The organism is Streptosporangium sp. H16, assembly GCF_051918855.1.
Classification (GTDB): Bacteria; Actinomycetota; Actinomycetes; order Streptosporangiales; family Streptosporangiaceae; genus Streptosporangium.
In genome coordinates this window covers 453,615-568,957 of the sequence record NZ_JBPXMD010000001.1, presented here as the reverse complement: position 1 = coordinate 568,957, position 115,343 = coordinate 453,615, and the positions used below count along the sequence as shown (strand labels likewise).

Sequence of the window (115,343 nt, the reverse complement as noted above, 5' to 3'; positions counted from 1 at the left end):
TGGTTGGAGGGATGGGCTCGACGAAATCCCCCGAGCCTGACATGGCGGTGACTGTAGAGGATGCCTTCTCGGCGCCACGGGATACGGAGGCCGTACTTGTGATGTCAATAGCCCACTTGCGGGTGACCTTGGCATTAACGTAGACAGTGCCACTGGCGTCAGAATAGACGACGGGATCGTCCAACGTGACAGTGGAAGCGGTAAGAGTCTTACCTTTTTCCTGCATAAGATCGCGCAGGGCCAGCAGTTTGGCATTAAGCAAAGACAGAGAGGGAGTATTGGGATCGGACGGCGCTACGCCTGGAGCCTCCCAGATCGTGGTCGCCCTGCCTTCCAGAACCGCATCTTGCGCGGCAAAGTAATGTGCGACTCGATCAAGGTAGATCTGACGGCCTGAACCTTCCGTCTCTGCCGCAGACCGCGCAGTGCTGGTCTCATCCCTGGAAGGCTGACCGTTCAGCGGCGAGACGCAGGCCCTACTCCCCGCGCTCTGACTGGGCGGGGGTATCACACGGGTGGTGAAACTGGCGGTTTCCCACTCGCTAACCCCGTGGACGGTCTTGGACCGCACTTTGACAGTATAGGAAGCGGTGCCTGCAGCCAGACCAGCGATAGCTGCCCATGGGCTGGTGACGAACGACTCCTTCACCTGAGTGCCGCCCGCATCGAATACACGCACGTCGTAGCCGTCTAGCATTGCCACACTGCCGTTGGATCGCGGCAGTCCCCAGCTGACGATCGCGCTGGAATCTCCGCCCGAGGCAGTCAGGTTAAGCACCTCGCTGGGCGGCCCCGCGGGCAGGTAGGTCAGCGCCAGGGATGGTTGTTCAGCTGCCGTCGGCTCACCAAAGGTGATGACCTCATCCTTGTTGGAAACAAGCAACAGCCACTGATACTCGCTACCAGCGATATCGGCCTGGGCGGTATCGATCGGCAAAGAGTAAGGCTGCCTGCCTTCCTCAACGTCGCCTGCCAGATCGGAGCCCTTGGTCTCGCCGGTGACCTGGCTCTTCAACGGGGTGGCGGTGACGACCGCGTCCGCCGGGCAGGTCCCGGCCGGGCAGGTCGGAGTACCGAGTTTGAGGATGCCCTCCGACACACCCGCGCCATCGGGAAGCTCGTCGAGCCTGAACCCGATCACCGCTGCGGTCTTGTCGACACCGCTGCCGCCGATCCGTATGACGGTCGAGTCGGTCACCGCACAGGGCGAACCGTCACAGGCCGTCGGGTCGACCTTCGCGGTCTTGATGACGAAGTTGTCCTTGAGCAGGGTCAGGTGGTTGACGGTTTCAGTTGGCGGCTCCGGTGGGGTGCCGGGAATGGTGACACTGACCGGAGCCGTCTTGGCCGTGCAGATCTCCAGCGCGCACGCCTGCATCTGCCAGGTGTAGGTCCCGCCGAGTTGGACGATGTTCTCCGGCACCTGGAAGGACGCACGCTCCCCGCCGAGGACACTCCGCTCGCCGAGCGGTGCAGAGCCGACCGGAGCGCCCGTACTGTCGTACAGGAAGTACTTGGCCGTGACCGGACCACCCGAGGGGCGGTTGACCATGCCCGACAGGATCGGACGGGTCGGATCGGCCATGCCCGTCTCGGTGTCGGCCGGCAGATAGGGCGCGTCGGTGGTGATGCGGTAGTAGGGGCTCTCGCTGCAGGTGATGGGGGTGGCCCCGTTGATGCAGGCCCTGACGGAGATCTTGAAGCTGTCGACGTTGCCGACGTCGTAGGTGATGGACGCGGCCTGGCCGGAGGGCAGGTTGGCGTTGGTGGGCGGGGTGAGGTTGAGCATCCACTGGATCTCGGTGGGGCTCAGGGCGCGGTCGTAGGCGCGGATCTCGTCGTAGCCGGCCTTGACCCAGGGGTAGCTGTAGCCGCCGCGGCTGCCGGCGCCGAGCCAGAAAAGCCGGCCGGCCTGCCACGGGGTGACGGTGTGGTCGGCCTCCGCGGACTGGACGCCGTTGACGTACAGGCGGATCTTCTTGGCGACGGCGTCGTAGACACCGGTCAGGTGGGTCCAGGTGCCGATCTGCGCCGCGGCGGAGGACTTGATCTCCGTCACCGCGCTGGTGGCGGTGTTGTCGTGGTACATCTCCATGTTCCACTTGCGGCTGGCGGAGTCGTACCCCACGACGAAGGCACTGTTGACGGAGCCGCCCTGGCTGATCAGCGCGGCGGATTCGGTCCCGGAGTCCAGGCGGACCCAACCGGACACGGAGAAGCTCCTGTCGGTGCGCAGCACCGGCCCCTGAGTCGCGGCGAAGGAGGGGGTGGCGGTGGCGCCGTTGAGGAAGAGTGCCTTGCCGTCCTTGCCGTCGATCATCGAGTAGCGGCCGCTGACGAAGCTCAGCGAGTTGCCCTTGCCGCTGGAGTCGGTGCCCCCCGTACCCTCGGTGAAGCTCCACTTGCCGACCTCGCCGCCGCCTGTGGTCCAGGCCGGGAGAGGAGCGGTGGAGTCGACGACGGAGACGTAGTAGTCGATGTTCCTTCCGTCGACGGAGCTGCTCTTGTAGCCGACCTTGGCCGAGCTCTCGCGCACGATGGCGTGATCGCCGTCCATCGAGTCGACCGACTCGGCGGTGACCGTGGGGATCTCGGGCGGCAGGATGTACTGGGTGATCAGCTTGGGCGGGGTGGCGCCGGTGCCGGTCGTCTCCGCCGAGTGGAAGACCGCGGAGTAGGCGTTGTAGCGGTCGACGCTCTCGGTGGGCCCGCTGAGCTCGACGCCGTGGTTGGGCTGCCCTCCGGCCCAGGCTTTGACCCAGTTGGTGATAGGCCAGGTCATCACGCCGGGGGTGAGGACACCCGTGGTCGGGCAGGGGGTGCTCACGAAGTCGGCGGTGCCCCCGGGCTTGTTGGTCCAGGTCATCCGGCCCGGAGTCCAGTCGGCGCCGAGTCGGCTGGCAGAGATCTTGCCGTTGCCGCGCAGGTGGCAGGCGGGTGACTCGGTACGCCACAGCTGCATGGTGGACGAGACGATGGGCTTGCCCGCCAGACCGGTGACGTCGAACTTCAGGTATGAGCGCCAGTAGTTCATGGCGTCCACCCCCCTGCAGCTGTAGTAGGCCGCGCCGATCTTCAGCAGCGTGGCCCCCGGCTGGTCGTAGGTGTTGCAGTCGGCACCGCTGGAGAGCAGCGTGTCGGTCTTGACGGTGAGGGTGGAGGTGGGGTCGACGACGACGGGGAAGGTGGTGGCGGGGTCGGCCAGCCAGCCGGCGTCGGGTTTGAGGACCAGAGTCCGTTTGCCGTCGTCCTCGACCACAGAGGTGGCGATCGGCGCGCTGCGCGGCGCGGCGGTGGCCTTGGGGTCCCGCGCGCCGGCACCGGTGCTGTCCCACATCACCGGTTTCGGCGCCCGGGCGACGACCTTGTCCTTGGCGTCGGTGAGCTCCAGGCCGCCCTGCCTGGACTTCTCAAGGGTCAACTCGTCCGACTCCACCGGGATGCGGATCTCCAGCGGCCCCGTGGGGCGCTCCCGCAGCACCACGTCGTGCCGGAAACCGGTGGGCAGGGCGGTGACGACCAGGTCGGCCGCGGGTCCCGCGGCGCCGGTGTAGGTGGCGACGTTGCCCTCCACCGTCGGGCGGGGCAGCTTTCCCTCCCACGACAGGCTGAGACTCTGCTTCGCCTCCCGCTTCATCACGGCGAACGGGGCGTCGTCCCCGCCGAGGGAGAAGGCGAGGTCGGCCTTGGCCACCTTGGGTCTGAGGACGCCGTCCCTCTCCACCAGCGTGGTGTCGATCCACGCCCAGGAGCCGTCCTGCTGCTTGACCTGCGCCGGGCCCGAGTACGACTCCGTCTTCAGGCTGCCGTCCGGAAAGGCCCAGGTACGCGAGGTCTCGGTGAACGCACCGGTGACCTCCACCGCCCTGTTCTGCTTCCTGGCCTCCGCGACCGCCGTGCGCAGCGGAGCGTCGGGGTCGTCCGGACGGGGGAACGGCGTCTGGACAGGCGCCGTGGGGGCGGCCGTGGGCGTGGGGGCCACCTGTGCTTCGGCGCCGCCCGACACCAGGAGCGACGCGGCCAGGACCAGGACGGCCACGACCGTGGTCGCCGTCCGTCTGTTCGGTCCGCGTCGTGAAGGCGGCGCGAAAGGACGGTTCGGTAAGGGAATCCCCACCTGTTCCTCCATTGCGAAAGGGAGATTGACGGCCGGGCATGGGAATGGGAGAGCCCGGCCAAAGATGATCGCGCCAAGCATCCCGGACGGTGCTGTTGATCTTGTCGTATGGAGTGTCCTAACCTTGTCTTCTGTCCGCACTTCGCGTGTTCACGGGAACGAGTGGCGTATGAGGCAGTTCGGGACAGAAAATGCGCACCGGCCGAACGCGCACACCCTCGCCCGGCGATGAACGAAAAGAAATCCGGAACACGACTTCGCGTCCTCGGCCCGGTCGACATATGGCGTGACGAGCACTCGATCAGCGTCCTGGGCCCCAAGCAACGGACACTTCTCGCCCTTCTCGTCGTACGGGCGAATCGGGTGGTCCCCCACGACCGGCTGCTGACGGCCCTGTGGGCGGGGAAGCCTCCGGCGACCAGCAGGCGGCTGCTCCACAACTACCTGTGGTCCATACGGCGCCTGCTCGACGACGCGAACGCGCTGGTGGGCGCGCCTACCGGCTACTCCCTGCGGTTGCGTCCCGGTGACTCCGACCTTGACGTCTTCCTCTCCGAGACGGCGGCGGGCCGCTCCGCCATGGCCGCGGGAGATGCCGCGAAAGCGTCCGAGCAACTCGGTGCGGCGCTGGCGCTGTGGCGCGGTCCCGCGCTCGACGGCACACAACCCGATTTCCAGGCCGTCGAAGGGGCCGCGCTCGAGGAATTACGCGTCGCCGCGCTTCTCGATCGCATTGACGCGGACCTCGTTCTGGGCCGCCACGTGGAACTGATCGGGGAATTGCGGCTGCTGGTGGCGGAACATCCCCTGAACGAGGGTTTTCGCGGCCAGCTGATGCGTGCGTTTCACCGAATCGGCCGTACGGCGGAGGCGCTGGAGGTGTTCAGGGCCGCCCGGCGGCATTTCCGCGAGGAGCTCGGGCTGGACCCGGGAGAGGAACTCGTCCGGCTGCACCAGTCGATTCTCGCGGGAGAGATCGGCACAGGGAGCATCCCGGCACCTGCGGGGCCCGCCCTCACTCCTCCCGCGACCGTGCCCAGGCAACTGCCGGCCGACATCGCCCGTTTCACCGGCCGCGAGGAGAGCCTGCGCCGCCTGGATCTCCTGCTGTCCGAGGAGCCGGGCGGCGCGTCGGCCGTAGTGATCACCGCCATCACCGGTACCCCCGGGATCGGCAAGACCGCGCTCGCCACTCGGTGGGGACACCGCGTGGCGGACCGGTTTCCCGACGGGCAGCTGTACGTGAACCTCCATGGTTACTCACAGGGGCAGCCGGTCACAGGCGCACAGGCGCTCTACCAGCTCCTCAGGGGGCTCGGGGTCGCCACGGACGAGATTCCCCACGAGGTCGACGAGCGGGCGTCGATGTACCGGTCACTCCTGGCCGGCAGGCGAATGCTCGTGGTGCTCGACAACGCGGCGAAAGCGGAGCAAGTACGTCCGCTGTTGCCCGGCTCGACGCTGTGCAAGGTGGTCATCACCAGCCGGGACTCCCTCAGGGGACTCTCTGTGACACACGACGTCCACACCCTCACCCTCGACCTGCTCTCGCCCGGCGAGGCGAGGACGCTGCTCGGCGCCGTCCTGGGCGAGGATCGGACCCGCGACGAGGCCGAGGCCGTGCTCGAACTCGCTCGCCTCTGCGGTCACCTCCCGCTCGCGCTGCGACTGGCGGCCGCGCACCTGAGCAGCCGGCCCACGCTGTCCATCGCCGACTTCGTGACAAGGCTTCTCCGAGAGAACCGACTGACGGCGCTGGACATCGAGGAGGACCCGCACATAGGCGTACGGGCCGCCTTCGAGACGTCCTACCGGAGCCTTCCCGAACCCGCCCGGCGGACCTTCAGGTTGCTGGGCCTTCATCCCGGCCCGGACATCGGCGTCGACGAGGTCGTCGCTCTGGCTCGCTCGTCCGTCGATGACGTCCGCGCGGCTCTCGACACGCTCATCGGCGCCCATCTCGTCCAGCACGGCACCGGCGGGCGTTTCGTCGTGCACGACCTGATGATCCTGTTCGCCCGCGAGCGCGCCGAGTCCGACGACAGCGAACCGGCTCGCCGTGGCGCGCTGGTCCAGCTGTTCGACTGGTATCTGCACACGAGCAGGGCGGCCATGGAACACGTGAACACCGACTACAGCGGGATCACGCTCGTCTCCGAGCCCCCTTCGCACGGGATTCCGGTCTTCGACGATCATGATTCCGCCACGGGATGGCTCGACGCGGAGTATCCGGCACTCATATCGGCCGTCAACCACACCGCCGAACACGAGTGGTTCGGCTACGCGTGGCAGATCGCCTACACCCTGGACTACTTCTTCTACCTCAGGGACCGCGTCGACGACTGGGTGACGGTCCACCAGACCGCCCTCTCGGCCGTGCGCCAGACCGGTGACCGGCACGGGGAAGGGCGGATCCTGAACGCGCTGGGCGCGGCGAACATGTTCTCCGGGAAAATCGACAGGTGTCTTGAGTACCAGCGGCAGGCCCTTGACCTCAGCCGGACGGTCGGAGACCGGAAGGAGGAGGCCTACGCCCTGGGCCGGCTCGGATACAGCCTGCTCTGGGCGGGGGACTTCCGTCAGGCGATACGGAACTGCGTGAAGGCGATCGAACTGTTCAACCGGCTCGATGACGAGCACTGCGAGGCGACGGTGATCTTCACCCTGGGGATCGCCTATCTCAGAATAGGTCGTTCGCTGGACGCTCTCCGTTGCGTCGAACGCTGTCTGGCTTTCGAGCGCAAGGCGGGCAACCGCAACGACGAGGCCTACACACTCAATGTCCTGGGTGACGTCCACGAGAGTCTGGGAGATCTGGCAGCCGCCCTCGACCTGTATCAACAGTCAATCCAGCTGAACAGGAGCGTGGGCAACCATCGACTCGAGGCGAACTCCGTCAACGGCATCGGAAGAATACGCCGGCGGCAGAAACGTCATGCCGAAGCTCTCGAACACCACCGGGACGCCCTCACCCGCATAAGGGAGATGAGAGACCAGTACGCCGAATGCGAGATCCTGATGGACCTGGGGACGACCCTGCTGGCAACCGGAGACGGGCAGGCTGCGGCCGAGAACCAGCAGGCCGCCCTGGACATAGCCCTCACCGTCAAGAACCCGTATCTACTGGGTCTGGCCCACAGCAACCTCGCCCATGCGCTGCAAGCGCTCGGCAGGACCGATGAGGCCATGTCCCATTGGAAAACCGCCTTCGAGATCCTTTCTCCCATGGGAGTTCCCGAGGCGAGGGAGATCGCCGAACGGATGCGCGAAACGGCGGCCCGCGCGACGTGATCGCCACGGCGCGATCCGCCATCCCGCTCAGACGCCGGCGCGAGCCGTCAGGTCGGCCCAGATGCCGTCCATCCGGGCCTCCAGCTCCTCCAGGGTCCCCTCGTTCGGGACGACGATGTCGGCGATCTCCAGCCGCTCCTCGCGGGTCGCCTGGGCGGCGAGCCTGGCCCTGGCGTCCTGCTCGCTCATGCCGCGCAGTTCGATCAGCCGGGCGAGGCGCACCTCGTCGGCGGCGTCGACGACGATCACCACCTCGTACATGGGGGCGAGCTTGTTCTCCGCCAGCAGCGGCACGTCGTAGATCACGATGCTGCCGGGAGGCGCCTGCTCCTGCAGCTCGCCGACCCTCGCACCGACGAGGGGGTGGACGATGGCGTTGAGGGAGGCGAGTTTCTCGGAGTCGGCGAAGACGATCGAGCCGAGTTTCTCCCGGTTGAGCGAACCGTCCTCGTGCAAAACACCCGTGCCAAAGACGCCGGTCACGCGCGCCAGCCCGGGGGTTCCCGCCTCGACCACCTCTCTGGCGATCTTGTCGGCGTCGATGACCACGGCGCCACGGGCGCCCAGCCGACGGGAGACCTCGCTCTTGCCCGACCCGATGCCGCCGGTAAGCCCCACCTTCAACATGATCCGCAGCATACGCCGTACGGGCCGTGCTCCGGGGCGGTCGGCGCCGGGCTCGCCCGGCGGCGCACTCCGGCAGGCCGACAGAAGCCGCCCCCGCGGCGCCGGAGGCCACGCTGCCGCCCCTCGGGCCGCGGCCTTCACCAGGCGCCGAACGACGTGCGGAAACGCGCCTGGGGCTCCTACAGCTCCCTGCGCAGGTGCACCAGCGTCAGGTGGTCGCTCATCGGCTCCCTGCGGGTCTCGCGGTAGCCGTGGCGGCGGTAGAGGCGCAGGTTGCCCTCCGACAGGTGGCCGGTGAACAGGTCGAAGGCGAGTGCCGAAGCGGCCTCGTCGTGCAGGGCCGCCAGCAGGGCTCCGCCGATGCCCTCGCCCTGCCGGTCGGGGGCGACCACCAGGCGGCCGACCAGGCAGGTCGTGCCGGACATCCGGCCGCGAACCGCCCCCACGATCCTCGCCCCGTCGCGGGCGACGAGCACGATGGCCGTCTCGACGGCCTTGCGGACCTGGGCGGCCGACTCCACGAGCGGCGGGATGAACGGGTCGCCGTAGAGCTGGGCCTCGCCCACGTAGGCGGCGCGTTGCACGGTCAGGATCTCGCCCGCGTCCTCGGGCTCCGCCACCTCGATCACGATCACGGCGTCACCCTAGCGGCCGGGCGGCCGGGAAGAGTGCCCCGGGAACCTCCGGGAACGCGGAAAGGGCCCCGCCGGAGCGGGGCCCTTCCGTCGATCTTCTACCGCGTTGTCAGCTCGGCGCCGTCGGCACCGTCAGTTCTGGCCGCCCGCGAGCTTCTCGCGCAGAGCCGCGAGAGCCTCGTCGGAGGCCAGCGCGCCCGCCGCCGGAGCGGAGGAGCCACTGCTGCTGGAGGCGCCGGTGGAACCCGAGGACGGGGTCTCGCCGGAGTAGGACGTGGGGGCAGCCTCGCCCGCCTCGGCCTCGGCCTTGCGGGCCTCCTCGACCTGCTTCTTGTGAGCCTCGAAGCGGGTCTGAGCCTCGGCGTACTGCCGCTCCCACTCCTCGCGCTGCTTGTCGAAGCCTTCGAGCCACTCGCCGGTCTCGGAGTCGAAACCCTCGGGGTAGATGTAGTTGCCCGAGTCGTCGTAGGTCGCCGCCATGCCGTACAGCGTGGGGTCGAACTCGACGTCGGCGCCGATCGCACCCTCGTTCGCCTGCTTGAGCGACAGCGAGATCCGGCGGCGCTCGAGGTCGATGTCGATGATCTTCACGAAGATCTCGTCGCCGACCTGAACGACCTGCTCGGGGATCTCGACGTGGCGCTCGGCCAGCTCGGAGATGTGGACCAGGCCCTCGATGCCCTCCTCGACGCGGACGAACGCACCGAACGGCACCAGCTTGGTGACGCGGCCCGGGACGACCTGACCGATCTGGTGGGTGCGGGCGAACTGCTGCCAGGGGTCTTCCTGCGTCGCCTTGAGCGACAGGGAGACGCGCTCGCGCTCCATGTCGACGTCGAGCACCTCGACGGTGACCTCCTGGCCGACCTCGACGACCTCGGAGGGGTGGTCGATGTGCTTCCAGGAGAGCTCGGAGACGTGGACCAGACCGTCGACGCCGCCGAGGTCGACGAACGCACCGAAGTTGACGATCGAGGAGACGACGCCCTTGCGGACCTGACCCTTCTGCAGGGTGTTGAGGAACGTCTGGCGAACCTCGGACTGGGTCTGCTCGAGCCAGGCGCGGCGGGACAGAACCACGTTGTTGCGGTTCTTGTCGAGCTCGATGATCTTCGCTTCGAGCTCGCGGCCCACGTACGGCTGGAGGTCGCGGACGCGCCGCATCTCGACCAGGGACGCCGGCAGGAAGCCACGCAGGCCGATGTCGAGGATGAGTCCACCCTTGACGACCTCGATGACCGTGCCGGTGACGATGCCGTCCTCGTCCTTGATCTTCTCGATCGTGCCCCAGGCCCGCTCGTACTGAGCGCGCTTCTTGGACAGGATCAGGCGGCCTTCCTTGTCCTCCTTCTGGAGAACGAGGGCCTCGACGTGCTCGCCAACCTCGACGACATCCGCCGGGTCGACATCGTGCTTGATCGAGAGCTCGCGCGAGGGAATGACGCCCTCGGTCTTGTAGCCGATGTCGAGCAAAACTTCGTCTCGATCGACCTTGACGACGGTGCCCTCGACGATGTCGCCGTCGTTGAAGTACTTGATGGTCAGGTCGATCGCTGCGAGGAACTCTTCCTCAGAGCCGATGTCGTTGACCGCTACCTGCGGGGTGCTCGAGGTGGCCTCAGTGCTGCTCGTCATGTGTGGAGTTGCTCCGAACGCGGACAGATGTCGATGTGGCGAACGCGCGGCAGGCCTCTTACCGTCAGCCGAAGAATTCATCGGCGTGATCGAGCGCGAGCCCACTCCGTCCGAGACGCGCGCGAGCCCACAACGCAGCGATCAGCATATGAGACCAGACGGGTATGGTCAATCCGACGACTCTACGCGCCCGCGTGCCGAAAGGATAACGATCTCGCTCAATAGGCGTTGATCTTCTGCCTCCGGTCCGCCCTGATATTACCGCGAAGCCCGCGAGGGATGGAGATCCGATCGGGATCGCCGTCAGCCGTATAGCGCTCACGGGGATGCTTGTCCAGCCATCCGAGCCAGTACTCGGAGCACCACTTGCGGCACTCCCCCTTCCTGCCGTTGCTCTGGATCCGCTGGATCGCGCGCCAGTCGTAGTCCTTGACGAACGGCGAGACCGACGGTTCGGCACCGGCCAGGAAGACACCCTTGAACCGGTAGGACACTCCGTGCCATTTTCCCGTCTGCACGGTAGATCTTTTGCGGGGCATCGCGCCGAACGGCAGCGCCATCGTCTCGGAGGGGGGAACCCCGAGTCCTTTCAGCAGCCGCTCGATCCTGGCCACCTGCTCGACGACCTTCTTCTTGGACAGGCGCGGCAGGTGGGGGTGGCCCCAGGTGTGGTTGGCCACCTCGAAGCCCCGCGAGGCCAGCCACCGCACGGCCCGCTCCTGGTCCTTGCGCTCGCGCAGGCCGAACGGGTCCCGGTTGACCCAGAAGGTGGCGACGGGCCGGAATCCGGGATGCTTCACCGCCACCTGGTAGATGATGCCGACCGCGGTGTCCTTGGCCGGGGCCCCGTTCGCGTCGAGGGCGAAGTGGCTGGGGTGGCCGTCGTCGAAGGTCAGCACGACCGGGTGCCTGCCCGCCGGGATGTCCATCCTCCCGGTGGCGAACTCCCGCGCGGTGACCGGCACGTAGCCGCCCCTGGCGAGCCGCTCCAGCTCCTTGCGCAGCTGGGCGGGGGTGCGGTCGATGGAGGCCAGCCTCTTGCGGGTGATCCGGTGGTACATCAGGATCGGGACCGCTCCGGCCTCGTTGGCCTTCACCTGCCGGGCGAACTCCTCCGACGCCGTGATCGGCGGCGGCAGCTCGGCCGAGGGCAGGTCGGGTGCCGGCGAGGGGGGTGCGGAGGGCGGTGACGGCGACGGGCCACTCGCCGCCGTGCCCGGCCGGGCGCCGGGTGGCGCGGAGGGCGGCGGGAGCACCAGGAGCACCACCACCGCCACCACGACGACCAGCACGTTGGCCAGTAAAATGATCTTCGTCAGGGGGATTGGACTCCGCACAGAACTCCCGTGCCCGTCGAGCTTCTCGGCTTGGATCACCAGCCTAGAACAGACTCGGACAGGCCCGGCCAATCAGCGAAGTCCGGCATCCCGGGACCGGTCTCCTCCCTCGGGAGACGCCCTGAGAGACGCCTCAGGGAGCGTTACGCGGGAGCGACCGCCGACTCCCCCGCCGGAAGGTCCGGGAGACGCTCCGAGGAGCACCTCCGGGGAGCGACCGCCGGCCCCCTGGGAGGCGCTCTCCGGGGAGCGCCTCCCGAGAGGGACCGTCAGTGCCCGGCGTCCTCCCAGGTGCGGCCGACGCCCACCGAGACGGCCAGCGGGACGCGCAGGGAGTACGCGGCGTTCATCCGGTCGGTGACCAGCTCCCGCAGGGTCTCCAGCTCTCCGGGCGCCACCTCGAACACGAGCTCGTCGTGGACCTGCAGCAGCATCCGGGAGCCGAGCGAGGCCTCCTTCAGCGCGCTCTGCACGTTGAGCATGGCGACCTTGATGATGTCGGCCGCGGACCCCTGGATGGGCGCGTTGAGCGCCATCCGCTCGGCGATCTCGCGGCGCTGGCGGTTGTCGCTGTTGAGGTCGGGCAGGTAGCGGCGGCGGCCGAGGATGGTCTCGGTGTAGCCGTCGTTCCTGGCCTGCGCGACGATCGCGTTGAGGAAGTCGCGGACGCCGCCGAACTCCTCGAAGTACTCCTCCTTGAGCGCCCGCGCCTCGGAGACCGCGATGTTGAGCTGCTCCGACAGCCCGAAGTCGGACAGTCCGTAGGCGAGGCCGTAGTTCATCGCCTTGATCTTGGCCCGCATCTCCCCGGTGACCTTCTGCGGCTCGACGTCGAAGACCCTGGCCGCGGTGGCCATGTGGAAGTCGTGCCCGGACTCGAAGGAGGCGATGAGCGCCTCGTCCCCGGACAGGTGGGCCATGACGCGCAGCTCGATCTGGCTGTAGTCGGCGGTCAGCAGGGTCTCGAAGCCCTTGCCGACCACGAAGCCCTGCCGGATGCGGCGGCCCTCGGCGGTGCGGATCGGGATGTTCTGCAGGTTGGGCCTCTCCGAGCTGAGCCGCCCGGTGACCGCCACGATCTGGTTGAACGTGGTGTGGATGCGGCCGTCGTCGGCGATCTCCTTGATCAGGCCCTCGACCGTGACCTTCAGCTTGGCCTGGTCGCGGTGGCGCAACATGATCGTCGGCAGCTCGTGCTCGGTCTGGGCGGCGAGCCAGGCCAGCGCGGAGGCGTCGGTGGTGTAGCCCGTCTTGGTCTTCTTCGTCTTGGGCAGGTTGAGCTTGACGAACAGGATCTCCTGGAGCTGCTTGGGCGAGCCCAGGTTGAACTGCTCCCCGCCCACGGAGGCGTGCGCCGCCTCGACGGCCTGCTTGACGGCGGCGCCGAACTCGGCCTCCAGGGCGCCGAGATGCTCCCGGTCGGCGGCGATGCCGGCCCGCTCCAGCTCGGCCAGCACGGTGACGAGCGGCAGCTCCACGTCGCGCATGAGGTGGGTGCCGCCCAGCGGCTCCAGGAACGCCTCCAGCGCGTCGGCGAGCTCGCCGACCGCCAGCGCCCGCAGGGCGAGGTCGCGGGCGCCGTCGTCGTCCTGGTCGTCGAAGAGGCTGGCCTGACCGCCGTTGTCGGCCTCGCTGCGCAGCTCGCGCCGCAGGTAGACCCGCACGAGGTCCTCCAGCGGGAACGAGCGCTGCCCCGGCATCGCCAGGTAGGCGGCCAGCGCGGTGTCGCAGGTGAGGCCGCGCAGCTCCATGCCCTGCGCCCACAGCGCGAGCATCGGGCCCTTGGCGTCGTGCACGGCCTTGGGCTTCGAGGCGTCGGCCAGCCACTCGCGCAGGGCCGCCTCGTCGGCCTCGGTGAGCGTGGTCGGGTCGATGAACGCGGCGCCTGGCCCGCCCTTCGCCGCCCGGCCCGCCTCCGGGCCGGCTCCCGCTCCGGCCGCCGCGATGGCGATGCTGTCGACGCGGCCGGTGCCGCTGCCGTACGCGCCCTTGAAGGCGAGGCCCGCGCGGCCCTCGGGCAGCGCGCGCAGCCAGGGGCCCACCTCGTCGGGGCCCAGGGTGACGGCCTCGACCTCGAAGCCCTCCTCCGCCTCCGCCTCGGCCGAGCCGATCGTCTTGAACAGCCGGTCGCGGATCTCTCCGCGGAACTCCAGCGTGTCGAGGATCTTGTTGATCTCCTCGCGGTCGGCGGCGCCGATCTGCAGGGCGGCGACCTCGCGCTCCAGCGGCACGTCGCGGATCAGCTGGGTCAGCCGCCGGTTCATCAGCACCTGGTCGAGGTGGTCGCGGAGCTTGTCGCCGACCTTGCCCTTGACCTCGTCGACCCGGTTGACCAGCTCCTCCAGCGAGCCGAACTCGCGGATCCACTTGGCGGCGGTCTTCTCGCCCACGCCGGGGATGTTCTTCAGGTTGTCGCTGGAGTCGCCGCGGATGGCCGCGAAGTCGGGATACTGGGCCGGGGTGAGCTCGTACTTCTCCAGCACGGCCTCGGGGGTGAACCGGGTCATGTTGCTGATGCCGACCCGGGTCATCAGCACGGTGACCCGCTCGTCGACGAGCTGCAGCGCGTCGCGGTCACCGGTGACGACCAGCACGTTCATGTCCTGCTCGGCGGCGCGGGTCGCCAGGGTGGCTATCAGGTCGTCGGCCTCGTATCCGGCCAGCGACAGGTGCGGCACGCGCAACGCGTCGAGCACCTCGTGGATCAGGCTCATCTGGCTGCGGAAACTGTCGGGGCTCGCGCTCCGGTTCGCCTTGTAGTCGGCGTACTCCTCGTGGCGGAACGTCGGCTCCGAGCGGTCGAAGCAGACCGCCACGTGGGTCGGCCGCTCGTCGCGGAGCACGTTGACCAGCATCGAGGTGAACCCGTAGACCGCGTTGGTCGTCTGCCCCGTGGTGGTGGAGAAATTCTCCTCCGGCAGGGCATAGAACGCCCGATAGGCCAGTGAATGCCCATCCAGCAGCAGGAGACACGGACGAGTGGGGGTCGCTTCGCTCTTCGGCACACCGAAAGCCTAGTCTCCTGGTGCGACAGAAAACCTGGCCCCGCACGACAGGAGACGCCCCCTTGACCGTGACAGACCGCGAAGAAACCGCCCGGCGCATCGAAGAGGCGCTCGGCGCGTCGCACAGGAACACCCTGGTGGACCGGATGGGCATCGAGATCACCGAGGCCACCGCCGAACGGGTGGTCGGCACAATGCCGGTCGAGGGCAACATCCAGCCGTACGGCCTGCTGCACGGCGGCGCCTCGTGCGTGCTGGCGGAGACCCTGGGCTCGACGGGCGCGGCGATCCACGCGGGTCCCGGGCGGATCGCCATGGGCGTCGAGATCAACGCCACCCACCACCGCTCGGCCACGTCCGGGCTGGTCACCGGGGTGGCCACCCGGATCCACGGCGGCCGTACGCTCGCCACCTACGACATCGAGATCGTCGACGAGCGGGGCCGCCGGGTGTGCACCTCGCGTCTGACGTGCATGCTGCGCGACGCCTGACGGCCCCTGATCACGTCGGCCGATCGTCTGATCACATCTCGTCCTCGATCATATTCGGACCGCCTTTTTGCCCACCTGAAGCAACGAGTCCGCTACGGTGGGTGACGGCGATGCCCGTGGGGAGGCCGAGTAGAAAACGTACGGGGTCGGGGAAGCTCCGTATGGCGCCAAAGGCCTCCCCCGGGCTCGCCACGCTTCGCCGGGCCCGCGAGACCCGCGGGCCGGCCGGGATCCGTTCCCGCCCCTCACCGTTCCCACCGGCCTTTCCGCGGCCCGTCCCCATGCGAACCCTCGCGGCACACGGAACCTCGCGACACGCGGGCCCCGGCCCACGGACCCTTGCGACATGCGAACCCCGGCCCACGGACCCCGGCACGTGTACGGCCCGCGCCGGGCGGGCGCGGGCCGTACACGGTGAAACTCAGATGTCGGTGTGCGTCGGGTCAAGCACGCGGCGCAGGAAGGTCTTGGTGCGCTCGTGCCGCGGAGCGCTGATCACCTGCTCCGGGGTGCCGTCCTCCACGATCACGCCGCCGTCCATGAACACGACCCGGTCGGCCACGTCGCGGGCGAACGCCATCTCGTGGGTGACCACGAGCATGGTCATCCCCTCCTCGGCGAGCTTGCGCATGACCGTGAGCACGTCTCCGACGAGCTCGGGGTCGAGCGCCGAGGTGGGCTCGTCGAAGAGCATCAGCGCCGGGCTCATGGCCAGTGCCCTGGCGATGGCCACGCGCTGCTGCTGCCCGCCGGAGAGCTGGGCGGGGAAGGCGTCACACTTCTCCCCGATGCCGACCTTGTCCAGGTTCTCCCTGGCGATCCGCTCGGCCTCCGCCTTGCCCCGCTTCAGCACCCGGCGCTGCGAGATCATCACGTTCTGCAGGACGGTCATGTGCGGGAACAGGTTGAACTGCTGGAAGACCATCCCGACGCCGCGGCGGGCGGCGTCGATGTCGACGTCGCGGTGGGTCAGTTCCACGCCGTTGACGACGACCTTGCCCGACGTGGGCTGTTCCAGCAGGTTCACGCAGCGCAGCAGCGTGGACTTGCCCGACCCCGAGGGGCCGATGACGCAGACCACCTGGCCGGGGTCGACGGCGAAGTCGATGCCCCGCAGGACCTCGTTCTTCCCGAAGTACTTGTGCAGGTCACGGATCTCGACCGCGTGGGTCGCCGGGGTCGCCGGAGTCTCTGAAGTCGTCGGAGTCACTGTCACCGTCCCCTCGCCTGTCGCCGTTCCAGCCGGGACGCGAGGTAACCCAGCGGGATGGTGACCAGTAGATACGTCACACCTACGACCAGGATGGGCGTGGCGTTGGCATAGGTCGAGGCCATGTCGTTGCCGAACTTGGTGAGCTCGACATAGTCGCCGGAGACGCCGAGGAACAGCACCAGCGAGGAGTCCTTGAGAAGGGACACGAACTGGTTGGTCGTCGGCGGGATGACGATGCGCACGGCCTGCGGGATGACGATGGTGACCATGGCCCGCGAGTACGACATGCCCAGCGAGCGCGCCGCCTCCATCTGCCCCTTGGGCACCGCCTGGAGCCCGGCGCGGAGCGTCTCGGCCATGTAGGCCGAGCCGACGATCGTCAGGCCCAGGATGCCCTGGCCGTACGTGCCGCCGGGCACCTCGAAGCCGGTGATGGCCAGCGGCAGGAACAGGATGAGCAGGAAGATCAGCAGGGCGGGCAGGCCACGGAAGATCTCGATGTAGGCGACGGCGATCCACCGGTAGGGCCGCACCGACGACAGCCGCATCAGCGCGAACAGCAGGCCGAGCAGGAAGGCGAAGACGAAACCGCCGACCGAGTAGATGATCGTGTTCTTCAGCGCGATCGTGAACAGGTCGGGAAGCGTCTGTTCGGCGACGTCGAGCTTGGTGAAGTTCTCCCCGAGCTTGCCCCACTCGATGCGCAGGACGAGGAAGACGACCACGGCCACCAGCACGGCGTACTGGACGCCCCTGCTGATCTGCTGCCTCTTGCGGGGACTGAGCCCGCTCCCGCCGGGGGCGCCCCCGGCGGGAGTGGGCTCGGTCGTCGTTGGCTGGTCGGTCATCGATTAACCGAGCTCCCCGGGCTTCTTACCGAACCACTTGACGAAGATCTGCTCGTAGGTGCCGTCGGACTTGGCCTCGGCGATCGAGTCGTTGATCGCCTTGAGCAGGACCGGGTCGGAGCCCTTCTTCAGGCCGATGCCGTACTGCTCGCCGGTGTCGAGGCTGGCGACCAGCTCGAACTTGTCGGCGATCTCGGGCTTCTTCAGCCAGGTCAGGACGACCGGGAGGTCCTGGACGATCACGTCGGCCTGGCCGGACTGCAGGCCCAGCAGTTCCTTGGAGGAGTCGGCGAACTCCTTCGGGTCGAGGCCCTTCTCCTTGACGTAGTCGAGGCCCGTGGTGGAGGCCTGGGCGCCGAGCTTGAGGCCCTTCGCCTTCACCTCGTCGAGGGTCTTGACGCCAAGGCCCTTCTTGGCCAGCAGAGCCTGCGTGGCGTCGAAGTAGGGCTCGGAGAAGTCGATGTTGGCCTTGCGCTCCTCGGTGATCGTCATGCCGGCGGCGGCGACGTCACACTTGTTGGTGGCCATCGCCGCGCCGCTCTTGATGACGGCGAAGTCGATGTCGACGATCTCCTGCGTCAGGCCGAGCTTCTTGGCGGCCAGGTCGACGATGTCGACGTCGAAGCCGACGACCTTGTCGCCCTCCTTGAACTGGAAGGGCTCGTACGGAAGGTTCGTGCAGGTGGTCAGCTTGCCGGGGGTGACGAGCTTGGGGCCCTCCGCGGCCGCGGGAGCGCTTGCCGAGGCACCATCGCTCGGGCTGGCGGTGGACTCGCCGCCACCACAGGCCGAAAGGCCGAGCGCACCGGCGACGACCATGGCGCCCACCGCCATCGCACGACGGGAAACAAAACTCAGGCCCACGAAGGCCTCCTTACGGTCAATGTCGCTTCTTGTATGGATACCTCAGTGCAGGTCATGCTTCATCACCTGCATAATCATGCAGATCACCAGTACGACACAATTCGGACAACAACCGCGTCCGGAGTTTTCTGTTCAATACCCTGCCGCCACGCGGATCCGGGCGCCGGCACTTGCCGGATCGACGACCCCCGTCGGGGGGAGCCGTTGAACTTCAGGATCTACCTCGGTTACGTTGCCGGATGTGCGTGACCCCCTGATCCTGCTCACCGGTGCCGCCCTCGCCGCCGCCCTCCTGTCCGGCTGCGCCGGGGCGGAGCCGGACGCTCCCGCCTCTCCCCCGGTCACGCCCACCCCGACCTACGAGCTCCCGCCGCGCCCGGTACGGCCGGGCGAGAACCCCGTCAGGTCCGCGCCGGTCGCCGACGGCGACACCCGGTTCCAGGTGATCGGCCTGCAGAAGGGCCTGAGCGGCTTCTTCGGCAGCCACGCCGAGTGGCAGGCCAAGGGGCAGTACGTGGTCGTGCGGATCCTGGTGGAGAACCCCGGCCGCACCAACGCCCGTTTCGACGCCAAGCGCCAGAGGCTCGTCGCCTCCGACGGCACCACGTACGCGATCGACAAGTTCGCGCAGGCCATCAAGCGGCAGCCCGACGAGCTCCCGCTCGGCGCCCAGGTCAGGATCGAGCTGGACCTCTGGTACGACATCCCCAAGGAGGCGAAGGTCTCCGCGATCCAGCTGTTCGGCGACCCGCCCCTCGGCGTGACCGGCGGCACCGAAGGCGCGCGGGTGCCGCTGCCCTGAGCCGCCTTCACCCCGGGTGCCGCCCGGGGCGGCACTGGATGGCGCTGGGACCTGTGACGCCGTCCCGGCGGGAGATCCCTGTACCGGTAGGTGAAGGGCCCGCCGCGCGAGCGCGCGACGGGCCCGTCACCTGCCGTCGGGCCGGTGAAGGCCCTGCGGAGACCCCGTAGAGACCCCATGGGATCCCCGCGGAGGCGGGGAATCACCGGGTCAGGGCAGCTCTTCCGGTTTCGTGAAGCCCTGCTTCTCCTGCGGAGTGGCGGCGGGAGGCGGGGTCGCCGGAGCGGGAGCGGCCTGCGCCGCCTCCGCCGCCAGGTCGATCTCCGCACCGCCGCCCAGGTAGGCGGCCTGCACGGCGGGGTCGTTGAGCAGCTCGTCCGCGGGCGCGCTCTTGACCACCTTCCCGGTCTCCAGGACGTAGGCGCGGTGGGCCAGCTTGAGCGCCTGCTGGGCGTTCTGCTCCACCAGCAGCACCGTGGTGCCGCGGCGGTTGATCTCCTCGATGATCTCGAAGATCTGCTGCACCAGCAGCGGCGCCAGGCCCATCGACGGCTCGTCCAGCAGCAGCACCTTGGGCTTGGCCATCAGCGCGCGGCCGATGGCGAGCATCTGCTGCTCGCCGCCGGACATCGTGCCGCCCATCTGGGTCCTGCGCTCCGCCAGGCGGGGGAACAGCTCGTAGACCTCGGCCAGGTCGGCACTGAAGTCACCCGAGCGGGTGTACGCCCCCATGAGCAGGTTGTCGTGCACCGTCATGCCGGGGAACACGCCCCGGCCCTCGGGCGCCTGCCCCAGGCCCGCGAGCACCCGCTTGTGGCCGGGCATCTTGCTGATGTCCTTGCCGTCGAAGGTGATGCTCCCCGACGACAGGCCGCGCAGGCCCGAGATCGTCTTCAGGGTCGTGGTCTTGCCCGCCCCGTTCGCCCCGATGAGCGTGACGATCTCGCCCTCGTTCACCTCGACCGAGATGCCCTTGAGCGCCTCGATCTTGCCGTAGTGGACACGAATGTCCTTGACCTCAAGAAGCATCGGCGGGAGCTCCCAAATACGCCTCGACGACCCGGGGGTCGGTCCGCACCTCGTCCGGCAGGCCATCGGCGATCTTCTGGCCGAAGTCCAGCACCGCGATGCGGTCACTGATGCCCATGATGAGGCTCATGTCGTGCTCGATGATCAGAATCGTCCGGCCCGCGTCGCGGATGTCCCGGATCAGCTGCTGCAGCGCCACCTTCTCCGCCGGGTTCATACCGGCGGCGGGCTCGTCCAGCAGCAGCAGCTTCGGGTTGGTCGCCAGCGCGCGGGCGATCTCCAGACGACGCTGGTCACCGTAGGGCAGGTTCTTGGCGTGCTCGTTGGCGCGGTGCGCGATGCCGACGAAGTCGAGCAGCTCCATCGCGAGCTTTCGCCCGTCCTTCTCGGCCCGGCGGTGCCAGGGAAGCCCCAGCGCCACGCTGACCATGCCCGATTTGTGGTGCGCGTCCGCACCCACCATGACGTTCTCGATGGCCGTCATGTTGTGGAACAGCCGGATGTTCTGGAACGTGCGGGCGATGCCCCGCTTGGTGATCTTGAAGCGCTTGACGCCGCTGATCTTCTCGTCCAGGAAGCGGACCTCACCCTCGGTCGGCTGGTAGACGCCGGTCACCACGTTGAAGACCGTGGTCTTTCCGGCGCCGTTCGGGCCGATGAGAGCGAAGATCTCTCCCTCGTTGATGGTCAGGTTGACCTCACGCAGTGCCGTGACACCGCCGAACCGCATGACGAGGTTCTTCAGCTCCAGCATGACGCGGCCAGCGCGCTCCGCCTGGACCGCCGCCTTGGGGTTCGTACCGGCCGGATTCACCTCGGCCGGGTTCACTTCGGCGCTCACTTGGAAGCCACCTCCTCACCATGCGACTCGGGCCCGGGAACCTCTGCTCCGAGCGTACCCATCCCGCCTGACCCCTCTTTCAGCTCCGCCTTGCGTTGGCGCGATGGCAGCAGACCCTCCGGACGGAAGATCATCAGCGCCACCAGCACCGCACCGAAGATCAGCATGCGGTACTCCTGCAGGCCGCGGAACCGCTCGGGCAGCCACGCCACCACGAAGGCGCCCAGCATGACACCCGGCAGGTTGCCCGCGCCGCCCATGACCACCGCGGCCAGGATCGTCGCCGACAGCAGGAACTGGAAGTCGTTCGGGTTGATCGAGATGGCCTTCGCCGCCCACAGCACGCCCATCGCGCCACCGATCGAGGCGCCGATGGCGAAGGCGAGCATCTTGAAGCGGAACGTCGGCACGCCCATGACCTCGGCCGCGTCCTCGTCCTCGCGAATCGCCGCCCAGGCACGCCCGACCCGGCTCTTCTCCCAGCGCTTCACCAGGATGATCACGATGACGGCCAGCGCGACCAGCAGGTAGTAGTAGGGTCGCGGATCCAGCACGCCGTACTTGAACGGATCGACCCCGAACACGTTGGGGATGCTGATCCCGAACAGGTGCAGGTCCTCGTAGCTCGGCGGGTGCGGGATGCCGCGGATGCCGTTCGGGCCGCCGATCTCGTCGGTGTTGCGGGCGGTGATACGGATGATCTCACCGAAGCCCAGCGTGACGATCGCCAGATAGTCACCGCGCAACCGCAGCGTCGGAGCGCCCAGCGTGAGACCCGACAGGGCGCAGATCCCGATGCCGACCAGCAGGATGAGCCAGAAGTTCCAGCCCAGCCGGGTGCCGATCAGCGCCATCGCGTAGCCGCCGACCGCGTAGAACGCGACGAAGCCCAGGTCGAGCAGGCCGGCCTGGCCGACCACCACGTTCAGGCCGATCGCCAGGACCACGTACGTCCCGATCGGGAAGAACAGGATGCTCGCCCAGTCGGTGTAGGGCGACATGAAGGGGGCGAGGCTCTCCGACGGCAGCAGCAGCGCCGCGACGATCAGAGCCGCATAGAGGATCCAGCGCTGCCAGCCGGGAGTGTCCTGCCAACGATCGTGCATGGCGTCACCGAAGCGGCCAAGGCCGTTGCGGAAGCCTGCCAGGGGATTCTTCTGGTTCATGCGCGCGCCTGCTGGAGTGATTCACCGAGAATTCCGGTGGGGCGGAACATCAGGACCAAGACGAGGATGGTGAAGGAGATCACGTGCTTCCAGTCGGAGCCGAAGAAGATGGCCCCGTAGTTCTCCACCAGCCCGAGCGTGATTCCGCCGACCAGGGCGCCGCGCAGGTTACCGATGCCGCCCAGGACCGCCGCGGTGAACGCCTTGATACCGAAGAGGAATCCGACGTAGTAATGCGTGTTCTCGTACGAGATCAGGTAGAGCGCCCCCGCCACACCGGCCATGCTGCCGCCGATGAGGAAGGTCATCCGGACGATCCTGTTGATGTCGACGCCCATCAGGACGGCCGCCTCGGGGTTCTGCGCGGTGGCGCGGATACCCCGGCCGATCTTCGTCCGGTTCACCAGGGCGTCCAGCGCGATCATCATGCCGATGGCGGCGACGATGACGAAGACCTGGTCGACCCGGACCGAATGGCCGAAGATCGAGAAAAGCTCGGTCCGCTCCATGATGCGGGGCAGAGCCATCTGGATCCTGCCCTGCTCGGGGCGGTCGAAGACGTTCGGGATCACCAGGAGCGCGAACAGCTCCTGCAGGAAGATCGAAGCGCCGATCGCCGAGATCAGCGCCGCCAGCCGGGACGCGCCGCGCTTGCGCAGCGGCCGGTAGGCGATTCGCTCCAGCGCCACCGCGGTGCCCGCCGAGGCGAGCATGCCGGCCAGGATCATCGCCAGGATGAGGCCGACCAGCGCGATGCCCGTGAGGGGCGAGTTGATGCCGAACACGAACGGTACGAACATCGCACCGAAGGTGCCGATCATGAAAACTTCGGAATGCGCGAAGTTGATCAGCCGCAGCACGCCGTACACCATGGTGTAACCGAGCGCGATCAGGGCGTAGATCGAGCCGAAGGCCAGGCCGTCGATGGTCGCCGGCCAGAACTGATTGATGAAGTCATTGAGCACTAGGGATTACCACTTCTAGCGGGGGTCGCCTGCACGTCCGGGTAGCACACCGCCTCCAGCAGAACCTCGTGGACTCTCTGGAAGTACGCGAGGAGCGGGAACGCATTCGCGGCGTTCCCGCTCCCCGCGCGTCGACTACCTAATCTCCTTCAGCGCCGGACTAACCCAGCTTGGCCTCGGTGGCCTTGCCCAGGAGGCCGATCGCGCCATCCTTGACCTGGTAGATGTAGATGTCCTTCGCCGAGACCTCACCGTTGGCCTCGAACTTGACCTGCTTCGAGACACCCGCGATGTCCACCGTGGCGATGAACTCGTTGATCTTGTCGGGGGTGACGTGGCCCGCCTTGATGGCGTCGACGAAGACCGTCGCGGCGTCGTAGCCCTCGGCCGCGTAGATGGCCGGGTCGGCGCTGTAGGCGGCCTTGTAGGCGTCGGCGAAGGCCTTCACCTTGGCGTCGGTGACGTCCGGGGTGGCGATGTAGCAGGGGCAGCCGACCAGGGCGCCCTCGGCGTTCTCGGCACCGGCGCCGTCGATCAGGCCCTTGTCCAGCGAACCGTCGCCGGACAGGAACTTCGCGGTCACGCCCTTGTCACGGAGCTGCTTGAGCAGGTTGCCGCCCGCGGCGTAGTAACCGCCGAAGAAGATCGCTTCGGGCTTGGCCGCCGCGACCTTGTTCACCACGGAGGAGAAGTCGCTCTCGGCCGGGTCGAGCGAGTCGGTCTCCGGCGTCACGCCCTTGGCCTCGAGCGCGGCCTTGACCGCGTCGGACAGCGGCTTGCCGTACTCGGACTTGTCGTCGATGACGAAGACCTTCTTCGCGCCGACGCCGGTCGCGATGAAGTCACCGATGCCGGGGCCCTGGATGCTGTCGCTGGGCAGCACGCGGTGCCAGAACTTCCAGCCGTTCGTCGCCAGCGCGGCGTTGGTGGCGGAGGCCGAGATGCTCGGCAGCTTCGCCTCCTCCAGCACCGGCGCCACCTGGGCGGACTCACCGGAGAAAGCGGGGCCGATCATACCGACGATCTTGTCGGTCTTGATGGCCTGCTGGGCCAGGGCGACCGCCTTGGACGGGTCCGCCTGGCTGTCGTACTCGACAAGCTCGATCTTCACGGCCGGGTTGGTCTTGTTGTACTCGTCGATGACGAGCTTCGCACCGTTCCGGGGGGGAATGACGATGCCGGCGTTGGCACCGGTCAGGTCACCCATGAAGCCAAGCTTGACGGTGCTGGGGGCGGCAGCACTGGAGCCACCCTCAGCAGCCGGCGTGGCCTCCGTGCCACCGCTGCTGCAGGCAGCGAGACCGAGGGTGAGCGCCACACCGGCGGCAAGCACTCCACCGAGGCGTGCAGTCTTAGGCCGCAAGGTTGCCTTCCTTTCGCCCGGTCCCTCGTCGGGACCGAGTTCACAGATGCCCTTCCCTGGCGGGTGGCCAGGGGTTGTGTCGGTTAGTACAACTAGCGGATGTCACGGGTCGATACAGGACGGCCCACCGTTGCCGCTTCGTTATAACACCGATCCTTTTCGGCTATCAGATGCAAAAGCCGTGGTCACTGGCAACCTTAGGGTCTCCACGGAGATCACTCCGACCGCCCGGAGGTCCGCGCCGCACCCTCTGGAACGCGCCCTGCGGGCGCCTGGCGGGCGCGACCCCCAAATGGGACGAAAGACCCCGATCAGGCCTCCGGGGTCTCCACTTCGGGCTCCGCCCCGTCCGCCACCACGATCTGCGCCACCTGCCGCATGCTCAGCCGTCGATCCATCGAGGCCTTCTGGATCCACCGGAACGCCTGTGGCTCACTCCACCCGTGCCGCTCCATCAGCAGGCCCTTGGCCCGCTCCACCAGCTTGCGCGTCTCCAGCCGGTCCGAGAGCGTCCCGACCTCCCGCTCCAGCGCGGCGATCTCCTCGTGCCTGCTGACCGCCATCTCGATCGCCGGGACCAGGTCCGACTTCGTGAACGGCTTCACCAGGTACGCCATCGCGCCGGCGTCCCTCGCCCGCTCGACCAGATCGCGCTGCGAGAAGGCCGTGAGGATGAGACACGGCGCGATCCGCTGCGACACGATCTGCTCGGCCGCCGAGATCCCGTCCAGGATGGGCATCTTCACGTCCAGGATCACCAGATCCGGCCGCTGCTCCATCGCCAGCTTGACCGCGGACTCCCCGTCCCCGGCCTCCGCGACGACCGCATACCCCTCCTCCTCCAGCATCTCCTTGAGGTCGAGGCGGATCAGTGCCTCGTCTTCCGCGATCACCACTCGCCGCTGCGTACTCACGAGCAAGAGAGTACCGACGTCCGCTAGATTGGGACCACGCCGGTGCCCGAGAGTGATCTACTTCTAGGTAAGCTCTTAGCTGGCGCGCAAGATCCGGACAAATAACGAAAAATGCCCCGATAGACCAATCGGCAGAGTCGATGGACTCAAAATCCATTCAGTGTGGGTTCGAATCCCACTCGGGGCACCACCGTCCGATCCGGCCGATCCGGAACCGGCTGCTCCGGGCATCTCCCGCACGGCACGTGGCGGCCGGAAAACCGTCGCCGGCGCCTGGCATTGCGGCCCCGCGCACTCCCGCGAAACCGTCGACCGCGCTCTCCGTCCCTCGACGATCACTGCTCGGCGCCCTGCCCCCGGCCTCATGGGCCGACGGGTGGCCGGACCCTGCGGTGCCCCCGCGGAAGCGGTCCGGGAACGGCGCACCGGCGACGCCTGACACCGGCCACGAATGCCGGATCCGCGAGCGGAGTAGGTTGCTCGGAAGTGGCGTGAAGCGGCGTGAAGCGGTGTGACGGAAGGTGGCGGCGTGGAAACTGCGGGGGAAGGCCGGACGGAGCGGGGCGATCTCGGTGTCGGGCGGGTGTGCCTTCCCGAGCGGGTGAGGCTGAGCGGGCACGGGGTGGTGCTGCGCGAATGGGAGGACGACGACCTGGCGGCCATGGTGGAGCTGTTCGACGACCCTGAGGTGGCCTACTGGACGCCGCTGGCCTCGCCGTTCGACCCGGAGGCGGCGCGGGCCTACCTGGATCGGGCCCGGCGGCGGCGGGCGGCCGGGGAGCGGGTGCAGCTGGCGATCACCGTGGACGGGGGCGAGCCGGCGGGCGAGGTGTTGCTGATGCTGAGCGGGCTGGGCCTGGACGTCGCGGAGATCGGTTACGGCCTGGGGGCCGCCTACCGGGGGCGGGGGCTGGCGTCGGGGGCGGTGCGGGTGATGACGGAGTTCGCCCGCAAGACGGTGGGGGTGTCCCGGCTGCTGCTGGAGATCGAGGCCGGTAACGCGGCGAGCGTGGCGGTGGCCCGCGCGGCGGGATACCGCCTGACGGACGCGCCGCCCGTCCCCTCCGAGGAGAAGGGCCGGTCGCTGGTGTTGCGGACGTGGGAGTACGAGGAGACCGATCCTCGCGGGTGACGACGCGTGCGTGACGGCGCGGGAGACATCCGCCCCGCGGGTAGTCGGGTTGTGTTGTTGATCTCGACTCAGTCAGACAGATATGTATGAATGTCATTAATCCTGAGGAAAGGTAAGCGGTTTAGGAGAGACCTGACGCGTTTCCCGTCCGCGGAGCGCGTCTCAGCCCCCTGCGGAAAGTGAGCCACGTGTGACGTCCTCGCCTGGCCGGTCCCTGAGCAGCACACAGCTTTCCGACGCCAAGCGAGCACTACTGGAGAAACGGCTGCGCCGTCGCGTGCCGGATCCGGTCTTCACGATCCCCCGGCGGCCGCCGGGACAGGACGCGCCGCTGTCGTTCGGGCAGGAGCGGCTGTGGTTCATGGACCAGTTCGCTCCCGGCACCGCCGCGTACACGATTCCGATGACGTTGCGGCTGACGGGGCCGCTGGACGTCGCGGCGCTGGAGCGGGCGATCGGGACGGTGGTGGCCAGGCACGAGAGCCTGCGGACGCGCTTTCCCGCCGACGAGGACGGGCGTCCGACGGCGGTCGTGGAGGAGCGGGTCGAGATTCCGCTGGAGAGGGCGGAGGCGGACGGCGAGCGGACGGCGATACGGCTGGTGAGCGACGCGGCGGCGCTGCCGTTCGACCTGGCGCGGGGACCGCTGCTGCGGACGCTGCTGGTGCGGGTGGGCGGCGGGGACGCCGGGGGCGGCGAGGGCGGCGAGGGCGGCGAGGGCGGCGAGGGCACTGCGGGCGCCGAGGATCACGTGCTGCTGGTGGCGCTGCACCACATCTGCGGTGACGGCTGGTCCACCGACATCCTCGCCGAGGAGCTGCGGGCCTGTTACTCGGGGACGGAGCTTCCCGAGCCGCCGTTGCAGTACGGCGACTACGCGCTGTGGCAGCGGGACCGGCCCGTCTCCGAGGCCGGCCTGTCGTACTGGCGGTCGCAGCTGGCCGGGGTGGTCCCGCTGGAGCTCCCGGTGGACGGGCGGCGGCGGGGCGAGCAGACGTTCGCGGGGGCCTCGCACGGTTTCGACATGGGCCGGGAGCTGGTGGAGGGGCTGACGCGGCTGGCGCGCAGGTCCGACACGACCCTGTACATGGTGTTGCTGGCGGCGTACCAGGTGCTGCTGGGCCGGTACGCGCGCCAGGACGACTTCGCGGTCGGCTCCCCGGTGGGCGGGCGTCCCCGGCGGGAGCTGGAGGGCGCGATCGGCATGTTCGTGAACGTGCTGGCGATGCGCGCGGACCTGTCGGGCGACCCGGAGTTCCTGGAGCTGCTGGAGCGGGTCAGGCGGACCACGACGGAGGCGTACGCGCACCAGGAGCTGCCGTTCGAGCAGCTGGTCGGGGAGCTGGGCATCGAGCGGGACGTGAGCAGGTCGCCGGTGTTCCAGGCGGTCTTCGCGCTGCAGAGCTACGGGCGCAGGGAGGGGACGCGCTGGCCCGGCCTGTCGGTGGAGCCGTTCGTGTTCGAGGCCAGGGCGACGCGTTTCGACCTGGAGCTGTTCCTGACCGAGCAGCCGGACGGGATGGGCGGGTTGTTCGTCTACAACCGCGACCTGTTCGACGCGGCCACGGTCGAGGGGATGGCCGCGCAGCTGGAGACGCTGCTGAGGGCGGTGGTGGCGGCTCCGTCGGCGCGGATCTCGGAGCTGGACGTCCTTCCCCCCGAGGAGCGGGAGCGGGTGCTGGCGTGCGCGACGGGTCCCGGCGAGCCGTACGCGGACGGGGCGACGCTGGGCGGGATGTTCGAGGCCCAGGTGGCCCGGACGCCTCACGCGGTGGCGGTGGAGTTCGAGGACGAGCGCCTGACGTACGCGGAGCTGGAGGCGCGGGCCAACCGGCTGGCTCACCGGTTGCGGGGGCTGGGGGTGGGTCCGGGCACTCTGGTGGCGGTGTGCGCGGAGCGGTCGGTCGAGCTGGTGGTGGCGCTGCTGGGGGTGGTGAAGGCCGGCGGGGCGTACGTGCCGCTGGATCCGGAGTATCCGCCGGAGCGGCTGGCGTTCATGCTGGCCGACGCGGCGGTGCCGGTGCTGCTGGCGCAGCGGGCGGTGCTCGGCGTGCTCCCCGGGGACCCGCTGGGCGCGGCTCGGGACGCCACCCGCGAGGTGCCGGACCTGGGCGCGGGCCCGGGGGAGGCGCCCCCGGGCGGCGGGGTGGTGACGGTCGTGCTGGACGACCCGCTCGACGGGCCGGACACGCCCGTGGAGCCGTCGGCGACGTCGGCGGACGCGGCGTACATGATCTACACCTCGGGGTCGACGGGACGACCCAAGGGGGTGCCCAACACGCACGGGGGCATCCGCAACCGGCTGGGCTGGATGCAGGGCGTCTACGGGCTGACCGGCGACGACGTGGTGGTGCAGAAGACCCCGGCGGGTTTCGACGTGTCGGTGTGGGAGTTCTTCTGGCCGCTGGTGACGGGCGCGCGGCTGGTGCTGGCCCGTCCCGGCGGGCACCGGGACGCGGCGTACCTGCGGGACCTGATCGTGGACCGGGGGGTGACGACGGCGCATTTCGTCCCGTCGATGCTGGCGGCGTTCCTGGAGGAGGAGGGCGTCGAGGCGTGCGGGTCGCTGCGCCGGGTGGTGTGCAGCGGCGAGGAGCTGACCGCGCACGTGGCCGAGCGGTTCTTCTGGCGGTTGCCGGGGACGGGGCTGTACAACCTGTACGGGCCGACGGAGGCGGCGATCGACGTGAGCCTGTGGCGGTGCCGCCCGGGTGACGCGACGGTGCCGATCGGGCACCCGGTGGAGAACACCTCGCTGTACGTGCTGGACCGGCACCTGCGGCCGGTGCCCTTCGGGGTCCCCGGCGAGCTGCACATCGGCGGGGCGCAGGTGGCGATGGGCTACCACGCCCGGCCGGGCCTGACGGCGGAGCGGTTCGTGCCCGACCCGTTCGGGACGGCGGGGGCGCGCCTGTACCGGACGGGTGACCTGGTGCGGCTGCGCCGCGACGGCGCGATCGAGTTCCTGGGGCGGATCGACCACCAGGTGAAGATCCGCGGGCAGCGGATCGAGCTGGGCGAGATCGAGGCGGTGCTGCGCGGGCTCGCGGGGGTGCGCGAGGCGGTGGTGACGGTGCGGGAGGACGGCGCGCCGGGTGACAGGCGGCTGGTCGCGTACGTGGTACCCGCGGACGTTCCCTCGGGCGTTCCCGCGGACGCGGGCGGGAGCGCGGCCGGGGCGGGACTCGACGGGCTCGACGGGGCGGAGCTGCGGCGGGCGTTGAAGGTGACGCTGCCCGACCACATGGTGCCGTCGGCGTTCGTGGTGCTGGAGGCGCTGCCGCTGAGCCCGAACGGCAAGCTGGACCGCAAGGCGCTGCCCGCGCCGGAGCGGCGGGGTGCCGAGGCGGCGGGGCCGGGAGCCGAGCCGCGGACGCCGGTGGAGCGGGCGATCGCCGACATCTGGCGGGAGCTGCTCGAGCTGGAGTCGGTCGGCGCCGACGGTGACTTCTTCGAGCTGGGCGGCCACTCGCTGGTCGCGATCCAGGCGGTGGCGCGGATGCGCAAGGCGCTGCCGGTGGTCGGCGGGCGCGCGGTTGGGGTGATGGACCTGTTCAAGCACCCCACGGTGCGCGAGCTGGCGGCCCTGGTGGAGCGGCCCGCGGGTCCCGCGGGGCCGCGGAGCCTGCTGTACGAGCTGACCAGGCCGGGGCCCGCGCTGATGACGTACGTGTGCGTGCCGTACGGCGGCGGCAGCCCGCTGATCTTCCAGCCGCTGGCCGACGCGCTGCCCGACGGGTGCTCGCTGCACGCGCTGGCCTTCCCCGGGCACGACCCCGGGTTGCCGGACGAGGAGACCAGGCCGATCGACGAGGTCGCGGACCTGTGCGTGACCGAGATCCTGGAGAACGTCGAGGGTCCCCTGGCCCTGTACGGGCACTGCGGCATCGGCGGCGCGCTGGTGGTGGAGGTGGCGCGCCGGCTGGAGGAGCGGGGCCGCGCGCTGGAGGCGGTGTACATCGGGGCGATCTTCCCGTTCGCCAGGCCGCGGGGCCGGATCGCCGGGCCGCTGGCGCGGCTGACGCGCTACGACCGGTTGCGCGGCGACCGGGTGTACGAGAACCGGATGAAGTCGATGGGCACCGACATCTCGGGGCTGGACGACGAGCAGATCCGGTTCATGGTGCGCAACCAGCGGCGTGACACCCTGATCGCGGAGGAGATCTTCACGCGGGTGCTGGCCGAGCGCGTGGAGCGGCTGCGGGCGCCGGTCATCTCGGTGGTGGGCGAGCAGGATCCGACGACCGACTACTACCAGGAGCGCTACCGGGAGTGGCACTTCCTGAGTGACACGACGGCGCTGGTGATCCTGGACGAGGCAGGCCACTATTTCCTGAAATATCGGGCTGCCGAGCTGTCGGAGATCCTCACCAACACGCACATCGCCATGGGGTACGGTGCGGCGGGCACGCTCGACCGGTCCTCGCGGGGCCCCGGGGCGGGCTGGTGGGTCGAGGAGGTCTCCGTCGACTCCCCCGCCCCGGATCTCTCGGAGGGGGCGACGGATTCCGCTCCGGAAGAGGGCGGTGAGGACGGTGAAGACGCGGCCGGCTCCGTGACGGTCGCCGCCTCCCGTGAAGCGCCGGGCTCCGGGAGGAGGTCCGACAGGTCTGACAGCAAGGACGCGGCGGGCCCGGCGGGCGGGGGCGGTGCCGGAAGCGCCAACGGGAGCGGCCCCGGGAAGGCGGGCGGTCCCCGGAGGGCGCGGGCCGGGATGAAGGCGCCGCCGCCCAGCCTGCGGCGGTTCCTGGTGGTGGCGGCGTTCCAGCTGGTGTCGATGGTGGGCACCGCGATCACGGACTTCGCGATCCCGGTGTGGATCTACCTGACCACCGGGTCGCTGGTGGACTTCGCCCTGTTCGTGGCGTTGTCGATCATGCCGGGGGTGGTGATCGCACCGCTGGCCGGGGCGATCGTGGACCGGTCGAGCCGTCGTTCGATGATGATCCTCGGCAACTGCATGGCCGGTGGCACGCAGCTCGTCCTGGGTGCCCTGTTCTGGACGGACACCCTGCAGATCTGGCACATCTACCCGCTGACCGCGTGCCTGTCGATCGCGCTGATCTTCCAGCGGCTGGGCTTCACCACCGCGCTCCCCCAGCTCGTCCCGAAGGAGTACATGGGACACGCGGCCGGGGTGGTGCAGATGGTGATCGGCACGGCGCAGTTCGCGGCGCCGCTGGCGGCCGTCGCGCTGCTGTCCACCATCGGCCTGGGCGGCATCCTCGTGGTCGACGTGGCGAGCTTCGCGCTGGTGCTGGGCGCGCTGCTGCTGATCCGCTTCCCTGACACGATGGCGCACTCCCCCAGGGAGCCCCTGTCGAAGGAGATCGCGCAGGGACTGCGGATGTCGATCGGCAACCGGCACCTGCGGGCGGCGATGATCTACTTCGCGACGCTCAACGTGATGCTCTCGGCGCTGCTGCTGTCGATCACGCCGCTGGTGCTGTCGTTCTCCACGCTGACCGTTGCCGGGCAGATCTCCTTCGTCGGCGGCCTGGGCGGGGCGCTGGGCGGCATGGTGATCGCGCTGTGGGGCGGGCCGAGGCGCCGGCGGATGCGCGGCGTGATGCTGGCGACGCTGGGACTGTCGGTGTTCGCGGTGATCACCGGGTCGCAGCCCGTCGCGTGGGTGGTGGGGCTCGGGGCGTTCGGCCTGTGGGGCTGCCTGTCGATCGTGAACGGCACCTTCCTGACGATCATCCACACGAAGGTGCCGCAGCGCTTCCACGGCCGCGTGCAGTCGTTCAACCAGATGGTGTCGTGGTCGACGCTGCCGATCGGCATGGCGGTGGTGGCGCCGCTGGGCGAGCGGCTGCTCAACCCGCTGCTGGTGCCCGGCGGCGCGCTGGCGCCGACGGTGGGCGCGGTGATCGGCGTCGGCCCGGGCCGTGGCGTGGCGCTCATGTACATCGTGCTGGGCCTGGGCATCGCGGTGCACGTGCTGATCTCGATGCGCACGCGGGTGCTGTCGCGGTTCGACGACGAGATGCCGGACGCCCCGGCGGACGACCTGGTCGGGGCCCAGATCCTGCGGGAGCGGGTGGGCAACCGGGTGAGCGTGTCCTGGACCGCCCCGGCGTTCGCCAAGGCCATCACGATGCCGCTGCCGCTGGAGCGCGCGAAGGCGGTGCTGCGCACCCCGTACCCGGACGCGGAGGTGCGGGAGGTGGTGCTGCGGACCGGCGGGGAGATCAGCGCGGTGTACGAGGTCAGGTGCGCCGACCGCGACCTCATCGTGAAGATCTACCCGGACGTGCTGGCGGCGCGGCTGCACAAGGAGGCGCGCGTCTACGAGCTGCTGCGTGGCAGCGGCGCCTCCTGCCCCGAGATGGTGCACTGGGACGTCTCGCGGCGCGACCTGCCGCACGCGTACGCGGTGATGACGAAGGTGCCTGGCCGGCCGCTGTCGGAGGTCTCCGGCGGGCTCGCGGCCGAGGAGGTCGCGGTCCTGTACCGGGAGATGGGCCGGACGCTGCGGGCGGTGCACAGCGTGCGGGTGGAGAGGTTCGGGCCGATCGACGGGCCGCAGGAGAGCTCCAACGAGGCGTACGTGGGCGGGCAGCTGGACCTGAGGCTGTCGCAGTTCACCGAGTTCGGCGGGGACCCGGAGCTGCACGCGGAGCTCTCCGCGTACGTCGCGCGCCACCGCCACCTGACGGCGCGCTGCGACTCCCCCGTGCTGTGCCACAACGACTTCCACGAGCGCAACGTCATGGTCGCCGAGGAGGGCGGGCCGGGGGGCCCGCTGCGGATGACCGGGGTGATCGACATGGAGAACGCGCTGGGCGGCGACCCGCTGATGGACCTGGCGCGGACCGACTACTTCGCGGTCAGGGGCGACGAGGAGCGGCGGCGGTACCTGCTGGAGGGGTACGGCGACCTGCCCGACGACTGGCCGGAGCGGCTCGCCTTCTACCGGCTCTGCCACGCCCTGGAGCAGTGGCACTGGCTGGCCACCCTGGGCGAGACGGCCGCCCTGCCCGTGATCGCGGAACAGCTTCGCGAGTGCCTGAAGGAGAAAGTCTAGATGGACGTCTTTCCCGCCTCGTTCGCCCAGGAGCGGATCTGGTTCCTGCACGAGCTCCTGCCCGACCTGGCCGTCTACAACACCGCGATCCGCTCGGAGGCGGCCGACCTGCGGCCGGTGGACCCCGACCTCCTGGAGCGGGCGCTGGCGGTGCTCGCGGACAGGCACGAGTCGATGCGGACGGCGTTCGAGCTGCGCGACGAGCGGGTCGTGCAGACGATCGCGGACCGGGTACCGGTCTCGGTGGCCAGGACCGACCTGTCCGAGCTGCCCGCCGAGGCGGCGGCGAAGGAGTTCGAGCGGGTCGCCGCGGAGGAGGCGCGCGCGCCGTTCCGGATGGACAGCGCCCCGCTCTGGCGGGTGCGGCTGGTGACGCTGGGCGGCGGGGAGTGCCGGCTGCTGCTCGTCCTGCACCACACGATCTTCGACGCCTGGTCGGCCGGCGTCCTGTGGCGGGAGCTGACCGAGGTCTACCGGGCGCTGCGCGAGGGCCGCGAGCCCAAGCTGCCCGAGCTGGCGATCCAGTACGCCGACTACGCGGTCTGGCAGCGCGACCGGCTGGGCGGCGGCGAGCTGGACGGCGACCTGGCCTACTGGCGGGAGCGGCTGCGCGGGAGCGTCCCGCTGGAACTGCCGTCCGACCGGCCGCGCCCGGCGGAGATGAGGTACGTGGGCTCGGCGCTGGACTTCGCCGTGCCCGAGGAGCTGACCGAGCGGGTGGGCGCGCTGGCCAGGCGGCGGGGCACCACGCCGTTCACGGTGCTGCTGACGGCGTTCTCGGTGCTGCTGGCGCGCTGGAGCGGGCGGACCGACGTCGTGGTGGGCTCCCCCGTCGCCGGGCGGGAGTTGCCGGAGCTGGACGGGCTGATCGGCATGTTCGTCAACACCCTGCCGCTCCGCACCGACCTGGGCGGCGACCCGACGTTCGGCGAGGCGCTGGACCGGGTCCGCACGACCGTGCTGGAGGCGTTCGACCACCAGAACGTGCCGTTCGCGAAGCTGGTGGAGGTGCTGAGCCCGCCCCGCGACCCCGGCAGGACGCCGCTGTTCCAGGTGGGTTTCAACCAGGTCGCGGCGGACGGGCGCGGCCGGTACAACAACGGCACTTCCAAGGCCGACCTCACCATGGAGCTGCACAACCCTGACGGGCGGATGGAGGGCTGGGTCGAGTACAGCACGGACCTGTTCGACGAGGACACGATCCACCGCCTGGTGTCGGCGTTCCTGACGCTGCTCGGCGCGGCCGTCGACGACCCGGAACTGCCGGTCTCCCGGCTGCCGCTGATGGACGGGCGGGAGCGGGCCAGGCTGCTGGCCTCCTGGCACGGCCCGCGGGCCTCCTACCCCGAGCGCTGCCTGCACGAGCTGATCGCCGAGCGGGCGGAGCGGACGCCGGACGCCCCGGCGGTCGTCTCCTCCGAGGGGACTCTCACCTACGGGCGGCTGGAGGAGCGGGCGGGCGCGCTGGCCCGGCGGCTGCGCGAGCGCGGGGTGGGGGCGGAGACGCCGGTCGCGGTGTGCCTGCCGAGGAGTCCCGAGCTGATCGTGGCGCTGCTGGCGGTGCTGAAGACGGGCGGCTGCTACGTGCCGCTGGATCCGGAATACCCGGCGGAGCGGCTGGGGTTCATGCTGGCCGACTCCGGCAGCCCGCTGCTGCTGACCCGCTCGACGCTGGTGGAGCGGCTGCCGTCGGATCATCCCCCGGCGATCCTGCTGGACGCGCTGCCGATGAACGGGGCGTCCGACTTCGTTCCCGGCCCGGTCTCTCCCGACTCGCCCGCCTACGTGATCTACACCTCGGGGTCGACGGGAGTGCCCAAGGGGGTGGTGGTGCCGCATCGCGGGGTGGTGAACCTCGTCACCGGGCTCGGGTTCACCGAGCGGGAGCGGATGCTGCTGCTGACCTCGCTGTCGTTCGACATCGCGGCGCTGGAGATCTTCGGCCCGCTGACGGCGGGCGGCGCGGTGGTCCTGGCTCCCCCGTACGGCAACGGCGGGCTGGGCGAGCTGGTGGCGGAGGCGGGGGTGACGACGGTGCAGGCGCCGCCGTCGGTGCTGGAGGAGATCCTGGAGCGGCTGCCCGCCGGGCTGCCGCGCGTGTTCAGCGGCGGGGAGCCGCTCCCGATGTCGCTGGCCGGGCGGATCCACCGGGTCGCCGGTGAGCTGTGGAACCTCTACGGGCCGACGGAGACGACGATCTGGTCGCTGGCGCACCGGGTGCCGAAGGGCGCGGAGTCGATGTCGATCGGCATGCCGGTCGCGGGCACCACCGCGTACGTGCTGGACGAGGCGATGGAGCCGGTGCCCGCGGGGGTGGCCGGGGAGCTGTTCCTGGGCGGTGACGGGGTCGCCCGCGGCTACCGGGGACGGCCGGGCCTGACCGCCGAGCGGTTCCTGCCCGACCCGTTCGGCCGGGGCGGGCGTCTCTACCGGACCGGCGACCTGGTCCGGCGGCTGCCGGACGGGACCCTGGAGTTCCTCGGGCGCGCGGACGACCAGGTGAAGGTGCGGGGGGTGCGGATCGAGCTGGGCGAGGTGGAGGCGGCGCTGGCGGCGCACCCGGGCGTGCGGCGGGCGGTCGCCGCGGTCAGGGAGGACGCCCCCGGCGGCCGGGCACTGGTCGCGTACGTGGACACGGGCGCGGGCGCGGGTGCCGGCGCGGGCCTGGGCGCGGGAACGGGCGCGGGAACGGGCGCGGGAACGGGCGCGGAGGCGGGCGCGGGAACGGGCGCGGGGGCGGCGGCCGGGGAGGTGACGGCCGGGGAGCTTCGGGCGTTCCTGGCGTCGCGGCTGCCCGCCACGATGGTGCCGAGCCTCTTCGTGCCGGTGCGGGACTTCCCCCGGCTGCCCAACGGCAAGCTCGACCGCGCCTCGCTGCCCTCCCCCGTCGCGGAGGAGGCGTCGGCGGCGCCCGCCGGGCCGGTCACGGCGAGTGAGGAGCTGGTGCACGAGATCTGGTGCGAGGTGCTGGGCAGGAACGGCATCGGGATCGACGACGACTTCTTCGACGTCGGCGGGCACTCGCTGCTCGGCACCAAGGTCGTCGCCAGGATCTGCTCGGCGGTCGGCATCGATCTGCCGCTCAACGCCCTGTTCACCACGCGTTCGGTCCGCGGGCTGGCGCTGGTGGTGGAGGAGTGCCTGGCCGCGGAGATCGACGATCTCACGGACGAGGAGGCCGAGCGGATCGCCGGAGAGTACGACCGAAATGACAGCTCGGTGAACTAAGGCCGAAATTGGCATTTTGGACACTTGCTCTTGGTAGCCTCCCGCCACATTCGGTGTCCACAGAGTGAGACGGCTCGCGACGCAGGGAAGCGGCAGGTCACCTTCCGTTCCCGATATCACCGTGAACTGCGGCGATATCGGAGCGTGAGAACGGCCAACGATCTTCCCGCGCGGCCGAAACCGGCATTCCGACACACGTTTAACTTTCAATCCTTGACTGCCGATGACGCAAATAATAGGAATGATCTGGCTTATCGCTTGTGAATACTTGACAGGGCAAAAACCCTGTTTAGGGCTATGGGGGGTGAATGCTCGAAGCGATGCGGGGGGACTCGTCGTCCGCCTCGTTGCACGGTCCGTCGTCCACTCCACCGGCGCCGCCGCCGGCTCCCGCTCCCGCCGCCTGGACGGCCGGACCATCCCACATCGCCCCGGACGCGCTGCTGTGCGACCTCGTCGCCGCCCAGGCGGCGCGGACGCCCTCCGCGCCGGCGATCCGCCAGTGGGAGACCAGCCTCACCTACCGCGAGCTGATCGGCGCCGCCACCGCGCTTGCGCTGCGGCTACGCGTCCTCGGGGTGCGTCCCGAGGACCGGGTCGGCCTCTGTGCCAAGCGCACGCCGCTGATGACCGTCGCCGTCCTCGGCATCATGATGGCGGGCGGCGCGTACGTCCCTCTCGACCCGGCGCATCCACGCCGGCGGCTCGAGGAGGTGCTCGACGACGCGGGCGTCGCGGTCGTCGTGGCCGACGGCCACGGCCGCATGCTGCTGGACGGATGCGGGCGTCCCCTGGTCGAGCCGGAAACGCGCGCCGCGACCGGAACCGTGTCCGAAACCAGCTCCGGAACCGTCGCCGGAACCCCGGCCGGAAACCTGACCGAAATCGCGGCGGAACGCGCCGCCGAGATCGTCGGTGGTGGCCCGGCACTGCCGGGGAACGCCGCCTACGTTCTGTACACGTCCGGATCGACCGGGCGGCCCAAGGGCGTGGTCGTGAGCCACGCCTCCGTGGTCGCGTTCGCCTCGGCCGCGGCGGCCCACTTCGGCCTGGATGGCACCTGCCGATCGATCGCGTTCTCCGCGCTCGGGTTCGACGTCTCGGTGCTCGACATGCTCGCGCCGCTCACCGTGGGCGGCTGCGTGCAGCTGGTGCCGGACGACGACAGGACCGACCCGGGCCGCCTGCAGCGGTTCCTGGAGGCGCACGACGTCACCTGGGGGTTCGTCCCGCCGGCCCTGCTGCCGCTGGTCGACCCGGCCCGGCTGCCGCACCTGCGCGACCTGGTCACGGCCGGCGAGCCGCCGGGTCCCGAGCAGGTGGCCCGCTGGTCGGCGCACACCCGCTTCCACAACTGGTACGGCCCCACGGAGACCACCGTCTGCGTGGTCGGCACCGAGCTGTCGGGGACCTGGGAGCGGTCGCTGCCGATCGGGTACCCCCTGCGCGGCTGCCGGGCGCACATCCTGGACGAGGACATGCGCGAGTGTCCCGTCGGCGTTCCCGGCGAGCTGTACATCGGCGGGCCCCAGGTGAGCCGCGGCTACCTGGGCCTGCCAGGCATGACGGCCGAGAGGTTCGTGCCCGACCCGTTCGACGGCGTGCCCGGGGCGCGGCTCTACCGCACCGGCGACCACGTCGCCTGGCAGGAGGACGGCCGGATCGCGTTCATGGGCCGGCTGGACCGGCAGGTGAAGATCCAGGGGCAGCGCGTCGAGATCGGCGAGGTCGAGTCGGTGGTGCGGGCGCACCCCGGGGTGACGCAGGCGGTGGTCGACGCCCCCGGCGAGCTGGTCGCCTACGTCGCGCCGCTGGACGCGCCGGGGCTGGCCGCCCTGCGGGTGCACTGCGCCGGGCGGCTACCGGTCTACATGCTGCCCACCCGCGTGGTGCACGTTCCCTCCCTGCCGCTGAACGCCTCCGGCAAGGTCGACCTCGCCGCCCTGCGCGCCCTCCCCAGGGACGCCTCCGGGACGCCCGAGGACACGAACGGGACCGCGAACGGGGACACCACCGGGGACACCACCGGGAACACGGCCGAGGCCTCGGGACTGGCGGGGATCTGGGCGCGGGTGCTCGACGCCCCCTCCCCCGGCCCCGACGACGACTTCTTCGAGCGCGGCGGGCACTCGCTGCGGGCGATGCGCCTGGTGTCGGCCATCAGGGCGGAGCTCGGCCGGGACATCTCGGTCGAGGACGTCTATGCGGCCCGCACCTACGGCGCCCTCTCCTCCGGTGTCGAGAACGCCCCCCGGCGGGACGCCGAGGGGTCCTCCCCCTCGGGCGAGCCTCCGTCGCTGTCGCCCGCGCAACGGCGCATGTGGTTCGTGGAGCGGCTCGCCCCCGACACCCCCGCCCACAACATCGCGATGGCCGAGCGCGTGCGCGGCCCGCTGGACCACCGCGCGCTGCGAGGCGCCCTGGAGTCCGTGGTGGCCGGGCACGAGACGCTGCGCTGGCGGATCACCTCCCGCGACGGCGTGCCCCACGTGACGGTCGTCCCGCCCGGCGAGGTGCCGCTCCCGCTCGACGACCTCTCGGCGCTCCCCCACCCCGAGGCGGCGCTGGAGAAGCTGCTGGAGAAGGAGGCGCGGACACGGTTCGACCTGGCGCGCGACCCGCTGGTGCGGGCCAGGCTGATCCGGCTGGCCGAGGACGACCACGTGCTCGCGGTGACCGCGCACCACATCGTCTTCGACGGCTGGTCCCAGGACGTCTTCTACCGGGACCTGAGCGCCGCCTACCGCGGCGAGCCCCGGGTGCCGGCGGGCGCGTCGTTCGCCGACTACGCGCGCTGGTCGAGGGAGCGCTCGGACGGCGACGGGGTCGACTGGTGGCGAGAGCACCTCAGGGACGCCCCCATGGTGCTCGACCTGCCCAGGGACACCCCCCGCCCACCTGTGCAAACTTTTTTTGGAGCGCTCCGAACAGCGGAGATTGACGCCGAGATTGGAGAACGTGTCAGGAAGCTGGCGGTCCGGCTGGGGGTCACCCCGTACCCGGTGCTGCTGGCGGCGTTCGCGCAACTGCTCGCCAGGTTGTCGGGGCAGCGGGACCTGCTCGTCGGCACCCCGTACGCCGACCGGGGGCATGTCGCGTTCGAGTCGCTGATCGGCATGTGCGTGCGGATGTTGCCGCTGCGGCTGCGGCTGGATCCCGAGGCCTCGTTCGAGGAGCACGTGGCCCGCTGCCGCGACGAGCTCGCCGAGGTCGTCTCCCACGGCGACGTGCCGCTGGAGCGTGTCGTGGAGGCGCTGCGCGTGCCGCGCGACCTGGGGCGCAACCCGGTGACGCAGGTGCTGTTCAACATGTACAACTTCGCCGAGCCCAAGCTGGACCTGCCGGGGTGCGTGACCGAGCCGCTGCCGGCCGGGCTGCCGGGCGCGCTGTTCGACCTGACGATGTACGTCAGCGAGCGCGGCGACGGATACGCGCTGCAGCTCGTCTACAACCCCGACCTGTTCTCCGCCGCCAGGATGGACGCCCTGCTGGCCGGTTACGCGCACCTGCTGGGCGACCTGCTCGCCGACCCGGGCGGGGCCGCGCGCGAGGCCCGGCTGGCCCCGCAGGAACCGCCCGCCGCGCTGCCGGTCTGGGACGGTCCCGGGCCGCTGGACACCCTGCACGGCGACGTCGTGGTGGAGGGCGCGGGGCGGGTCCTGGGGCACGCCGGGCTCACCGCGCTGCGCCACCGCACGACCTCGGCGCTGCGCGCGGCCGGGGTGGAGCCGGGCCAGGCCGTCGCGGTGCTCGCCGCGCGGGTCCCCGAGCTTCCCGGGCTGCTGCTGGGGGTGCTGGCCGCAGGGGCTCGCTGGGTGATCCTCGACCCGGCGCACCCGGCGCCGGTGCTGGCCCGCCAGGCCGCCGCCGCCGGGGCCGTGGCGGCACTGCGCTGCCCGGGCGCGCCCTCCCTGGAGGGCCTTCCGGAGATCACGCTCCCGGAGACCGGGCCGTCCGGAACCGGACTGTCCGAAACCGGGCCGGCAGGCGCGCGGACGCCGGAGACGGGCGAGGCGCCGCGGGAGCCGCACCCCGAGCGGGGCTACCTGTCGCTCACCTCGGGAACCACCGGCGACCCCAAGCCGGTGGTGACCGGCGAGGGGCCGCTCGCGCACTTCGTCGCCTGGTACGCGGCGACCTTCGCGGTGACCCCGGCCGACCGCTTCGCCCTGCTGTCGGGCCTGGCGCACGACCCCGCGCTGCGCGACGTGTTCGTGCCGCTCGCCACCGGCGCCCGGCTGTGCGTGCCGGAGCGGGAACTGCTCCGCGACCCCGTCCGGCTGGTCGCGTGGCTGCGCGAGCACCGCGTCACCGTCCTGCACCTGACCCCGCAGCTGGCCAGGATGCTCTGCGGGACCGGCGCGACGCTGCCCGAGGTCCGGCTGGTCGCGACCGGCGGCGACCGGCTCACCCACGCCGACGCCGCGCGGCTGCGCCGCCTGGTCCCGGCCGCCCGCCTGGTGGCCTTCTACGGCACCACCGAGACCCCGCAGGCCCACGCCTGGTACGAGATCCCCGCCGGGGTGCGCGAGAGCGCGGAACCCGTCCCCGCGGGGCGCGGCATCGAGGGCAGCGAGCTGGTCGTGGTCGCCGGGCACGGTGGCCGGGCCGGGGTGGGCGAGCTGGGCGAGGTGGTCGTGCGCAGCGCCAACCTGGCGACCGGCTATCTCGACGCCGGGCTCACCCGGCTCCGCTTCACCGGGGACGCCTTCGCCACCGGCGACCTCGGCCGCCTCAACCCCGACGGCACGGTGACGATCGCCGGACGGCGCGACGACCAGGTGAAGATCCGCGGCTTCCGGGTGGAACTCGGCGAGGTGGAGGCGGCGCTGTCCGCCCACCCCGAGGTCCGGGCCGCCGCCGCGGTGGCCGACCGGGACGAGCGGCGCGAGACGGTGCTGCACGCCTACGCGGTGCCCCGCAGGCCAGGGCTGGCCGCGCCGCGGCTGCTCGACCACCTGCGCGCGGTGCTGCCCGAGCACGCGGTGCCCGCCGAGGTGATCGTGGTTCCCACGCTGCCGCTCACCCCCAACGGCAAGGTCGACCGCGCCGCGCTACGCCGCCCCGCGTCCCGGCCGGGAGGCGAGGCGGGCGGGGAGGTGTCCGGCCCGACCGAGCGGGCCGTGGCCGAGGTGTGGCGGGCCGTGCTCGGCGTGCCGCGGGTGGGCGCGGCCGACAACTTCTTCGAGATCGGCGGCCACTCGCTGGCGATCGCCGCCGTCCAGGCCCGCCTGGGCTCGGCCCTCGGCAGGGAGATCCCGATCGTGGACCTGTTCCGCCACCCGACCATCCGCGCGCTGGCCGCGCATCTCGATGGTGGAGGCCCCACTCCGGGCCTCGACCGCGCCGCACGGCGGCTCGCCGTGCGGCGGGACCGCCTCAAGGACCGCTCAAGGAAGCCGAGCTGACAACCGCGCAATCACCCGCACCCGAATCCGAGCCCGGACGCGGCCCCGCAGCCGAATCCGGGCCCGCGTCCGAACCGACATCCGCACCCCCTTCGGCCCCCGAGGCCGGACCGACACCCGTCCACCCCCTCACATCCGAGACCGAACCGGCTACCGCACGACCCCCCGGAGCGCGAACCCGGCCGGTGACCCACCCGACGACCGAGCCGGCGATCCCGTCGCCACCCGCACGACCTCGCGCACCGGAAACCGCACCGATCCCCGTCCAACCCCCCGCACCGGCGCCGACCGCGCCAGGCATGGAAGAAAGGGACCCCCGCATGGCCGAGGAGCCCACCGTCGAACCGATCGCGATCATCGGCCTCTCGTGCCGGGTGCCGGGAGCCGGGGACGTCAGGCAGTTCTGGCGCAACCTCGCCGACGGAGTCGAGTCGCTGACGCACTTCACCCGCGAGGAACAGCGGGCACTCGGCGTGCCCGACCACATTCTCGACGACCCGGACTTCGTACCGGCCGCGATGATTCTCGACGACCACCAGGGGTTCGACGCCGCGTTCTTCGGCATGTCGATCAGGGAGGCGGAGATCCGGGACCCGCAGCACCGGCTCTTCCTCGAACTGTCGCACACGGCCCTGGAGGACGCGGGTTACGACCCGTTCAGGTATCCGGGCGAGATCGGCGTCTACGCCGGTTCCGGCGGGGACTTCTACCAGTGGATCAACATCAGGAGCAACGCGCAGGCCCACGCGAACGCGGGCTGGCTCGCCGTCATGGTCGGCAACCACGTCGACTACTGCGCCACGCTGTCGTCGTACAAGCTGGACCTGCGCGGCCCTAGCTACACCCTGCACACCGCGTGCTCGACCTCGCTGGTCGCGATCCACGTCGCCGCCGAGGCCCTGCGCAACGGCGAGTGCGACATGGCCCTGGCGGGCAGCGCGATGCTCGACCTGCCGCAGGGCCAGGGCTACGTGTACGACGAGGACGGGATCGTCTCCCCCGACGGCCACTGCCGGGCCTTCGACGCCAAGGCGGCCGGGACGATCTGGGGCAGCGGCGGCGGCGTGATCGTGCTGAAGCGGCTGTCGGAGGCGATCGAGGACGGCGACAACGTCCGGGCGGTCATCCTGGGCAACGCGATCAACAACGACGGCGCGAGCAAGGTCGGGTTCTCCGCGCCCAGCATGGACGGCCAGGCCGCGGTGATCGCCCAGGCGCTCGGGGTGGGCGGGGTCGACCCGCGCACCGTCACCTACGTCGAGGCGCACGGCACGGGCACCGCGCTGGGCGACCCGATCGAGGTCGCGGCGCTGAGCAGCGTGTTCGGCCAGGACACCGACGACACCCAGTGGTGCGGCATCGGCTCGGTCAAGAGCAACATCGGCCACCTGGGCCAGTCGGCGGGCATCGCCAGCATCATCAAGGCGGTGCTGGCCCTGGAGAACGGGCTGATCCCGCCGACGCTGCACTACGAGAGCCCCAACCCGAAGATCGACTTCACGCGGAGCCCGTTCTACGTGACGGGGACGCCGACCAAGTGGGAGCGCAACGGCTTCCCCCGGCGGGCGGGCGTCAGCTCGTTCGGCATCGGCGGCACCAACGCGCACATCGTGCTGGAGGAGGCGCCGGCGCCCTCCCGCCAGGAGCGCGAGGGGCGCGAGCCCCGCCCGGCGCACCTGCTGCGGCTGTCGGGCAGGACCGACACCGCGCTGGCCGCCGCCGCCGAGCGCCTGGCCGCGCACCTGGAGGCCCACCCCGACGCCGACCTGGCCGACGTCGCCCACACCCTGCGGGTGGGGCGCAGGGAGCTGTCGCGCAGGAGCGCGGTGGTGGCCTCCGACGTCGCCGACGCGGTCGCCGCGCTCCGCGACCCCAAGCGCACGGTCTCCGGTGCCGCCTCACGCCGCACCCCGCGCCCGGCGTTCCTGTTCTCCGGGCAGGGCTCGCAGTACGCGGGCATGGGCGCCGAGCTGTACCGCACCGAGGCGGTCTTCAGGGACGCGGTCGACGAGTGCGCCGAGATCCTGCGGCCGGTGCTGGGCGAGGACCTGCGCGAGCTGATCTTCGCCACCGGCGAGGAGGCCGACGAGCGGCTGCGGCAGACCGCGCTGACCCAGCCCGCCCTGTTCACCGTGGAGTACGCCCTGGCCGCGCTCTGGCGCTCGCTGGGCGTCGAGCCCGCCGGGATGATCGGCCACAGCATCGGCGAGTACGTCGCGGCGACCGTGGCCGGGGTCTTCAGCCTGCCGGACGCGCTGCGGCTGGTGGCCGCCAGGGGCCGCCTGGTGCAGGGCATGCCCGCCGGGGCGATGCTCGCCGTGCAGCTCGCGCCGGACGAGATCGGGCCGCTGCTGACCGACGGCGTGTCGGTGGCGACCGTCAACGGACCCGGCACGTGCGTGGTGGCCGGTCCCCCGGCCTCGATCGCCGAGCTGTCGGCCCTGCTGGAGGAGGAGGGCGTCGGCAGGATGGAGCTGCGCACCTCGCACGCCTTCCACTCCTCGATGATGGACCCGATCCTGGGCGAGTTCCACGCGCTGGTCGCCGGGGTCGAGCGGTCGGCGCCGAGCCTGCCGTTCCTGTCGAACGTGACCGGCACCTGGATCACCGCGGACGAGGCGACGGACCCGTCGTACTGGGCCCGGCACATGCGCGAGCCGGTGCTGTTCGGCGACTGCGTGGCGGCCCTGCTCGCCGACGGCGACTGGATCATGATCGAGTGCGGCCCCGGCAGGCAGCTGTCCGGGCTGGCCAGGGCGCAGACCCCGCCGGGCGCGGTCGCGCCGCTGCCCTCCCTGCCCGGCCCCAAGGACGCCGGTGGCGACACCGGAGACACTGCCGTGCTGTCGGCCGCGTACGGCACCCTGTGGGTGAACGGCGTCGCGCTGGAGGCGTTCGGCGAGGAGGGCAACCGGGTCTCGCTGCCGACCTACCCGTGGGAGCGCCAGCGCGCCTGGATCGACCCCGACCCGCAGGGCGCGTTCGTCGGCGGCGTGGCCAACCCCGCGCCGGTCGAGGACGACCTGCCGCTGGACCGCTGGTTCAGTGTGCCGGTGTGGCGGCAGGTCCCGCCGGGACCGGCGCCGCTGTCGCCGGTCACCCGGGCCCTGGTGTTCGCCGACGACGGCTCGGCCGGGCTGGTGGACGCGCTGCGCGCGACGGGGACCGAGGTGATCGAGGTACGGCCCGGCGACGGGTTCTCCTCGGAGAACCCGGAAGGCGTTCACACTGTGCGTCCCGCCGAGCGGGCCGACTACGACGCGCTGCTGTCGGCCGTGGGCGAGGTGCCGGGACGGGTGGTCCACGCGTGGACCGTCGGCGGTGAGCCCGCCGCCGGGACCGAGGGGACCTGGAAGGCCCAGGACCGCGGCTTCTTCAGCGTGCTGGCCCTGGTGCAGGCGCTGACCGCGGCGCAGCCCGCCGACGCCGCCGACGGGGTGGAGCTGACGCTGTTCACCTCGGGGGCCCAGGACGTCACCGGCGACGACCTGCTCCGCCCTGAGCACGCGACCCTCGCCGGGTTCCCCCGGGTGGTGCCGCTGGAGACCCCGTGGCTGCGGGTGCGCCACGTCGACGTCGAGGGACGCGACTGGGCCAGGCACGCCGCCGCGGAGCTGGGCAGGAGGCCCGAGCCGGACGAGGCGGGGCTGCTGCCCACCGTGAGCATCAGGGGCGGCCGCCGCTGGCTGCAGCACTACGAGCAGCTGGAGGTGCCCGCGTCTTCTGCGGAGACGGCGGAGACGGCCGAGGCGGCCGGCGGGCAGGCGGGCCCCCGGGACGGGCAGGTCTACCTGATCACCGGCGGCCTGGGCGGCATCGGCATCTCGCTCGCCGAGGACCTCGCCGCGCGGGCCCGGGTACGGCTGGTCCTGCTGTCCAGGTCCGGGCTGCCCGACCGGGCGGAGTGGGACGCGCACGAGGCCGGCCGCGCGGGCCGGGCGATCGCGGCGATCCGCAGGATGGAGGAGGCCGGGGCCGAGGTCCTGGTGCTCGCCGCCGACGTCACCTCCCCCGCCGACATGCGCAGGGTGCGGGAGGAGACGATCGCCGGGTTCGGCCGGGTGGACGTGATCGTGCACGCCGCGGGACTGCCCGGCGGCGGCATGGCCGAGATCAAGGAGCGGGCCGCCGCCGAGGAGGTGCTGGCGCCCAAGGTGGTCGGCACGCTCGCGCTGCGCGAGGCCTTCGGCGACCTCGACCTGGAGGCCGTGGTGCTCTGCTCGTCGATCACCGCGGTCGCGGGCGGCTTCGGCCAGGTCGACTACTGCGCGGCCAACAACTTCCTCGACGCGCACGCCAGGGGCGAGCACGGCTGGGGCTCGGCCACGGTCGTCTCCGCCAACTGGGGCAAGTGGCTGGAGGTCGGCATGGCGGCCGAGGTCGCCGCGCCCGCCGGGTTCGTGGCACTGCAGCGCGGTGACCGGATCAGGGCCGTCGACCACCCCGTGATCTCCGCCTGGCACGAGGCCGACGGCGAGGAGCTCGGCTGGGCCGGGGGCAGCCTCTCCCCCGAGACCCACTGGGCGCTCGACGGGCACCGCATCTCCGGGGTGCCGGTGCTGCCGGGCACCGGCCACCTGGAGCTGGCCCGTTGCGCCAGTGAGGTGGTGCTGCCCGGCCCCGGCGCCGTCGAGCTGCGCGACGTGGTGTTCGTCGAGCCGCTGTCGGTGGCCGACGGGTCCTCCGCGGAGGTACGGGTGACGTTCAGCACCGAGGCCGACGGCGCGGACTTCCAGGTGCGCAGCGTCATCGGCGGCGAGCAGCGCACCCACGCGCGCGGCACCGCGGCCAAGGTCGACGCCGGGCCGGCCGGGCACGCCGACGTGACGGCGATCATCGAGCGCTGCACCCCCGCGTCCGACGACCAGGGCGGCGTGCCGCTGTCCGGGCTGCTGACGCTCGGCCCCCACTGGGGCCACATGCAGAAGTGGTACATCGGCCAGAACGAGGCCCTGGGCCTGTTCGAGCTGCCCGCGGAGCTGTCGGAGGACCTGGACGGCTGGGGCCTGCACCCGGCACTGCTGGACAGCGCCACCTCCTTCACCTGGATCGACGTCGTCGGCCACTACCTGCCGCTCGGCTACGGCCGCATCACCGTCAGGGACCGGCTGCCCGGCAGGTTCTGGAGCCACATGCGCTTCCGCGACAGCGGCACCGACGAGGTGCTGGCGGTCGACGTGACGCTCATCGACTCCGGTGGCAGGATCGTCACCGAGATCTCCGACTACGTGCTGCGCCGCATCAACACCGACGCCGTGGTGGCCGGGGTGACGGCCGACGCCGGAGCCCAGCGGGCGGGCACGGTCACCGTCCCCGACCAGGGCGGCCAGGTCGCGACGACCGCCGGAGGCCCCGACGCGGTCGGCATCCGCCCCGCCGAGGGCGCCGAGGCGTTCCACCGGCTGCTGGCCACCCCTCTCGGCGCGCAGGTGGTGATCGCCGCGACCCCGGTGGCCGCCTACCTGGCCGGTGTCGGGTCGGTCACCCAGGAAACGGTCGAGACGGAGCTGGACCCGGCCGCCGTGTCGGACCGCCCCCGTCCCGGCGGCGCGGCGGCCGACGACTACGTGGCGCCGCGCGGCGACGTCGAGACCGCCATCGCCCGGCTGTGGAGCGAGGTGCTCGGCGGCGAGCGCATCGGCGTCGACGACGACTTCTTCGAGCTCGGCGGCAACTCGCTGATCGCCGTGCAGCTCATCGCCCTGATCCGCAAGGAGCTGGGCGTGCGGCTGCCGATGCGCAGCCTCTTCGAGGAGCCCACGGTGGCCGGCGTCACCGCGCTGATCGAGCAGGCACGCGCCACCGCGCCGGCGGCGGAGACCGCCCCGGCCGCGAACCAGACCATGATCCCCCGTCTCCCCCGCAGGAGTGAGCAGCAGTGAGCGAACCCCTTCCCGACACCAAGGTCGTCCTCAACGAGGAGGAGCAGTACTCCATCTGGCCCTCGGGCCGCGACAACCCTGACGGCTGGCACGACGCGGGCTTCACCGGCACCAAGGACGAGTGCCTGGCCCACATCGAGCAGGTCTGGACCGACATGCGTCCGCGCAGCCTGCGCGAGGCGATGAAAGCGGGAGACGCGGGATGACAGAACAGGTGGTGGACGTCTTCCCGTCCTCCTCAGGGCAGGAGCGGATGTGGTTCCTCGCCCGCTTCGAACCCGAGCTCGCCGTCTACAACATCGGCATGCTCATGCCGATGAGCGCCCGTCAGCCGGTCGATCCACGCCGGCTGGAGGCCGCCGTCGCCCACGTGGTACGCCGCCACGAGGTGCTGCGCACCGTCTTCGAGTTCAGGGACGGCCAGGTGGTGCAGATCGTCAGCGGCGCCGTCCCCCCGGTGCGGCTCACCGAGACCGACCTCACCCACCTGCCCGCCGGCGAGCGTGAGGCCGAGCTCGCCAGGCTGGCCAAGTCGGACTCGGTCACGCCGTTCGTGCTGGACCAGGCGCCGCTGTGGCGGCTGCGGCAGGTGCGGATGGGCGAGAACGACCTGCGGCTGATCTGCGTGTTCGACCACACCGTGTTCGACGGCGTCTCCAGCCACGTCTTCGTCAACGAGCTGGAGGAGTGCTACGACGCGATCGGCGAGGGGCGCGAGCCCAAGCTGGCGGAGCTGCCCATCCAGTTCGCCGACTTCGCCGTCTGGCAGCGGAACCGGCTGACCGGGCAGTTCGTCGAGGACGAGCTGGCGCACTGGCGGGAGCGGCTGGCCGGGATCCCGGCCGACCTCGCCCTGCCCACCGACCGGCCGCGCCCGCGCAGCCGCTCCTACCGGGGCGAGATGCAGCTGGGCGCGTTCTCCCCCGAGGTGTCGGCCGGGATCCAGCGCCTGGCCAAGGACCTGAACTCGACGCTGTTCACGGTCATGCTCACCGCGTTCGCGACCGTGCTGGCCCGCTGGTCGGGGCAGTACGACGTGGTGGTGGGCACCCCCATCGCGGGGCGGCTGCTGCCCGAGACCGAACCCGTCATCGGCATGTTCGTCAACGCCGTGGCGCTGCGCGCCGACCTGACCGGCGACCCGACGTTCGCCGAGGCGGCCGGGCGGGTGCGCACCACGGTCGCCGAGGCCCTGGACCACCAGGAGCTGCCGTTCGAGCGGCTGGTGGAGGCGCTGCAGCCGACCAGGGACCTGAGCGTGCCGCCGATCTACCAGGTGATGTTCAACCTGGCCGCCGACACCAACGAGGGCCAGATCGCCAACGGCACCGCCAAGGTGGACCTGCAGCTGGACCTCAACATGCGCGAGGGGCGGCTGCACACCCGGCTGGAGTACAGCACCGACCTGTTCGACCGGTCCACGATCGAGCGGTTCGGCGCCTGCCTGGAGACGCTGGTCGAGGCCGCGGTCGCCGCCCCGGGGACGCCGATCTCCCGGCTGCCGCTGCTGACCCCCGCCCAGCGGGACCGCGTCGTCGCGCTCGGTGCCGGTGAGGACCCCGGGCGCGTCGTGGACCTCCTGACCGGCGCGGCGGGCACGGCGGGCGGGACCGGTCCCGCCGGCGCGCGGGACGCCGTGACCTCCGGGGCCTCCGGGGCCTCCGGGGCCTCCGGGGCCGGTGCGACGCTGACCTCGCTGATCGAGGCTCAGGTGGCCAGGACGCCGGACGCGCCCGCCGTGGTCACCGGCGACGCCACGCTGACGTACGCGGAGCTGGACGGGCGCGCCACCGAGCTGGCCCGCTGGCTGCGCGGGATCGGGGTGCGGCGGGGCAGCCCGGTGGCGGTGTGCGCCGAGCGGTCGGCCGAGCTGGTCGTCGGCCTGCTCGCGGTGCTCAAGGCGGGCGGGGCGTACGTCCCCCTCGACCCGGAGTACCCGCCGTCGCGGCTGGCGTTCATGCTGGCCGACAGCGGGGCCCGGGTGATGCTGACCCAGCGTCACCTGCGCGACCTGCTCCCCGAGGGCGCCGTCAAACCGGTGCTGCTGGACGCGCCCGACACCTGGGGACCGCAGCCCTCAGGAACGGCGCTGCCGGTGACCGGTCCCGACGACGCCGCGTACGTGATCTACACCTCGGGGTCGACCGGGCGTCCCAAGGGCGTCGTCAACACCCACGGGGCCATCGTCAACCGGCTCGCCTGGATGCAGGACCGGTTCGGCCTCACCCCGGCCGAGGCGGTCCTGCAGAAGACCCCGACGAGCTTCGACGTGTCGGTCTGGGAGTTCTTCTGGCCGCTGGTCACCGGGGCGTCCCTGGTGCCGGTCCGGCCGGGCGGGCACCGCGACCCCAACCACCAGCGCGACCTGATCAAGGCGCACTCGGTGAGCACCGCGCACTTCGTCCCCTCGATGCTGGCCCTGTTCCTGGAGGAGACCGGCATCGAGTCGTGCCGCTCGCTGAAGCGGGTGATCTGCAGCGGCGAGGAGCTGCCGCCGCGCCTGGCCGCCCGCTTCTTCGAGCGGCTGCCCGGGGTGGAGCTGCACAACCTGTACGGGCCGACGGAGGCGGCAGTCGACGTGACCGCCTGGCGGGTCGAGCCCGAGGGGGTCGACGCGCTGCACACGCTGCCCATCGGCCCGCCGATGCCGGGCAACCGCCTGCACGTCCTGGACGACCTGCTCCGGCCGGCGCCGGTCGGCGTACCCGGGCACCTGCACATCGGCGGGGTCCAGGTGGCGCGCGGCTACGCGGGCCGCCCCGGCCTGACGGCCGAGCGGTTCGTGCCCGATCCGTACGGGCCGCCCGGCTCGCGGCTGTACGCGACCGGCGACCTGGCCAGGGTCCGCGCCGACGGGGACATCGAGTTCCTGGGGCGGCTGGACGACCAGGTGAAGGTGCACGGCTGGCGGGTCGAGCTCGGCGAGATCGAGGCCGTGATCGCCGAGCATCCGAAGGTGCGCCGGGCGGTCGTGGCGCTGCGCGACGACGCCCCCGGCGGGCGCGGGCTGGTCGGATACGTCGACTGGTCGGGAGACGCCTCGGCGCTCACCGCGGAGCTGCGCAGGACGCTCGCCAAGAAGCTGCCCGCCGCGCTCATCCCGCAGGCGTTCGTCGGGATCGACCACTTCCCGCTCGGCCCCAGCGGCAAGCTCGACCGGGGCGCGCTGCCCGCGCCGACCGGTTCTGGCCGGGCCGACCTCGGCACGCCGTACACGGAGCCGCGCACCCCGCTGGAGACCGAGTTGTGCGCGCTGTGGAGCGAGCTGCTCGGCCGCGAGCGCATCGGCGTCGAGGACGACTTCTTCCAGCTCGGCGGCCACTCGCTGCTGGCGGTGCTGCTGGTCACCCGCTACCGGGAGACGTACGGCGTGGAGATGCCGCTGCGGCGGTGCTTCGAGATCACCACGGTGACCGAGCACGCCCTCGCCGTGCTGGAGCTGCAGCTCGGGGACGACGACGAGGAGCTGGCGGCGCTGCTCGCCACGCTGGAGGACCCCGCGGATGAGTGACCTGAGGGCGAAAGAGGAACCGGCGGCTCTGCTCGCCACGCTGGAGGGCCTCGCGGATGAGTGACCTGAGGGCGAAGCTGGCGCGGCTCAGCCCGGAACAGCGGGCCGCGCTGGAGGAGAGGCTGCGGCGGCAACCGCCGCCGCGGCGGCCGTCGGGCATCCCCCGGCGCGCGGACGGCGGGGGGCCGCCTCCCCTGTCGTTCGGCCAGGAGCGCCTGTGGTTCCTGCAGCAGCTGGACCCCTCCGACGCCTCGTACAACATGTTCATGGTGCAGCGGCTGCGCGGGCACGTCTCGATCGAGGCGCTCAGGTACGCGCTCGGCCGGCTGGTGGAGCGGCACGAGACCCTGCGCGCCCGCTTCACCTCGCACGAGGGCAGCCCGGTGCAGGAGATCGGGCCGCCCCTGCCGGTCGAGCCCGACCTGATCGACCTCACCGGGCTGCCCGCCGCCGAGCGGGAGGCCCGCGCGACCGAGCTGGTCGCCGACCTCACCAACCGCCCGTTCGACCTGGCGGCCGGGCCGCTGCTGCGGGTCCACCTGATCACCATGTCGGAGACCGACCACGTGCTGTGCGTGGTGCTGCACCACATCGTGGCCGACGGCTGGTCGCTGAAGATCCTGCTGGGCGAGCTCGCCGCCTGCTACGGCGCGCACCTGGAGGGCCGCGAGGCGGACCTGCCCGCGCCGGTGCTGGAGTACGCCGACTACGCGGCCTGGCAGCGCGCTCTGCTGGACGAGGAGCGGGTGCGCCGCCAGCTCGACTACTGGAGCGGGCAGCTGGCCGGGGTGCCCGCGCTGGACGTCCCCGCCGACCGGCCCAGGCCGCCGGTGAAGTCGTCCAACGGCGACTACGCGGCGCGGCGGATCGGGCGGGAGCTGACCGCCCGGCTGGACCGGCTGGCCAGGGACGAGCGGTGCACCCAGTTCATGGTGCTGCTCGCCGCCTTCCAGACGCTGCTCGGCGCCCACTCCGGGCAGGACGACGTGTGCGTGGGGTCGGTGATCGCCGGACGGGAACGCCCCGAGCTGGAGCAGATCGTCGGGTTCTTCCCCAACACGCTCGCGCTCCGCGGCGACCTGTCGGGCGATCCCGGCTTCAGGGAGCTGCTGGGCCGCGTCCGGGCGACGGTGCTCGACGCCTTCGCCCACCAGGACATCCCGTTCGAGCGGCTGCTCAACGAGCTGCGCGTCGAACGCGACCTGAGCACCACGCCGCTGTTCCAGGCGATGTTCGTGATGCAGGACAAGGAGGCGTCCGAGCTGGTCATGCCCGGCATCGAGACCGACGTGTTCGATCCGGGAGCGCGGCAGGCCAAGTTCGACCTGATGCTCGACGTGACGCCTCGCTCGGACTCGCTGTACGCGCTGCTGTCCTACAACGCCGACCTGTTCGAGCCGGACACGGTGGCCAGGATGCTGCGCAGGTACGAGCGGGTGCTGGAGGCCGTCGCCGACGACCCCGACATCCCGCTGTCCCGGCTGCGGGCCGCGATGCTGCTCCCCGAGGACCGCCTGCCCGCGGTCACCGCGTCCCTGTCCACCGCCCTTCCCCCGTCCCTCGATCCTGCCGGTCCGGCCGGGGTGGTCGAGCTGTTCGAGGAGCGGGTGCGGCTGGCGCCGGACGCGGTCGCCGTCAGCCACGGCGACCGGCGGCTGAGCTACGCCGAGCTGCGCGAGCGCGCCGCGAGGCTGGCGGCGCGGCTGGCCGCTGAGGGGGCCGGCCCCGAGACCGTGGTCGCGGTGTGCGCCCGGCGCGGTCCCGAGCTGGTCGTGGCACTGCTGGCGACGGCCATGGCGGGAGGCGCCTACCTCCCGCTCGACCCCGCCTACCCGGCCGAGCGGCTGCGCTGGATGCTGCGCGACAGCGGGGCCGCGCTGCTGCTGTCCCAGGACGGCCCGCCGGGGTGCGACCTGCCGACGATCCCGCTCGACGGCGTCGCGGACGGCCCCGCCGCCGGAGAGGACCGGAAGGCCGCAGAGGATCCGAAGGCCTCGGACGGCTCACCGTCCGGCGCGCGCCTTCACGGGCCGGGCGAGCCCGGCGCCCCGGCGTCCACCGGGGAGGGCCGGGTGACGAGGCCCGGCGGGCCGGGGAACCTGGCGTACGTGATCTACACCTCCGGTTCGACCGGCACCCCCAAGGGCGTGCAGGTCGAGCGGCGGGCGCTGGACGCGCGGGTGGCGTGGATGCGCGCCGAGTACGGCATCCGGCCGGACGACCGGGTGCTCCAGTTCGCCTCCGTGGGCTTCGACACGCACGCCGAGGAGATCTACCCGGCGCTCACCTCGGGGGCCGAGCTGGTGCTCGCCCCCGACGAGCCGCTTCCCGACTTCCTGCGGACCCCGCGGGGCGCGTCGCTGACGGTGATGGACCTGCCCACCTCCTACTGGCAGGAGCTGGTCGCCGCCCGTGCCTTCTGGCCGCCCGCGCTGCGCCTGCTGATCCTGGGCGCCGACCCGCTGCCGGGACCGGCGCTCGCCGCCTGGTACGAGGCGCACGGCGAGCGCGTCACCCTGGTCAACAGCTACGGGCCGACCGAGACGACGATCATCGCCACCGCCGGGGAGCTCGACCCGGCCGAGGCGTCCAGGCGGCCGACCGTGGGTCACCCGCTGTCCGCCACCCGCGTCCACGTGCTGGACGAGCACGGCGCCCGGGTGCCCGCCGGCGCGCCCGGCGAGCTGTGCGTCGGCGGCGACGGGCTCTCTCGCGGCTACCTGGGCTCGCCCGCCCTGACGGCGGAACGCTTCGTGCCCGACCCGTACGGCCCGGCAGGTTCGCGCCTGTACCGCACCGGCGACCGGGCCAGGTTCCGGCCCGACGGGCGCCTGGAGATCCTCGGCCGCCTCGACCGCCAGGTGAAGATCCGGGGCTACCGCGTGGAGCCCGGTGAGATCGAGGCCCGGCTGCTGGCCCACCCGTGGGTGGGCCGGGCGACCGTGACGGTCAGGGAGGACACCCCCGGCGACCGCCGCCTGGTCGCCTACGTCGTACGGCACGACCGGACCGCAGGCGGGCGGGCGGCCGATGAGCGGGCGGAAGGTGCCCGCGAGCGGTCCTGGCACCGGCCGGACGGCGGGGAGCTGCGGGAGTACCTCGCGGCGGAACTGCCGCCGCACCTGGTGCCGAGTGCCGTGGTGGAGGTCGCGCGCATCCCGCTCACCCCGAGCGGGAAGGTCGACCAGGGCGCGCTGCCCGCCCCCGAGCACCGCTCGGACGAGGGGTACCTGCACCCGGAGACCGCCACGCAGGAGCTGGTGTGCTCGGTGTGGGCCGAGGTGCTGGGAGTGGAGCGGGTGGGGGCACTCGACGACTTCTTCCAGCTCGGCGGCCACTCGCTGCTGGCGACCAGGACGATCGCCAGGCTCTCCGCGGCGACCGGGCTGGACGTGCCGCTGAAGCTGGCCTTCAGCCACCCGTCCGTACGGAGGCTGGCGCAGGCGCTGGACGCGCTGGCGGAGGCCGGGCCCGGCGCGGGTCCCGAAGCGGGGCCCGGACCGGTACGGCGTCCCGAGGGCACGGCGCCACCGCTGTCGTTCGCGCAGGAACGGCTCTGGTTCATGGAGCAGTTCAGCCCGGGGACCGGCGCCTACGTGCTGCCCGCCGCGGCACGGCTGCGCGGGCCGCTGGACCTCGCGGCGCTGGACGCGCGGCTGGACGCCGCCGTGACGCGGCACGAGAGCCTGCGGATGCGTTTCCCCGCCTCCTCCGACGGAAGGCCCGAGGTGCGGGTCGTCCCGGCCGGGGATCCGGAGGCACGAATCGCGATCCGCGTCGTCGAGGCGGGGACCGCTTCTGCGGGACCGGCCACGACGGCCGGCTCCGCGACGGAGGCGGCGGAGACGGCGGAGACAGGGGCGGCGGAGGCGGAGGCGCGGCGGATCGTCAGCGCCGACGCGGCACGCCCCTTCGACCTCGGCGACGGCCCGATGCTCCGGGTGACCCTGGTCAGGCTCGCCCCCGCGGACCACGTGCTGCTGGTCGCCGTCCACCACATCGTGGCCGACGGCTGGTCGGCGGAGCTCCTGCTGGACGAGCTGCTCTCCGGGCCCGACGGCCGTGACGAGCGCGCCGGCCGGCCGGATCCGCGTGTCGGGTACGGCGACTACGCGCTCTGGCAGCGCGAGCGCCTGGCCGGACCGCGCCTGGAACGACACCTGGAGTTCTGGCGGGAGGAGCTGGCCGCGCTGCCCCCGCTCGACCTTCCGCTCGACCGGCCCAGGCCGGCCCGGCAGGGGCACCGGGGCGCCTGGCACGACCTGCGACTGGACGCCGGGCTCACAGGGGCGCTCGGCGACCTGGCGCGGGAACGCGGCGCGACCCTCTACATGGCGCTGCTGTCCGGGTTCCAGGCCGTGCTGTCCCGCTGGTCGGGGCAGCACGACTTCGCGGTGGGCTCGCCGGTCGCCGGTCGCGACCTGACGGAGTTCGAGGACGTGGTCGGGTTGTTCGTGAACCTGCTGCCGCTCCGGGCCCGCCTGGCGGGCGATCCCACGTTCACCGAGCTGCTCGGCCGCACCCGCGACGCGGCCCTGGAGGTCTACGGCCACCAGGAGCTGCCGTTCGAGAAGCTGGTCGCCGAACTGGACCTGGCCAGGGACGCCACCCGCCCGCCCGTGGTGCAGGTGCTCTTCGCCCTGCAGAACTACCTGGGCGGCACGGTCCCGGCAGGACGGCCCGTACCGGTGGCCGGATCTCCGGCCGGGCCTGTGGCGTCCACCCCTGGGGAGGGGACCGGGGCCACGACGGCGGCCGGGCGGGTGACCGGGGCCACGACCGGGGAGGGGGCCGGGTCCACGGCCGATCGGGCGGGAGGACCGGTGGCCGAGCCGTTCGCGCCGGACACCACCTCGACCCGGTTCGACCTGGAGCTGTACGCCTCGGAGACCGGTGACGGCCTCGCGGCGAGGTTCGTCTACAACCGCGACCTGTTCCTGCCGGAGACCGTCGAGCGGCTCGCCGCGTCCTTCGAGACGTTCCTGCGCGCGGCCGTCGCCGCTCCGGGGACCCGCGTGGGCGACCTGGAGATGCTCTCCCCCGGGGAGCGGGACCTGGTGCTGACCGGCTGGAACGCCACGGAGACCGCGTACCCGCCCGAGGAGACGCTGCACGGTCTCGTCGAGGCGCAGGCCGCGCGGACTCCCGGCGCCCCGGCCGTGGTCTTCGAGGGCGAGACGCTGACCTACGCCGAGCTGAACGACCGCGCCGACCTGCTCGCCGCGCGGCTGCGCGCCGGTGCCGGCAAGGAGACGGAGCGGGTGTTCGCCGTGCGGGCGGAGCGCTCGCTCGACCTGCCCGTACGGCTGCTCGCCGTGCTCAAGGCAGGGGCCGCCTACCTTCCCATCGATCCGGGGCTGCCCGAGCGCCGTGTCGAGGCCATGCTCGCCGACGCCGGGGCCGTGGAGCTCACCGCCGCCCTCGGCTCCGCGGCGGAGCCGGCGGACGCGGGCCGCCGGGCGGGGAGTCCGCCCGGCTCGCTCGCGTACGTGATCTTCACCTCGGGGTCCACGGGGAGACCCAAGGGCGTCGGGGTGCCGCACCGGGCGATCGTCAACCGGCTGCGCTGGATGCAGGACACGTACGGCCTGGACGCGGGCGACGCCGTGCTCCAGAAGACCCCCGCCGGGTTCGACGTGTCGGTGTGGGAGTTCTTCTGGCCGCTGATCAGCGGGGCCCGCCTGGTGCTCGCCCGCCCCGACGGCCACCGGGACACCGCCTACCTGCGCGACCTCGTCGTCGAGCGGGGGATCACCACGGTGCACTTCGTCCCCTCCATGCTCGCCGCCTTCACCGCGGAGGAGCGGATCGAGGAGTGCGGCTCGCTGCGCCGGGTGATCTGCAGCGGCGAGGAGCTGACGGCCGGGGCGGCGGAGCGGCTGACCGCGCGGTTGCCCGGGGTGGAGCTGCACAACCTCTACGGGCCGACCGAGGCCGCGGTCGACGTCTCCTGGCACCGCTACACGCCGGGCGAGAAGGTCGTGCCGATCGGACGCCCGGTGGCCAACACCCGCCTGTACGTGCTGGACGGGGCGTTGCGCCCGGTACCGGCGGGGACGCCGGGCGAGCTGTTCATCGGCGGGGTGCAACTGGCCCGCGGCTACCTGGGGCGCCCTGGCCTCACCGCCGAACGGTTCGTCCCCGACCCCTACGGCCCGCCAGGCTCCCGCCTGTACGCCACCGGGGACCGGGCGCGGTGGCGGCGTGACGGCGAGATCGAGTATCTCGGCCGCCTCGACGCCCAGGTCAAGATCCGCGGCATGCGCGTCGAACCCGGCGAGATCGAGGCCGTGCTCGGCGGGCACCCGGACCTGAGCGCCGTGGCCGTCGGCGTGTGGCACGACGGCGCCGGAGCCCGGCTGGTCGGGTACGGGGTGCGGCGCGAGGGGTCGCGGGACGCAGCGGACACAGCGAACGCCGGGGACGCCGGGAACGCCGGAAACGCTGCGGACGCCGATCCCCGCGAATGGCTCAGGGGCGAGCTGCCCGAGCACATGATCCCCACCGCGTGGGTGACGCTGGAGGCCCTCCCGCTCACCCCCAACGGCAAGCTCGACCGGGCCGCCCTGCCGCCACCGCCCGGCCGGGGCGACCTCCCTTGGGAGCCGCCGCGCACCGACGCGGAACGCGCCGTCGCCCAGGTGTGGCAGGACGTGCTCGGCCTGGACAAGGTCGGCCGTCACGACGGGTTCTTCGGCGTCGGGGGCGACTCGATCCGCAGCCTCTCGGTGGTGGCCAGGCTGCGGGACCTGGGCTACGGGCTCGACCTGCAGCAGCTGTTCACCCACCAGACCGTGGCCGAACTGGCCTCCGTACTGGACACACCGGACACCGGGCCCGCCGCGACGGCGACCCCGGAGCCGGAGGCCGCGACCGGGGCGACCGAGGCGTTCGGCATGCTCGGCGCCGCGGATCTGGCCAAGCTCAGGAAGGGCGAGCGATGATCGAGGACGCGTACCCGCTGGCCGCGCTGCAGGCGGGGATGCTCTACCACAGCGAGCTCGAACCGGACAGTCCCACCTACCACGACCTGATGACCATCACTCTGCGCGGCGCTCTGGACGTCCCGGCGCTGACCGGGGCGCTGGCCGGGGTCGCGGCCGGGCACCCGGTGCTGCGCACCTCGTTCGACCTGACCGGGTTCAGCGAGCCGCTGCAGCTCGTCCACGACACCGCGACCATCCCGCTGGAGGTCGCCGACCTGCGATCGGACGGGGACGGTCCGGACGGGGACGGCCCCCGGGAGCGGCTGGCCGCGTGGCGGGAGGCCGAGAAGCACACCGGGTTCGACTGGTCGTCGCCGCCTCTGCTGCGGGCGTACGCGCACGTGCTGGACGACGACGAGTTCGCGCTGAGCCTCAGCTTCCACCACGCCGTCCTCGACGGCTGGAGCGTCGCGGCGCTCGTCACCGAGCTGCTGGGCCGCTACGCCGCCCGCGGCTCGCGCGAACCCACCCCGCCCCGGGCTCTGTTCAGGGATCTCGTGGCGGCCGAACGGGCCGCGGTGGGCTCGGCGGCGGCGCGGGAGTTCTGGCGGGATCGGGTCGAGGACGCCCCGGAGAGCCGCCTGCCCAGGCTGCCCGGGTTCCCGGCCGACGGGCCGCGCGCCGCCGAGGTGGTCGCCGTACCGGTGCCGCACGAGACGGTGGCGGCGCTGGAGCGGCAGAGCCACGAGCTGCGGGTCCCGCTGCGCACCACCCTGCTGGCCGCGTACGTGACGGCGCTGGGCCTGGTCACCGGCGAGCGGGAGGTCATGACCGGTGTGCTCAGCCACGGCAGGCCGGAGACCGAGGGGGGCGGCGAGGTGCTGGGGCTGTTCCTCAACACGCTGCCGCTGCGGGTCCGCCTCGACGCCGACGACCGGGCCGACCGGGCCGGGCTGGTCAGGCGGGTCTTCGAGGCCGAGGTGGCCGCGGTGCCGTACCGGCGCTACCCGCTGTTCGAGATCCAGCGGATCGCGGGCCGCTCGCCGCTGCTGGACACGCTGTTCGACTTCCGGGACTTCCACGTGTACGGAGGACTGTCCGGTGACGGCGTGGCGATCACCGGGCAGGAGTTCTTCGAGCAGACCGACATGCCGTGCACGGTGGCCTTCGTCCGGGTGCCCGGTGGCGGCCTCACCCTCACGGTCTCCTACGACGCCTCCCAGTTCCCGGCGGAGCAGATGGAGTCCCTGGCCGGGCGGGTGATCGATGCCCTGACCGGCGAGCCGGGCGTGGGCGAGGCGGAGAACGACGCGATCGACCGTTGGAACGCCACCGGGCGCGAGCACCCGGGCGGCACGCTGCACGGCCTGGTGTTCGCCCAGGCGGGGCGGACGCCCGATGCTCCGGCCGTGGGTTTCGAGGGCTCGTGGACCACCTACCGCGAGCTGGCCGGTCGGGCCCTGGCGATCGCCGGGGAACTGCGCCGCGCCGGGGTGTCACGCGATCAGCCGGTGGGGGTGCTGCTCGAACGGAGCGCGGACCTGCCCGCCGCGCTGCTGGGCGTCCTCGCCGCCGGGGGCGCCTACCTGCCGCTGGAGCCCGGCCACCCGGCCGGGCGGGTGCGGGGCATGCTCGACGACGCGGGCGCCTCGATACTGCTGACCTCCGCCGACCTGGCGGGCGAGGCTCCTGAGGGTACGCGGGTCGTCCTGCTGCCCACCGTCTCGGCGGCTTCCTCGGAGGCTCCCTCCGAGATCTCCTCGCGGGAGGATTCGCCGGACTCGCTCGCGTACGTGATCTTCACGTCGGGGTCGACCGGGAGGCCCAAGGGCGTTGGGGTGTCCCACCGGGCGATCGTGAACCGGCTGCGCTGGATGCAGGCGGCGTACGGGCTCACCCCAGCCGACCGGGTCCTGCACAAGACGCCGGTCTCGTTCGACGTGTCGGTGTGGGAGCTGTTCTGGCCGCTGGTCACCGGCGCGGGGCTGGTGGTGGCGAGGCCCGGCGGGCACTACGAGCCCGGCTACCTCACCGAGCTGATCGCCCGCGAGGGGGTCAGCACTGCGCACTTCGTGCCGTCCATGCTGGACCCGTTCCTCGACACTCCCGGCCTGGAGGCCCTGGGCGTCCCGAACGCGGGCACCCCGGTCATGGACCGGGTGAACGGGCCGGACGTGAGCGGGCCGGCTGTGGACGGGCCGGGCGCGGGCGGGCTGCGCAGGGTGGTGTGCTCGGGCGAGGCGCTCCCCGCCGACCTGGTGCGGCGCTTCGCCGAACGGCTTCCCGGGGTGGAGCTGCACAACCTCTACGGCCCGACCGAGGCCGCGGTCGACGTCTCCTGGCACCGGTGCGACCCTGCCGAGCAGGCGGTGCCGATCGGCCGTCCGGTCGACAACACCCGCCTGGAGGTGCTCGACGAGCGGTTCGGACGGGCGCCCGTGGGCACCCCGGGGCAGCTGTTCATCGGCGGGGTCCAGCTGGCCCGCGGCTATCTGGGCCGGCCGGGCCTCACCGCCGAACGTTTCGTCCCCGATCCCCACGGACCGCCGGGTTCCCGCCTGTACGCCACCGGGGACCGGGCCCGATGGCGGCCCGACGGCGAGCTCGAATACCTCGGCCGCCTCGACACCCAGGTAAAGATCCGCGGCATGCGCGTCGAACCCGGCGAGATCGAGGCCGCGCTGCTCTCCGAGCCCGAGGTCCGCGCGGCGGCCGTCGTCGTCGACGGCGACCGCCTGATCGGCTACGTGGTGACCGGCGAGGCGGGGCCGGCGGTCGACTGGCGGGCCAGGCTGCGGGCCACGCTGCCCGACCACATGATCCCGTCGGCGTGGGTGGTGCTGGACGCACTGCCGGTCACCCCCAACGGCAAGCTCGACCGCGCCGCCCTGCCCGCCCCCGGCCGGACGGGCGCGGACGAGTTCAGGGTGCCGCCGAGGGACCCGGTCGAGGGACGGATCGCGGCGATCTGGGAGGAGCTGTTCGACGTCCCCATGGTCGGGGTGTTCGACGACTTCTTCGACCTGGGCGGGCACTCGCTGCTGGCGCTCCGGCTGGCCGTGCGGATCAGGCAGGAGTTCGGCAGGGAACTGCCCGTGGCGACCGTGCTCGCCTCGCCGACCGTGGCGGGCCTGGCGGACGTGCTGCGCCGCCCGGAGGACCTGGGCGAGCAGCGGGTGGTGACGCTCAACGCGGACGGCGACCGCGTCCCGATCGTCCTGGTGCACGCCCTGGGCGGGCAGGTCTTCCGCTACCACCCGATGGCCCGCAGGCTCGGCCCCGACCAGCCCGTCTACGCGATCGCGGCCAGCGGCCTGGCGCCCGGCGAGGAACCGCACACCACGATGGCCGACATGGTCGAGGACTACGTCGACCGGTTGCGCGCCGTCCGTCCCGGCGGGCCGTACGTGCTGGGCGGGTTCTGCATCGGCGGGAACATCGCGCTGGAGATGGCCAGGCGGCTGCGTGACCTCGGCGAGGAGGTCCCGCTGCTGGTGCTGTTCTACTCCGACGCGGACGAGCCGGTGATCACCAGCTCGCTGGAGGACGACGCCTCGCTCATGACCCACGCGCTGGCGGGAGGACCGCTGGAGACGGACACCGCGGAGTTCGCCTGCCTCGACCCCGAGGAGATGCTGATGGCGGTCATCGCCGCCGCCGGGCGGGAGCAGCGGCTGGCGCCCGACACCGCCGACGTCGAGCAGGCCCGGCGTTTCCTGCGGGTGTTCCGGGCCAACGCCCACGCGGTCGGCCGCTACCGGCACGAGCCGTACGACGGTGACGTGGCGCTGTTCGCCCCCGCCGGTGACCGGCCCGATCTGGGCTGGAGCGGCGTGGTGAAGGGGAACCTCGCGATCGAGGCGATTCCCGGCGAGCGCGTGGTCATCCTGTTCGAACCCCTGGTCGCCGAGGCGGCCGCCAAGCTGAGGAGTTGGATCGACCATGGCGTCACCGGACACTGAGAGCCCCAAGAGCGCCGGGAGCGCCGGAGCCCCTGAGGCTCCTCCCGAAGCCGCCGGTCCCGCGACCTCCGAAGGATCGGGAGGACCCGGAGGACCCGAGGATTCCGGGGACCACGGCGCGACCGGGGGCGAGAAGCGGCCCGAGGGCACCGGCGGCGACGACGGTCTCTGGCGCAACCAGGACTTCCTGCGGCTGTGGACCGGCCAGACCCTCTCCCAGTTCGGCTCGCAGATCTCGTACGTGGCGATCCCGCTGATCGCCGTCGTCACCCTGGGCGCGAGCGCGACCGAGATGGGCGTCCTCGGGGCGCTGATCCGGCTGCCGATGCTCGGATTCCTGCTGTTCGGCGTCTACATCGACCGGATGCGCAAGCGGCCCGTGCTGATCTGGTCGGACCTGGGCCGGGCCGCGGTGCTCGCCCTGGTGCCGCTGCTGTACGTGATGGACAGCCTCACGCTCGGGGTGCTGTACGCGGTCGTGTTCGTCCTGAGCCTGCTGTCGGTGCTGTTCCAGGTCGCGTACCGCTCCTACTTCCCGTCGCTGGTCCCGCTGCGGCACCTGGGCGACGGCAACGGCAAGCTGCAGCTGAGCGAGTCGCTGGCGCAGACCGCCGGGCCCGGCGCGGCGGCGGCGCTGATCAAGGTGGTGGCCGCGCCACTGCTGATCATGATCGACGTGCTCTCCTACCTGTTCTCCGCGATCGCCATCCTCCTCATCCGCAAGCGCGAGGAGGTGCCCGTCCCGGACGACGAGACGGCCGTGAGCGTGCACCGGGCGATCTGGGCGGGCTTCCGGTGGGTGATGGACCAGCCGATGATCCGGCCGCTGGCCATCGCCAGCGGGCTGTACTCGTTCTTCGTCATGGGCGCCATGCAGTCGATCTACGTGCTGTTCCTGCTGCGGGGCGGCCCCGACCTTCCGGTGGAGTGGGTGGGGATCGTCATGGCGACCGGCGGCGTCGGCGCCATCCTCGGCGCGACCCTGTCGGTGCGGACCATGCGCCGCATGGGGATCGGCCCGACGCTGCTGTGGAGCACGATCGTCGGCAACTGCGCGCTGCTGCTGGTGCCGTTCGCGTCGGGACCGGTCTGGCTGGCCGCCGGGATGCTCGGCCTCTCCCAGTTCGTCGTCTGGGCGAGCAACCAGGTCTTCTTCGTCAGCAACATGACGCTGGTGCAGTCGATCACCCCGCCGCACCTGCAGGCCAGGGTGATCGGCACGATCTACTCCCTCGGGCTGATCCCGGCCCCGCTCGGCGCCCTGGGCGCGGGCCTGCTCGGCGAGACCCTCGGCCTGCGCCCGGCCATCCTGTTCGCGGTGATCGCCGGAGCCATCCTGCCGATCCTGCTGCTGGTCTTCTCCCCGATCCCGAAGGTGAAGGAGATCCCCGGCACCTGACCACTCGCGCGACGGCGCCCGTCCCCGGACCCCACCGAGGACGGTCGCCGGTACGGGAGAGGATGATGGTAGGCCAGGCGGAGGGCGGATCCCATGCGGCCGCCCGGCTCGATCGCGCGGCCTACGGTGCCATCGTCCTTCACATCCCGCTTCCACCCGGTAGGAGAACCATGACCACACTCGCCGACAGGACCATCGCGGCTCTGCGTACCACCCACGACGAGCTGGCGGCCTTCGTCCGGGGGCTGGACGCCGCCGACCTCACCCGGCCCTCCGGCTGCTCGGAGTGGAGCGTCGCCCAGGTGCTCAGCCACCTCGGCAGCGGCGCCGAGATCGGACTGGCGACGCTGCGCGCGGCGCAGGACGGCAAGGAGGCCCCGGGCCAGGACTTCAACCACCCGGTGTGGGACCGCTGGAACGCGAAGGAGCCCAAGGAGCAGGCCGAGGACTTCCTCGCCGCCGACGCCGACATCGTCTCGGCGTTCGAGAGCCTCGACGCCGGCGCCCGCGAGCGGCTGCAGATCAAGCTGGGATTCCTCCCCATGCCGGGCAGCGTCGCGCTGGTGGCCGGGATGCGCCTGAACGAGGCCGCCCTGCACGCCTGGGACGTCAAGGTCGTCTTCGATCCCGAGGCCACCGTCGGGCGGGACGCCGCCGGGGTGCTGACCGAGCTGTACGCCGGACCGCTCGACTTCCTGATCGGCTTCATCGGCAGGCCGGACGGCCTGGACCCGCGCCTGGCCACCACCCTGCGGGTCGAGACGACCGACCCCGCGAACCTCCAGGGACTCACCCTCGGGGAGACCGTCGGCTTCAGCGAGGCCCCGGAGCCGGCCGACGTCACCCTGACGCTTCCCAGCGAGGCCTGGACGCGCCTGCTCGGCGGCAGGCTGACGCCCGAGCACACCCCGCCGTCGGTGACCGTCACCGGCGACGGCGTCACCCTTGACGACCTCCGCCGGGTGTTCCCCGGTTTCTGACGACCACCCGGCCCTGCCGCGCGAACGACGAGGATCAGTACACGTCGCGTACGTAGCGCCTGCTGGCGGCCAGGTGCTTGACGTACACGGCGGCCTCGTCGTCACCGAGGCCGCCGTGGACGGTGGCGATCTCGCGCAGGGTCTGGTCGACGTCCTTGGCCATCCGGCTGGCGTCACCGCAGACGTACAGGTGGGCGCCGTCCTGAAGCCAGGACCAGAGCCGGCCACCGTGCTCGCGCATCCGGTCCTGGACGTAGACCTTGGCACGCTGGTCGCGGGAGAAGGCGAGGTCCAGCCGGGTCAGCAGCCCGTCCTGGTACAACTCGTTGAGCTCGTCGCGGTAGTAGAAGTCGCTGGAGCGCCGCTGCTCGCCGAAGAAGAGCCAGTTGCGGCCGGCGTGGCCCAGTGCCCGGCGCTCGTCCAGGAAGCCGAGAAAGGGCGCGACGCCCGTACCCGGGCCGATCATTATCATCGGGGTGGCCGGATCCGCCGGGGGGCGGAAGTGCCTGTTGCGCTGGACGAAGACGGGCACGGAGGCGTGCTCGGGACTGTCCGCGAGGAAGGACGAGCACACCCCCTTGCGCGCCGTGCCGCGCGGGTTGTCGAAGCGGACGACCGAGACCGTCAGGCGCACCCGGTGGGGGTCGACCAGCGGGCTGGAGGAGATGGAGTACAGGCGCGGCCGCAGGCGCTTGAGGACGTCCGCCCACTCCTGGGCCGTGGCCCGGACGGGGAGTTCGCCGACCACGTCGACGGCCTGGCGGCCCCAGGTCCACTTGGCCAGCTCTCCCCCGTTGCCCGAACGCAGGAACCGGGTGAGATCGCGGTCGCGGGTACGTTCGGCGACGAACCTGAGCAGGCCGGAAGTGATCCTGGTGATCTCCAGGTGGTTTCGCAGGGCCTCACCGAAAGGGACGGAGCCGAGACCGGGGATCTCGACGACGTCGGCGGGGTCGAGACCGGTCACGGCCAGCCATTCGGCGACCAGGCCGGGGCTGTTGACCGGCAGCACCCCGAGCGCGTCACCGGCCTGGTAGGCCAGCTCGCCGCCGGTGTCGAAGGTGAACTGCCGCACCTCCTTGGCCGATCCCGGCAGGCTGAGCAGCCGGTTGCCGGTCAGGGGGGCGCTGAACGGCGCGGCCCTGCCGAATCCCGTCGACGCTTCGGGCTCCGGGGACGTCGGCCCGGTACCTGGGAGGGGCCGCCCGGGATCCGGGGACGCCGATCCGGGGCCCGAAGGTGCCGGCTCGGGGCCCGGCGTCGCTCCAAGGTCCGTGCGGCCCGGGAACACCGGCCCGGGGCCCGGCGTCGATCCGGGATCCGCCCGCGTCGGTTCGGGCTCCGAGCTCGCCGGGGACGGCGGGGAAGGCGGGGACGGCGCGGAAGGCGGGGACGGCTCGGCGAGGGTGGTGAGCAGTTGCTCGAGCCAGCCCAGGGCCCGCGAGTGGTCGTCGGGCTCGCAGTCCACGCGGGGTGCCAGGCGCTGGGCGCCCAGCTCCTCGAGGCGCTGGTCGAGCCGTCGCCCGTGGCCGCAGAAGTCGTCGTAGCTGGAGTCGCCGAAGGCGAGGACGGCATAGCGCACGCCGTCGAGCCGGGGGGCGCCGGACCCGATGAGGGCCTCCCAGAATCCGACGCCGTTGTCGGGGGCCTCGCCGTCGCCGAAGGTGCTGGAGATGACGAGCAGGTCCGCGCCACGGGGAATGCTGTCCGGGGCGCAGTCGGCCATGCTGACCAGCCGAGGGGCTCGCCCCGCGCCGGCGAGCCGGTCGGCGCTGGCGGCGGCGAACTCCTCGGCGTTCCCGGTCTGGGAGGCCCACAGGACGACGATGTCGCGCGCCGGCGACACCGGCTCGCCGGTCGCGCGCCGGGATGGCGGCGCGAGGGTGCGGGAGAACATCCCGGCCAGCACTCCGTTGATCCACAGGGCGTGGGCGGGGTCGACGGGTGCGTGCTCCGGCAGGACCGGCACGACCGTACCGGCGGACCCCGTGCCACCGGGGGCGGATGCCGCGCCGCCGGGAACGGATGCCGTGCTGTCGAGGGCGGACAGGAAACCGGCCATGTAGCGGCGCTCGTGGTCGGCGAGCGACGGCGGTGTCAGGTCGGTCACCCCGAGCAGGTCGGCCAGCGCGGCGATCCGGGCGGGCTGAGCGGCCTCCGGCGCCGTTCCGGCGGCCTCCGGAACCGCGTACTCCGGCCCCGTGGGGAAGGCGATCGCCCGGGCCTGCTCGGAGATCGCGGGGAACCCCGCCGTCCCCGCGGGCTCCGAGGCCACCGGGGATGCCGGGGACGCCTCGGAGGCGACCCTGGTGAGGGAGACCGCGCACACCTTGAACTCGGGCTGGAAGGAGACGGGATCGACGGCGTCGCTGGTGACCGCGTTGACGCTGAGGTACTCGCCGAACAGGTCGTTCCAGTGGAACGGCGCGAAGCAGTTGCCCGGCATGACGCGGTCGCTCAGCCGGGCGGGCAGCACGGCCCTGCCGCGCCGGGAGGCGATCTCCACCAGGTCGCCCTCGCCGATCCCCTGCCCGGCCGCGTCGCTCGGGTGGATCTCGACGAAGGGTCCGGGGTTGAGCTTGTTGAGCTTGGCGACCCTTCCCGTCTTGGTCAGGGTGTGCCACTGGTGCTGCAGCCGGCCGGTGTTGAGGACGAAAGGGTAGGCGTCGTCGGGCAGCTCGGCGGCGGGCAGGTGCGGGCGGGGGAAGAAGGCGGCCCGGCCGTTCGGGGTGGCGAAGGCGAGGCGCGGGCGGCTGCCGTCGGGCCGGGTCAGCGTCGCCTGGCTGGTCCCGTCGTTGAGATAACGGACGGGATTGCGGTCACCGCCACCCGGCGGGCTCGGCCACTGGACGGGGGTCTCGCGCAGCCGCCCGTAGGTGACGCCCCGCAGGTCGTAGCCGGTCTTGGGATTCCACGTCCGCTTGATCTCCTCGAACACCTCCTCCGCGCCGGCGTACGAGAAGGCGTCCTCGAAGCCCATCTCGCAGGCGACGCGGGCGATGATCTGCCAGTCGGGCAGCGCCTGTCCCGGCGGTTCCACGGCCTGCCGGAGCAGGGTGAGGTTCCGCTCGGAGTTGACCATCACGCCCTCGGTCTCGGCCCACATGGCGCCGGGCAGGACCACGTCGGCGTAGGCGTTGGTCTCGGTGGCGGCGAAGACGTCCTGGGTGACGACGAACTCGGCGGCCTCCAGGCCGGCGATGACGGTCCTGCGGTTGGCGACGCTGGCGACCGGGTTGGTGCAGATGATCCAGCACGCCTTGATCTCGCCCTCGGCCATGCGCGAGAACATCTCGACGGTCCCCTGGCCGACGTCGGTGCGCAGGGTGCCGGGCGGCAGGTTCCACAGCTCCTCGGTGAAGAGGCGGTCCTCCTCCACCAGCACCGAGCGCTGGCCGGGCAGTCCGGGACCCATGTAGCCCATCTCGCGCCCGCCCATGGCGTTGGGCTGGCCGGTCAGGGAGAACGGGCCGCTGCCGGGGCGGCAGATCGCGCCGGTGGCCAGGTGCAGGTTGCACAGCGCGTTGGTGTTCCAGGTGCCGTGCGTGCTCTGGTTGAGCCCCATCGTCCAGCAGCTCATCCACTCCCCCGCCGCGCCGATCCACTCGGCCGCCTGCCGCAGGTCGTCCTCGGGGATGCCGGTGAGGGCGGCGACCGTCTCGGGCGGGTAGTCCCGCAGGAAGTCCGACATCGCCTCCCAGCCGTCGGTGTGGCGCTCGACGAACTCGTGGTCGACGTGGCCGCCCTCGACCAGCAGGTGCAGCAGCCCGTTGAGCAGGGCCAGGTCGGTGCCGGGCCTGATCTGCAGGAACAGGTCGGCCTTGTCGGCGGTGGCGGTACGGCGGGGGTCGACCACGATGAGCTTGGCGCCGGCCTTGACCCGCTCCATCATCCGCAGGAACAGGATCGGGTGGCAGTCGGCCATGTTCGCGCCGATCACGAAGAACAGGTCGGCGTGGTCGAAGTCCTGGTACGAGCCGGGCGGGCCGTCCGACCCGAGCGACAGCTTGTAGCCGCTGCCCGCGCTGGCCATGCACAGCCGGGAGTTGGACTCGATCTGGTTGGTGCCGACGAAGCCCTTGGCGAGCTTGTTGACGAGATACTGCGCCTCCAGCGTCATCTGGCCGGACACGTAGAACGACAGCGCGTCCGGCCCGTGCTCGTCCAGGATCTGCCGCAGACGCCGGGCGGTCTCGCTGATCGCCGCGTCCACACCGGTCGGGGCGGGCTCGGCGCCCCGCTCCGGCCTGACCAGCCCGCTCTCGAGGCGGCCGGGGGCGGCGAGCATGTCGGCGGTGGTGGCTCCCTTGGTGCACAGCCGGCCGGCATTGGCCGGGTGGCTCTTGTCGCCGGAGGCCTTGACGACCCGGCGCCGCCCGTCCACCTCCAGGACGATCCCGCAGCCGACACCGCAGTACGAGCAGACCGTCTTCACTTTCTCTGACGCCGCCATAGGTCCCTTCCCCTGAGCAGGGGCCCGTGACACCCTCCGCCGGACAGCGGGGACACCGAAGCCGCATCGGGCGAATCCAACGACGGAAACATAAGAAACAGGCGTTACGTAGATGTCACAGATGTCCGCGCTCGGCTGTTACATCCGTCTAACCGCCGATCTCCCCCGGCCACGCAGGATCGCGCGGCGTGACCTCGTCATACTCCCGAACACCGGGGCAGGGGCACGTCGGCACGTTGTCCCGAGCTCAACGAGCGGGCCGTGACAACGGCTCGGAATTTCCCGTGGACGCTGTTCACCGACGACTACTCTGAATACGCCCGCGGCGGCACCATAGACGGAAAGAAGGCAAGAATCCGTTCCGCTGAATCGCGGCGGTCTGATGCCCTGCTCTCATCTCGCGAAGAGCGAGGGGGCGGACAGGGAGGTACGGGCAGGCGTGGAACTCGACATAGATTACCCGGAGCGGAGATTCCGTCTGTGGATCTACGTTCCTTCGCATTCCAAGCTTCTGCTGCGCAGTGGCCTGGAAACATCCGGCACGACACGGATCGACATCGCTTTCGGGGGCGTCCTGGCGGTCAGCCTGCCCGTGTCGATGGATGGCCTTACGATCGGGAAACCCGACTCGAGGTCGATTCGCTCCGTGGCCGCTCAACTCGGGCCCCGCCTGAACCTGGACGACCTCCTGATCATCCGTGGGCGGGATTACAGCGGATACGTGGTGGCGAGCATAATCGAGATCGATGAAAGCGATCGCCGTATGCGAGAGCAAGATAAATGGGGTATAACCCCGCCGGGTTGAGATTCCGATCGGAAGGTCGCAGAGTCCGGACGGGCCATGCGGCGCCTTTCTCCTCGCGGCCTTCCACCGGACGCCACCTATGCCGATCACGAAGTTCCGACCGTCTCATCGCGGTGCGGCTACGCTGATGAACGAGCCCGACAATCTGGCGTGAGTGTCCAGCCGAAGGGGCGCGCGATGTCCGACCCGGTAGACCTGACCACCGCCGCGTGGCGCAAGAGTTCGCTCAGCGGAGGCAACGGCGACTGTGTGGAGGTCGCGGACCTGGGCGACGTCGTGGCCGTCCGCGACTCCAAGAACCCCGGCGGCCCCAAGCTCGTCCTCACCCGCGACACCTGGTCCGCCTTCGTCACACGGCTGAAGAACGACGTGTAGATCCTGGGCCCTCCACCGGGGTGATCCCGGTTTCACCGACGGGAACGGACCGAGAGATGCGGTGACCGCCGACGCCAACCGATCACCGCCAGGAACGGGCCCATGTTTTGAATGTCGCCCGTTCTACCGGGCCCCCGCCGTCATCCGGACCTCGGCGACTGCGCCGACAGGCGCCGATTCGACGAGCGGGAAGCCTCCGGTCATGCAGCGACCTGCGAAGTGATCGGCGCGCGGGCCGCGAAGTCCGCAGCCTGAGCGCGGAGTTCAATGATCTCGGCCGTGTGGTGCCTGTCCGCAGCGGACAACAGGGTGTTGAGCCTGGCCGCTACGAGGGCCGACTGCAGGCCGGCGCTCTCCAGGGCTTGGCGTCCGGTGGCGGCGGCCCGGTCAAGGTCACCCTCGTCGAGAAACGCGGCAGCCAAGCCGATCAGGTCCATCGTCTTTACCCGGTCGAACCCTGGCCTGCGGAGCCGCAGCGCGGCTTCGAAGTGAGGGCTGGCGGGGTGTCCACGGTGGTTGAGGTGGGTGAGATCGCGAGCGCTGACAGCTCGGGCACCTGCGTGCTCGGCGTCATCGAAGTAGGCGACCCACTCGGGCCTGTCCGTGACCTGAGCGAGGAGTTCGTCAGCGTGACCGAGATGACGGGCGGCTTCGCCGGGCCGGCCCAGGCCCGCGTGGACGCGACCGGTCTGGGATTGCACGAGCGCCTGCACCGCCACCTGGCCGTCGCGTTGCGCGCGGGCCGCTGCGAGGTCAAGCAGCGCGAGCGCGTCATGCAACCGCCCCAGATAGATCATTTGATGTGACATGCGGGTGACGATCTCCGCTCCGCGACCAGGCACGCCGGCCTCGCCGGCGGCGTAGAGGGCGTATGACCAGTACCGCTGTGCGGCGCCATAGCGGCCGGCGTCGTAGCTGGTCCATCCGGCAAGCGCGGCCAGGTCGGCTGTGGTGGCGAAGACACGGATGCGAAGACTGTCCGGGACGCCGTCTTGGATACGGCGCATGACCTCCGCGAGTTGGCCGACGATCGCAGAGCGACACAGGGCGCCGCCGTGCGCCGATTCCAGCCGTGCGAAGGCAGCGGTGACTTCCTCCAGGGCGGCGACGGTGTCGGTACCGAAACCAGCCTGGCGGCGGCTGAGCGGACGGCCGACCGTCTCAAGCAGGTGCGCGGTGCTGGCGACCAGCGGGGTACCGACGATGAGGTTGAGGACTTCGCGGCGATCGGGCATCAGCAGGTCCATCCGAGTCCATCCGACCAAGGTCTCCGCAGCGGATTCTCGTAGCAGCGGCAATTCGATGGTATCCAGTGGCAAAGCGGTAGTCGTAAGACCAAGGTCACTGGGTGTCAAGGACCTGCGGAGTTTCTCGGAGAGCACCTGGGCCAGCAACTCGGGCACAGGCGGGCGGGGCTGCTCCCCATTCAGCCACCGCCGCACCCGCGTGATGTCCGGGGCGACCTGGCGGTGTCCGCGGTCCCTGGCCAAGGCACCAACCCTGCGGCTGATCTCTCCGAGGGATAGGCCGCTGGCGTCGACCCACGCCTGCAGTTGAGAGTTCACGGTGTTTCCGGCCATCACTTCCCCACAGTCTTCGTGACTCAGGATGAGGTTTTCGCCACCTTCCGCGACCCTCAAAGTACTGGCCCGGGACCTGGTCCGCAGCGGATTCTTTAGCCGCACCGAAGTTGTGGGACGCCCGGAACGAACCGGCGTCCTTCATCTGCGCGGTGCTCAATCCCCCGTCCGAAGGGTTCCATGCCGTGGATACTCCCCTGCCTGATCAAGACGTGTTCGCTGACCTTCGTCCTTACCTGGACTACCTCAACGGTGCTCGTGTGCTCGTCACCGGCGGCGCGGGGCTCGTCGGCAGCCGCATCGTGCGGCTGCTCGCCGCCGTCGGCGCCGACCCGGTGGTGTTGGACAACATGGACGCCTACCCGCATCCGGTCCGTGGCCTTTTCTGGCTGAACGAGGGGACGAAAATCGTCTTGGGTGATGTCCGCGAAGCCGCCACCGTCCGCGCGCTGGTCAGCAGCGCCGACTACGTGATCCACGCCGCCGCCTACGCCGATGTGGCCGCCTGCACGAGAGAGCCGGCCACCGCGTTCGCCGCGAACGTTCACGGCACGCAGACCGTCCTGCAAGAGGTCCTGAACGCCCCCTCGGTGAGGAGGCTGGTGTTCATCTCCTCGGCGTCGGTTTACGGTGACGGCTCCGCCGGCACCGGGGGCGTCGCCGAGTTCACCGAGGAGCAGCCCGCATGGCCGATCTCGGTGTACGCCAACTCCAAGCTGTGGGCCGAGCATCAGGTTCAGCTGATGCTCGGCGGCAGCTACACCGAGTACACCGTGCTGCGCTACTTCAGCGTCTACGGCGACCCGCAGGTACCCAAGCCCGGCTCGCACTCCTGGATGGTCGCCTGGCTGGCCATGTCCGCCCACCTGGGCCTGCCGCTGCAGTTGAACGGCGGTGGGCACCAGGTGCGGGACATGGTGCATGTGGAGGACATCGCCCGCGCCACCGTGCTGGCGCTGCTCACCGAGGGGGCCTCCGGCCAAACCATCAACGTCGGCACTGGCGTCGCGACGTCGGTACGTCAGATCGCCGAACGCATCGCCGCCCACTACCCGTCGGCGCAGCTGGTCAACGCGCCCCGCCCGCTGGGCGACCCGCTGGGCGCCTACGCCTCGACCGCCCGCAGCCGGACCCTGTTGGGCTGGCAGCCGCGCATCACCGTCAACGACGGAATCGACCGGTACGTGCAGTGGCTGCGGGCCACCCCGGAAGCGATCCCGCCGTGGCTGAAGACCAACGCGGTCGCGGCCGTCGCCTGACGGCACTTCACCACCATCGGGCCCCGCCGAGCAGCAGGCCACACGGCGGGGCCCACCCTCTCGACCACGCATCAGGTCTGAGCGTCCTCGGCCGCCACGGCGCCGCCGAACACCACCGGCTGCAGCGCCCCCTGCTCGACCATCACCGACTTTCGGGAGAGGACCATGACCTCGCAGGCGCCGAACAGCGCATCGCTCAGGGAACTCGCCGAACAGCGTCTCCTGCCAGCCCACCAGATCATGGATCAGGACACCCTCACCTGGATCATCCGCAACCGGCCCGCCGTGGGAGCCACCCCCGCCCTGCCGCACCAGCCGCTTCTGCTGATGCCGGAGGTCGCCTGGTTCTCGGACCCGCTGCTCACCGATTCCATCCACGGCATCCGCCACGGCGCCCGCGTCTGCGTACTCGCGTCGCTGCTCGCCCGCGAGCACGGCCTGAACCGCGACGACACCGCAACCTTGTGCACGGCCGCCGCGGTGCACGACTGCCGACGCCGCGACGATCGCGACCACCTCGAGCACGGCAAGCGGGCCGCCGACTGGTTCACCCACAACAGCAGCACCGTAACGGCCTCATTTGGCCATCTTGTGCCCGCCCACGCCGTGGCGTGGGCGGGCACAAGCATCGGCCTGCACAACATCCCCTACAGCGCGTTCACTCCGGCGGAGGTCCGCGCCTACCAGCAGGCGCCGCTGCTCGTCGACCTGCTGAAGGTCGCAGACTGCTTGGACCGCTACCGGCTGCCGCTCCAACGCTGGTGGCCCGACCCCTCGCACCTGCGGATCGCCATCCCCAGCTGGCTGCCTCCGATCGCCTTCGACCTGATGGCTCGAAGCGAACAGGCCCGACTCGACGGCGCCACCCACCGCGAAGCACTCACCCACGCCCTGCACACCCTCGGCAACGGACGGTAGAACCGCCATGCACGACGCTGAATGGGACTACGCCCATACTGACTACACCAACCCGGCCGCGCGACCCAGCCCGACTGGACTCGCCGACAGCGAAGCCGACTGGCGTCGCCTCCACCTCGACACCCCCAACGGCTGGCTGCTGCGCAGGAACGCGATGCTGCAGACGCTGACCAACGGGCAACCGATCCACCTGATGCACATCACCACGGCGCTGGACGCGATTCGCTCCAGCGGGCAACTGCACGCGTCGGCCGGCTGCCTGGTGGGGGCGCTGTACGGCGCCCCCACTCACCCAGGAACCCAGCGGCTTACGCCCCCACAATCTGGGCGCTTACCTGCTGGAAACGAAACACGACACCCGAACCATGGTCATCGAGATCATCCCTGATGGGCCGGTGCCCGCCAAGGGACTCGACTATCTGCGGCTGGGCGGCATCCACCTGCGCACCTACCTCAACCACCGCGCCTTCCTCACCGACGCCGAAGACGCCCAGTTGCGCCAGACAGCGGTTAAACGGGTCCACGTGGCGGCCGGTTTCCTGAACGTGCTGTTGGCCAACGCCTGCGGCAGCCGCACCCCGGACGGTGAGTTCATCGACCGTCTCGCCGCCGCCGTGCAGGACCTGCCGTTCTTGGGCTACCTGTACTTCGAGGTGCTGTCGGAGTATCTGATGCTCCACTCGACGACCCCCCAGACCAAGGCGTACGCCGAGGCAGGGGAGATGAACAACCGCCTGTACAAGCAGCTGGCGTTCTCCGCCGTGGCCAGCATGGGCCGCCTGTTCGACCTGGCGCTCTTCGGCCCGGACCACAACCAGCTGGTGCATCTCGTTGGGCAGGTCGAACCTGGTTTGGCGCCGGGCGCGGCCGGCTACGTCCGGCGTCGCCTGCCGTACCTGTTCGCCTGCCTGGCCCTTGCCCCGTCCCAGGACGCGACGTCGGTCACGTTCCGAAACTGCGACTTCGACAGGCTCGCCACGAGCGCATCTGGCCTGCTCGGCCAACTCGTCTTCCGTGAAATGCGCCGCCTCCCGCGCTATCCCCAGCTGTTTCCCCTCTTCGAGCAGGCCAAAGCACTGGAGGTGTACGACTACTGGAACACCCACAAGATCCCCACCCCGTTCAACGGCACGCTGCCCAAAGGGGAGATCGGCGTCAATCCGGCGTCGCCGGCAGTGGCCGGCTGCACGGTGTGGGAAGCCGAGACCTGCGAGCGGGGTCTACTCCACCCGGTGGAGCAACTCGACGTGATCTTCGTGCCTCGTCTCACCGACCTGCGCAGCACCGCCCTCGGCAGAGCTGCTTTCCCTCGCGGCCACTGACCAGCATCGCCGCCTCTCCGCGCCGGGCCGTCGCCACACCGGCAGCCGCCCGCACCTGCACACCTTCACCCACCCCTTATCGGGAAGGATTCTCCTTTGCGTATCGTCCTGCTCGGTGGCGCCGGCTACCTCGGTACCGTCGCCACCCCCTATCTGACGGGTCTCGGCCACCACGTCACCGCGGTCGACGGCCTGATCTACCACCGCGACGACCATCCGCAGCGGCTGATGCCCACCGTCACGTCCTTCGTTCACGCCGACCTGCGCGACCCTTCGGCGTTGCGCCACGCGATGACCGACGCCGACGCGGTCGTGCATCTCGGCGGCCTGGTCGGCGAACCGGCGTGCGCCGTCGATGAGCGGCTGGCCGTTGAACTCAACTACGCCTCCCCCATCATCGCCGCGAAGATCGCCGCCGCTGTCGGTGTCCCCCATTACGTGTTCTTCTCCTCCTGCAGCGTCTACGGCAGCCGTGAAGGCACCGTCGACGAAGACACCGCCCCGAACCCACTGGGGATCTACGCCCGCACCAAGGTCCTGGCCGAACAGCGGCTGGCCTCCCTGCTGGAGGGCCGCGCCGACCTGACGGTGCTGCGGCTGGCGACCGCGTTTGGACGCTCCCCGCGTCAGCGCCTGGACTCGGTCGTCAACCGCATGACCGCCCAAGCCGTCACGACCGGCCGCATCCCGCTCAACGGCGGCCCGCAGCGGCGCCCCCTGGTGCATGTCGCCGACGTCGCCCAGGTGCTCGCCGCCACGCTCGACACCCCCGCCGGGCAGCGAACCTTCAACGTCGGCTCCGACCGCGAGAACTTCACCATCGCCGAGATCGCCGAAACCATCGAAGCGGCGGTGCCCGGCTCACGAATCGACCGCGGTCCCGAACGCGACGAGGCAGACGCCCGCGACTACCGGACGTCCTTCGCCCGGCTCGCGGCCGCGTTTCCCGGCGTGTGCGGTACCCCGCTGCGTGAGGGCGTGAACGAAGTCGCCGAAGCGGTCGCCACTAAGAAGGTGGGCGACCCCGACCTGCCCGAGTACGACAACTTCGAGGGCCTGGTGGCGTCCCGCGAAGCCGGGCACATCGGCGCCCTGCGGTCCGCCGAATGTGAACACATGTACGGCGAGTACGCGACCGCCGATTGGAGCACACGATGATCCCGCCCGTTGAAGCGCTGCTGCTGCTGTGGAACCGCCCGTCGATCGGCGACGAGGAGATCGCCGAAGTCATCGACACCCTCCGTTCGGGGTGGCTGACCCACGGCCCCAAAGCGACCCGGTTCGAGCGGGAGGTGCGGGACGCGCTCGGCGTTGAGGACGCCTTCGCGGTGTCGTCGTGCACCGCAGCCCTCCACCTCGCCTTCCTCGCCGCCGGTATCGGCGACGGCGACGAGGTGATCACCCCGAGTTTCACCTTCTGCGCCGCTCCGAACGCGCTCCTGCAGGTCGGGGCCCGCCCCGTGTTCGTCGACGTGGAACGGGCCACGTTCAACATCGACCTGCAGGCAGCCGAAGCCGCCATCACCGACCGTACGAAAGCGATCGTGGTCATGCACTACGGCGGGCACCCGTGCGACCTGCGCGCGTTCCGCAAGCTGGCCGACGACCACGGACTCCTGCTGATCGAGGACGCCGCACACGCCCTGCACGCCAGCCGCGACGGACAACGCGCCGGCAGTGTCGGCGACATGGCGGTCTTCAGCTTCTACCCGAACAAGGTGATGACCACCGGGGAGGGCGGCATGCTGGTCGGCCTGAGCCGGTTCGTCCAGCATGCCCGCCTGCTGGGCCGCCACGGCATCGACTCGTCGGTGTGGCAGCGGCACGGCACCCGCAGCACCGCTGACTACGAGGTGGTCGCCCCCGGCCTGAAGTACGTGATGTCCGACGTCACCGCAGCCATCGGCGTCCAGCAGTTCCGCAAACTGCCCGCCTTCACCGCTCGCCGCGCCGACATCGCCGACACCTATACCCGGGCCCTGACTGGCCTGCCGGGGCTGACGACGCCGACCGTCCTGCCTGGGGTACAGCCCGGCTGGTTCCTCTACTCGATCTTCATCGACGCGGACAGCGCGCCGCTCACCCGCGACGAAATCGCCCACCACCTGCTGGCCGACCACGGAATCGCGACCAGCAAGCACTTCACACCCGTCCACTCCCTGCAGCTCTACCGCGGCACCGCCATACACCCGCTGATCGTCACCGAAACCGTCTCGGCGCGGCAGCTCTCCCTGCCCTGCTACCCCACCATGACGCCCCAGGACGTGAACCGGGTCATCGCCGCCCTTCACGCTCTCTGGCAGCGCTGACCCGGCAGGCGCCCGCCCGCGCAGTTCGCGGGCGGGCGCCACACCCGATGCGCATGTGGCTGACGTTAAAACACGGCGACGCTAGGGTGAACCGGAGAAGAACCACTGCCTCGCCCATCCCTCAACAGGTCGCGCAGAGCGCTCACCGTCCGGGAGACGTGATGACCAGCCCGCAGACCACCGTCGTTGATGTGGTGGTCCTCACGATGAACGACCGCCCCGCCGAGTGCCGGCGGGCGCTGGCGTCGCTCCTCGCCCAGCAGGACGTCGAACTGCGGGTGGTCATCGTGGGCAACGGCGTCGAACCCGACCACGTGCCCGCCGACGCTCACGCCGTCGCCCTGCCCGTCAACGTGGGCATCCCCGAGGGCCGCAACATCGGCGCCGACGCCTTGGGCGACCCGGGCGGCGAGTTCGTATTCTTCCTCGACAATGACGCCGTCCTGCCCACTCCCGACATCCTGGCTCGGCTCGTCGCCGAAGCCCGATCCCACCCCGACGCCGCCTACATCCAGCCGCGCATCGCCGACCCCGACACCGGTGTCACCCTGCGCCGCTGGGTGCCGCGGCTACGCGCCGGCGACGCCACCCGGCCCGGCATCATCACCGTCATGGCCGAAGGTGTCGTCCTCGTACGCCGCGCCGACTACGAACAGGCCGGCGGCTGGCCCGGCCACTTCTTCCTCTTCCACGAAGGCATCGACCTGTCGTGGCGGCTGTGGGACCTGGGCCGCACCGGCTGGTACGCGCCCGGCATCGTCATCCACCACCCCGCCACCGACCCCGCCCGGCACGCCGGCTACCACCGTCTCGTCGCCCGCAACCGTGTCTGGCTCGCCTACCGGCGCCTGCCCGTCCTCCTCGTCCCCATCTACCTGACGGTCTGGACGCTGCTCAGCCTCGCCCGGATCCGGTCGCGGACAAACCTCGCCATCTGGGGCGCCGGCCTGTGGGAAGGACTCAAGGGTGGGCACGGGCAGCGCCGGCCGATGTCCTGGACCACCGTACTGCGCCTGGTCCGCGCCGGCCGCCCCCCGATCGTCTGAGCGTCCGCGCGTGGCGTAGCCCCCACCGCGATGAGGCACCTGAGACCTGCAGCGGGTACCACCACCGTCAAGGCCTGAATCAGACCTCCAAAACGCCAGGAGATCCATGAGCAGCACATCCGACTTCGCGCACCTGTACACGACTCGGGACGAGGACCTCATCGCGATCCTGGCAGCGGCCGACGCAGCGGACATCGCCCTGCACCACCCCGCGAGCGTTAGACCACAGCCCCCGGCCCGGTCGGCGGCGTCCGGCACCTGCGAGGTGCTGTTGCTGGGAGCGTTGGGGTGCCGGTACGGGATGCTCGCCGGTGGCGCCGGCGGCCACCTGATCCGTACCGCGACCACCACCGTGCTCGTCGACCCCGGCCCGGCGGCGCTGAGCATGCTGCTGCAGCTGATCGAGCAGGGGCTGTTTTGCTGGTCGGAGCTGGACGCCATCGCCGTCACCCACCTGCATCCCGACCATTACGCCGACGTGATTCCCTGTTTGGAAGGGATGGTCAGCTACTCCACCGACGGCCGCAAACTGCTGCTGGCCAACCCGACGGCCGCGGCGAGGTTCGCCGCATTCTCCCCGTATCACGCGGGCGATGGTGGGCTGGCCGAGCTGGTCACGCTCGCGCATCCCGAGACGGACGGCCCCGGCAGGGCGTCGATCACGGTCGGCGACGTGACCCTCCACGCGGTGCCGGCGGTGCACACCGAGGAGGCCGGGCGCAGCCGCAGCGCGATCGGCCTGATCTACGAGAGCACCATCGGGCACATCTGGTACACCTCCGACACCAACCTCACCGATGCGTTGCTGGGGCACGTGGCGGCGATATGCCCGGCGCCGACCATGGTGATCGCCCACGCGGACGCCTCCAACATCGACCAGGTGCCGGGCCGGGCCGAGGCATGCCATCTGGAAACGCGGGACGTACCTGTCATCGCCGCGACCCTGCGCCCTCGTCATGTGCTCATTCAGCACTACGACCTCGCCTACTCCGCCACCGGCTACCGCATCGCCCAAGCGGTGTGGCTGCAACGGCAGCTCGACCGAAGCAACCTCCCCACCCGGGTGCTGCCCTCGGCCAGCGGCCTGCGCCTGGTCCTGACCGACGAGGAGATCGTCGACTACGGAGTCGCTCTGAGCAGCGACGCGGCGTCCGCCGTCGCCGGCTACCTCCGGAACCACTCGTGCCTCTGAGCCGGCCGTCGCGCAGGTGCACGGAGGAAGTCATGGAATGTCGCAGGAAGCGGCCTGTTCGATCGTTGAGCCTCCTTTGGCATGTCGCCGAACCGACCTGCGCCTCCGTCCACCAGTTCCCCGCCGCCGTCTCCCAGGCCAGTCGACGGCGGCGGAGTCCCAGCGGTTCAGGTGACCAGGTCCGCCACCAGTTCCAGTTGTTCCATCCGGAGCCTGAGCGTCGGGGTGACCAGGCCGACGACCAGGGAGGTCGCGCCCGCCTCGCGGTAGGCGGCGACGCGTTCGCGGAGCTTGCCGGGCGGCCCGCACATGGTCATCGCGTCGACCAGGCCGTCCGGGAGCAGCGACATCGCCTCGCCCTGGCGCCCGGCCAGGAACGCCTCCTGGATCGCCTCCGCCTCCTTCTCGAAGCCCAGGGAGCGGGCCAGGCGGTTGTAGAAGTTGGTACGGCGCGAGCCCATGCCGCCCAGATAGAGGGCGAGCATGGGCCGCATCATGTCGTAGGCCAGCTCCTCGTCGTCGTCGACGAGGGTGAGGATCATCGGTGCGACGTCGAAACCGTCCAGGCTGCGACCGGCCCGCGCCGCGCCCGCGCGCAGGTGGGCCGTGCGCTCGGCCAGGTGCTCGGGCGGGAAGTGGATCGCGAGCCAGCCGTCGGCCAGTTCCCCGGCGAGCGCGGTCGTCTCCGGGCCCATCGCGCCGAGATAGACGGGAAAGTGCTTCTGGACCGGGGAGACGCCCAGGGACAGCTCCTTGCCCTGCCCGCCGGGGAGCGGCAGCGTCATGGTCTCGCCCGAGTAGCTCACCGGGCGGCCCTCCAGGGCCAGCCGCAGCACCGACAGGTAGTCGCGGGCGCGGGCCACCGGCCGGTCGAAGCGCTCCCCGTGCCAGCCCTCCACCACCTGCGGCCCCGAAACGCCCACGCCCAGCCGGGCCCGGCCGCCGGAGACCTGGTCGATGGTGGCGGCCGTCATCGCCGCCACCACGGGCTTGCGGCCCGACATCTGCAGCACGCCGGTGCCCAGCGCGATCCGCTCGGTCTGGCCCGCGATCCACGCCATCAGGCTCGCCGGGTCGGTGCCGTACGTCTCGGCGGCCCACACCGACTCGTAGCCCAGCCGCTCGGCCTCGCGGACTAGGGCGAGGTGGTCGGCGGGACCGAGCCCGGCTCCGCCCCAGTAGCTCATGCTGTAACCGAGACGCATCCGATCTCCTCTGCGATGACGGTGGCGAGCAGGTCCGGGGTCTCCTCGGCCAGCCAGTGCGATGCGTCGAGCTCGCGCATCGACGGCCGCGCGACGCTCTGCCTGCGCCAGCCGAGCAGCCCCCCGCGCGACATGGAGCCGTCGCGGCTGCCGTACAGGACGGTGACGGGCACCGGCAGCGGCGGCCCCTGACGGTGCCGGTACCGGGCGAGCATCCCGAAGTCGGCGCGCAGGGCGGGTTCGAGGATCGGCCTGAGCACCTCGCGCTCGGCCACCTCCGCCGGGACCCCGCCCAGCTCGATCAGCTGATCCCAGAACAGCCACGACGGCAGGGACGGCAGCCTGCGCAGCAGGAGCGTGACGTCCGGCGCGGCGAAGGACCCCACGAGCAGGCGTTCCGGCCACCGCCCCCCGGACTCCGGCGAAGGAACCGGTCCCGCGAGGCCCGCCGGGAGCCCGGTCCCGATCGCTCCGGAGGCCGGAGCGAGTTCGACCAGGCGGCGGCAGACCAGGTAGGCGAGCAGCGCGCCGCTGCAGTAGCCGAACAGCGCGTACGGCTCGCGGGCGTTCGCCAGCAGGTCGCGGGCCAGGTCGTCGACCAGCTTGTCGAGGTCCTCGACCGGCGGCTCGGCCAGCCTGGCCTGACGGCCGGGGAGGTTCACCGACCACACGTCGACCTCGTCGGGGAACCGCTCGGCCAGGTCGGTGAGCGAGGCGGGGCCGCTGCCCGCGTTGGGGAAGGTGTACAGGCGGATCCGGCCCCCCGGCCGCTCCCCCACCGGTACGAACCACGGCGCGGTCATCTAGGTCCTTCCAGCGTGGGGACATCGGGGGAGGCCGGTACGGAGACCTGGGACATCGGCCCCGGCCTCGGGAAGACGATCAAGAGCCCGCCCCTTCCTGGATGAACGCGGCCAGCTCGGCCGGGGTGGGATGGTCGAAGACCGCGCGGACGTTGATCGCCCGGCCCGCGAGCTCCTCCAGCGGGGCGATCAGCCGTACGGCGAGCACCGAGTGCCCCCCGTTGAGGAAGAAATTGTCGTGCTCGCCGAGCCCCGGGCGGCGCAGTGCCTCCCGCCAGAGCCGCAGCACCCCCTCGGCGAGCTCCGAGCTCGCCGGGGCACGGGAGGCGGACGGTGACTCGTCCTCGGGGACGGTCAGCCCCCGATAGTCGATCTTGCCGTTGGCGGTCGTCGGGAACTCGTCGGCCAGGACGATCCCCGAGGGGACCGCGTAGTCCGGCAGCCGCGTCCCCGCGTACCGCCACAGCTCCTCGCGCAGCGCGGCCCCGGTCTCCCCGTCGGGCAGGTCCGTGGGCTGCACGAACGCCACCAGCCTGTCGTCGTGGACGATGACGGCCGCGACCTTGACGGCGTCGTGGTGGTGCAGCACCGCCTCGATCTCGCCCAGCTCGATGCGGTGCCCGCGCAGCTTGATCTGGCGGTCGTCGCGGCCCAGCAGCTCCAGGGCCCCGTCGTGCCTGAGCCTGGCCATGTCCCCGGTCCGGTAGAAGCGCCCGTGGCGGGGGTGCTCGCCGAACCGCTCGGCGGTCAGCTCAGGCCGGTTGACGTACCCGGCGCTCACCCCGTCGCCCGCCACGCACAGCTCGCCGGGTACGCCCGGCGGGGCCTCGCGCCCGTCGGCGTCCCTGACGAAGATCCGGGTGTTGGCGAGCGGCACCCCGATCGGCACCGGGTCGGCCGGAGGAGCGAGGATCTCGGCGGCGGTGGACCAGATGGTCGTCTCGGTCGGCCCGTAGACGTTGAACAACCGGCAGCCGAGGCCCAGCAGGTCCGCGGCGAGCGCGGCGGGCATGGGCTCCCCGCCGCAGAGCACGATGCGCCCGGCCAGCTCGTCGCGCGCCTCGGGGGCGATGAGCCGCCACGCCGTCGGGGTGGCCTGCACGACGCGTACGTCCCATGCCGCGATGAGTTCCAGGAACCTGCGCGGCTGGAGCTGGTCGTCGTCGGAGGCGACGACCAGGGTGCCGCCGACGGTGAGCGGGAGCATCAGCTCCAGCGCCGAGATGTCGAAGGAGGTCGTGGTGGACCACAGCACCGCGTCGGCCGCGCCCGCCCCGAGCCGGTCGGCGAAGTCGAGGACGAGGTTCGCCAGGTTGCCGTGAGTGACGGCCACCCCCTTGGGCCTCCCGGTGGATCCCGAGGTGTAGATCACGTAGGCGATCGACTCCCCGGTGACCGCCGCGGCGACCTCTGCCGGATCCAGCCGGCGCGCGGGCGCGCCGTCGCTGTCCGCCTGATCCGCCTGATCCGACGCCCCGGCTCCGGGGGCCTGCGGCATGGAGAGTACGGGGACCTCCCCCGCCCAGGGAGCCTCGGAGTCGGCGATGACCAGGCGGGCCCCGCTGTCCTCCACCTGGTAGGCCAGGCGCAGCTCGGGCTGGCGCGGGTCCAGCGGCAGGTAGGCGGCCCCGGCCGCCCAGACGCCGAGCACCGCGGCGACCGTCTCCGCCGAACGGCTCAGGCCGAGCGCCACGATGTCGCCGGAGCCCGCGCCGTGCGAGACGAGGGTGTCCCTGACGGCGGCCGCCCAGGTGAGCAGCTCGTCGTAGGTGACCTCCCGGTCGCCGTCGCGGATCGCCGTACCGGTGCGGGCCTCGCGGGTTGCCTCCCGGTCGCCGTCGCGGATCGCCGTACCGCTACCGGGCTCGTGGACGCCTCCGGTGTGGGCGGCGATCCGCTCCAGCAGCGTGGCCGGTCCTTCCCAGGTCCGCGCGGTGTCGTTGAGCCGGTCGAGCAGCCGCCGGTCGGCCGCGGAGAGGGAGTCCAGCTCCCGCTGCGGGCGCCGTGCGTCCTCGGCGGCCCGCCGCAGCAGCGCGGTCATCCGCGCGACGAACGCGGCGATCTCGGCCTCGTCGTGGACCTCCGTGCTGTGCCAGACCCTGAGCGTGAGCCTGCCGGGCTCCTGCACTGCGATGCACTGCAGGTCCAGGCGGCTGCGGTCGAACAGGTCCTCGACGTACTCGGGGACGGAGCCCAGGATGCTGACCTGGTCGTCGGTCCACGGCCGGTAGTTGAACATGTGCCGGAACAGCGGCACCCTCCAGTCGCCGGTACCGTGCCCTCGCTGCCCGCGCTCGACCAGCACCGCCTCCACCGAGGCGTCCGCGTGCTCGACCCCCTCGAAGAAGACGTCCTCGACCCGCCTGACCAGGGCGGCGAAACCCTCGTCCGGGTCGGCGCGCACCCGCATCGGCAGGGTGCTGACGCCGTAGCCGACATGGCCGCGCATCGCGGCCGTCCTGGTGGTGACCGGCATCGCGGCCACCAGCTCGGGACCCGCGCCGTGGGCGCGCAGGGTGAGCATGAACGCGGCGGCCAGCACGATGTTGTCGGTGGTGCGCAGGCCGGTCCGCAGCGTGTCGAGCGCCCGCCGCGTGTCCGCGTCCACCTCCCAGGAGCAGGTGTGCCCGGCGAAGGTGGGCCGGGCGGGCGACGGCCTGCTGCCGGGGAGCACCATCGCGGCCGGATCGACGTCCCTGAGCCGGTCGAGCCAGTAGTCCAGCGACTCCCGGGACGCCTCCCCCGGCTCCAGCATGGGCGCGATGCCGGAGAGCGCGGCCGGGAGCGGCTCCTGGCTCGTCTGCGCGTCGTAGAAGCCGCCCAGCTCCTCGACGAGGAACTGCATCGAGGTGGCGTCGATGACGATGTGGTGGGCCACCAGGCAGACCACGCTCCCGCCGCCGTCGGGCAGCGCGAAGTGCCCGGCCCGGAAGAGCAGGTCGCGGCCAAGGTCGAAGGGCTCGTCCAGGAACCCCTGGAGGTCGGAGACGAGCGTCTCCTCGGTGGTCTCCCCGTTCACCAGCTTGATCTGAGCGTCCTGCGGGGCGGTGAGGTGCCGCACGGGCGCGCCGTCCACCACGGGGAACCGCAGGCGCAGCGCCGGATGCCGCTTGAGCAGCCGGTTCACCGCGATCTGCAGCGGGAACCTGCGCAACGGCTCGCGGGTCCTGAACGCCACCGCCAGGTTGGACACCCCGCTCGACCCGGCGAGCTGCTCCAGCACCCAGAACGAGTACGGGACCGCCCCGGGCCTGCGGAGCGGCTCGGCGGGCTCGGGCAGGCCCTCCGGGACCTGCGGCGCGCCCTCGCGTTCCCGCGACGCGGAAGTCGACGCGAAAGTCGACGCGGAAGGACGCGGCGAGGGACCGGGAAAGATCGACGCCGGGGCGTAACGGTGCCCTCCCGGGACGGGCAGGCGCTGCAGGGGGTGGTCGGGGTCGAGGGCGGCCCAGTCCACCGGGCAGCCGAGTGTCCACAGCCGGGCGAGCGCCGCGAGCAGGCCCCGGCGGTCGTCCCCGCAGTCGATCGTCCCCTCGTCCGAGGGCGCCTTCGCCGTCCCGATCAGGAGGGACAGCGTGTCTCCCGGTCCGGTGGTCCCCGGTCCGGTTCCCGCCCGGGGCGAGGTCCCCTGCCCCGTGACCGTCTCGCGACGGGTCTCCGGTTCGTGGAACGTTTCATGCCCGGGCACCGGCTCGGGCGCCGCGATGTCGGCCGGCACCGATTCGGGCACCGTCAGGTCGTCCGACACCGGCTCGGACACCGCCATCGCGTCGTCCGCCACCGGTTCGGGCACCCGTCCGGGCGCCCGCTCGGCCACCGGCTCGGGCGCCTGCTCGGGTGCCTGCTCAGGCACCGCGACGGAGACGGCGACGACGGAGGCCGCGACGCGGGCGATCGCCTCGTCCAGTTCCAGCGTTCCCGAGAAGGCGGCGGCGGTGAGCTCGCCGACGCCCTCTCCCGCGCATCCCACGGGTGTGACGCCCCAGCCGGTCAGGGTCGCCGCCAGGGAGTAGGTCACCGCGAACGTCACCGCGTCGTCGTCACGCTCCCCGGCGAGCCAGGCGTCGTAGAGATCGACGCCGTGCCGCTCGAAACCTTCCAGGCAGACGTCCATCGCCTCGCTGAACAGCCGCTCGGCCCCGTACAGCGAAGCCCCCAGCCGCCCGGCGCCCCCGGCGGGAAAGACGAACCTCACATCCCCTGCCGCACTCGTGAAGAGCGGCACATACCTGAGCGTCGTTCCTTCTGATGAGGCCCCGGGAGTCACGGCGACGGCCGCCGGAGTCACAGCGAGGGCCGCGGACGCCTCGGCGGGGGTGGCGGCCACGACCGCGCCCCGTACGGGATGCTGGGGGCGGCCCAGTTGGAGGACGGCCACGGCGTCGGCGAACCGGTCGGCGCCGAGGGTGGCGAAGAACCCCGCCAGGCTTTTCCTCACGGCGTCGGCCTCCGCCGGCGTGCGTCCCGACCAGGCGACGACGCGGGGCCGGGAGTCCCCCGGGAGGTGGACCGGCGGGAAACCCTCCTTCACCCTCAGCGGTTCCCGCAGGCGCGCGGTCGAGCCGCCTCCGCGCCAACCACCGCGCCCACTGCGGGTGGGAACGGTGCGGGCGGGAACGGTCCTGGTGGAAACGATGCGGGCGGGGGCGAGGCCGGGCGGGGATTCGATCACTGCCTCGATCACGGCGCTCACGAGGTCGCCGTCGAGGAGAGCGTCGTCCAGGCGCTTGAGCACGATCGTGGTGCCCCGTTCCGCGAGAGCGTCGAGGCTCGGTCCCGAGACCGAGACCACGAGGTCGCAGTCACCGACCGCGAGGGCCAGGCAGGCCTCCTCGGCCGGCTTGTAGCCGGCGAACACTCCCGGGGAGCGCGCGGGGTCGTATCCGGCGTTCTCCAGCGCGCCCTCCTCAGTCTCCGCCAGGACGCCACCGGGAGGGGGGAGCGGGGCGCGCGGGCCCATGCCGATCACGGCGATCGACGCGGTATCGGTCACCGAGGCGCCCCGCCGTCCCTGCGGATGCGGGCGCGCACGTCCCTGCGGCTGCCCCCGACGGGGCGCAGGCGCGCGGGTTCGCTCCTGACGGGTTCCTGCGCGCCCTCGACGAGGCGGCTGAGCGCCCGCACGTTCGGCCGGGTGAACATCGAGGTGACCGGGATGTCGATGCCGAGCACCCCCGTGATGTCCGCGTGCAGCTCGACCAGTGCCATCGAGTTGAGCCCGGCCTCGAAGAAGTTCTCGTCGGGGTCGACCGTCCGGCCCAGGCGGGCCTCGATCATCTCCGCGACCGTGTCGGCGGCCGACACGCGCGGCCCCGGTGGACCCGGAGGTCGCCCCTCGGCCTCCTCGCGTTGCCGCTCCGCTCCCACCGGCCGACTGCCCTGGATCATCCGGCGCCTTTCGTTGAGTTTGTCCGGTTCATCAGACGGGCCCCGTCCGGGCACGCCATGCACCGATCCTCTGACACCTATTCGGACACGACAAGAGCGTATTTTTCGGCATTTTTGAATCCGTAGCCGTGTGAAAAAGCCCCGGAAACGCGAACGGCCACCGCCGCAGCGGTGGCCGTACGCGATCGCGCAGATCAGCCGGGGTTGGAGACCGCCGCGCCGATGGTGTGCACGCGCAGGGCGTTGGTGGAACCCGCGGTGCCGGGAGGCGAACCGGCGACGATGACGACCTTGTCGCCCTTCTCCAGGCGGGAGTTGGCGAGCAGCGAGGCCTCCACCTGGCGGACCATGTCGTCGGTGTGGTGGACGAACGGCACCTCGAAGGTCTCCACGCCCCAGGTCAGCGCGAGCTGGTTGCGGACGTGGCTGGCGGAGGTGAACGCCAGCAGCGGGATCGGCGAGCGGTAGCGGGCCAGGCGGCGGGCCGTCTCACCGGACATGGTGAACGCCACCAGCGCCTTGGCGCCGACGATGGCGCCGACCTCCGCCGCGGCGCGGGCGATGGCGCCGCCGGTGGTCTCCGGCAGCCGGTCGAGGCTGTGCGTGGCCTGCAGGGAGCTCTTCTCCGCGGTCGTGGCGATGCGGCTCATCGTCTCGACGACCTCGACGGGGTAGTTGCCGACCGACGTCTCGCCGGAGAGCATGACCGCGTCGGCGCCGTCCATGACGGCGTAGGCGACGTCGGAGGCCTCGGCGCGGGTGGGCCGCGGGGAGGTGATCATCGACTCCAGCATCTGGGTGGCGACGATGACCGGACGGGCCTTCTCGCGGCAGAGCTCGATGGCGCGCTTCTGCACGATGGGCACCTCCTCCAGCGGCAGCTCGACCCCGAGGTCGCCGCGGGCGACCATGATGCCGTCGAAGGCCTCGATGATCTCCGGAAGCCGCTCCACGGCCTGCGGCTTCTCGATCTTGGCGAGCAGCGGGAGGCGGATGCCCTCCTGCTCCATGATGTTGCGCACCACGTCGGCGTCGGAGGGACGCCTGACGAAGGAGAGGGCGACCAGGTCGAAGCCGGTGCGCAGGGCCCAGCGAAGGTCGGTCTCGTCCTTGTCGGTCAGGACGGGGGCGCTGACGTTGACGCCGGGCAGGTTGAGGCCCTTGTTGTCGGAGATCATGCCACCGATGATCACCCGGGTGGTGACGCGCTGGCCGTCGACCCGGGTCACCTCCAGCCGGACGCGGCCGTCATCGACCAGGATGCTGTCCCCGGGACTGACGTCCTTGGGAAGCCCCAGGTAAGACGTGGAGACCTGGTCACGGTCGCCGGGAACCTCCTCAGTGGTGATCGTGAAGACATCACCGAAGCCGAGGCGGACGGGGCCCTCACCGAACTTGCCGACCCGGATCTTGGGGCCTTGGAGGTCAGCCAGCAGACCCACGCCACGCCCGAGCTCGGCGGCGGCCTCCCTCACCCTGTCGTAAACCTCCTTGTGCAGCTCGTGGCTGCCATGGCTGAGGTTGAAACGGGCCACGTCCATCCCGGCCGCGATCAGTTCGCGGAGGCGTTCGGGAGAGGAGGTGGCAGGGCCGAGAGTGCAGACGATTTTCGCGCGACGAGTCACGGATCCCACCCTAATTGGTACAGACCACTTGGTCGTGACGTTGGTCAGAGCGCCGATGAAAAAATCGGTGACACAAAGCTACCCCGGATGAACGGCAGGTTGCGAATCGCCCTTTTTCTCAGACTTTGAGACCACATGTCACAACAGGCGGGATCGGATCAGGGAGCGGAGGGGGTGGCCTTGGCCGCGTTGGCGGCGCTGATGACGCCGCGGCCGTAGAAGCCGTTGTGCGTCTTGGGACCCTCGCACTTGTGGACCTCGTCCACCACGAGGTCGATCTTGTAGGCGTACTCGCGCGGCGAGGGGCAGGCCTTCTCGGTGGCGGTGGAGTACATCAGGCGCTGGACGTCCGCGGCGGGCAGCGCGAGGCCGCCCTTGCCCGGCTTGCCGAAGCGGCTGATCAGGATGGCGGCGACGCCGGTGGCGTGCGGGGCGGCCATGGAGGTGCCGACGAGGTACTGGTAGTAGGCGCAGGTGCCGCCCTCGCACTCCCGCACGATCGACGGGGACTTCGGCGTGCCGTCGGCGGCGAGCTGCCCCTTGGCCTTGAGCGCGTTCTCCGGCGCGGCGGCCAGGATGCCCCGGGTGGGGTCGTACGTGCCGCCACCGTCGAACTCGTCCCCGCCGGGGGCCGCCAGGTCGGCCTGCTCGACGCCGTAGTCGGAGTAGTAGGCCTTGCGCCCGCTCTGGCCCACCGAGGTTACCGAGATGACGCCCTTGGACTCGGCCGGGACGTTCAGGCAGGAGTTGTCGACCTTGCGGGTGCGCTCGGTGTCCTTGGGGTAGTCGGGGCTGGTCGCGTCCTTGCTGGGCCTGCCGAGGTCGGTGGAGCCGTTGCCGATGGCGCTGATGAGGGTGACGCCGCGCTTGCGGGCGTAGTCGAGGGCGCGCTGCATGCCGGTGATGATGCCGCGCTGCTCCAGCTGCTCGGCCTTGGAGTCGGCGGGGTTGGCCTTGCAGTTGAACAGCCACGGGTCGACGTAGAAGCTCATGTTGACCACGTCGATCCCGGCGTCGGCGGCGTAGGTGAGCGCCTCGATGCTGGGCTTGAGGAAGAACAGGCCGGAGTCCTGGCCCGCGCGCAGGTTCACCAGGGACACCTGGGGGGCGACCCCGGCGATGCCCACGCCGTTGAGCGGTGAGGCGATGGTGCTGGCCACGTGGGTGCCGTGGCCGTCGTCGTCCCAGTCGACCGGGTCCTTGCAGCTCTTGAACTCGCAGGGCCCGTCGAGGGTCTTGCCGTTGGGGTCCTTGGGCCGGTCGGTCACGAAGTTGCGGCTCAGGGCGCGGTTGAAGTTGGGGGCGATGTCGGGGTGCTTGCCGTCGACGCCGGTGTCGATGACGCCGACCAGCACCCGCTTGTCACCGGGCTCGGTGGCGTAGGAGCCCTCCACGGTGGCGCCGATCATCTTCATGTCCCACTGCCGTCCGGCCAGCGGCTCTGGCGTGCCGGTGGAGGGCGTGGGGGCGCTGGGGGTGCCCGCCCGCCCGAGAGCGTCCGCGGAGGGGAAGGCGAGCGGGGTCCTGACCTGGGAGGCGGTCTCGGTGCCGGGAACCCTGGCCGCGGGAGCGGCGATCTCAGTGGCGGTCGCGGTGGCGGGCGACCCGGCCGTGGAGGCGGCGATCGCGGTGGAGGTCGCGGTGCCCGGCGTCCCGGCCGTGGAGGCGGCGGTCCCGGGGGCGATCGCGGTGGCGGGCGTCCAGGCCGTGGAGAGGGCGATCGCGGTGGCGGAGCCGATCCTGCGGTCGGAGGAGACCCCCTCGACGGCGTCGCTGCCGGCCAGGCTCTCCACGAAGCGGGAACCGGGACCGTCGGCGAGAACGTAGCCGATCCTGGTGTCGGTCGACAGGGCGGTACCGCCACTCGCGGTGATCGCCTCGATCGCCCGGTCGCGGGCTCCGTCCGCGTAGAAGACCAGGTACTCGCGGTTCTGACCCGCGTCTGTCGTGGCCCCGCCGCCCAGGGCTCCCGCCGTGAGGGTCGCCGCCAGGGCGAGCACCGTCGCCGTGCCCGTCAGGCTTCTGATCCCGCGATTCATCAATCCTCCGCACCTGGCCTGATCAAGAAGAATTATCTTTCAGGCATATGTACGACAAAGCAATTTGAACACCCGCTCTGCGCATTTTTACCTGAAGCCGCCGGTAAGGCACCTGCCACGCCGGACGGTTCCCGGACGTGGCGGGCGACGCCGCCCCCGGGTGAACCGTGACGTGCCAGAACCCGCCGTGTTCCCGCCGTGTTCCCGCCGGACCGGCCCGGTCCGACCGGGCCGGCCATGACATCCACGAACCGGCCATGACATGCATGAACCGGTCCGGGAGTGCATCGACCAACCATGACACACCCGGACCGGCCATGACATGTCAGCCGGCAGCCGCTTGGACCGGTCGCCGTTCAAGACCGGCGACCGTCCAGGACCGGCGGCCGCTCAGACCAGTGGCCGCGCCGTCGGCGGGATCGCCACCGGCAGGGCCGTCTGGCCCGTGAGGTAGCGGTCGGCGGCCGAGGCGGCCGAGCGGCCCTCGGCGATCGCCCACACGATCAGCGACTGGCCGCGGCCCATGTCCCCGGCGACGAAGACGCCGTCGACCGAGGACATGTAGCCCTTGTCCCTGGCGACGTTGCCCCTGGCGTCGAAGAACTCGCCTCCGGCGACCTCGGCGAGCTCCTCCAGCAGGCCCTTCTTCTCCGGGCCCACGAAGCCCATCGACAGCGTGACCAGCTCGGCCGGGATCTCCCGCTCGGAGCCGGGCACCGGCTTGAACCCGGCCGCGGGACCCTCCACCTCGACCAGGCGCAGCGCCCGGACGTTGCCGTCGGCGTCGCCGACGAACTCGGTGGTGGAGACCGCGTAGACCCGGTCGCCGCCGCCCTCGGCCAGCTCCTCGTGGGCGCTCTCCATCTTGAACAGGATGGGGAACGTGGGCCACGGCTGGCTGCCGGGGCGGTCCGCCGGGGGCTGGGGCATGATCTCCAGCTGGGTGACCGAGGCGGCCCCCTGGCGGATCGCGGTGCCGATGCAGTCGGCGCCGGTGTCACCGCCGCCGATCACGACGACGTGCTTGCCCTCGGCGCTGATCGGCGAGACCGGGAAGTCGCCCTCCTGGACCTTGTTGGAGGGCGGCAGATACTCCATCGCCTGGTGGATGCCCTTCAGATCGCGCCCGGCGACGGGCAGGTCCCGCCACTGGGTCGCGCCGCCGGCCAGGACGATCGCGTCGAACTCCTCGCGCAGCCGCGCAGCCGTGATGTCCACGCCGACGTTGACGCCGGTACGGAACTCGGTGCCCTCGGCCCGCATCTGGTCGAGCCGGCGGTCGATGTGCCGCTTCTCCATCTTGAACTCGGGGATGCCGTAGCGGAGCAGGCCGCCGATCCGGTCGGCCCGCTCGAACACGACCACGTCGTGCCCGGCCCTGGTGAGCTGCTGCGCGGCGGCCAGGCCCGCCGGGCCCGAGCCGACGACCGCGACCCGCTTACCGGTCCTCGAGGCGGGGATCTGGGGGGTGACCCAGCCCTCGTCGAAGGCGCGGTCGATGATCTCGACCTCGACCCGCTTGATCGCGACCGGGTCGGAGTTGATGCCGAGCACGCACGCCGCCTCGCACGGAGCCGGGCACAGCCGGCCGGTGAACTCCGGGAAGTTGTTGGTGGCGTGCAGGCGCTCGATGGCCTCCTGCCAGTCGTCCCGGTAGACCAGGTCGTTCCACTCGGGAATCAGGTTGCCCAGCGGGCAGCCGTTGTGACAGAACGGGATGCCGCAGTCCATGCACCGCGCGGCCTGCTTGGTCAGCGCGGGCTTGGGGAAGTCCTCGTAGACCTCCCGCCAGTCGCGGATGCGCACGTCCACCGGGCGGCGCGCCGGCAGCTCGCGTCCGTGAGCGAGGAAACCCTTGGGGTCAGCCATCGGTCGTACCTCCCTTATCCGTGAAATCCGTAAAAAGCCTGGAGAGCCCGGGAACCCCGGAACCCCTGGAACAGCGGGGAAACATGGGCGACATGAACGGTCTTCGCCATCGGAACGGACATCGGCCTCACCCCTGGACCGCGGCGGTCATGACGGCCTCGTCGATGTCGCGGCCCTCCAGCCGGGCGGACTCGGCGGCCCGCAGGACCCGCTTGTAGTCCGTCGGCATGATCTTGCCGAACCGGGACGGGTCCCAGTCGGCGAGGACCGCCTTGGCCACCGTGGAGCCGGTCTCGGTCAGGTGGGCCTCGACGATCTCGCGCAGCGCATCGGACTCGGCCTCGTCCAGCTCCTCGATCTCGACCATCTCCCGGTTGACCCGCTCGGCGTCGAGGTCGAGCAGGTAGGCGACGCCGCCCGACATGCCCGCCGCGAAGTTGCGGCCGGTCGGGCCGAGCACGACCACCTTGCCGCCGGTCATGTACTCGCAGCCGTGGTCGCCGACGCCCTCGACCACCGCGGTGGCGCCGGAGTTGCGGACGCAGAACCGCTCTCCCACGACGCCGCGGATGAAGGCCTCGCCGGAGGTCGCGCCGTACAGGCCGACGTTCCCGGCGATGATGTGCCCGTCGAGCGGGGCCGCGTCGTGCGGCTGGACCGTGATCCGGCCGCCGGACAGGCCCTTGCCCACGTAGTCGTTGGCGTCGCCGGTCAGCCGCAGGGTGATCCCCCTGGGCAGGAAGGCGCCGAAGGAGTTGCCCGCGGAGCCGGTGAAGCGCACGTCGATGGTGTTGTCGGGCAGGCCCGCTCCGCCGTACCGCTTGGTCACCTCGTGGCCGAGCATGGTGCCGACCGTGCGGTTGACGTTGCGGATGGGCAGGTCGAGCGTGACCCTGGAACCGCCCTTGAGCGCGCCCTCGGCGAGCTGGATCAGCGTGTTGTCCAGCGCCCTGGCCAGCCCGTGGTCCTGCTCCACGGTACGGCGGAGCGAGGCGCCCTCGGGCAGCTCGGGCTGGTGCAGGATCGGCGCCAGGTCCAGGCCCGAGGCCTTCCAGTGGTTCTCGGCGGGGGTGGTGTCCAGCAGCTCGGCGTGGCCGACGGCCTCCTCGATGCTGCGGAAGCCCAGCGCGGCGAGATACTCGCGGATCTCCTCGGCGACGAACTCGAAGAAGTTGACCACGAACTCGGGCTTGCCGGTGAACCGCTTGCGCAGCTCCGGGTTCTGGGTGGCGACGCCGACCGGGCAGGTGTCCAGGTGGCAGACGCGCATCATCACGCAGCCGGAGACGACCAGCGGGGCCGTGGCGAAGCCGTACTCCTCGGCACCGAGCAGCGCGGCGATGACCACGTCGCGGCCGGTCTTGAGCTGGCCGTCCACCTGCACGACGATCCGGTCGCGCAGGCCGTTGAGCAGCAGCGTCTGCTGGGTCTCGGCCAGGCCGAGCTCCCAGGGGGAGCCCGCGTGCTTGAGCGAGGTCAGCGGGGACGCGCCGGTGCCGCCGTCGTGGCCGGAGATGAGCACGACGTCCGCGTGGGCCTTGGACACGCCCGCCGCGACCGTGCCGACCCCGACCTCGGCCACGAGCTTGACGTGCACCCGGGCGGCCGGGTTCGCGTTCTTCAGGTCGTGGATGAGCTGGGCGAGGTCCTCGATCGAGTAGATGTCGTGGTGCGGCGGCGGCGAGATGAGGCCGACGCCCGGGGTGGAGTGCCGGGTCTTGGCGATCCACGGGTAGACCTTGTGGCCGGGCAGCTGGCCGCCCTCGCCGGGCTTGGCGCCCTGGGCCATCTTGATCTGCACGTCGTCGGCGTTGACCAGATACTCCGAGGTCACGCCGAACCGGCCGGAGGCCACCTGCTTGATAGCCGAGCGGCGGGCCGGGTCGTGCAGCCGCTCGGGGTCCTCGCCGCCCTCACCGGTGTTGGACTTGCCGCCCAGCCGGTTCATCGCGATGGCGAGCGTCTCGTGCGCCTCCATCGAGATGGAGCCGTACGACATCGCGCCGGTCGAGAAGCGCTTGACGATCTCGCTGACCGGCTCGACCTCGTCGATCGGCACCGGCTCGCGGACGCCCTCCCGCAGCTTGAACAGGCCGCGCAGCGTCATCAGCTTCTCCGCCTGGGAGTCCACCAGGCCGGTGTACTCCTTGAAGATCTCGTAGCGGCGCGAGCGGGTGGCGTGCTGCAGCTTGAAGACGGTCTCGGGGTTGAACAGGTGCGGCTCGCCCTCGCGGCGCCACTGGTACTCGCCGCCGACCTCCAGGCGGCGGTGGGCGTTCTCGGCCCGGGGGTAGGCGCGCAGGTGACGCTGCGCCGCCTCCTCGGCCAGGACGTCGAAGCCGACGCCGCCCAGACGGGACGTGGTCCCGGTGAAGCAGGCGTCCACGACCTCCTGGCTCAGGCCGAGCGCCTCGAAGATCTGCGCCCCGGTGTAGGAGGCGACCGTGGACACCCCCATCTTGGACATGACCTTCAGCACGCCCTTGCCGTACGCCTTGATGAGGTTGCGCACGGCCTTGTGCCGGTCGACCTTCAGGACGCCGGAGTCGACCATGTCCTCGACGGTCTCGATGGCGAGGTACGGGTTGACCGCGCCCGCCCCGTAGCCGACCAGGAGCGCCATGTGGTGCGCCTCGCGCGCCTCGCCGGTCTCGACGACCAGACCGATCTTGGTGCGGGTCTTCTCGGCGATCAGGTGGTGGTGGACGGCACCGGTGAGCAGCAGCGAGGGGATCGGCGCCAGGGCGGCGGAGGAGCCGCGGTCGGACAGCACGATGATCCGCGCCCCGCCCTCGATCACCGAGGAGACCTCGGCGCGGATCTCCTCGATGCGGCGCAGCAGCGCCTCGCCGCCGCCCGCGACCTCGTACAGGCCGGAGACCACGTGCGGGTGGAAGCCCGGCAGCGCGCCCTCGTCGTTGATGTGGATGATCTTCGCGAGCTCGTCGTTGTCGAGCACCGGGTAGGGCAGCACGAGCTGGCGGCAGGAGGCCGGTCCCGGGTCGAGCAGGTTGCCCTCGGGGCCGATGGTGCTGGCCAGGGAGGTGACGAGCTCCTCGCGGATCGCGTCCAGCGGCGGGTTCGTGACCTGCGCGAACAGCTGGCTGAAGTAGTCGAACAACAGCCGGGGCTTCTCGCTGAGCACCGCGACCGGGGTGTCGGTGCCCATCGAGCCGATCGGCTCGATGCCCGCCCTGGCCATCGGCGCCAGGATGATCCGCAGCTCCTCCTCGGTGTAGCCGAAGGTCTGCTGCCGCTTGATCAGCGCCTCGTGCGAGGGGATCTCGTGCGAGCGTGCGGGCAGCTCCTCGAAGCGGACCAGCCCGGCGTGCAGCCAGTCCGCGTACGGCAGCTCGGCCGCCAGCTCCGCCTTGATCTCGTCATCTTCGATGATCTTGCCGAGTTCGGTGTCGATCAGGAACATCTTGCCGGGCTGCAGGCGGCCCTTGCGGACCACGTCCTCGGGGGCGATGTCCAGCACGCCCGCCTCGGAGGCCAGCACGACCAGGCCGTCCGCGGTCACCCAGAACCGGCCAGGGCGCAGGCCGTTGCGGTCGAGCACCGCGCCGACGAGGGTGCCGTCGGAGAAGGTGATCGAGGCCGGGCCGTCCCAGGCCTCCATCATCGTGGAGTGGAACTCGTAGAACGCCCGCCGCGCGGGGTCCATCTCGGTGTGGCTCTCCCACGCCTCGGGGATCATCATCAGCACCGCGTGCGGCAGGCTGCGTCCCGCGAGGTGGATGAGCTCCAGCGTCTCGTCGAAGGAGGCGGTGTCGGAACCGGCCGGGTCGCAGATCGGGAAGAGCCTCGACAGGTCGCCCGGCAGGTTCGCCGTCTTCAGCATCGCCTCACGGGCGCGCATCCAGTTGCGGTTGCCCTTGACCGTGTTGATCTCGCCGTTGTGGGCGACGTAGCGGTACGGGTGCGCCAGCGGCCACGAGGGGAAGGTGTTGGTGGAGAAACGCGAGTGGACCAGCGCGATCGCGGTCTCGTAGCGCTCGTCGCTCAGGTCGGGGAAGAACTGCTCGACCTGCAGCGGGGTGAGCATGCCCTTGTAGACGATGGTCCGGGAGCTCAGCGAGGGGAAGTAGACGTTCGCCTCGTGCTCGGCCCGCTTGCGCAGACAGAAGGCCAGCCGGTCCAGCTCCAGGCCGGTCTCGCCGTCCGGGGAGGCCACGAACAGCTGGCCGAAGAACGGCATCACCGCGCGGGCGCTCGGCCCGGGAAGGTCGGGGGTGGTCGGAACGCCGCGCCAGCCGAGGACCGTCAGGCCCTCCTCCGCGGCGATCTCCTCGATCAGCCGCACGGCGGTCTCGCGGGCCTGCGCCTCGACGGGCAGGAAGGCCATGCCGACGGCGTAGGAACCGGCCGCGGGCAGGGGGAAGTCCGCCACCACGCGGAAGAAGGTGTCGGGGATCTGCGTCAGGATCCCGGCCCCGTCGCCGGTGTCCGGTTCGCTACCCTGGGCTCCCCGATGGTCGAGATTGCACAGCGCGGTCAATGCCTTCGCGACGATGTCGTGGCTCCGGCGACCGGCGACGTCCGCGACCATGGCGACACCGCAGGCGTCGTGCTCGTGCGAGGGGTGGTACAGGCCCTGGGGCTCGGGAAAGCCGAGGTGGGCAGCAGGCATTGAATCCCTCCCGTCGTCTTGCTTCTTTCGAACAAGCAAGGGACGACGTTGGCCCTGCTGCGTGGTGGGTAGAGATTACCGTACCCTGCCGGATACCTACCTACCCGGTGAGATCGCGCCGAATTAGTGCCGGTTCGCCCGGTTCGTTTAACACATAACGGTGGCGCAACATTCCAGGTCCGGGCTCTATGGTGGCCCAATGGAACCGAGCGACCCCGCCGGCCCGGGTGGCCCCACCGATCTGACAGACATCAGCACTCCGGACATCCCGGGCGTGTCGAGGCGGTCCGGCGCACCGGGCTCCTCCGGCACCCCCGGCGCCCCCGGCGAAACCGGTGACCTGGCCGGGGCCGGGAGCGAGGCCGGAGCCGGGAGCGGGAGCGGGGTCGAGGCGCTCGTCGCGCGGGCGGGCGTCGACGGCAGGCGGCTGCGGAACGCGCTCGCCGCCCTGGGCGACGGCCGCTGGTGGACGCTCGCCGACCTGGTCAGGGAGACCGCGACGTCGCGGCGGACCGTCGAGGCGCTGCTGCGCGAGGTGGACGGGGAGCTGGAGCGGTCCGGCGACCGCTTCAGGCTCCCGGCCCCGCCGGCCTGGCTGGATCCCGCCCGGCCGGGTCCTGTCCCGGTGCACCGGGACCGACCGGGCCCGTCCCGGCGGGAGAGCGCCTTCCCGCCCGCCGGACCGGGAGGGAGCGCCCTGGGACCGGCGGATCCCGTGGCCCACCTGCTTCCCGGCCACGCGGACCTGGTCGCGCGCATGGACGAGCTGATCGCCAAGGCGCCCCGGGGCCGCCACACGCTGGACCACGTCGCCGCGACCGGCGAGACCGTGGTCAGGCGGGCGCTGCTGCTGGACGCCCGGTTCTGGCTGGACGGCGCCAGGCTGCTGTGCGTGGGCGACCACGACCTGACCTCGCTGGCCACCGCGATGCTGCACCCGGGCGTCGAGGTGACCGTCGTCGACGTCGACGAGCGCATCCTCGCCTACATCGCAGGCCAGGCCGACCGGCTCGGCCTGGCCGTGCGGACCCGGTGGGCCGACCTGCGCCTGGGACTGCCCGCCTCCGCGCAGTCCTGGGCCGATCTGGCGATCACCGACCCTCCCTACACCCCCGAGGGCGTCGGGCTGTTCGTCGCCCGCTGCGCGGAGGGGCTGCGCGACCGCGAGCAGGGCCGGATCATGCTGGCGTACGGCGCCAGCGAGCGCACCCCCGCGCTCGCCCTCAAGGTGCAGCAGGCCCTGTCGCAGCTCAACCTCGTCAACGAGGCGATCTATCCCGACTTCAACCGCTACCTCGGCGCCGAGGCCATCGGGTCGGCCGCCGACCTGTACGTCCTGCGTCCCACGACGAGAACCTGGCCCGCCGCGGCCGCCAGGACCGAGGCGTCCGGCACCGCCATCTACACGCAGGGCCCGCAGTCCGTGGAGTCGGCGCCCCCCTCCGCCGCCCCGGCCGCGGACTCCGGCGACGGGTTCGTCCCGGAGGTGCTGGTGGGCGAGTGGCCCCGTGACGTGCTGCCCAGGGCCCCCAGAGCGCGCCTGGCGACCTGGCTGGCCAAGCCCTACGCCAGCGACCCGGCCAGGGTGGCGATCGCCGTACCCGCCGGTCTGGAGGCCGCGCTGCCCCGCCTGCTGCTCGCCACCCGCGCCGCGGAGGTCCGGGTCACGCTGGCCACGGCCCCGAAGGACCTCCCCGCCGACCTGCTCGCCCCCGTCTACGAGCTCACCGCCGAGGGCGCGTCCGTGCGCGCCGTACGGGTGGCGCCACCCACCGGGAACGCAGGAAACACAGGGAACGCAGGGACCGGCGAGACCGGCGACGACGCGGCCAGGATCCTGCGCCGCGTCCTGGACAACGCGCACGGCAAGCTCGCCAACACCTGGCGCGAGGCCCTGATCAGGGTCAGGGGCGACCTGACGAAGAGACAGGCCAGGGCGGTCGTCACCGCCGCGGCCCCGTGGGCGGGCGACGTCACCGTCCTCGAACTGCCCGCCCACCGGCTGCTGGAGCTGCGGGCCGCGGTGGAGAGCTCCCTCAGGGCACCAGCCGACGCTGGATGACCAGGCCGAGGCCGTCCATCGCGACCTGCGGATAGGTGAGATCCACCTTGCTCCCCGGCACGACGGGGGCGACCCAGCTCACCGTGACGTAGTGCCCGAGGCCGCGGACCTGGGCCCAGCTGCGCGAGCCGTCGAAGCCGTCGGGGGTGTCGGGGGCGGGCCGGACGAAGCCGCCGGCCTTGAGCGCCGCCACGAGCCTGTCGGCGGCGGCGGAGTCGGCGAGATTGAAGATCAGGAACTGGCCGGAGACCGCTCCGTCCTCGGTCTCGTAACGAGCCCGCAGCACCTGCGTGCACCCGCCGAGCGCGTCCTCGGCGCTCCCCCAGACCGCTTCGGCGCAGTCGGCGAGGGCCTCGGTGCTCCTGAGCGCGAGCCTGGTCGTGCCCGCCGACACCGAGGGGCCGGGGAACATCTCGGCGACGGTGAGCGGCCGGGGATCGAGGGCACGGGTCGCTATGGGCGCGTAGTGGGCCGTACCGGACTCCGCGCGCAGGACCGCGGCGCGCGGGGCGGGCTCGTTGCCCAGCCACAGGAAGGCTCCCACCCCGGCGACCCCGGCCAGCACGACAATGATGATCCACTTGCGCATGGGGAAAAAGCTTACTTCGAGATCTCCCCGGTCCCCGAAGAACCGGGATTCCCGACCGGAATCGGCGGCTCACGGTCGGTGACCCCGCCCGGCGGGCTCCCCCGCGCCGCCGCCCGGCCTCCGGAGCGGCCTTCGGGGCGGCCGGACACCGCCGGCTCGGCTGGTTCGGCGGCACCCGGCCGGAAAATCCGGGGAACGACCCGGCGTACGGGAACTACTTGGCCGGAGCGGGCACCGGGGAGGCGGCGACGATGCGGCGGAAGATCGCCTTCTCCGTGGCGCGGACCGTCAGGGACAGCGAGACGAAGTCGTCCCTCGGGCCCGGCTCCGCTCCGTCGGCCCTGCCGATCCAGACCAGGCCCGCGTAGTGCCCCATGGCGTGACCGCTGGCCTCGGTGTGGCCACCGGCGGGGAAGGCGACCTTGAGCGTCTGGAGCGGCCGGACCCAGCCGCCCCGGTGCAGGGTGGTCAGCGTGTTCGCCAGCGCGTCGGCGGAGGCGGTGTCGCGCAGGTTGAACATGGTGTACTGGGCGACGTAACGGCCGTCGGCGCTGGCGTACAGGCCCCTCGCCACCTGGGTGCACCCTCCCTGGGTGAGCAGGTCGGCGAGCCCCTGGCCCCAGGTCGCCGCCACGCAGTCGGTCTCCAGCTTGGGGGCGCCCGCCAGTCTCAGCGTGGTCCTGCCCTCCTTGAGGGTCTTGGCGAAGAGGTCCTTGGCCGTCAGCGGCTTGGGGTCGGCCCTGCTCTCCGCGATCGGCGCGAACACCTTGGAGGAGGGCCATCCCCGGTAGACGTCCGGCCGGGGTTCGGTGCCGATGACCGAGGCGGTGGCCCGCTCGGGCTCGAAGTCGTTGCCGATCGCGGAGATCGCCAAGGTGAGGGCGAGCGCGGCGATCAGCACGCCCGCCAGCGACCCGAACACCAGCACCAGCCGCTGCTGGGTCCGGGTCAGCCCCCACTCCTCCAGCAGGGGGACGCTCCAGGTCTGCGCCTTGCCGGAGGTACGGCGACGCTTGCGCCCGGGGGTCGGGGTGGGGGTCGGAGGCGGAGGGGTCAAAGTGCGGTTCCTCCCAGGAAGGTGCCCAGGGCGAAGGTCAGGCCGGCGGCGACCGCGCCGACGACGAGCTGGCGCAGCCCGCTGTACCACCAGCTGCGGGCGGTGACCCGGGAGACCAGCGCGCCCGCGCCGAACAGCGCCAGGCAGGAGATCACCGCCGAGGCCACCAGGCTGGTGACACCGAGCAGGTACGGCACGAGGGGCAGGAGCGCGCCCACGGCGAACGACAGGAAGGAGGAGATCGCGGCGATCCTGGGCGAGGGCAGGTCACGGAGGGTGACGCCGAGCTCGGCCTCGGTGTGCACCTCCAGGGCCCTTTCCGGGTCCGTGGAGATCTGCCTGGCCACCTCGGCCGCCACCTCGGGATCGACACCCCGCTCCTCGTAGAGCTTGGCGAGCTCCTCCAGCTCGGCCTCGGGGTGGCGTTCGAGCTCGCGCCGCTCGACGGCGATCTCGGCCAGGGCGAGTTCCCGCTGGCTGGCCACCGAGACGTACTCGCCACCGGCCATGGAGAACGCGCCCGCGGCCAGTCCGGCGATGCCGGCCAGCAGGATGACCCTGGTGCCGGCGGCGCCGCCGGCGACACCGGCGATCAGGGCGAAGTTGGAGACGAGGCCGTCCATCGCGCCGAACACCGACGGCCGCAACCAGCCGCCGTTGACGTCGCGATGCCGGTGGTGCATCTCGGCGCGTCCCCCGAAGGCGTCCGGGCTCACTCCGGTCCTTCGGGAGACGGCCCCGGGGACTCAGCGCGCGGGGGAGGCGGAGGGCCGCCGGTCTCGGCCCCGGAGAGGGGATACGCCGGTGTGCCGGACGATCCGGCGGCGCGTCCGAGGCCCCGGGGCCTCGACCGTGGGGAGAACGTCAACGTCGTTCTTTCTCGCCTTCGGGAACACCCTTCGTCGCGGCCTCCCCGCGGAGATCGTCTCTCTCCGCGCCGGAAGCGGCCCCGCCCGGGGCGGTGCTGTCCGAGGCGGTGCTCTCCGGGGTGGCGCTCTCCGGGACGGTGCTGCCCGGGGCGGTGTCACCCGAGGCGGCACTCTCCGGGGTGATCTTGTCCGAGGCGGCGGCCGGAACCGCGCCGCCCGGCTCGTCGTCGACCGGGTCGCTCCCGTCCCGGCCGCTCTCCACCGGCTCGGCCTGGTCCGACGGGTGGGCGGGATCGACCGCGCCTCCGGCCGGGCCCGGGTCTCCGGTCGCAAGCGTCCCCGAGGCGGGCCGCGCCCCGGTGTCCTGCCCGCTCTCGCCGTCGTTCTCGGCCGGGTCGGCCTGGTCGGACGGGTGGGCCGGGTCGACGGGACCCCCCGTACCGTCTCCCACGTCCGACGCGGCCAGGGCTCCGGTCGGTGCGGCTGCGTTTCCGTCCTCGTCCTCGCCCTTCGCCGGATCCGCGCTCTCGTCCTCACCGGGAACGACGGCCCCGCCCTCGAGGCCGGCGGGATCGGTCACCGGGATGACCCGCTCCTCGGCGGTCTTGTTCCTGGCGTACCAGAAGTAGGCCATCGCCCCGACGAACACGATGATCGAGGTCCACTGGTTGAGCCGCAGGCCGAGGATGTGGTGGGCGGTGTCGACCCGCAGGCCCTCGATCCAGAAGCGGCCCACGGTGTAACCGGCGACGTAGAGCGCGAACAGGCGGCCGTGCCGGAGCACGAACTTGCGGCCGAGCCAGATGAGGACCAGCGCCAGGCCCAGGTCCCAGATCGACTCGTACAGGAACGCGGGGTGGTAGGTGTCCTCACCGGGCACCGTGCCGGGCCGGTCGGGGTCGATCTCCAGGCCCCACGGCAGGTCGGTGGGGCTGCCGAACAGCTCCTGGTTGAAGTAGTTGCCCCAGCGGCCGATGGCCTGGGCCACCACGATCCCGGGGGCCACGGTGTCGGCCACCGCGGTCAGGGAGATGCCCCGGCCGCGGCAGCCCAGCCAGACGCCCACGCCGCCGAGCGCGACGGCGCCCCAGATGCCCAGGCCGCCGTTCCAGATGAACAGCGCCTCGATCGGCTCGTTGGGCGCGTCCGGCCCGAAGTAGAGCTGCCAGTCGGTGATGACGTGATAGAGGCGACCACCGACCAGGCCGAACGGCACGGCCCAGACGGCGAGATCCACGATCGTGCCGGGAACGCCGCCGCGGGCGCGCCAGCGGCGCTCGCCGATGACGACCGCGACGACGACGCCGAGCACGATGCACAGTGCGTAGGCCCGGATGGGGACCACGCCGAAAAGGTGCCAGACCCCCTGGGAGGGGCTGGGAATCGAGGCGAGGGGCATGTCAGGTGACGTTACCGTGTCGCGCGCTACTTGGCGGCATCAAGAACGGCCTGGCGTAGGTCGGCCGGCTTGAAAGCCACCGCGGTGTCCACCTCGGTGCCGTTGAGCTTCAGCGTCGGGGTGCCCGTGAGCTTCTGGCTCTTCAGAACCTCGGCGCTGTAGGCGAGGTGCGCGGACGCCTTCTCCTGGCTGGTCACGCACTTCTCGAAGCCGGCGTCGGTCACCCCGGCGTCCTTGCCCCAGGCGATCAGGTCGGGGATCGTGAAGCCTTCCACGCTCTCCGACGGCTGCTCCTCGAACAACCTGTCGTGGAACCTGCTCCAGGGCGCGCCTCCGGCGATGCAGCGGGAAGCGGCCCCTGCGCGAAGGGAGTTGCCCCGGGTGATGCCCTTGTTGGTCTGCTCCGAGAAGATCGTGATCGGGTGGTAGACCACCTTGGCCTTACCCTCGGCCGCCAGGTTCTTGATCGTGGCGCCGCTGGTCCTCTCCAGCGCCTCGCAGGCGGGGCATTGGAAGTCCTCGAAGACGTCCAGGACCGGCTTCTCCACGCCCGCCTTGGCCATGACCACCGAGCCGTCCGCGGCGACGGTGACCGGCGCGAGCGCGGCGCCGACCTGCTCGGACCTGCTGCTCTGGGCGGCGAACCACCAGCCTGCCCCGACGGCGGCGATCGCGACGACGGCGGCCGTTCCGATGGTCGCCATACGCTTGCGCCTCTCCTTCACCATCTGCTCTTCGCGCTGTGCCTTGATCCGATCACGCGCCGACTGCTCCCGCGCGGCCTTGCCCATCAGACGGTCTCCTTTTCCTGGGGCTCCTCTTCGTCGTCGCCGCCAGGGTCGTCGTACGGCTCCCGCCCCGGGGTGAGTCCCAGGGCGGAGTCCAGCGCGAAGCGGCCCGGAGGAAACCAGGCGACGAGCACGCCGAGCCCGAAGAGACCGAAGTCACGCAGGATGTCGATGAGGTAGTCGGGCTCCACCCCGGCCGCCAGCTGACCGCCGCCGCCGAAGCAGCCGCAGTCGATGCGCAGCCCGCGCGCCCACGCCGAGGCGATCCCGATGACGAACGCCAGCATGAGCAGTGCCGAGATGACACCCGCCGCCCGGGTGAGCAGCCCGACGACCAGCAACACCCCCACGACGATCTCCAGGATCGGCAGGCCGTAGCCGACCACCGTGGCGAGCGATTCAGGGAGCAGTTCATATGCCTCGACCGCCTGAACCGAGAGCACCGGGGTGCCGATCTTGCCCCAACCCGCGACGATCAGCACGCCCGCCAGCACCAGCCGTGAGACGGTCGTTACCCAGGGTAGCGCCGAAATCACGATACGCGACCTATTGGGCGCGGGGTTATCAGAGGTCACGAGCACCATTCTCCTATTCCAGGCCCCGGGCACGGACGTCTCCGGCGAACGCAAGGTATCCGAAGGAAACCTCATCACGGGCTGGATAAGCGTTGAATAAGCCTGCCTGACAGGCAAAAGACCGGAGTGCGGCCCCGTCGCGAGGGAGCCGCGCCCCGGTGGGTCCTCAGCCTCGGACGCCCGCCGCCAGCTCGGCGCCCAGCTCGCGGACCGCCGCCAGGCCCGAGGCCTCGTCGGGAGCGTCCAGGACGCGGCGGATGAACGCCGACCCCACGATGACGCCGTCGGCGTAGCCTGCGACCTCGGCGGCCTGCCGCCCGGTGCCGACGCCCAGGCCGACGCACACCGGCAGGGAGGTGTGCGGGCGGGTGCGCTCGACCAGGCCCTGCGCGGCCTCGCCGACCGATTCGCGGGCGCCGGTGACGCCCATCAGCGACGCCGCGTAGACGAAGCCGGTGCAGCTGTCGACGACGGCCTTGATGCGGGCCTCGGTGGAGCTCGGCGCGACCAGGAAGACGGTGTCGATCCCGGCCGCGGCGCTGGCCTCGCGCCAGGGGCCGGCCTCCTCGGGGGTCAGGTCGGGCGTGATGGTGCCCACCCCGCCCGCGTTCGCCAGGTCCCGGGCGAAGCGGTCGGCGCCGTAGCGGTCGATCGGGTTCCAGTACGTCATGACCAGGGTGGCGGCACCGGTGGCGGCCACGCCCTCGACCGTGCGCAGCACGTCGGCGATGCGGGTGCCGTTGGTCAGCGCCCGGTGGACGGCGTCCTGGATCGTCGGACCGTCCATGAGGGGGTCCGAGTAGGGCAGGCCGATCTCGATCACGTCGCAGCCCGCCTCCACCATGGCGGTGGCGACGGCGATCGCACCGTCCTTGCTGGGGAACCCGGCGGGCAGGTATCCGATGAGGGCGGCGCGGTCGTCCGCCTTAGCCTTGGCGAACACCGTCTGGAGAGTCGTCATCGTTACTTCCGTTGCGGTTCGTCCCCTCCGGGCCGCCGGAGGGGAAGCAAGTCGGTCGTCAGAGGGTCAGAGGTTGAAGTACTTCATCGCGGTGCTCATGTCCTTGTCGCCCCGGCCCGAGAGGTTGACCAGGATCGTCGCCTCGGGACCCATCTCGCGACCGAGCTTGAGGGCTCCGGCGAGCGCGTGCGAGGACTCGATCGCGGGGATGATGCCCTCGGTGCGGGCGAGCAGCGCGAAGGCGTCCATCGCCTCGGCGTCGGTGATGCCGTGGTAGGTGGCGCGGCCGCTGTCCTTGAGCCAGGCGTGCTCGGGGCCGACGCCGGGGTAGTCGAGCCCGGCCGAGATCGAGTGCGACTCGATCGTCTGGCCCTCGTCGTCCTGCAGCACGTAGGTGCGCGAGCCGTGCAGCACGCCGATGGAGCCCGCGGTGAGGGTGAGGGCGTGCTCGCCGCTCTCCAGGCCCCGCCCGCCCGCCTCGTAGCCGTGCAGCCGGACGTCCGGGTCGTCGAGGAAGGCGTGGAAGATGCCGATGGCGTTCGATCCCCCGCCGACGGCGGCGGCGACCGCGTCGGGCAGCCCGCCGGTAAGCTCCAGCATCTGGCGGCGGGCCTCGACGCCGATGATCCGGGCGAAGTCGCGGACGATCTCCGGGAACGGGTGCGGGCCCGCGATGGTGCCGAAGAGATAGTGGGTACGGTCGACGTTGGCGACCCAGTCGCGGAACGCCTCGTTGATGGCGTCCTTGAGGGTCTGGCTGCCGTTGGTGACCGGGACGACGGTGGCGCCGAGCAGCTTCATGCGGGCGACGTTGAGCGCCTGGCGCTCGCAGTCGACGGCCCCCATGTAGATGACGCACTCCAGGCCCATCAGGGCGGCGGCGGTCGCGGTGGCGACGCCGTGCTGGCCGGCACCGGTCTCGGCGATCACCCGCGTCTTGCCCAGGCGCTTGGTCAGCAGGGCCTGGCCGAGCACATTGTTGATCTTGTGGGCGCCGGTGTGGGTCAGGTCCTCGCGCTTGAGGATGATCCGGGCGCCGCCCGCCTGCTCGGCGAAGCGGGGGACGTCGGTCAGCGTGGTCGGCCGCCCGGCGTAGGTGCGCAGCAGGTGGTCGAACTCCCGGATGAACGCCTCGTCGTTCTTCGCCTTGTCGTACTCCGCCGCGACCTCGTCCAGCGCCGGGATGAGTGCCTCGGGCACGTAGCGCCCGCCGAAGACGCCGAACTTGCCGTGGATGTCGGGGTCGTCGCCGTGCGCGGCGTTGCCCGCGAGGTCGGCGGTGGTGATGACGGTTCCGTCGTGCGTTGTCACTGCTTACTGCCCCTCGGGTCGGGATGCGGGGTGGGCACCGGCGGTGACCAGGTCGACCACGGCGGCCCGCGGGTCCTTGCCGGTCACCAGGCTCTCGCCGACCAGGACGGCGTCGGCTCCCGCCCTGGCGTAGGCGAGCAGGTCGTGGGGGCCGCGCACGCCCGACTCGGCGATCTTGATGACGCCGTCGGGGATCTTGGGAGCCAGCTTGGCGAACACCTCGCGGTCGACCTCGAGGGTCTTGAGGTTCCGCGCGTTGACACCGATGATCTTCGCTCCGGCGGCGAGCGCCCGGTCGAGCTCCTCCTCGGTGTGCACCTCGACCAGCGGGGTGAGCCCGATCGACTCGGCCCGCTCGATCAGCGAGACCAGCGCGTTCTGGTCGAGCGCCGCGACGATCAGCAGCGCCAGGTCGGCGCCGTAGGCACGGGCCTCCCAGAGCTGGTACGAGGTGACGATGAAGTCCTTGCGCAGCACCGGGATGTCGACGACGGCGCGCACGGCGGCCAGGTCGTCGAGGCTGCCGCCGAAGCGACGCCGCTCGGTGAGCACGCTGATGACGTGGGCGCCGCCCGACTCGTAGTCACCCGCCAGCGCGGCGGGGTCGGCGATCGCGGCCAGGGCGCCCTTGGACGGGCTGGAGCGCTTGACCTCGGCGATGACCGCCACCTGGTCGCCGCCCAGCGCCGCGTACGCGTCACGGGGGGCCGGTGCCCGCCCGGCCCGCTCCTTGAGCTCGGCCAGCGTCACCTTCTCCTGCCGCTCGGCCAGATCGGCGCGGACTCCTTCGAGGATCTCCTCGAGCACGCTCACTTGCCCTCCTCGCGAAGCTCCGGGGCCAGGTTCGCGAACGCTGCCGTATCCGTGGTTCGCTCGCTCCGCTCGCTCACGAGTAAGGCCCCTCCCGAATCGACTGCCCTTGTTCCGCCGATGCTATCGGCCCTGCCGGGGTCGCTCCGCCACGGGGTGAGACCTATCGGTGACTATGGGGCCAGGAATTCCCCAAAAGGAAGATTTCGCACTATCCAAAACACGACCAGCAAAGCGAGCAATGACCACACGTACGCCGGGCGAATGGATTTCCCGGCGGGCACACCGCCCGACCAGGCACGCAGCGTCCAACGGCCCCAGAGAACGACCAGCACCGGGATCATGAGCGCGACGAACGGATTGAGCCCCAGAGCCGCCACGGGATCCCCGTGGACGAGCGCGTACACCGTTCGCAGGCCGCCGCAACCGGGGCAGTAGAGGCCGGTGAGCATGAGGAAAGGGCAGGTCGGGTAGTGGCCCGGCTCGCCGGGATTCACCGCCCCCACGAACGCCACCGCCGCGCCCGCCGCCAGCGCGACGCCGAGCGGCGCCAGCACGGCCGCCGCACGCGCCCCGCGCGGACCCTCGGTCTTCCCCATCACCACGCCGTCACCGTGCCGTCGCTGTGCCGTCGCTGTGCCCTCACCATGCCATCAACCGGCCCGTCAGCACCCTTCACCGGTGGCCATCTCTCACCGGCCCTCACCGGTCACCCTACCCACGCCGCCACCGCGCCGCCGGGCGCGAACCCCCGCGGGAACCGGGACCGGTCGCGTGCCCCTGCGGGAGCGGCCGGTCGCGAACCGGCGCCGGACGCCCGGCCCCCGCGTCAGTAGCCCCCACCGCTGCCGATGAGGGCGCCGGCCCCGATCAGCCAGAACAGCAACACCACGCCCAGCCAGCACAGGATGCCGAAATAGGACAGGACCAGGCCCGCGACGGCCATGCCCCGGCCCTCCTCGCCCGTCCGGTTGATCTGTCCCAGCGAGATGTGGCCGAGCACCGCACCCACGATCGAGGGGAGCCCGCAGCTGAACAACCCCACGATGCCCATGATCAGCGCGGCGATGGCCATGCCGTTGTTGCCTTTGGGCGGCTTGCCGTACCCCCCGTAGGGGTCGTAGCCGCCGGGCTGGCCGTAACCGCCACCGGGCTGGCCGTACCCGCCGTGCCCTCCGGTGCCGTAACCGCCGGACGAGTCGTAGCCACCCGGGGGGCCGTAACCGCCGCCCCCTGGGGTCTGGCCATAGCCATCCGAGTGATTGCCATAGCTCATGAATGACCCCCAATTATCCGAGTTGCGGGCGAAATCCTAGCGAAAATGCTCCCGGAAGGAGAGGATCCGTTCGCGCTTGTGAGCGCGTTGTGAGCAAGTCGTGGCCGAAAGCGCAGGACGGGGATCAGCGCTCGCCGGGGTCGGCGCTCGCGGGGGTCCGCCGGGAGCTGGACTCGATCTGGTCGGTGCCGACCGCCGGGGTCAGCGCTCGCGGGGGTCCGGGTCGGCCGTGGGGTCGGTGCCCTCGTCGAGGGCGTCCCACAGCGCCCGCTCGCCGAGGGCCCTCTCGGCGGGAGCGGGACGGTTCGCGGTACCCCCGGGACCGGGCCCCTGCCGGTCGTAGCGGCCGGACATGCCCGGCCAGCGCCCGCCGCGCAGGATCACCGCCACTCCTCCGGCCAGCAGCAGGAGCCCCCCGGCGGAGGCAAGGATCGGCCAGACGACGGCCGGCGCGACCTGTGGGACGGTGCCGGCGGACATCGGCGCCTGCTCGGCGGAGATCCGCAGCGCGGCGCTCGCGCCGCTCCCCCACCAGGAACCGGCGATCATCCCGGCCCCGCCGAGCGCCATCACCGCTCCGACGATCCCGCGCCACACGCCTCCCGTGGCGAGGACCGCGACCACCGCGGCGAGCCCCGCCCAGGCGGCGGGGCCGAGCGCGGGCACCAGTTCGGCGGCGGAGACCGCCACCTCGCGGGTGTCGTACGTCACGGTGAACCAGTCGCGCCCGGCGGCGAGGAGCACGAGCGCGGCGCCCGCCACGCACGCCGCCAGCCAGATCCACAGCTCCCGCCTGCCCGTCACGCCCGGGTCACCGTCAGCTCGCCGGCGTCGAAGCAGGTCCGGTCGCCGGTGTGGCAGGCGGCGCCCACCTGGTCGACCCTGAGCAGGATGGTGTCGCCGTCGCAGTCGAGCGCGGCGGACTTGACGTGCTGGACGTGGCCGGAGGTGTCGCCCTTCACCCAGTAGGCCCCGCGGCTGCGCGACCAGTAGGTGGCCCTTCCCGTGGTGAGCGTGCGGTGCAGCGCCTCGTCGTCCATCCAGGCGAGCATGAGCACCTCGCCGGTGTCGTACTGCTGGACGACGGCGGGAACCAGCCCGTCGGCGGTGCGCTTCAGCCGGGCCGCGATGGCGAGGTCAAGGGACATGCGGCAATTGTGCCGCAACCGGGAGGAGGGGTCGCGTCCGGCCTGGTCTCGTAGCCGGTCTTCGCCTCAGTGGCTGCGGTCGTCGTCGAGCACGTCGGCGGCGTGGACGACGATCTTGGGGTCGGGGACGCCGACGACCTCGTGGTCCTTGTTCTCGTACTCGAACAGGCTCAGGACGTGCCGCATGGCCTCGATCCGGGCCCGCTTCTTGTCATTGCTCTTGATCACCGTCCACGGGGCCTCCTCCGTGTCGGTGTTGACGAACATGTCCTCCTTGGCGGCGGTGTAGTCCTCCCACTTGTCGAGCGACTCCAGGTCCATCGGCGACAGCTTCCACTGCCGCACCGGGTCGACCTGGCGGATCACGAACCGGGTGCGCTGCTCGGACCGCGAGACCGAGAACCAGAACTTCACCAGGTGGATGCCGTCGCGGACGAGCATGCGCTCGAACTCGGGGGCCTGCTCCAGGAACTCCAGGTACTCCTCGGGGGTGCAGAAGCGCATCACCCGCTCGACCCCGGCGCGGTTGTACCAGGAGCGGTCGAAGAAGACCATCTCGCCGGCGGCGGGCAGGTGGGAGATGTAGCGCTGGAAGTACCACTGGGTGCTCTCGCGCTCGCTCGGCTTCTCCAGCGCCACCACGTTCGCGCCCCGGGGGTTGAGGTGCTCCATGAACCGCTTGATCGTGCCGCCCTTGCCCGCGGCGTCGCGCCCCTCGAAGAGGACGACCATGCGTCCCCCGGTGTCCTTGATCCAGTACTGGAGCTTGAGCAGCTCGATCTGGAGCAGCCGCTTGATCCGGTCGTACTCCGCCCGCCCCATCCGCTCGCCGTAGGGGTACTTCTCCCGCCAGGTGTCGACCGGGCTGCCGTCCTTGCGGAGCAGGACGGGATCGTCGTCGTCATCGTCGTTGACCCGCAGGTCGGTCAGCTCGTCGAGCAGATCGCTGCGGTCTATCGCCGCGTGAACGTCCACCACGGGGAACTGGCCTTCCGACCGCTCCCCGCCAACCAACTCTGCCATCGGTCCCTTCCCTCGGGCGGGCGTGGGGCCCGCCTCCGCACTGCCCCTACCACCCTCTGAACAGGCTAATCCTTCCCGGGCATCCCTTTCTTCGCGGGTGGTCCGTCCCCTCTTCGCCTGGCGGTCCGTCCCGGCCGAGGGCGCGGCCGATCCGCTAGGAGCGGGCGGCCGAGACCCAGGAGGCGTGCAGGTCCGCGTAGACGCCGGGCCGGCGCACCAGCTCGGCGTGCGGGCCGCGCTGCACGATCCGGCCCCTGTCGAAGACGAACACCTCGTCCGCCGCCTCGGCGGTGGAGAGCCGGTGGGCGATGGAGACGGCGGTGCGGCCCCGCGTGACGCCCTCCAGGGCGCGGGCCAGCCGCACCTCCGTCGCCGGGTCCACCGCGGAGGTGGCCTCGTCCAGCAGCAGCAGGTCGGGGTCGGCCAGGTAGGCGCGGGCGAGCGCGACGAGCTGGCGCTCGCCCGCCGACAGCGACTCGCCGCGCTGGCCGACCCTGGTCGACAGGTCGGCGGGCAGTCCCTCCAGCCAGTCGGTGAGCCCCAGCTCGGTCATGGCGAGCCGGATCTCCGCCTCGGTCGCCGAGGGGCGGCCGAAGGCGATGTTCTCCGCCAGGGTGCCGTCGAACAGGAAGCCGTCCTGCGGCACCATGACGATGCGGCTGCGCAGCGAGGAGAACCGGACGGTCCGCAGGTCGTGGCCGTCGACCGTGATCCGCCCCGAGACCGGGTCCATCAGGCGGGTGAGCAGCTTGGCGAAGGTCGTCTTGCCGGAACCGGTCTCCCCCACCACGGCGATCCGCGAGCGCGGCGGGATGTCCGCCGAGACCCCGTGCAGCACCGGGACCCCTCCGGGGTAGGAGAACTCCACGTCCTCGAAGGAGACCGAGATGGGACCGCGCGGCAGCTCGACGCCCTCCGGGCCCGGGTCGGCGACGTCGGCGGGGGTGTCGAGCACGCCGAGGATGCGCCGCCACCCGGCGACGGCGTTCTGCGCCTCGTTGAGCACCTCGGTGGCGATCTGCATCGGCGAGACGAACAGCGTGATGAGGAACAGGAAGGCGACCAGGCGCCCCTCGGTGATGTCCTGCGCCAGCCCGAGCCGCACCCCGACCAGCACCACGGCCGCCAGGGTGACGGCGGCGACGATCTCGGTCAGCGGGAACACGGTCGCGACGATCCGCTGGGTGCGGGCCTGCGCCGCCATGTTGGCGTCGATCGCGACGTCGAGCCGCTCGGCCGTACGGGCCTCGGAGCCGTGGGCCCTGATCACGGCCGCGCCCACGACCGACTCGCTGACGGCGGAGAGCATGTCGCCGGTGCGCTCGCGGACCCGCGTGTAGGCGCCGGACAGCCATCGCTGGAAGCGCGGCAGGACGACCATGAGCGGCAGGAAGCACAGCCACACCAGCAGGGCGAGCTGCCAGGAGTAGACGAACATCAGCCCGGTGGCGACCAGGAGCTGGCCCAGGGCGATGATGATCATCAGCCCGCCCCACTGCATGAACACGCTGATCTGGTCGACGTCGCCGGTGACCCGGGAGACGAGGGCGCCGCGCCGCTCGGAGTTCTGGGTGAGCACCGACAGGTCGTGCACGTGCCGGAAGCCGCGCACCCTGAGCGTGGCGAGCGAGGACTCGGTGGCCCGGTAGAGGCGGACGTTCATCAGGTACGCGCACAGCGCGGTGAACACCACGGCGGCGGCGCACAGCAGCACGGCGGTGCGGACGTAGGCCACGTCCGGGGCCCCCTTCGCGAGCCCCGTGTCGATGGTCTGCTGGACGGCGATCGGCACGATGATCTTGCCGACCGTGGCCACCACGGCCAGCGCGAGCGTACCGGCCAGCCCCTTGCGGAACTCCGGCGTGAGCGACAGGCCGTGCCTGACGGTGGCCAGCCCGGAGCGCTCGACTCCCTGGAACGAGCTCACCGGCACCGTCCTCCCAGCCCCAGCCCCAGCCTCGGCCCCAGCGGACCGCGGCCCCGCTCGCCCCGCGTCGTCCCGGCGGGGTGCTCACCCGGCCGGTGGTGCTTCCTCACGCGCTGACCTCTTCCTCTTGCTCGGCGTCGAGCGCCTCGCGCTCGGCGCCCTGGCGTTCGTAAGCGGTGACCAGGTTGCGGTAGCCCTCGCAGCGGGCGAGCAGCTCCGCGTGGCCGCCCCGGTCGACGACCCGGCCGTGGTCGAGGTAGACGACCTCGTCGGCCAGGGCGATGGTGGCCATCCGGTAGGCGATGACGACCACGGTGGAGACCTGGGCCGCGTCCCGCAGCCCGTACAGGATCCTCGCCTCGACCTGCGGGTCGACGCTGGAGGTGGCGTCGTCCAGGACGAGCAGCCGCGGGCGGCGCACCAGCGCGCGGGCCAGGGCGATCCGCTGGCGCTGGCCGCCCGACAGGGTGGTGCCGCGCTCGCCGACCCGGGTGTCCAGCCCCGAGGGCAGGGCGCTGACGAACCCCTCGGCCTGCGCCAGGCGCAGCGCCGCCCAGACGTCCTCGTCCGCGATCGGCCGGCCGAGGGTGACGTTGCCGCGTACGGTGTCGTCGAACAGGAACGTCTGCTGCGGCACCAGCGCCACCGCGTCGCTGACCCCGTTCCTGGCGACGTCGCGCAGGTCCGTGCCGTCCACCAGCACGACGCCCTCCGCCGGGTCGACCAGGCGGACGAGGGCCTGGGCGAGCGTCGACTTGCCGGAGCCGGTGGGTCCGACCAGGGCGACGGTACGGCCGGGCCCGACCTCCAGGCTCACCTCGCGCAGGACGGGGAACTCACCGTCGCCGTAGGCGTAGCCGAGGTCGCGGACCTCCAGCCTGGCGGGTTCGCCGCCGGGCAGCTCGACGGCGCCGTGCTCCATGGAGCCGGTGGCCTCGAGCACGGCCTGGATCCGCTCGTAGCCGACGACGGACCTGGGCAGCTCGGCGAGCACCCAGCCGAGCGCGCGGATCGGGAAGGCCAGCAGGGTGAACAGGTAGGCGACCTGGACGAGCACGCCCGAGCCGATCGCGCCGCTCTCCAGCCGCATCACGCCGATCAGCAGCACGGCGAGCACGCCCAGGGTGGGCAGCGCCTCCAGCATCGGGTCGAACAGCCCGCGGACCCGGCCCACGGCGATGTTGGCGTCGCGCAGCTCGCCCGCCTTGGCCTGGAACCTGGCGGTCTCCTCGTCCTCGCGGCCGAGGGTCTTGACGACCAGGGCGCCGTCGAAGCTCTCGTGGGCGATCTCGCTGACCTCGGCGCGCAACTGCTGGGCGCGGGTGGCCAGCGGGTTGAGCCTGCGCTGGTAGACCAGGTTGAGCACGGCGATCGCGGGAAAGACCAGGAAACCGACGAGAGCGAGGATCGGATCGGTGATCACCATCGCGACGGCGGCGGTCACCAGCATCACGACCACGCCGACGGCCATCGGCAGCGGGGCGAGCGGCGCCCAGGCGGCCTCCACGTCGGACCCGGCGTTGGACAGCAGTTGCCCGGTCGGGTGCCTGTGATGCCAGGCCAGGGGAAGCCTCAGATACTGGCGGGTGACGTCGCGGCGGGAGCGGGCCTGCATCCGATACTGCATGACCCCGGCGAAATACCGCCGCCCGGCCACGCCCAGCGCCTTGAGCAGGGAGACCCCGAGGATGAGGAGCGCGCCGAGGGTTAGGGTGCCCGTCGTGATCCGCCCGTCCCTGAAGGCCGGGAGCACGACGTGGTCGGTGGCCCAGCCCAGTGCCCACGCCGCGGCGACGGTCATCACGCCGTACAGGGCGCTGGACAGCACCGCGGCGGAGAAGATCGCCTTCTCCGCCCGGATGGCCACCCCGAGGACCCCGAGTCCCCTGCGCATGACTGCGGTGGTCATCTTGCTCGCCACGCGGGGGGTGTCCTTTCGACGGGGAACGTTGTTACCTAAGTCCCTATCACTGTGGATCATCGGGTTATTCCCGAACCACCTTCGGTAGTGTCACGCTCACCCCTCCGGTTGCTCACACAACGGCTTGTTAGGACCTGAAATGAACTACGCCCGCGCCGAACGATCCGCGCTCAGCGACCTGTTCGCCCAGCTCGGCCCGGATGCC

The 115,343-nt window shown here is 71.4% G+C and carries 68 protein-coding genes, 1 tRNA gene and 2 pseudogenes (2 of these 71 cut by a window edge); 29 read left to right on the top strand and 42 right to left on the bottom strand.

Going from position 1 to position 115,343, the window contains the following annotated elements:
• Positions 1-4,039, bottom strand: the 5' portion of a protein-coding gene (locus ACTOQ2_RS02360; RefSeq protein ID WP_440097936.1) for a LamG-like jellyroll fold domain-containing protein. It extends 647 nt beyond the left edge of the window; the window shows 4,039 of its 4,686 coding nt (coding positions 1-4,039); it begins with the start codon at positions 4,037-4,039; its stop codon lies beyond the left edge, outside the window.
• A 306-nt stretch (positions 4,040-4,345) separates the two neighbouring features.
• Between ACTOQ2_RS02360 and ACTOQ2_RS02355 the strand changes: the two genes are divergently transcribed.
• On the top strand, positions 4,346-7,408 hold the full coding sequence (locus tag ACTOQ2_RS02355; RefSeq protein WP_440097934.1) for a BTAD domain-containing putative transcriptional regulator: 3,063 nt from the start codon (positions 4,346-4,348) through the stop codon (positions 7,406-7,408).
• A gap of 27 nt (positions 7,409-7,435) precedes the next feature.
• Here ACTOQ2_RS02355 and coaE read toward each other — a convergent pair whose 3' ends face one another.
• From coaE to polA, 5 genes are all read right to left on the bottom strand, one after another.
• Positions 7,436-8,035 carry a dephospho-CoA kinase gene (coaE, locus tag ACTOQ2_RS02350; protein WP_440097933.1) on the bottom strand — a complete coding sequence of 200 codons (600 nt, stop codon included), beginning with the start codon at positions 8,033-8,035 and terminating at the stop codon, positions 7,436-7,438.
• A gap of 179 nt (positions 8,036-8,214) precedes the next feature.
• A complete protein-coding gene (locus ACTOQ2_RS02345) occupies positions 8,215-8,670 on the bottom strand; it encodes a GNAT family N-acetyltransferase (protein WP_440097932.1) in 456 nt (151 codons plus the stop codon).
• A gap of 132 nt (positions 8,671-8,802) precedes the next feature.
• Positions 8,803-10,305 (bottom strand): 30S ribosomal protein S1, encoded by a 1,503-nt coding sequence (gene rpsA / locus ACTOQ2_RS02340; RefSeq protein WP_344750198.1) that lies wholly within the window; start codon positions 10,303-10,305, stop codon positions 8,803-8,805.
• Positions 10,306-10,523: 218 nt separating this feature from the next.
• On the bottom strand, positions 10,524-11,642 hold the full coding sequence (locus ACTOQ2_RS02335) for a polysaccharide deacetylase family protein (protein ID WP_440097931.1): 1,119 nt from the start codon (positions 11,640-11,642) through the stop codon (positions 10,524-10,526).
• A 269-nt stretch (positions 11,643-11,911) separates the two neighbouring features.
• Positions 11,912-14,647 (bottom strand): DNA polymerase I, encoded by a 2,736-nt coding sequence (polA, locus tag ACTOQ2_RS02330; RefSeq protein ID WP_440097929.1) that lies wholly within the window; start codon positions 14,645-14,647, stop codon positions 11,912-11,914.
• Positions 14,648-14,793: 146 nt separating this feature from the next.
• Here polA and ACTOQ2_RS02325 point away from each other — a divergent pair, with 146 nt between their 5' ends.
• The gene (locus ACTOQ2_RS02325) at positions 14,794-15,138 is read left to right on the top strand and encodes a PaaI family thioesterase (RefSeq protein ID WP_440065451.1); all 345 of its coding nucleotides are present in this window, start codon (positions 14,794-14,796) and stop codon (positions 15,136-15,138) included.
• Positions 15,139-15,559: 421 nt separating this feature from the next.
• Here ACTOQ2_RS02325 and ACTOQ2_RS02320 read toward each other — a convergent pair whose 3' ends face one another.
• From ACTOQ2_RS02320 to ACTOQ2_RS02310, 3 genes are read right to left on the bottom strand one after another with little or no spacing between them, the layout of a single operon-like run.
• Positions 15,560-16,348: an amino acid ABC transporter ATP-binding protein gene (locus ACTOQ2_RS02320; protein WP_440098083.1), complete on the bottom strand. Its 789-nt coding sequence runs from the start codon at positions 16,346-16,348 to the stop codon at positions 15,560-15,562.
• A 2-nt stretch (positions 16,349-16,350) separates the two neighbouring features.
• Positions 16,351-17,199, bottom strand: a complete 849-nt coding sequence (locus ACTOQ2_RS02315) for an amino acid ABC transporter permease (protein ID WP_440064941.1) — start codon at positions 17,197-17,199, stop codon at positions 16,351-16,353.
• 3 nt (positions 17,200-17,202) lie between these two features.
• Positions 17,203-18,063: an ABC transporter substrate-binding protein gene (locus ACTOQ2_RS02310; protein ID WP_440097928.1), complete on the bottom strand. Its 861-nt coding sequence runs from the start codon at positions 18,061-18,063 to the stop codon at positions 17,203-17,205.
• A gap of 241 nt (positions 18,064-18,304) precedes the next feature.
• Here ACTOQ2_RS02310 and ACTOQ2_RS02305 point away from each other — a divergent pair, with 241 nt between their 5' ends.
• Positions 18,305-18,865, top strand: a complete 561-nt coding sequence (locus ACTOQ2_RS02305) for a DUF4352 domain-containing protein (protein WP_440097927.1) — start codon at positions 18,305-18,307, stop codon at positions 18,863-18,865.
• 210 nt (positions 18,866-19,075) lie between these two features.
• Here ACTOQ2_RS02305 and ACTOQ2_RS02300 read toward each other — a convergent pair whose 3' ends face one another.
• From ACTOQ2_RS02300 to ACTOQ2_RS02275, 6 genes are all read right to left on the bottom strand, one after another.
• Positions 19,076-19,894, bottom strand: a complete 819-nt coding sequence (locus ACTOQ2_RS02300; RefSeq protein ID WP_440097926.1) for an ABC transporter ATP-binding protein — start codon at positions 19,892-19,894, stop codon at positions 19,076-19,078.
• Positions 19,884-20,735 (bottom strand): ABC transporter ATP-binding protein, encoded by an 852-nt coding sequence (locus ACTOQ2_RS02295; RefSeq protein ID WP_440097925.1) that lies wholly within the window; start codon positions 20,733-20,735, stop codon positions 19,884-19,886. The genes ACTOQ2_RS02300 and ACTOQ2_RS02295 overlap by 11 nt, the downstream gene beginning before the upstream one ends.
• Positions 20,732-21,901 carry a branched-chain amino acid ABC transporter permease gene (locus ACTOQ2_RS02290; RefSeq protein WP_440097924.1) on the bottom strand — a complete coding sequence of 390 codons (1,170 nt, stop codon included), beginning with the start codon at positions 21,899-21,901 and terminating at the stop codon, positions 20,732-20,734. The genes ACTOQ2_RS02295 and ACTOQ2_RS02290 overlap by 4 nt, the downstream gene beginning before the upstream one ends.
• The gene (locus tag ACTOQ2_RS02285; protein ID WP_440097923.1) at positions 21,898-22,866 is read right to left on the bottom strand and encodes a branched-chain amino acid ABC transporter permease; all 969 of its coding nucleotides are present in this window, start codon (positions 22,864-22,866) and stop codon (positions 21,898-21,900) included. The genes ACTOQ2_RS02290 and ACTOQ2_RS02285 overlap by 4 nt, the downstream gene beginning before the upstream one ends.
• Positions 22,867-23,026: 160 nt before the next feature.
• Positions 23,027-24,184, bottom strand: coding sequence for a branched-chain amino acid ABC transporter substrate-binding protein (locus ACTOQ2_RS02280; protein ID WP_440098082.1), 1,158 nt, complete (start codon positions 24,182-24,184; stop codon positions 23,027-23,029).
• Between the two features lie 356 nt (positions 24,185-24,540).
• Positions 24,541-25,143, bottom strand: a complete 603-nt coding sequence (locus tag ACTOQ2_RS02275) for an ANTAR domain-containing response regulator (RefSeq protein WP_440097922.1) — start codon at positions 25,141-25,143, stop codon at positions 24,541-24,543.
• A gap of 113 nt (positions 25,144-25,256) precedes the next feature.
• On the opposite strand from ACTOQ2_RS02275, the gene ACTOQ2_RS02270 reads away from it, so the two are divergent.
• The 14 genes and pseudogenes from ACTOQ2_RS02270 to ACTOQ2_RS02205 all read left to right on the top strand — a co-directional run bounded on the left by ACTOQ2_RS02270 (position 25,257) and on the right by ACTOQ2_RS02205 (position 64,601).
• A tRNA-Leu gene (locus ACTOQ2_RS02270) sits at positions 25,257-25,333 on the top strand.
• Between the two features lie 339 nt (positions 25,334-25,672).
• Positions 25,673-26,275 carry a GNAT family N-acetyltransferase gene (locus ACTOQ2_RS02265; protein ID WP_440097921.1) on the top strand — a complete coding sequence of 201 codons (603 nt, stop codon included), beginning with the start codon at positions 25,673-25,675 and terminating at the stop codon, positions 26,273-26,275.
• A 190-nt stretch (positions 26,276-26,465) separates the two neighbouring features.
• Complete coding sequence (locus tag ACTOQ2_RS02260) at positions 26,466-33,305, top strand: amino acid adenylation domain-containing protein (protein ID WP_440097920.1); 6,840 nt, start codon at positions 26,466-26,468, stop codon at positions 33,303-33,305.
• Complete coding sequence (locus ACTOQ2_RS02255; protein WP_440097919.1) at positions 33,306-36,533, top strand: non-ribosomal peptide synthetase; 3,228 nt, start codon at positions 33,306-33,308, stop codon at positions 36,531-36,533.
• A 308-nt stretch (positions 36,534-36,841) separates the two neighbouring features.
• Entirely contained in the window at positions 36,842-41,941 is a 5,100-nt protein-coding gene (locus tag ACTOQ2_RS02250) for an amino acid adenylation domain-containing protein (RefSeq protein WP_440097918.1), read from the top strand.
• Between the two features lie 320 nt (positions 41,942-42,261).
• Positions 42,262-47,823: an SDR family NAD(P)-dependent oxidoreductase gene (locus ACTOQ2_RS02245; protein WP_440097916.1), complete on the top strand. Its 5,562-nt coding sequence runs from the start codon at positions 42,262-42,264 to the stop codon at positions 47,821-47,823.
• Complete coding sequence (locus ACTOQ2_RS02240; protein ID WP_440097915.1) at positions 47,820-48,029, top strand: MbtH family protein; 210 nt, start codon at positions 47,820-47,822, stop codon at positions 48,027-48,029. Before ACTOQ2_RS02245 ends, ACTOQ2_RS02240 begins: the two co-directional genes overlap by 4 nt.
• Positions 48,026-51,334: a non-ribosomal peptide synthetase gene (locus tag ACTOQ2_RS02235; protein ID WP_440097914.1), complete on the top strand. Its 3,309-nt coding sequence runs from the start codon at positions 48,026-48,028 to the stop codon at positions 51,332-51,334. Before ACTOQ2_RS02240 ends, ACTOQ2_RS02235 begins: the two co-directional genes overlap by 4 nt.
• Before the next feature lie 56 nt (positions 51,335-51,390).
• Positions 51,391-58,278, top strand: a complete 6,888-nt coding sequence (locus ACTOQ2_RS02230; protein WP_440097912.1) for an amino acid adenylation domain-containing protein — start codon at positions 51,391-51,393, stop codon at positions 58,276-58,278.
• A pseudogene (locus ACTOQ2_RS02225) lies at positions 58,275-59,522 on the top strand (condensation domain-containing protein); the annotation flags it as partial. The gene ACTOQ2_RS02230 and the pseudogene ACTOQ2_RS02225, both read left to right, overlap by 4 nt.
• Positions 59,499-60,743 (top strand): annotated as a pseudogene (locus ACTOQ2_RS02220) (AMP-binding protein); the annotation flags it as partial. The pseudogenes ACTOQ2_RS02225 and ACTOQ2_RS02220, both read left to right, overlap by 24 nt.
• A gap of 165 nt (positions 60,744-60,908) precedes the next feature.
• Positions 60,909-62,222, top strand: a complete 1,314-nt coding sequence (locus ACTOQ2_RS02215; RefSeq protein WP_440098081.1) for an alpha/beta fold hydrolase — start codon at positions 60,909-60,911, stop codon at positions 62,220-62,222.
• Positions 62,203-63,621 carry an MFS transporter gene (locus ACTOQ2_RS02210; RefSeq protein WP_440097911.1) on the top strand — a complete coding sequence of 473 codons (1,419 nt, stop codon included), beginning with the start codon at positions 62,203-62,205 and terminating at the stop codon, positions 63,619-63,621. Before ACTOQ2_RS02215 ends, ACTOQ2_RS02210 begins: the two co-directional genes overlap by 20 nt.
• Before the next feature lie 170 nt (positions 63,622-63,791).
• Positions 63,792-64,601, top strand: a complete 810-nt coding sequence (locus ACTOQ2_RS02205) for a maleylpyruvate isomerase family mycothiol-dependent enzyme (RefSeq protein ID WP_440097910.1) — start codon at positions 63,792-63,794, stop codon at positions 64,599-64,601.
• Positions 64,602-64,635: 34 nt separating this feature from the next.
• Here ACTOQ2_RS02205 and ACTOQ2_RS02200 read toward each other — a convergent pair whose 3' ends face one another.
• Entirely contained in the window at positions 64,636-69,054 is a 4,419-nt protein-coding gene (locus tag ACTOQ2_RS02200; protein WP_440097909.1) for a molybdopterin-dependent oxidoreductase, read from the bottom strand.
• 439 nt (positions 69,055-69,493) lie between these two features.
• Between ACTOQ2_RS02200 and ACTOQ2_RS02195 the strand changes: the two genes are divergently transcribed.
• Together ACTOQ2_RS02195 and ACTOQ2_RS02190 are read left to right on the top strand one after the other, a co-directional pair.
• Positions 69,494-69,859 carry a hypothetical protein gene (locus ACTOQ2_RS02195; protein ID WP_440097908.1) on the top strand — a complete coding sequence of 122 codons (366 nt, stop codon included), beginning with the start codon at positions 69,494-69,496 and terminating at the stop codon, positions 69,857-69,859.
• 177 nt (positions 69,860-70,036) lie between these two features.
• Entirely contained in the window at positions 70,037-70,234 is a 198-nt protein-coding gene (locus ACTOQ2_RS02190; protein ID WP_440097907.1) for a DUF397 domain-containing protein, read from the top strand.
• A gap of 200 nt (positions 70,235-70,434) precedes the next feature.
• On the opposite strand, the gene ACTOQ2_RS02185 is transcribed toward ACTOQ2_RS02190, so the two are convergent.
• Complete coding sequence (locus ACTOQ2_RS02185) at positions 70,435-71,481, bottom strand: hypothetical protein (RefSeq protein ID WP_440097906.1); 1,047 nt, start codon at positions 71,479-71,481, stop codon at positions 70,435-70,437.
• A 545-nt stretch (positions 71,482-72,026) separates the two neighbouring features.
• On the opposite strand from ACTOQ2_RS02185, the gene ACTOQ2_RS02180 reads away from it, so the two are divergent.
• On the top strand, positions 72,027-73,073 hold the full coding sequence (locus ACTOQ2_RS02180; RefSeq protein ID WP_440097905.1) for an NAD-dependent epimerase/dehydratase family protein: 1,047 nt from the start codon (positions 72,027-72,029) through the stop codon (positions 73,071-73,073).
• A gap of 71 nt (positions 73,074-73,144) precedes the next feature.
• Here ACTOQ2_RS02180 and ACTOQ2_RS02175 read toward each other — a convergent pair whose 3' ends face one another.
• Positions 73,145-73,315 (bottom strand): hypothetical protein, encoded by a 171-nt coding sequence (locus tag ACTOQ2_RS02175; protein ID WP_440097904.1) that lies wholly within the window; start codon positions 73,313-73,315, stop codon positions 73,145-73,147.
• Here ACTOQ2_RS02175 and ACTOQ2_RS02170 point away from each other — a divergent pair.
• The 7 genes from ACTOQ2_RS02170 (at position 73,314) to ACTOQ2_RS02140 (ending at position 79,860) form a co-directional block, all read left to right on the top strand.
• The gene (locus tag ACTOQ2_RS02170) at positions 73,314-73,991 is read left to right on the top strand and encodes a hypothetical protein (protein ID WP_440097903.1); all 678 of its coding nucleotides are present in this window, start codon (positions 73,314-73,316) and stop codon (positions 73,989-73,991) included. The genes ACTOQ2_RS02175 and ACTOQ2_RS02170 overlap by 2 nt on opposite strands.
• A 7-nt stretch (positions 73,992-73,998) precedes the next feature.
• Positions 73,999-74,379 (top strand): hypothetical protein, encoded by a 381-nt coding sequence (locus ACTOQ2_RS02165; protein WP_440097902.1) that lies wholly within the window; start codon positions 73,999-74,001, stop codon positions 74,377-74,379.
• Positions 74,357-75,313 carry a hypothetical protein gene (locus ACTOQ2_RS02160; RefSeq protein ID WP_440097901.1) on the top strand — a complete coding sequence of 319 codons (957 nt, stop codon included), beginning with the start codon at positions 74,357-74,359 and terminating at the stop codon, positions 75,311-75,313. The genes ACTOQ2_RS02165 and ACTOQ2_RS02160 overlap by 23 nt, the downstream gene beginning before the upstream one ends.
• A 96-nt stretch (positions 75,314-75,409) precedes the next feature.
• Positions 75,410-76,471, top strand: a complete 1,062-nt coding sequence (locus tag ACTOQ2_RS02155; protein WP_440097900.1) for an NAD-dependent epimerase/dehydratase family protein — start codon at positions 75,410-75,412, stop codon at positions 76,469-76,471.
• Complete coding sequence (locus ACTOQ2_RS02150; protein WP_440097899.1) at positions 76,468-77,622, top strand: DegT/DnrJ/EryC1/StrS family aminotransferase; 1,155 nt, start codon at positions 76,468-76,470, stop codon at positions 77,620-77,622. The genes ACTOQ2_RS02155 and ACTOQ2_RS02150 overlap by 4 nt, the downstream gene beginning before the upstream one ends.
• A 161-nt stretch (positions 77,623-77,783) precedes the next feature.
• Positions 77,784-78,668, top strand: coding sequence for a glycosyltransferase family 2 protein (locus tag ACTOQ2_RS02145; protein WP_440097898.1), 885 nt, complete (start codon positions 77,784-77,786; stop codon positions 78,666-78,668).
• 106 nt (positions 78,669-78,774) lie between these two features.
• Positions 78,775-79,860, top strand: coding sequence for an MBL fold metallo-hydrolase (locus ACTOQ2_RS02140; RefSeq protein WP_440097897.1), 1,086 nt, complete (start codon positions 78,775-78,777; stop codon positions 79,858-79,860).
• A gap of 167 nt (positions 79,861-80,027) precedes the next feature.
• Here ACTOQ2_RS02140 and ACTOQ2_RS02135 read toward each other — a convergent pair whose 3' ends face one another.
• From ACTOQ2_RS02135 to gltB, 8 genes are all read right to left on the bottom strand, one after another.
• Positions 80,028-81,065: an LLM class F420-dependent oxidoreductase gene (locus tag ACTOQ2_RS02135; RefSeq protein WP_440097896.1), complete on the bottom strand. Its 1,038-nt coding sequence runs from the start codon at positions 81,063-81,065 to the stop codon at positions 80,028-80,030.
• Positions 81,044-81,868 (bottom strand): thioesterase II family protein, encoded by an 825-nt coding sequence (locus ACTOQ2_RS02130; RefSeq protein ID WP_440097895.1) that lies wholly within the window; start codon positions 81,866-81,868, stop codon positions 81,044-81,046. The genes ACTOQ2_RS02135 and ACTOQ2_RS02130 overlap by 22 nt, the downstream gene beginning before the upstream one ends.
• A 79-nt stretch (positions 81,869-81,947) precedes the next feature.
• Positions 81,948-86,861, bottom strand: coding sequence for an amino acid adenylation domain-containing protein (locus tag ACTOQ2_RS02125; protein WP_440097894.1), 4,914 nt, complete (start codon positions 86,859-86,861; stop codon positions 81,948-81,950).
• The gene (locus ACTOQ2_RS02120; protein WP_440097893.1) at positions 86,858-87,256 is read right to left on the bottom strand and encodes an acyl carrier protein; all 399 of its coding nucleotides are present in this window, start codon (positions 87,254-87,256) and stop codon (positions 86,858-86,860) included. Before ACTOQ2_RS02120 ends, ACTOQ2_RS02125 begins: the two co-directional genes overlap by 4 nt.
• 194 nt (positions 87,257-87,450) lie before the next feature.
• A complete protein-coding gene (gene pyk / locus ACTOQ2_RS02115; RefSeq protein WP_440064980.1) occupies positions 87,451-88,881 on the bottom strand; it encodes a pyruvate kinase in 1,431 nt (476 codons plus the stop codon).
• Positions 88,882-89,039: 158 nt separating this feature from the next.
• Entirely contained in the window at positions 89,040-90,920 is a 1,881-nt protein-coding gene (locus ACTOQ2_RS02110; RefSeq protein WP_440097892.1) for a S8 family peptidase, read from the bottom strand.
• A 390-nt stretch (positions 90,921-91,310) separates the two neighbouring features.
• A complete protein-coding gene (locus ACTOQ2_RS02105; protein ID WP_440097891.1) occupies positions 91,311-92,789 on the bottom strand; it encodes a glutamate synthase subunit beta in 1,479 nt (492 codons plus the stop codon).
• Positions 92,790-92,916: 127 nt separating this feature from the next.
• On the bottom strand, positions 92,917-97,422 hold the full coding sequence (gene gltB, locus ACTOQ2_RS02100; RefSeq protein WP_440097890.1) for a glutamate synthase large subunit: 4,506 nt from the start codon (positions 97,420-97,422) through the stop codon (positions 92,917-92,919).
• Positions 97,423-97,621: 199 nt separating this feature from the next.
• On the opposite strand from gltB, the gene ACTOQ2_RS02095 reads away from it, so the two are divergent.
• Entirely contained in the window at positions 97,622-99,484 is a 1,863-nt protein-coding gene (locus tag ACTOQ2_RS02095) for a bis-aminopropyl spermidine synthase family protein (RefSeq protein ID WP_440097888.1), read from the top strand.
• Here the strand turns inward: ACTOQ2_RS02095 and ACTOQ2_RS02090 are convergent.
• The 16 genes from ACTOQ2_RS02090 to ACTOQ2_RS02015 all read right to left on the bottom strand — a co-directional run bounded on the left by ACTOQ2_RS02090 (position 99,459) and on the right by ACTOQ2_RS02015 (position 115,126).
• Positions 99,459-100,073 carry a hypothetical protein gene (locus ACTOQ2_RS02090; RefSeq protein WP_440064987.1) on the bottom strand — a complete coding sequence of 205 codons (615 nt, stop codon included), beginning with the start codon at positions 100,071-100,073 and terminating at the stop codon, positions 99,459-99,461. The genes ACTOQ2_RS02095 and ACTOQ2_RS02090 overlap by 26 nt on opposite strands.
• A 214-nt stretch (positions 100,074-100,287) precedes the next feature.
• Positions 100,288-101,130: a hypothetical protein gene (locus tag ACTOQ2_RS02085; RefSeq protein WP_440097887.1), complete on the bottom strand. Its 843-nt coding sequence runs from the start codon at positions 101,128-101,130 to the stop codon at positions 100,288-100,290.
• A complete protein-coding gene (locus tag ACTOQ2_RS02080; RefSeq protein WP_440097886.1) occupies positions 101,127-101,846 on the bottom strand; it encodes a VIT1/CCC1 transporter family protein in 720 nt (239 codons plus the stop codon). The genes ACTOQ2_RS02085 and ACTOQ2_RS02080 overlap by 4 nt, the downstream gene beginning before the upstream one ends.
• Positions 101,847-101,994: 148 nt before the next feature.
• Positions 101,995-103,398 (bottom strand): prolipoprotein diacylglyceryl transferase, encoded by a 1,404-nt coding sequence (gene lgt, locus ACTOQ2_RS02075; protein ID WP_440097885.1) that lies wholly within the window; start codon positions 103,396-103,398, stop codon positions 101,995-101,997.
• A 26-nt stretch (positions 103,399-103,424) separates the two neighbouring features.
• Positions 103,425-104,189 (bottom strand): DsbA family protein, encoded by a 765-nt coding sequence (locus tag ACTOQ2_RS02070; RefSeq protein WP_440097884.1) that lies wholly within the window; start codon positions 104,187-104,189, stop codon positions 103,425-103,427.
• Positions 104,189-104,722 (bottom strand): MauE/DoxX family redox-associated membrane protein, encoded by a 534-nt coding sequence (locus ACTOQ2_RS02065; RefSeq protein ID WP_440097882.1) that lies wholly within the window; start codon positions 104,720-104,722, stop codon positions 104,189-104,191. Before ACTOQ2_RS02065 ends, ACTOQ2_RS02070 begins: the two co-directional genes overlap by 1 nt.
• A gap of 205 nt (positions 104,723-104,927) precedes the next feature.
• Complete coding sequence (trpA, locus tag ACTOQ2_RS02060) at positions 104,928-105,722, bottom strand: tryptophan synthase subunit alpha (protein WP_440082036.1); 795 nt, start codon at positions 105,720-105,722, stop codon at positions 104,928-104,930.
• Positions 105,723-105,788: 66 nt separating this feature from the next.
• Positions 105,789-107,009: a tryptophan synthase subunit beta gene (trpB, locus tag ACTOQ2_RS02055; protein WP_440098080.1), complete on the bottom strand. Its 1,221-nt coding sequence runs from the start codon at positions 107,007-107,009 to the stop codon at positions 105,789-105,791.
• 27 nt (positions 107,010-107,036) lie between these two features.
• Positions 107,037-107,846 (bottom strand): indole-3-glycerol phosphate synthase TrpC, encoded by an 810-nt coding sequence (gene trpC, locus ACTOQ2_RS02050; protein WP_362842743.1) that lies wholly within the window; start codon positions 107,844-107,846, stop codon positions 107,037-107,039.
• A 170-nt stretch (positions 107,847-108,016) separates the two neighbouring features.
• Complete coding sequence (locus ACTOQ2_RS02045) at positions 108,017-108,442, bottom strand: DUF2752 domain-containing protein (RefSeq protein WP_440098079.1); 426 nt, start codon at positions 108,440-108,442, stop codon at positions 108,017-108,019.
• 230 nt (positions 108,443-108,672) lie between these two features.
• Complete coding sequence (locus ACTOQ2_RS02040; protein WP_440064999.1) at positions 108,673-109,119, bottom strand: DUF4190 domain-containing protein; 447 nt, start codon at positions 109,117-109,119, stop codon at positions 108,673-108,675.
• A gap of 201 nt (positions 109,120-109,320) precedes the next feature.
• On the bottom strand, positions 109,321-109,923 hold the full coding sequence (locus ACTOQ2_RS02035) for a Trp biosynthesis-associated membrane protein (protein ID WP_440097881.1): 603 nt from the start codon (positions 109,921-109,923) through the stop codon (positions 109,321-109,323).
• On the bottom strand, positions 109,920-110,267 hold the full coding sequence (hisI, locus tag ACTOQ2_RS02030) for a phosphoribosyl-AMP cyclohydrolase (RefSeq protein WP_440065001.1): 348 nt from the start codon (positions 110,265-110,267) through the stop codon (positions 109,920-109,922). Before hisI ends, ACTOQ2_RS02035 begins: the two co-directional genes overlap by 4 nt.
• 66 nt (positions 110,268-110,333) lie before the next feature.
• On the bottom strand, positions 110,334-111,290 hold the full coding sequence (ppk2, locus tag ACTOQ2_RS02025) for a polyphosphate kinase 2 (protein ID WP_440097880.1): 957 nt from the start codon (positions 111,288-111,290) through the stop codon (positions 110,334-110,336).
• A 154-nt stretch (positions 111,291-111,444) separates the two neighbouring features.
• Positions 111,445-113,217, bottom strand: a complete 1,773-nt coding sequence (locus ACTOQ2_RS02020) for an ABC transporter ATP-binding protein (protein ID WP_440097879.1) — start codon at positions 113,215-113,217, stop codon at positions 111,445-111,447.
• Positions 113,218-113,323: 106 nt separating this feature from the next.
• Positions 113,324-115,126: an ABC transporter ATP-binding protein gene (locus ACTOQ2_RS02015; protein ID WP_440098078.1), complete on the bottom strand. Its 1,803-nt coding sequence runs from the start codon at positions 115,124-115,126 to the stop codon at positions 113,324-113,326.
• A gap of 151 nt (positions 115,127-115,277) precedes the next feature.
• Between ACTOQ2_RS02015 and ACTOQ2_RS02010 the strand changes: the two genes are divergently transcribed.
• Positions 115,278-115,343: the start of a TIGR03085 family metal-binding protein gene (locus tag ACTOQ2_RS02010; protein ID WP_440097878.1), read on the top strand. Its footprint extends 564 nt past the window's final position; only the first 66 of its 630 coding nucleotides appear in the window; it begins with the start codon at positions 115,278-115,280; its stop codon lies off the right edge, out of view.

Coding starts and splice junctions, on each gene's coding strand:
- ACTOQ2_RS02130 (WP_440097895.1), bottom strand. CDS start 81,868: ATGACCGCGCCGTGGTTCGTACCGGTGGGGGAGCGGCCGGGGGGCCGG.
- gltB (WP_440097890.1), bottom strand. CDS start 97,422: ATGCCTGCTGCCCACCTCGGCTTTCCCGAGCCCCAGGGCCTGTACCAC.
- ACTOQ2_RS02110 (WP_440097892.1), bottom strand. CDS start 90,920: ATGAATCGCGGGATCAGAAGCCTGACGGGCACGGCGACGGTGCTCGCC.
- ACTOQ2_RS02170 (WP_440097903.1), top strand. CDS start 73,314: ATGGATCAGGACACCCTCACCTGGATCATCCGCAACCGGCCCGCCGTG.
- ACTOQ2_RS02165 (WP_440097902.1), top strand. CDS start 73,999: ATGCACGACGCTGAATGGGACTACGCCCATACTGACTACACCAACCCG.
- ACTOQ2_RS02145 (WP_440097898.1), top strand. CDS start 77,784: ATGACCAGCCCGCAGACCACCGTCGTTGATGTGGTGGTCCTCACGATG.
- ACTOQ2_RS02245 (WP_440097916.1), top strand. CDS start 42,262: ATGGCCGAGGAGCCCACCGTCGAACCGATCGCGATCATCGGCCTCTCG.
- ACTOQ2_RS02190 (WP_440097907.1), top strand. CDS start 70,037: ATGTCCGACCCGGTAGACCTGACCACCGCCGCGTGGCGCAAGAGTTCG.
- lgt (WP_440097885.1), bottom strand. CDS start 103,398: ATGCCCCTCGCCTCGATTCCCAGCCCCTCCCAGGGGGTCTGGCACCTT.
- ACTOQ2_RS02185 (WP_440097906.1), bottom strand. CDS start 71,481: ATGGACCTGCTGATGCCCGATCGCCGCGAAGTCCTCAACCTCATCGTC.
- ACTOQ2_RS02015 (WP_440098078.1), bottom strand. CDS start 115,126: ATGACCACCGCAGTCATGCGCAGGGGACTCGGGGTCCTCGGGGTGGCC.
- rpsA (WP_344750198.1), bottom strand. CDS start 10,305: ATGACGAGCAGCACTGAGGCCACCTCGAGCACCCCGCAGGTAGCGGTC.
- ACTOQ2_RS02175 (WP_440097904.1), bottom strand. CDS start 73,315: ATGATCTGGTGGGCTGGCAGGAGACGCTGTTCGGCGAGTTCCCTGAGC.
- ACTOQ2_RS02230 (WP_440097912.1), top strand. CDS start 51,391: ATGAGTGACCTGAGGGCGAAGCTGGCGCGGCTCAGCCCGGAACAGCGG.
- ACTOQ2_RS02290 (WP_440097924.1), bottom strand. CDS start 21,901: ATGAACCAGAAGAATCCCCTGGCAGGCTTCCGCAACGGCCTTGGCCGC.
- ACTOQ2_RS02120 (WP_440097893.1), bottom strand. CDS start 87,256: ATGATCCAGGGCAGTCGGCCGGTGGGAGCGGAGCGGCAACGCGAGGAG.
- ppk2 (WP_440097880.1), bottom strand. CDS start 111,290: ATGGCAGAGTTGGTTGGCGGGGAGCGGTCGGAAGGCCAGTTCCCCGTG.
- ACTOQ2_RS02250 (WP_440097918.1), top strand. CDS start 36,842: ATGCTCGAAGCGATGCGGGGGGACTCGTCGTCCGCCTCGTTGCACGGT.
- ACTOQ2_RS02070 (WP_440097884.1), bottom strand. CDS start 104,189: ATGGGCAAGGCCGCGCGGGAGCAGTCGGCGCGTGATCGGATCAAGGCA.
- trpA (WP_440082036.1), bottom strand. CDS start 105,722: ATGACGACTCTCCAGACGGTGTTCGCCAAGGCTAAGGCGGACGACCGC.
- ACTOQ2_RS02200 (WP_440097909.1), bottom strand. CDS start 69,054: ATGGCGGCGTCAGAGAAAGTGAAGACGGTCTGCTCGTACTGCGGTGTC.
- ACTOQ2_RS02300 (WP_440097926.1), bottom strand. CDS start 19,894: ATGCTTCTTGAGGTCAAGGACATTCGTGTCCACTACGGCAAGATCGAG.
- ACTOQ2_RS02090 (WP_440064987.1), bottom strand. CDS start 100,073: ATGCGCAAGTGGATCATCATTGTCGTGCTGGCCGGGGTCGCCGGGGTG.
- ACTOQ2_RS02040 (WP_440064999.1), bottom strand. CDS start 109,119: ATGAGCTATGGCAATCACTCGGATGGCTATGGCCAGACCCCAGGGGGC.
- ACTOQ2_RS02205 (WP_440097910.1), top strand. CDS start 63,792: ATGACCACACTCGCCGACAGGACCATCGCGGCTCTGCGTACCACCCAC.
- ACTOQ2_RS02160 (WP_440097901.1), top strand. CDS start 74,357: ATGGTCATCGAGATCATCCCTGATGGGCCGGTGCCCGCCAAGGGACTC.
- ACTOQ2_RS02045 (WP_440098079.1), bottom strand. CDS start 108,442: ATGGGGAAGACCGAGGGTCCGCGCGGGGCGCGTGCGGCGGCCGTGCTG.
- ACTOQ2_RS02105 (WP_440097891.1), bottom strand. CDS start 92,789: ATGGCTGACCCCAAGGGTTTCCTCGCTCACGGACGCGAGCTGCCGGCG.
- ACTOQ2_RS02215 (WP_440098081.1), top strand. CDS start 60,909: ATGCGCGTCGAACCCGGCGAGATCGAGGCCGCGCTGCTCTCCGAGCCC.
- coaE (WP_440097933.1), bottom strand. CDS start 8,035: ATGTTGAAGGTGGGGCTTACCGGCGGCATCGGGTCGGGCAAGAGCGAG.
- ACTOQ2_RS02095 (WP_440097888.1), top strand. CDS start 97,622: ATGGAACCGAGCGACCCCGCCGGCCCGGGTGGCCCCACCGATCTGACA.
- ACTOQ2_RS02355 (WP_440097934.1), top strand. CDS start 4,346: ATGAACGAAAAGAAATCCGGAACACGACTTCGCGTCCTCGGCCCGGTC.
- ACTOQ2_RS02150 (WP_440097899.1), top strand. CDS start 76,468: ATGATCCCGCCCGTTGAAGCGCTGCTGCTGCTGTGGAACCGCCCGTCG.
- ACTOQ2_RS02135 (WP_440097896.1), bottom strand. CDS start 81,065: ATGCGTCTCGGTTACAGCATGAGCTACTGGGGCGGAGCCGGGCTCGGT.
- ACTOQ2_RS02315 (WP_440064941.1), bottom strand. CDS start 17,199: ATGACCGACCAGCCAACGACGACCGAGCCCACTCCCGCCGGGGGCGCC.
- ACTOQ2_RS02325 (WP_440065451.1), top strand. CDS start 14,794: ATGGGCATCGAGATCACCGAGGCCACCGCCGAACGGGTGGTCGGCACA.
- ACTOQ2_RS02210 (WP_440097911.1), top strand. CDS start 62,203: ATGGCGTCACCGGACACTGAGAGCCCCAAGAGCGCCGGGAGCGCCGGA.
- hisI (WP_440065001.1), bottom strand. CDS start 110,267: ATGTCCCTTGACCTCGCCATCGCGGCCCGGCTGAAGCGCACCGCCGAC.
- ACTOQ2_RS02235 (WP_440097914.1), top strand. CDS start 48,026: ATGACAGAACAGGTGGTGGACGTCTTCCCGTCCTCCTCAGGGCAGGAG.
- ACTOQ2_RS02140 (WP_440097897.1), top strand. CDS start 78,775: ATGAGCAGCACATCCGACTTCGCGCACCTGTACACGACTCGGGACGAG.
- ACTOQ2_RS02255 (WP_440097919.1), top strand. CDS start 33,306: ATGGACGTCTTTCCCGCCTCGTTCGCCCAGGAGCGGATCTGGTTCCTG.